The 106,593-nt window shown below is 60.9% G+C and carries 134 protein-coding genes and 7 pseudogenes (2 of these 141 running past the window's edge); 74 read left to right on the plus strand and 67 right to left on the minus strand.

Annotated features, from left to right (window positions below; all coding sequences use genetic code 11):
- The 3 genes in view from AACG97_RS11755 to AACG97_RS11765 are tightly spaced (each overlapping or abutting the next) and all read left to right on the plus strand, a layout consistent with a single transcriptional unit that may run on beyond the window.
- Window positions 1-1,947 carry the 3' portion of a T6SS effector BTH_I2691 family protein gene (locus AACG97_RS11755; RefSeq protein WP_197884852.1) on the plus strand. It extends 1,278 nt beyond the left edge of the window, so 1,947 of the gene's 3,225 nt are visible here — the last part of the coding sequence; its start codon lies beyond the left edge, outside the window; it ends in the stop codon at window positions 1,945-1,947.
- The gene (locus AACG97_RS11760; RefSeq protein WP_225785591.1) at window positions 1,940-2,758 is read left to right on the plus strand and encodes a DUF6708 domain-containing protein; all 819 of its coding nucleotides are present in this window, start codon (window positions 1,940-1,942) and stop codon (window positions 2,756-2,758) included. Before AACG97_RS11755 ends, AACG97_RS11760 begins: the two co-directional genes overlap by 8 nt.
- A complete protein-coding gene (locus AACG97_RS11765) occupies window positions 2,755-3,012 on the plus strand; it encodes a PAAR domain-containing protein (protein WP_009686597.1) in 258 nt (85 codons plus the stop codon). Before AACG97_RS11760 ends, AACG97_RS11765 begins: the two co-directional genes overlap by 4 nt.
- Window positions 3,013-3,045: 33 nt before the next feature.
- On the opposite strand, the gene AACG97_RS11770 is transcribed toward AACG97_RS11765, so the two are convergent.
- From AACG97_RS11770 to AACG97_RS11780, 3 genes are all read right to left on the minus strand, one after another.
- Window positions 3,046-3,888, minus strand: coding sequence for a TIGR03915 family putative DNA repair protein (locus AACG97_RS11770; protein WP_197884853.1), 843 nt, complete (start codon window positions 3,886-3,888; stop codon window positions 3,046-3,048).
- The gene (locus AACG97_RS11775; RefSeq protein ID WP_009686599.1) at window positions 3,879-5,099 is read right to left on the minus strand and encodes a putative DNA modification/repair radical SAM protein; all 1,221 of its coding nucleotides are present in this window, start codon (window positions 5,097-5,099) and stop codon (window positions 3,879-3,881) included. Before AACG97_RS11775 ends, AACG97_RS11770 begins: the two co-directional genes overlap by 10 nt.
- A 100-nt stretch (window positions 5,100-5,199) precedes the next feature.
- Complete coding sequence (locus AACG97_RS11780) at window positions 5,200-6,108, minus strand: LysR family transcriptional regulator (RefSeq protein WP_197884854.1); 909 nt, start codon at window positions 6,106-6,108, stop codon at window positions 5,200-5,202.
- Window positions 6,109-6,260: 152 nt separating this feature from the next.
- Here AACG97_RS11780 and AACG97_RS11785 point away from each other — a divergent pair, with 152 nt between their 5' ends.
- The gene (locus AACG97_RS11785) at window positions 6,261-7,124 is read left to right on the plus strand and encodes a type 1 glutamine amidotransferase domain-containing protein (protein WP_197884855.1); all 864 of its coding nucleotides are present in this window, start codon (window positions 6,261-6,263) and stop codon (window positions 7,122-7,124) included.
- Window positions 7,125-7,185: 61 nt separating this feature from the next.
- Here the strand turns inward: AACG97_RS11785 and AACG97_RS11790 are convergent, their stop codons facing one another.
- The 6 genes from AACG97_RS11790 to yghU form a co-directional block, all read right to left on the minus strand.
- On the minus strand, window positions 7,186-8,430 hold the full coding sequence (locus AACG97_RS11790; protein ID WP_054903974.1) for a saccharopine dehydrogenase family protein: 1,245 nt from the start codon (window positions 8,428-8,430) through the stop codon (window positions 7,186-7,188).
- A gap of 33 nt (window positions 8,431-8,463) precedes the next feature.
- Entirely contained in the window at window positions 8,464-9,561 is a 1,098-nt protein-coding gene (locus AACG97_RS11795) for a carboxynorspermidine decarboxylase (RefSeq protein ID WP_197885830.1), read from the minus strand.
- Between the two features lie 177 nt (window positions 9,562-9,738).
- Window positions 9,739-10,656: a pyridoxal-phosphate dependent enzyme gene (locus tag AACG97_RS11800; RefSeq protein ID WP_125854399.1), complete on the minus strand. Its 918-nt coding sequence runs from the start codon at window positions 10,654-10,656 to the stop codon at window positions 9,739-9,741.
- Window positions 10,653-11,321: a helix-turn-helix transcriptional regulator gene (locus AACG97_RS11805; RefSeq protein WP_397459947.1), complete on the minus strand. Its 669-nt coding sequence runs from the start codon at window positions 11,319-11,321 to the stop codon at window positions 10,653-10,655. Before AACG97_RS11805 ends, AACG97_RS11800 begins: the two co-directional genes overlap by 4 nt.
- Before the next feature lie 92 nt (window positions 11,322-11,413).
- Window positions 11,414-13,117, minus strand: coding sequence for an amidase (locus AACG97_RS11810; protein WP_225785590.1), 1,704 nt, complete (start codon window positions 13,115-13,117; stop codon window positions 11,414-11,416).
- A gap of 185 nt (window positions 13,118-13,302) precedes the next feature.
- Window positions 13,303-14,145 carry a glutathione-dependent disulfide-bond oxidoreductase gene (yghU, locus tag AACG97_RS11815; protein ID WP_054903976.1) on the minus strand — a complete coding sequence of 281 codons (843 nt, stop codon included), beginning with the start codon at window positions 14,143-14,145 and terminating at the stop codon, window positions 13,303-13,305.
- A 201-nt stretch (window positions 14,146-14,346) separates the two neighbouring features.
- On the opposite strand from yghU, the gene AACG97_RS11820 reads away from it, so the two are divergent.
- The gene (locus tag AACG97_RS11820; RefSeq protein ID WP_225785589.1) at window positions 14,347-15,384 is read left to right on the plus strand and encodes an alpha/beta hydrolase family protein; all 1,038 of its coding nucleotides are present in this window, start codon (window positions 14,347-14,349) and stop codon (window positions 15,382-15,384) included.
- Here AACG97_RS11820 and AACG97_RS11825 read toward each other — a convergent pair.
- The 6 genes from AACG97_RS11825 to AACG97_RS11850 form a co-directional block, all read right to left on the minus strand.
- Window positions 15,355-16,548: an MFS transporter gene (locus AACG97_RS11825; protein WP_197885835.1), complete on the minus strand. Its 1,194-nt coding sequence runs from the start codon at window positions 16,546-16,548 to the stop codon at window positions 15,355-15,357. The two genes, AACG97_RS11820 and AACG97_RS11825, sit on opposite strands and share 30 nt — an antisense overlap.
- Window positions 16,549-16,697: 149 nt before the next feature.
- Complete coding sequence (locus AACG97_RS11830) at window positions 16,698-18,284, minus strand: ABC-F family ATPase (RefSeq protein ID WP_115293961.1); 1,587 nt, start codon at window positions 18,282-18,284, stop codon at window positions 16,698-16,700.
- A 32-nt stretch (window positions 18,285-18,316) separates the two neighbouring features.
- The gene (locus AACG97_RS11835) at window positions 18,317-19,531 is read right to left on the minus strand and encodes a site-specific integrase (protein WP_197885836.1); all 1,215 of its coding nucleotides are present in this window, start codon (window positions 19,529-19,531) and stop codon (window positions 18,317-18,319) included.
- A gap of 252 nt (window positions 19,532-19,783) precedes the next feature.
- Entirely contained in the window at window positions 19,784-20,284 is a 501-nt protein-coding gene (locus tag AACG97_RS11840; RefSeq protein ID WP_054903981.1) for a hypothetical protein, read from the minus strand.
- Window positions 20,285-20,338: 54 nt separating this feature from the next.
- Window positions 20,339-21,259 carry a DHHA1 domain-containing protein gene (locus AACG97_RS11845; RefSeq protein WP_225785587.1) on the minus strand — a complete coding sequence of 307 codons (921 nt, stop codon included), beginning with the start codon at window positions 21,257-21,259 and terminating at the stop codon, window positions 20,339-20,341.
- Between the two features lie 57 nt (window positions 21,260-21,316).
- Window positions 21,317-21,814: a hypothetical protein gene (locus tag AACG97_RS11850; RefSeq protein ID WP_070085572.1), complete on the minus strand. Its 498-nt coding sequence runs from the start codon at window positions 21,812-21,814 to the stop codon at window positions 21,317-21,319.
- Between the two features lie 68 nt (window positions 21,815-21,882).
- Between AACG97_RS11850 and AACG97_RS11855 the strand changes: the two genes are divergently transcribed.
- The gene (locus AACG97_RS11855) at window positions 21,883-22,068 is read left to right on the plus strand and encodes a hypothetical protein (RefSeq protein ID WP_070085573.1); all 186 of its coding nucleotides are present in this window, start codon (window positions 21,883-21,885) and stop codon (window positions 22,066-22,068) included.
- Between the two features lie 16 nt (window positions 22,069-22,084).
- Here the strand turns inward: AACG97_RS11855 and AACG97_RS11860 are convergent, their stop codons facing one another.
- From AACG97_RS11860 to AACG97_RS11885, 6 genes are read right to left on the minus strand one after another with little or no spacing between them, the layout of a single operon-like run.
- Entirely contained in the window at window positions 22,085-22,336 is a 252-nt protein-coding gene (locus AACG97_RS11860) for a hypothetical protein (protein WP_139137832.1), read from the minus strand.
- 52 nt (window positions 22,337-22,388) lie between these two features.
- Window positions 22,389-22,664: a hypothetical protein gene (locus AACG97_RS11865; protein WP_070085575.1), complete on the minus strand. Its 276-nt coding sequence runs from the start codon at window positions 22,662-22,664 to the stop codon at window positions 22,389-22,391.
- Window positions 22,661-23,053 carry a DUF2591 domain-containing protein gene (locus AACG97_RS11870; protein WP_110677096.1) on the minus strand — a complete coding sequence of 131 codons (393 nt, stop codon included), beginning with the start codon at window positions 23,051-23,053 and terminating at the stop codon, window positions 22,661-22,663. Before AACG97_RS11870 ends, AACG97_RS11865 begins: the two co-directional genes overlap by 4 nt.
- Complete coding sequence (locus tag AACG97_RS11875) at window positions 23,050-23,361, minus strand: DUF551 domain-containing protein (RefSeq protein WP_197885837.1); 312 nt, start codon at window positions 23,359-23,361, stop codon at window positions 23,050-23,052. Before AACG97_RS11875 ends, AACG97_RS11870 begins: the two co-directional genes overlap by 4 nt.
- On the minus strand, window positions 23,358-23,567 hold the full coding sequence (locus AACG97_RS11880) for a hypothetical protein (RefSeq protein ID WP_110677092.1): 210 nt from the start codon (window positions 23,565-23,567) through the stop codon (window positions 23,358-23,360). Before AACG97_RS11880 ends, AACG97_RS11875 begins: the two co-directional genes overlap by 4 nt.
- Window positions 23,564-23,836 carry a hypothetical protein gene (locus AACG97_RS11885; protein WP_070085979.1) on the minus strand — a complete coding sequence of 91 codons (273 nt, stop codon included), beginning with the start codon at window positions 23,834-23,836 and terminating at the stop codon, window positions 23,564-23,566. Before AACG97_RS11885 ends, AACG97_RS11880 begins: the two co-directional genes overlap by 4 nt.
- Before the next feature lie 511 nt (window positions 23,837-24,347).
- Here AACG97_RS11885 and AACG97_RS11890 point away from each other — a divergent pair.
- Both AACG97_RS11890 and AACG97_RS11895 read left to right on the plus strand, forming a co-directional pair.
- The gene (locus AACG97_RS11890; protein ID WP_083281675.1) at window positions 24,348-24,647 is read left to right on the plus strand and encodes a hypothetical protein; all 300 of its coding nucleotides are present in this window, start codon (window positions 24,348-24,350) and stop codon (window positions 24,645-24,647) included.
- A gap of 1,129 nt (window positions 24,648-25,776) precedes the next feature.
- A complete protein-coding gene (locus tag AACG97_RS11895; RefSeq protein ID WP_070085858.1) occupies window positions 25,777-26,058 on the plus strand; it encodes a hypothetical protein in 282 nt (93 codons plus the stop codon).
- Between the two features lie 3 nt (window positions 26,059-26,061).
- Here the strand turns inward: AACG97_RS11895 and AACG97_RS11900 are convergent, their stop codons facing one another.
- The gene (locus AACG97_RS11900) at window positions 26,062-26,724 is read right to left on the minus strand and encodes a hypothetical protein (protein ID WP_139137846.1); all 663 of its coding nucleotides are present in this window, start codon (window positions 26,722-26,724) and stop codon (window positions 26,062-26,064) included.
- A gap of 233 nt (window positions 26,725-26,957) precedes the next feature.
- Window positions 26,958-28,778: a DNA cytosine methyltransferase gene (locus AACG97_RS11905; RefSeq protein ID WP_225785586.1), complete on the minus strand. Its 1,821-nt coding sequence runs from the start codon at window positions 28,776-28,778 to the stop codon at window positions 26,958-26,960.
- A gap of 128 nt (window positions 28,779-28,906) precedes the next feature.
- Here AACG97_RS11905 and AACG97_RS11910 point away from each other — a divergent pair, with 128 nt between their 5' ends.
- Window positions 28,907-29,077, plus strand: coding sequence for a hypothetical protein (locus AACG97_RS11910; RefSeq protein WP_175442629.1), 171 nt, complete (start codon window positions 28,907-28,909; stop codon window positions 29,075-29,077).
- A 73-nt stretch (window positions 29,078-29,150) separates the two neighbouring features.
- On the opposite strand, the gene AACG97_RS11915 is transcribed toward AACG97_RS11910, so the two are convergent.
- Window positions 29,151-29,534 carry a hypothetical protein gene (locus AACG97_RS11915; protein ID WP_197885839.1) on the minus strand — a complete coding sequence of 128 codons (384 nt, stop codon included), beginning with the start codon at window positions 29,532-29,534 and terminating at the stop codon, window positions 29,151-29,153.
- A gap of 10 nt (window positions 29,535-29,544) precedes the next feature.
- Here AACG97_RS11915 and AACG97_RS11920 point away from each other — a divergent pair, with 10 nt between their 5' ends.
- A complete protein-coding gene (locus tag AACG97_RS11920) occupies window positions 29,545-29,868 on the plus strand; it encodes a hypothetical protein (protein ID WP_338463575.1) in 324 nt (107 codons plus the stop codon).
- Between the two features lie 61 nt (window positions 29,869-29,929).
- Here the strand turns inward: AACG97_RS11920 and AACG97_RS11925 are convergent, their stop codons facing one another.
- The 12 genes from AACG97_RS11925 to AACG97_RS11980 all read right to left on the minus strand — a co-directional run bounded on the left by AACG97_RS11925 (window position 29,930) and on the right by AACG97_RS11980 (window position 35,386).
- Window positions 29,930-30,745: a DUF2303 family protein gene (locus tag AACG97_RS11925; RefSeq protein WP_197885841.1), complete on the minus strand. Its 816-nt coding sequence runs from the start codon at window positions 30,743-30,745 to the stop codon at window positions 29,930-29,932.
- 24 nt (window positions 30,746-30,769) lie between these two features.
- A complete protein-coding gene (locus AACG97_RS11930) occupies window positions 30,770-31,117 on the minus strand; it encodes a hypothetical protein (protein ID WP_070085864.1) in 348 nt (115 codons plus the stop codon).
- Window positions 31,118-31,205: 88 nt separating this feature from the next.
- The gene (locus tag AACG97_RS11935) at window positions 31,206-31,664 is read right to left on the minus strand and encodes a hypothetical protein (RefSeq protein ID WP_070085865.1); all 459 of its coding nucleotides are present in this window, start codon (window positions 31,662-31,664) and stop codon (window positions 31,206-31,208) included.
- On the minus strand, window positions 31,661-31,930 hold the full coding sequence (locus AACG97_RS11940; protein ID WP_197885842.1) for a hypothetical protein: 270 nt from the start codon (window positions 31,928-31,930) through the stop codon (window positions 31,661-31,663). Before AACG97_RS11940 ends, AACG97_RS11935 begins: the two co-directional genes overlap by 4 nt.
- Window positions 31,931-31,949: 19 nt before the next feature.
- Entirely contained in the window at window positions 31,950-32,333 is a 384-nt protein-coding gene (locus tag AACG97_RS11945) for a helix-turn-helix domain-containing protein (RefSeq protein ID WP_197885843.1), read from the minus strand.
- A 184-nt stretch (window positions 32,334-32,517) separates the two neighbouring features.
- Entirely contained in the window at window positions 32,518-32,712 is a 195-nt protein-coding gene (locus tag AACG97_RS11950; RefSeq protein ID WP_197885855.1) for a hypothetical protein, read from the minus strand.
- A complete protein-coding gene (locus AACG97_RS11955) occupies window positions 32,709-33,146 on the minus strand; it encodes a tellurite resistance TerB family protein (protein WP_060709211.1) in 438 nt (145 codons plus the stop codon). Before AACG97_RS11955 ends, AACG97_RS11950 begins: the two co-directional genes overlap by 4 nt.
- Before the next feature lie 62 nt (window positions 33,147-33,208).
- Entirely contained in the window at window positions 33,209-33,514 is a 306-nt protein-coding gene (locus tag AACG97_RS11960) for a hypothetical protein (RefSeq protein WP_197885844.1), read from the minus strand.
- Window positions 33,515-33,572: 58 nt separating this feature from the next.
- Window positions 33,573-33,707: a hypothetical protein gene (locus AACG97_RS11965; protein WP_263975058.1), complete on the minus strand. Its 135-nt coding sequence runs from the start codon at window positions 33,705-33,707 to the stop codon at window positions 33,573-33,575.
- Between the two features lie 63 nt (window positions 33,708-33,770).
- Entirely contained in the window at window positions 33,771-33,992 is a 222-nt protein-coding gene (locus tag AACG97_RS11970) for a hypothetical protein (RefSeq protein WP_197885845.1), read from the minus strand.
- Between the two features lie 312 nt (window positions 33,993-34,304).
- On the minus strand, window positions 34,305-34,553 hold the full coding sequence (locus tag AACG97_RS11975) for a DUF1654 domain-containing protein (RefSeq protein WP_197885846.1): 249 nt from the start codon (window positions 34,551-34,553) through the stop codon (window positions 34,305-34,307).
- A gap of 143 nt (window positions 34,554-34,696) precedes the next feature.
- Window positions 34,697-35,386: a LexA family protein gene (locus AACG97_RS11980; protein WP_397459948.1), complete on the minus strand. Its 690-nt coding sequence runs from the start codon at window positions 35,384-35,386 to the stop codon at window positions 34,697-34,699.
- Between the two features lie 72 nt (window positions 35,387-35,458).
- Here AACG97_RS11980 and AACG97_RS11985 point away from each other — a divergent pair, with 72 nt between their 5' ends.
- From AACG97_RS11985 to AACG97_RS12025, 9 genes are all read left to right on the plus strand, one after another.
- Window positions 35,459-35,692 carry a transcriptional regulator gene (locus AACG97_RS11985; RefSeq protein ID WP_108078797.1) on the plus strand — a complete coding sequence of 78 codons (234 nt, stop codon included), beginning with the start codon at window positions 35,459-35,461 and terminating at the stop codon, window positions 35,690-35,692.
- Window positions 35,693-35,903: 211 nt separating this feature from the next.
- Window positions 35,904-36,569 carry a Rha family transcriptional regulator gene (locus AACG97_RS11990; RefSeq protein WP_197885854.1) on the plus strand — a complete coding sequence of 222 codons (666 nt, stop codon included), beginning with the start codon at window positions 35,904-35,906 and terminating at the stop codon, window positions 36,567-36,569.
- Between the two features lie 11 nt (window positions 36,570-36,580).
- Window positions 36,581-37,309, plus strand: a complete 729-nt coding sequence (locus AACG97_RS11995) for a helix-turn-helix domain-containing protein (protein WP_197885848.1) — start codon at window positions 36,581-36,583, stop codon at window positions 37,307-37,309.
- Window positions 37,306-37,989, plus strand: a complete 684-nt coding sequence (locus tag AACG97_RS12000; RefSeq protein ID WP_197885849.1) for a replication protein P — start codon at window positions 37,306-37,308, stop codon at window positions 37,987-37,989. The genes AACG97_RS11995 and AACG97_RS12000 overlap by 4 nt, the downstream gene beginning before the upstream one ends.
- 24 nt (window positions 37,990-38,013) lie before the next feature.
- Window positions 38,014-38,310, plus strand: coding sequence for a DUF1364 domain-containing protein (locus tag AACG97_RS12005; RefSeq protein ID WP_197885850.1), 297 nt, complete (start codon window positions 38,014-38,016; stop codon window positions 38,308-38,310).
- The gene (locus tag AACG97_RS12010) at window positions 38,307-38,735 is read left to right on the plus strand and encodes a VRR-NUC domain-containing protein (protein WP_197885851.1); all 429 of its coding nucleotides are present in this window, start codon (window positions 38,307-38,309) and stop codon (window positions 38,733-38,735) included. Before AACG97_RS12005 ends, AACG97_RS12010 begins: the two co-directional genes overlap by 4 nt.
- Window positions 38,732-40,030, plus strand: coding sequence for a tyrosine-type recombinase/integrase (locus AACG97_RS12015; RefSeq protein ID WP_197885852.1), 1,299 nt, complete (start codon window positions 38,732-38,734; stop codon window positions 40,028-40,030). The genes AACG97_RS12010 and AACG97_RS12015 overlap by 4 nt, the downstream gene beginning before the upstream one ends.
- A complete protein-coding gene (locus AACG97_RS12020) occupies window positions 40,027-40,347 on the plus strand; it encodes a hypothetical protein (protein WP_070085880.1) in 321 nt (106 codons plus the stop codon). The genes AACG97_RS12015 and AACG97_RS12020 overlap by 4 nt, the downstream gene beginning before the upstream one ends.
- 11 nt (window positions 40,348-40,358) lie before the next feature.
- On the plus strand, window positions 40,359-40,748 hold the full coding sequence (locus tag AACG97_RS12025) for an antiterminator Q family protein (protein WP_125854364.1): 390 nt from the start codon (window positions 40,359-40,361) through the stop codon (window positions 40,746-40,748).
- A 104-nt stretch (window positions 40,749-40,852) separates the two neighbouring features.
- Here the strand turns inward: AACG97_RS12025 and AACG97_RS12030 are convergent, their stop codons facing one another.
- A complete protein-coding gene (locus tag AACG97_RS12030; protein WP_070085882.1) occupies window positions 40,853-41,254 on the minus strand; it encodes a type II toxin-antitoxin system HicB family antitoxin in 402 nt (133 codons plus the stop codon).
- A 37-nt stretch (window positions 41,255-41,291) separates the two neighbouring features.
- Window positions 41,292-41,474, minus strand: a complete 183-nt coding sequence (locus tag AACG97_RS12035; protein ID WP_016715573.1) for a type II toxin-antitoxin system HicA family toxin — start codon at window positions 41,472-41,474, stop codon at window positions 41,292-41,294.
- 312 nt (window positions 41,475-41,786) lie between these two features.
- On the opposite strand from AACG97_RS12035, the gene AACG97_RS12040 reads away from it, so the two are divergent.
- Window positions 41,787-42,011, plus strand: a complete 225-nt coding sequence (locus AACG97_RS12040; RefSeq protein ID WP_054913365.1) for a hypothetical protein — start codon at window positions 41,787-41,789, stop codon at window positions 42,009-42,011.
- Between the two features lie 361 nt (window positions 42,012-42,372).
- Here AACG97_RS12040 and AACG97_RS12045 read toward each other — a convergent pair whose 3' ends face one another.
- Window positions 42,373-42,561 carry an ECs_2282 family putative zinc-binding protein gene (locus AACG97_RS12045; RefSeq protein ID WP_054913364.1) on the minus strand — a complete coding sequence of 63 codons (189 nt, stop codon included), beginning with the start codon at window positions 42,559-42,561 and terminating at the stop codon, window positions 42,373-42,375.
- A 115-nt stretch (window positions 42,562-42,676) separates the two neighbouring features.
- Between AACG97_RS12045 and AACG97_RS12050 the strand changes: the two genes are divergently transcribed.
- The 37 genes from AACG97_RS12050 (at window position 42,677) to AACG97_RS12230 (ending at window position 71,661) form a co-directional block, all read left to right on the plus strand.
- Window positions 42,677-43,321: a hypothetical protein gene (locus AACG97_RS12050; RefSeq protein WP_070085883.1), complete on the plus strand. Its 645-nt coding sequence runs from the start codon at window positions 42,677-42,679 to the stop codon at window positions 43,319-43,321.
- A gap of 47 nt (window positions 43,322-43,368) precedes the next feature.
- Complete coding sequence (locus AACG97_RS12055) at window positions 43,369-43,743, plus strand: putative holin (RefSeq protein WP_054913362.1); 375 nt, start codon at window positions 43,369-43,371, stop codon at window positions 43,741-43,743.
- Complete coding sequence (locus tag AACG97_RS12060; protein ID WP_070085884.1) at window positions 43,744-44,025, plus strand: phage holin family protein; 282 nt, start codon at window positions 43,744-43,746, stop codon at window positions 44,023-44,025.
- 49 nt (window positions 44,026-44,074) lie between these two features.
- Window positions 44,075-44,233, plus strand: a complete 159-nt coding sequence (locus tag AACG97_RS12065) for a hypothetical protein (protein WP_175442628.1) — start codon at window positions 44,075-44,077, stop codon at window positions 44,231-44,233.
- Window positions 44,233-44,571: an HNH endonuclease gene (locus tag AACG97_RS12070; protein WP_070085885.1), complete on the plus strand. Its 339-nt coding sequence runs from the start codon at window positions 44,233-44,235 to the stop codon at window positions 44,569-44,571. The genes AACG97_RS12065 and AACG97_RS12070 overlap by 1 nt, the downstream gene beginning before the upstream one ends.
- 159 nt (window positions 44,572-44,730) lie before the next feature.
- A complete protein-coding gene (locus AACG97_RS12075) occupies window positions 44,731-45,276 on the plus strand; it encodes a terminase small subunit (RefSeq protein WP_197886239.1) in 546 nt (181 codons plus the stop codon).
- Window positions 45,273-46,961: a terminase large subunit gene (locus AACG97_RS12080; protein WP_197886240.1), complete on the plus strand. Its 1,689-nt coding sequence runs from the start codon at window positions 45,273-45,275 to the stop codon at window positions 46,959-46,961. The genes AACG97_RS12075 and AACG97_RS12080 overlap by 4 nt, the downstream gene beginning before the upstream one ends.
- Entirely contained in the window at window positions 46,958-47,119 is a 162-nt protein-coding gene (locus AACG97_RS12085) for a hypothetical protein (protein ID WP_085983377.1), read from the plus strand. The genes AACG97_RS12080 and AACG97_RS12085 overlap by 4 nt, the downstream gene beginning before the upstream one ends.
- Entirely contained in the window at window positions 47,112-48,422 is a 1,311-nt protein-coding gene (locus AACG97_RS12090) for a phage portal protein (protein WP_197886241.1), read from the plus strand. Before AACG97_RS12085 ends, AACG97_RS12090 begins: the two co-directional genes overlap by 8 nt.
- A 3-nt stretch (window positions 48,423-48,425) precedes the next feature.
- Window positions 48,426-49,283 (plus strand): head maturation protease, ClpP-related, encoded by an 858-nt coding sequence (locus AACG97_RS12095; protein ID WP_197886242.1) that lies wholly within the window; start codon window positions 48,426-48,428, stop codon window positions 49,281-49,283.
- Between the two features lie 2 nt (window positions 49,284-49,285).
- The gene (locus AACG97_RS12100) at window positions 49,286-50,470 is read left to right on the plus strand and encodes a phage major capsid protein (RefSeq protein WP_197886243.1); all 1,185 of its coding nucleotides are present in this window, start codon (window positions 49,286-49,288) and stop codon (window positions 50,468-50,470) included.
- A gap of 57 nt (window positions 50,471-50,527) precedes the next feature.
- The gene (locus AACG97_RS12105; RefSeq protein ID WP_197886244.1) at window positions 50,528-51,088 is read left to right on the plus strand and encodes a hypothetical protein; all 561 of its coding nucleotides are present in this window, start codon (window positions 50,528-50,530) and stop codon (window positions 51,086-51,088) included.
- 3 nt (window positions 51,089-51,091) lie between these two features.
- Window positions 51,092-51,433, plus strand: a complete 342-nt coding sequence (locus tag AACG97_RS12110; RefSeq protein WP_197886245.1) for a head-tail connector protein — start codon at window positions 51,092-51,094, stop codon at window positions 51,431-51,433.
- Window positions 51,430-51,756 (plus strand): phage head closure protein, encoded by a 327-nt coding sequence (locus tag AACG97_RS12115; RefSeq protein WP_197886246.1) that lies wholly within the window; start codon window positions 51,430-51,432, stop codon window positions 51,754-51,756. The genes AACG97_RS12110 and AACG97_RS12115 overlap by 4 nt, the downstream gene beginning before the upstream one ends.
- A gap of 8 nt (window positions 51,757-51,764) precedes the next feature.
- Window positions 51,765-51,935, plus strand: coding sequence for a DUF7210 family protein (locus AACG97_RS12120; protein WP_167524208.1), 171 nt, complete (start codon window positions 51,765-51,767; stop codon window positions 51,933-51,935).
- Between the two features lie 3 nt (window positions 51,936-51,938).
- The gene (locus AACG97_RS12125; RefSeq protein ID WP_009681824.1) at window positions 51,939-52,439 is read left to right on the plus strand and encodes an HK97 gp10 family phage protein; all 501 of its coding nucleotides are present in this window, start codon (window positions 51,939-51,941) and stop codon (window positions 52,437-52,439) included.
- On the plus strand, window positions 52,432-52,818 hold the full coding sequence (locus AACG97_RS12130) for a DUF3168 domain-containing protein (protein WP_009681823.1): 387 nt from the start codon (window positions 52,432-52,434) through the stop codon (window positions 52,816-52,818). The genes AACG97_RS12125 and AACG97_RS12130 overlap by 8 nt, the downstream gene beginning before the upstream one ends.
- A 54-nt stretch (window positions 52,819-52,872) precedes the next feature.
- Window positions 52,873-53,373 carry a hypothetical protein gene (locus tag AACG97_RS12135; protein WP_009681822.1) on the plus strand — a complete coding sequence of 167 codons (501 nt, stop codon included), beginning with the start codon at window positions 52,873-52,875 and terminating at the stop codon, window positions 53,371-53,373.
- Window positions 53,374-53,413: 40 nt separating this feature from the next.
- Complete coding sequence (locus tag AACG97_RS12140) at window positions 53,414-53,758, plus strand: hypothetical protein (RefSeq protein ID WP_033690111.1); 345 nt, start codon at window positions 53,414-53,416, stop codon at window positions 53,756-53,758.
- Window positions 53,755-53,991, plus strand: coding sequence for a hypothetical protein (locus AACG97_RS12145; RefSeq protein WP_009681820.1), 237 nt, complete (start codon window positions 53,755-53,757; stop codon window positions 53,989-53,991). The genes AACG97_RS12140 and AACG97_RS12145 overlap by 4 nt, the downstream gene beginning before the upstream one ends.
- 41 nt (window positions 53,992-54,032) lie before the next feature.
- A complete protein-coding gene (locus AACG97_RS12150; protein ID WP_225785584.1) occupies window positions 54,033-57,323 on the plus strand; it encodes a phage tail tape measure protein in 3,291 nt (1,096 codons plus the stop codon).
- Window positions 57,323-57,661, plus strand: a complete 339-nt coding sequence (locus AACG97_RS12155; RefSeq protein ID WP_197886248.1) for a phage tail protein — start codon at window positions 57,323-57,325, stop codon at window positions 57,659-57,661. Before AACG97_RS12150 ends, AACG97_RS12155 begins: the two co-directional genes overlap by 1 nt.
- A complete protein-coding gene (locus tag AACG97_RS12160; protein WP_070085895.1) occupies window positions 57,658-58,407 on the plus strand; it encodes a phage minor tail protein L in 750 nt (249 codons plus the stop codon). Before AACG97_RS12155 ends, AACG97_RS12160 begins: the two co-directional genes overlap by 4 nt.
- 2 nt (window positions 58,408-58,409) lie before the next feature.
- Window positions 58,410-59,165, plus strand: a complete 756-nt coding sequence (locus AACG97_RS12165) for a C40 family peptidase (RefSeq protein ID WP_197886249.1) — start codon at window positions 58,410-58,412, stop codon at window positions 59,163-59,165.
- A gap of 30 nt (window positions 59,166-59,195) precedes the next feature.
- Window positions 59,196-59,618, plus strand: coding sequence for a hypothetical protein (locus tag AACG97_RS12170; RefSeq protein WP_125855767.1), 423 nt, complete (start codon window positions 59,196-59,198; stop codon window positions 59,616-59,618).
- A gap of 41 nt (window positions 59,619-59,659) precedes the next feature.
- Window positions 59,660-60,244 carry a tail assembly protein gene (locus AACG97_RS12175; RefSeq protein WP_070085898.1) on the plus strand — a complete coding sequence of 195 codons (585 nt, stop codon included), beginning with the start codon at window positions 59,660-59,662 and terminating at the stop codon, window positions 60,242-60,244.
- 56 nt (window positions 60,245-60,300) lie between these two features.
- Complete coding sequence (gpJ, locus tag AACG97_RS12180) at window positions 60,301-67,512, plus strand: TipJ family phage tail tip protein (RefSeq protein WP_338463586.1); 7,212 nt, start codon at window positions 60,301-60,303, stop codon at window positions 67,510-67,512.
- Window positions 67,509-67,889, plus strand: coding sequence for a hypothetical protein (locus AACG97_RS12185; RefSeq protein WP_225785582.1), 381 nt, complete (start codon window positions 67,509-67,511; stop codon window positions 67,887-67,889). Before gpJ ends, AACG97_RS12185 begins: the two co-directional genes overlap by 4 nt.
- Window positions 67,873-68,043, plus strand: a complete 171-nt coding sequence (locus AACG97_RS12190; RefSeq protein WP_009681808.1) for a hypothetical protein — start codon at window positions 67,873-67,875, stop codon at window positions 68,041-68,043. Before AACG97_RS12185 ends, AACG97_RS12190 begins: the two co-directional genes overlap by 17 nt.
- Before the next feature lie 61 nt (window positions 68,044-68,104).
- Window positions 68,105-68,329, plus strand: coding sequence for a hypothetical protein (locus tag AACG97_RS12195; protein ID WP_029887516.1), 225 nt, complete (start codon window positions 68,105-68,107; stop codon window positions 68,327-68,329).
- Window positions 68,330-68,390: 61 nt separating this feature from the next.
- Window positions 68,391-68,837: a structural protein P5 gene (locus AACG97_RS12200; RefSeq protein ID WP_070085710.1), complete on the plus strand. Its 447-nt coding sequence runs from the start codon at window positions 68,391-68,393 to the stop codon at window positions 68,835-68,837.
- Window positions 68,834-69,199, plus strand: coding sequence for a DUF6527 family protein (locus AACG97_RS12205; protein WP_197886591.1), 366 nt, complete (start codon window positions 68,834-68,836; stop codon window positions 69,197-69,199). The genes AACG97_RS12200 and AACG97_RS12205 overlap by 4 nt, the downstream gene beginning before the upstream one ends.
- Window positions 69,184-69,726, plus strand: a complete 543-nt coding sequence (locus AACG97_RS12210; RefSeq protein ID WP_197886592.1) for a DUF2514 domain-containing protein — start codon at window positions 69,184-69,186, stop codon at window positions 69,724-69,726. Before AACG97_RS12205 ends, AACG97_RS12210 begins: the two co-directional genes overlap by 16 nt.
- 165 nt (window positions 69,727-69,891) lie before the next feature.
- Window positions 69,892-70,686: a DNA adenine methylase gene (locus AACG97_RS12215; RefSeq protein ID WP_197886593.1), complete on the plus strand. Its 795-nt coding sequence runs from the start codon at window positions 69,892-69,894 to the stop codon at window positions 70,684-70,686.
- Window positions 70,687-70,767: 81 nt separating this feature from the next.
- On the plus strand, window positions 70,768-70,992 hold the full coding sequence (locus tag AACG97_RS12220) for a hypothetical protein (protein WP_070085714.1): 225 nt from the start codon (window positions 70,768-70,770) through the stop codon (window positions 70,990-70,992).
- A gap of 73 nt (window positions 70,993-71,065) precedes the next feature.
- Window positions 71,066-71,359, plus strand: coding sequence for a hypothetical protein (locus tag AACG97_RS12225; RefSeq protein WP_197886594.1), 294 nt, complete (start codon window positions 71,066-71,068; stop codon window positions 71,357-71,359).
- Window positions 71,356-71,661, plus strand: a complete 306-nt coding sequence (locus AACG97_RS12230) for a hypothetical protein (protein WP_110676992.1) — start codon at window positions 71,356-71,358, stop codon at window positions 71,659-71,661. Before AACG97_RS12225 ends, AACG97_RS12230 begins: the two co-directional genes overlap by 4 nt.
- A 494-nt stretch (window positions 71,662-72,155) precedes the next feature.
- Here AACG97_RS12230 and AACG97_RS12235 read toward each other — a convergent pair.
- Window positions 72,156-72,421, minus strand: a pseudogene (locus AACG97_RS12235) (site-specific integrase); the annotation flags it as partial.
- Window positions 72,422-72,449: 28 nt separating this feature from the next.
- Between AACG97_RS12235 and AACG97_RS12240 the strand changes: the two are divergent.
- The 8 genes and pseudogenes from AACG97_RS12240 to AACG97_RS12275 form a co-directional block, all read left to right on the plus strand.
- Window positions 72,450-72,908, plus strand: coding sequence for a VOC family protein (locus tag AACG97_RS12240; RefSeq protein ID WP_197886595.1), 459 nt, complete (start codon window positions 72,450-72,452; stop codon window positions 72,906-72,908).
- A gap of 356 nt (window positions 72,909-73,264) precedes the next feature.
- A complete protein-coding gene (trbK, locus tag AACG97_RS12245; RefSeq protein ID WP_223809672.1) occupies window positions 73,265-73,471 on the plus strand; it encodes an entry exclusion lipoprotein TrbK in 207 nt (68 codons plus the stop codon).
- 3 nt (window positions 73,472-73,474) lie between these two features.
- Window positions 73,475-74,102 (plus strand): annotated as a pseudogene (tnpC, locus tag AACG97_RS12250) (IS66 family transposase); the annotation flags it as partial.
- A gap of 88 nt (window positions 74,103-74,190) precedes the next feature.
- Window positions 74,191-74,451 (plus strand): DUF6429 family protein, encoded by a 261-nt coding sequence (locus AACG97_RS12255; protein WP_197886596.1) that lies wholly within the window; start codon window positions 74,191-74,193, stop codon window positions 74,449-74,451.
- Window positions 74,452-74,800: 349 nt separating this feature from the next.
- Window positions 74,801-76,351 (plus strand): group II intron reverse transcriptase/maturase, encoded by a 1,551-nt coding sequence (gene ltrA / locus AACG97_RS12260; protein ID WP_342782918.1) that lies wholly within the window; start codon window positions 74,801-74,803, stop codon window positions 76,349-76,351.
- 427 nt (window positions 76,352-76,778) lie between these two features.
- A complete protein-coding gene (locus tag AACG97_RS12265; RefSeq protein WP_197885581.1) occupies window positions 76,779-77,369 on the plus strand; it encodes a hypothetical protein in 591 nt (196 codons plus the stop codon).
- Between the two features lie 956 nt (window positions 77,370-78,325).
- Window positions 78,326-78,547 (plus strand): hypothetical protein, encoded by a 222-nt coding sequence (locus tag AACG97_RS12270; RefSeq protein ID WP_197885582.1) that lies wholly within the window; start codon window positions 78,326-78,328, stop codon window positions 78,545-78,547.
- A 9-nt stretch (window positions 78,548-78,556) separates the two neighbouring features.
- A pseudogene (locus tag AACG97_RS12275) lies at window positions 78,557-78,736 on the plus strand (integrase); the annotation flags it as partial.
- Window positions 78,737-79,344: 608 nt separating this feature from the next.
- Here AACG97_RS12275 and AACG97_RS12280 read toward each other — a convergent pair.
- The 7 genes and pseudogenes from AACG97_RS12280 to AACG97_RS12310 form a co-directional block, all read right to left on the minus strand.
- Window positions 79,345-79,704 carry an ASCH domain-containing protein gene (locus AACG97_RS12280; RefSeq protein WP_197885599.1) on the minus strand — a complete coding sequence of 120 codons (360 nt, stop codon included), beginning with the start codon at window positions 79,702-79,704 and terminating at the stop codon, window positions 79,345-79,347.
- 33 nt (window positions 79,705-79,737) lie between these two features.
- Window positions 79,738-80,322, minus strand: coding sequence for a nucleotidyltransferase family protein (locus AACG97_RS12285; RefSeq protein WP_197885583.1), 585 nt, complete (start codon window positions 80,320-80,322; stop codon window positions 79,738-79,740).
- Between the two features lie 20 nt (window positions 80,323-80,342).
- Window positions 80,343-81,869 (minus strand): annotated as a pseudogene (gene tnpC / locus AACG97_RS12290) (IS66 family transposase).
- A 49-nt stretch (window positions 81,870-81,918) separates the two neighbouring features.
- Entirely contained in the window at window positions 81,919-82,254 is a 336-nt protein-coding gene (gene tnpB, locus AACG97_RS12295) for an IS66 family insertion sequence element accessory protein TnpB (RefSeq protein ID WP_225785581.1), read from the minus strand.
- A complete protein-coding gene (gene tnpA / locus AACG97_RS12300) occupies window positions 82,251-82,568 on the minus strand; it encodes an IS66-like element accessory protein TnpA (protein WP_197885584.1) in 318 nt (105 codons plus the stop codon). The genes tnpB and tnpA overlap by 4 nt, the downstream gene beginning before the upstream one ends.
- Window positions 82,569-82,721: 153 nt before the next feature.
- Window positions 82,722-83,222: a GrpB family protein gene (locus AACG97_RS12305; RefSeq protein ID WP_197885585.1), complete on the minus strand. Its 501-nt coding sequence runs from the start codon at window positions 83,220-83,222 to the stop codon at window positions 82,722-82,724.
- 303 nt (window positions 83,223-83,525) lie between these two features.
- A pseudogene (locus tag AACG97_RS12310) lies at window positions 83,526-83,852 on the minus strand (GNAT family N-acetyltransferase); the annotation flags it as partial.
- Window positions 83,853-83,984: 132 nt separating this feature from the next.
- Between AACG97_RS12310 and AACG97_RS12315 the strand changes: the two are divergent.
- Window positions 83,985-84,300, plus strand: a pseudogene (locus tag AACG97_RS12315) (AMP-binding protein); the annotation flags it as partial.
- 71 nt (window positions 84,301-84,371) lie between these two features.
- Here AACG97_RS12315 and AACG97_RS12320 read toward each other — a convergent pair.
- The gene (locus tag AACG97_RS12320) at window positions 84,372-85,049 is read right to left on the minus strand and encodes a DsbA family protein (protein ID WP_177433820.1); all 678 of its coding nucleotides are present in this window, start codon (window positions 85,047-85,049) and stop codon (window positions 84,372-84,374) included.
- Between the two features lie 582 nt (window positions 85,050-85,631).
- On the opposite strand from AACG97_RS12320, the gene AACG97_RS12325 reads away from it, so the two are divergent.
- The 4 genes from AACG97_RS12325 (at window position 85,632) to AACG97_RS12340 (ending at window position 88,590) form a co-directional block, all read left to right on the plus strand.
- Entirely contained in the window at window positions 85,632-86,444 is an 813-nt protein-coding gene (locus AACG97_RS12325; protein WP_110678376.1) for an alpha/beta fold hydrolase, read from the plus strand.
- Between the two features lie 10 nt (window positions 86,445-86,454).
- A complete protein-coding gene (locus AACG97_RS12330) occupies window positions 86,455-87,618 on the plus strand; it encodes a PAS domain-containing sensor histidine kinase (protein WP_029885783.1) in 1,164 nt (387 codons plus the stop codon).
- Between the two features lie 126 nt (window positions 87,619-87,744).
- Entirely contained in the window at window positions 87,745-88,113 is a 369-nt protein-coding gene (locus AACG97_RS12335; protein WP_009686622.1) for a hypothetical protein, read from the plus strand.
- A 168-nt stretch (window positions 88,114-88,281) separates the two neighbouring features.
- The gene (locus AACG97_RS12340) at window positions 88,282-88,590 is read left to right on the plus strand and encodes a hypothetical protein (RefSeq protein ID WP_115294001.1); all 309 of its coding nucleotides are present in this window, start codon (window positions 88,282-88,284) and stop codon (window positions 88,588-88,590) included.
- On the opposite strand, the gene AACG97_RS12345 is transcribed toward AACG97_RS12340, so the two are convergent.
- Both AACG97_RS12345 and AACG97_RS12350 read right to left on the minus strand, forming a co-directional pair.
- Complete coding sequence (locus AACG97_RS12345; protein WP_009686624.1) at window positions 88,577-88,828, minus strand: hypothetical protein; 252 nt, start codon at window positions 88,826-88,828, stop codon at window positions 88,577-88,579. The two genes, AACG97_RS12340 and AACG97_RS12345, sit on opposite strands and share 14 nt — an antisense overlap.
- Before the next feature lie 62 nt (window positions 88,829-88,890).
- Window positions 88,891-89,205, minus strand: a complete 315-nt coding sequence (locus AACG97_RS12350; protein WP_197885587.1) for a hypothetical protein — start codon at window positions 89,203-89,205, stop codon at window positions 88,891-88,893.
- Window positions 89,206-89,415: 210 nt separating this feature from the next.
- On the opposite strand from AACG97_RS12350, the gene AACG97_RS12355 reads away from it, so the two are divergent.
- Entirely contained in the window at window positions 89,416-89,775 is a 360-nt protein-coding gene (locus tag AACG97_RS12355) for a hypothetical protein (protein ID WP_029885220.1), read from the plus strand.
- Window positions 89,776-89,829: 54 nt separating this feature from the next.
- Here the strand turns inward: AACG97_RS12355 and AACG97_RS12360 are convergent, their stop codons facing one another.
- Entirely contained in the window at window positions 89,830-90,000 is a 171-nt protein-coding gene (locus tag AACG97_RS12360; protein ID WP_009686627.1) for a hypothetical protein, read from the minus strand.
- 222 nt (window positions 90,001-90,222) lie between these two features.
- On the opposite strand from AACG97_RS12360, the gene AACG97_RS12365 reads away from it, so the two are divergent.
- Window positions 90,223-90,723: a methylated-DNA--[protein]-cysteine S-methyltransferase gene (locus tag AACG97_RS12365; protein ID WP_029885219.1), complete on the plus strand. Its 501-nt coding sequence runs from the start codon at window positions 90,223-90,225 to the stop codon at window positions 90,721-90,723.
- Window positions 90,724-90,727: 4 nt separating this feature from the next.
- On the opposite strand, the gene AACG97_RS12370 is transcribed toward AACG97_RS12365, so the two are convergent.
- Both AACG97_RS12370 and AACG97_RS12375 read right to left on the minus strand, forming a co-directional pair.
- A complete protein-coding gene (locus AACG97_RS12370) occupies window positions 90,728-90,970 on the minus strand; it encodes a hypothetical protein (RefSeq protein ID WP_009686629.1) in 243 nt (80 codons plus the stop codon).
- Window positions 90,967-91,704, minus strand: coding sequence for a carbon-nitrogen hydrolase family protein (locus tag AACG97_RS12375; RefSeq protein ID WP_197885590.1), 738 nt, complete (start codon window positions 91,702-91,704; stop codon window positions 90,967-90,969). Before AACG97_RS12375 ends, AACG97_RS12370 begins: the two co-directional genes overlap by 4 nt.
- 224 nt (window positions 91,705-91,928) lie before the next feature.
- Between AACG97_RS12375 and AACG97_RS12380 the strand changes: the two genes are divergently transcribed.
- The gene (locus AACG97_RS12380; RefSeq protein ID WP_115294006.1) at window positions 91,929-92,654 is read left to right on the plus strand and encodes a metallophosphoesterase; all 726 of its coding nucleotides are present in this window, start codon (window positions 91,929-91,931) and stop codon (window positions 92,652-92,654) included.
- On the opposite strand, the gene AACG97_RS12385 is transcribed toward AACG97_RS12380, so the two are convergent.
- Window positions 92,602-93,216: a LysE family translocator gene (locus AACG97_RS12385; RefSeq protein ID WP_125854698.1), complete on the minus strand. Its 615-nt coding sequence runs from the start codon at window positions 93,214-93,216 to the stop codon at window positions 92,602-92,604. The genes AACG97_RS12380 and AACG97_RS12385 overlap by 53 nt on opposite strands.
- Window positions 93,217-93,322: 106 nt before the next feature.
- Window positions 93,323-94,132: a helix-turn-helix transcriptional regulator gene (locus AACG97_RS12390; protein WP_125854697.1), complete on the minus strand. Its 810-nt coding sequence runs from the start codon at window positions 94,130-94,132 to the stop codon at window positions 93,323-93,325.
- Window positions 94,133-94,263: 131 nt separating this feature from the next.
- Between AACG97_RS12390 and AACG97_RS12395 the strand changes: the two genes are divergently transcribed.
- Complete coding sequence (locus tag AACG97_RS12395; protein ID WP_125854696.1) at window positions 94,264-94,887, plus strand: LysE family translocator; 624 nt, start codon at window positions 94,264-94,266, stop codon at window positions 94,885-94,887.
- Window positions 94,888-94,978: 91 nt separating this feature from the next.
- On the opposite strand, the pseudogene AACG97_RS12400 reads toward AACG97_RS12395, so the two are convergent.
- The 12 genes and pseudogenes from AACG97_RS12400 to mobA form a co-directional block, all read right to left on the minus strand.
- A pseudogene (locus AACG97_RS12400) lies at window positions 94,979-95,221 on the minus strand (hypothetical protein); the annotation flags it as partial.
- Between the two features lie 113 nt (window positions 95,222-95,334).
- Entirely contained in the window at window positions 95,335-95,610 is a 276-nt protein-coding gene (locus AACG97_RS12405) for a peptidylprolyl isomerase (RefSeq protein ID WP_009686637.1), read from the minus strand.
- A gap of 177 nt (window positions 95,611-95,787) precedes the next feature.
- The gene (gene hbdH / locus AACG97_RS12410) at window positions 95,788-96,558 is read right to left on the minus strand and encodes a 3-hydroxybutyrate dehydrogenase (protein ID WP_009686638.1); all 771 of its coding nucleotides are present in this window, start codon (window positions 96,556-96,558) and stop codon (window positions 95,788-95,790) included.
- Between the two features lie 10 nt (window positions 96,559-96,568).
- Complete coding sequence (locus AACG97_RS12415; protein WP_009686639.1) at window positions 96,569-97,960, minus strand: GntP family permease; 1,392 nt, start codon at window positions 97,958-97,960, stop codon at window positions 96,569-96,571.
- 232 nt (window positions 97,961-98,192) lie between these two features.
- Window positions 98,193-99,575 carry a sigma-54 interaction domain-containing protein gene (locus AACG97_RS12420; protein WP_110678397.1) on the minus strand — a complete coding sequence of 461 codons (1,383 nt, stop codon included), beginning with the start codon at window positions 99,573-99,575 and terminating at the stop codon, window positions 98,193-98,195.
- 52 nt (window positions 99,576-99,627) lie between these two features.
- On the minus strand, window positions 99,628-100,644 hold the full coding sequence (locus AACG97_RS12425; protein ID WP_009686642.1) for an ABC transporter permease: 1,017 nt from the start codon (window positions 100,642-100,644) through the stop codon (window positions 99,628-99,630).
- Entirely contained in the window at window positions 100,644-101,702 is a 1,059-nt protein-coding gene (locus AACG97_RS12430) for a microcin C ABC transporter permease YejB (RefSeq protein WP_225785579.1), read from the minus strand. The genes AACG97_RS12425 and AACG97_RS12430 overlap by 1 nt, the downstream gene beginning before the upstream one ends.
- Entirely contained in the window at window positions 101,699-103,627 is a 1,929-nt protein-coding gene (locus tag AACG97_RS12435) for an extracellular solute-binding protein (protein WP_445261813.1), read from the minus strand. The genes AACG97_RS12430 and AACG97_RS12435 overlap by 4 nt, the downstream gene beginning before the upstream one ends.
- Before the next feature lie 11 nt (window positions 103,628-103,638).
- The gene (locus AACG97_RS12440; RefSeq protein WP_009686645.1) at window positions 103,639-103,920 is read right to left on the minus strand and encodes a peptidylprolyl isomerase; all 282 of its coding nucleotides are present in this window, start codon (window positions 103,918-103,920) and stop codon (window positions 103,639-103,641) included.
- Between the two features lie 80 nt (window positions 103,921-104,000).
- The gene (locus AACG97_RS12445) at window positions 104,001-105,062 is read right to left on the minus strand and encodes a 3-deoxy-7-phosphoheptulonate synthase (protein ID WP_009686646.1); all 1,062 of its coding nucleotides are present in this window, start codon (window positions 105,060-105,062) and stop codon (window positions 104,001-104,003) included.
- Between the two features lie 568 nt (window positions 105,063-105,630).
- Window positions 105,631-105,939 carry a hypothetical protein gene (locus tag AACG97_RS12450; protein ID WP_029884859.1) on the minus strand — a complete coding sequence of 103 codons (309 nt, stop codon included), beginning with the start codon at window positions 105,937-105,939 and terminating at the stop codon, window positions 105,631-105,633.
- 122 nt (window positions 105,940-106,061) lie between these two features.
- Window positions 106,062-106,593: the 3' portion of a molybdenum cofactor guanylyltransferase MobA gene (gene mobA, locus AACG97_RS12455; protein ID WP_197885594.1), read on the minus strand. Its footprint extends 59 nt past the window's final position; 532 of the gene's 591 nt are visible here — the last part of the coding sequence; the start codon falls outside the window, past its right edge; it ends in the stop codon at window positions 106,062-106,064.

Raw genomic sequence — 106,593 nt, forward strand, 5'->3', positions numbered from 1 at the left:
GTATGGCTACAAAACCCCGACAGCCCTCCCTACCGCGCGCTGCTGATGCGTGACAACGCTTTGCTGGCCGCGCTGTTCCCCAGTTTTTCAGGTGACCAGGCAATCAACTGGAACGACAGCGACAAGCTCTTCGGCATGTTGAGCAAGGTCATCGCCAGCGACGATGCCGGTTTACGCATGCGAAATAGCTTGAAGCAGGCCATCGCCGAAACGCAGAGCGCGGTGAATGCCGCCAGTCAACGCCTGGCGCCTAGCCTCGGGCCAGGCATTCACAACGCTGTTCGGCACCTGAACAGCGCAACCCAGTTTCTTTACAACGGGGTGCACCTGATCGAGCTTGAAGTGAAGATGAAGCTGGGCGAGTACTACGCCTTGCAGAGTGCGCACTTACGCCAGTTGCAGCACCGCGCAAATGCCTCCCTCGCTGAGGCGAGAGACCGTATGTATCGCAGTGTCGATGACTTTGAAGTTGGTTCGCTCAAGGCGATGCGCAAGGTCCGGCCGATCCTGCAGCACGGGTTGATGAGCCTTGCGCTGCTCGACCCTCGTCTGACCAACACCGTGATCAGTGTCACGGTCTGGGTCGAAGGCACGGCTGCGCAAGTGCATGGCCGGTTAGTCGAAGCGGCCAGCATCAAGCTGACTCAGGCGAGCAGTGCGGCGCACGCGGCCATGGTGGATATCTCGGTCGCGGCAGGCACCCTCGACAGCAATGCCCGCAAGTTGCTTGACGGGATGAAGATAACTGCGCACCAGGCCAGCCAGCTGGTGCGTAACGGTTTCTCAGGCCTGCGCGGGGCTGCAGGCAGTTGGGAGGTGCTACTCGGGATCGGTGGGTTGTATTTGCAGTATGACAGCCTGACCAGGAATCAAGAAAAGGCCGAGGCAGAGATTGGGCCTAAGGCGTACGAGGCCAAATTGGCGCTGCAGGGTTCGCAACTGGGTGTGCTTGGGGGGCAAATCGAATTGGTGGGGCTGGTGTTGAGGGGCGCTGCGGGTTCAAGCACGCCTTGGGCTCTTAACGTAACGGCTCCTGGGGCGGCTTTAATTCGACTCGGCGCTATATTCAGCGCGGTTGCTGGAGTCTTTGATATCGCACAAGCGGTTGTCGCTACTGAACAAACTGCCGCCAAAGGAGATAAAACAGCGCGAAATATGAATGTTATGTCTCTGGCAGCATTTACCGCTGGCACCCTAACCTTTGTAGGCGCAGTTTTGACATCAGCAACATTCGGGCCGCTGGGTTTGGCCATTATCTTTACGCTTATTGGATATGCTGCGGGCAGAAGCGCTCTCAAAAAAGAGTCGAGCGAATTGGAGGTCTGGATAAAACGTTGCTTTTTTGGTAGGGCCAACGAACATCCGAAGATTCATTGGGATGCCCCCGAGTATGCAGATATCGCATTTTCTGAGTTGAATGCGGTTACGCTTGGCGTCAAAGCCAACCTTCATTTTTCATCTTCGATAGATACCAGGGAGTCCATGAGAAGGATGGGTGGGTTAGTCCATGTTGAGATAGAGCAAAAATTGATTTTCAAAATAGTATTACCCAAACATCGAGAGGATGTTTCTGCTTTCTCATGGGCCCTTGTTGTGCATCGTGACGGGGATGGATCATTCCCCGAATACAGCGGTGGCGAAACACTGATTTCTGAGGGGTTTGAAAACTCATTAGTAAAGTCTCTTTCAAAAATGGCCAGTTATTCTCGATATTCACCGCCTAGACTTCCTGACTACAAAAAACGGTTTGAGGTGGTCAGAGAAGTCAAGCATGTAGTGACCGAAGGCGTGACCGGACGTTGGTTGGAAATATCGGGTGTGGTCGAGCTTATGCCGGTCATAGGGCGGCACACAATTACTGCAGCAACGCTTTCGGTCATGTATTGGCCAGATCGCTCGATCGTGGATGGCTATGCTGCTATGACCAGACGAGGTGTGAATGACTAAGCTCACATCGCCACCTCTAAGTGAGCGCGGGTTGGGGTGGAGGTATGATCTCCCTGATGTTGGAGAAGAGCCCAAGGTCAGTGGGTGTCTGGACAGGATCAAACCCCCACCCAACTATTACGATGCGATCTATCTGGAGTTGCCAAGGCAGTCAGTCAGCTTGCGAGGCGTTGTAGCATTATTGGGTGTGCCATCGATGCTGCTCTGCTTAGGCGTGGCGCTATGGTTGTATTGGGGGTTGCTGGTTGAAGGGTTTACCCATGATTGGGTCACCAATGTCTTGACGGTAATATTTCCTGTGCTACCGCTGTGGGTGATCCTTTGCTTTATCAAGTTGGATCTGACTGTTCCAAGAGACCAGCCCATTCGCTTCAATCGGTTACGCCGAAAAATCTACCTCTATCAATTCAGATTTCATTACATGTATTTATTCAGCCCCAGACACTGGGGCGTCAAACCTGTTGCCTACAACTGGGATGACGTTACCGCCGAGGTTTACCGAATCTACGCCCCCGGCCACGGCGGTCTGATCGAAAACGTCATGCTGTCGGTCCGTAACCCGGAAACCAACGAAGTCATTGACCGCGTGTTTTTCAGCCACGACCTCTACCACGGCGAGGCCTACTGGGCCATCGCCAGACTGTTCATGCAGCAAGGCCCCGAGGCCCTCCCGAAGTTCGTACATCCCGCGCGCGACTGGAATGATGATGATGGCCTGAGCCACATGCACTGCCTGGCGCCGAAGGTTTACTGGCCAGTGGCGATTGATCGCGAATCACGTACCGCACCGCACGTAGGCGAAGCGCGATGAAACCTGTTGTGCTTGTCGGTCATCGACATCTCTGCCCATTGCATGGCGCTAACCAGGTCGAGAGCGGGAGTGCTGGGTATACATTCAACGGCAGCGCAGTGGCCAGGGTGGGGGACCGGACTACCTGCGGTGCGGTAATCGAAAGTGGGGCCGAGCACTTCCTGATCGAGGGGGCTGCTGTCGCGCGCAAGGGGGATAGGACTGATCATGGCGGCGTGCTGGACGAAGGGGATGCAGGCTGGTTGCTGGAGTGAGGCGACTTGCGCGCACTGCATGGCTGGCGTGCATCACCGCCCAGTCTTGCTGATCTTTTTGCCGGCCTGCGCAGCCACTTCCAGCGCCTGGCCGTCCCGCTGCTTGCCTTGGCGTGCCAAGCCCTCGAGCTGGGGTATCAGCATGCCTTCCGGCAAGTGCCGCCAGAACCGCCCCGGCATGTGCAGGCGCAGGGCATCAGGGTTGAGGCGGGCAGGGTTGAACGTATGGCGATAATAGGTACGCCATAGCTCGGCCCCCGGGTCCTCGGCACTGCGCGCCCACTGCCGCCATTGCGCCGGGCAGCGCCGTTGATAGTCGAACCCGGCACCGTCGAAGCGAATGCCATCCTGAGGCGTAGCGATCAGCCAGCGCAACTTGCTCAGGCGGTCGGCGAAGTGCGCACTGGCGCTCTGCAGAACATCATGTGCCGGCTCGTGATACGCCACCAGGTCCAGTTGCAACTGCCCAGCCACCGCTTCGGGCAGCGGCACGAAGCGTACAAAGGCATGCAAATGATGGGCTTCGCGCGTTACCTGCTTGATGCGCCGTTGCAACTCACTGCCCAGGCGGTCCCCCGCCAGCATTGCGGTGCGGTCGCCGTGGGCGACACGCCACAGCACTTCGTACAGCAGGTTCCAGCGTTGCTCGCCACGGTAGCGAGAGGCCAGTTCCAACTGACCCAACAATTGGGCCGGGACTTTGGCCCGGAAGGGGCCAGGGCCGGTAGGCAGCGCTGCGGGTACAGCCAGCAAATCCGCCATGGGGCCCTGGTTCCAGGTGATTTCCGAAGGGTCGATGCCATGCCCCAGTAACACCCGCGCCTGTTCACGCCATGTGGCGAACAGGTCGTCGCAGTCGAGCGCAATCACCCCCACAACCCCATTTGCACCGGTGCCTGCGGTTCGCGCAGGCGTGCACGCAGCAAGCCGCTGCGCAGTTCGGCCTGTGCCGGGCGGTAATCGCTGGTGACGATGAACGGGCGCGCCTTGTCCAGCACGCAGCGCAGCTGAATCAGGTCGTCATAGCGGATACGCCGTTCCCGGCGCAAGGCCACCAGGCGCTGCACGCTGCGCAGGCCTATGCCGGGGATGCGTGCCAGCAGTGCCGGCTCGGCGCGGTTCACGTCCAAGGGGAATACCTCGCGGTTGGCCAGCGCCCAGGCCAGCTTGGGGTCGATGTCCAGTGCCAGGTTACCGTGCTGACCCAGCAGCTCACCCGCCTTGTAGCCATAGCCCCGGAGCAGGAAGTCAGCCTGGTACAAGCGGTGCTCGCGCAACAGTGGGGGGGCGGCCAATGGCACGCTGCCTGGGCTGTCGGGGATCGGGCTGAACGCGGAGTAGTACACCCGCTTGAGGCCGTAACCCTGGTAAAGCGATTCGGCATTGCGCAACAAGGTGCTGTCATCGGTGCTGTCGGCACCGACGATGACCTGGGTACTTTGCCCCGCCGGGGTAAAGCGCGGTGCCCTGGGTTCATTGGCTACGGCTTGCTGCCCCTGGTGAATGACGCCCATGGCCTGGCGAATGGTGTGTGCCTGCTTTTCAGGCGCCAGGCGCTTGAGGCTGTCGTCGGTCGGCAGTTCGATGTTGACGCTGAGCCGGTCAGCCAGGCGCCCGGCTTCTTCGATCAGCAGCGGGTCGGCGTCGGGGATGGTCTTCAGGTGGATGTAGCCGCGGAAGTTGTGTTCCTCGCGCAACAGCCGGGCCACGCGAATCAGCTGCTCCATGGTGTAGTCCGCCGAACGGATGATGCCAGAGCTGAGGAACAGGCCGCTGATGCAGTTGCGCCGATAGAAATCCAAGGTCAGGCGCACCACCTCTTCCGGGCTGAAACGTGCCCGAGGCACGTTGCTGGAGCGGCGGTTGACACAGTACTGGCAGTCGTACAGGCAAAAATTGGTCAGCAGCACCTTCAGCAGCGACACGCAGCGGCCGTCGGGCGTATAGCTGTGACAAATACCCATGCCATTGGTAGCACCCAGGCCATCGCCACCGCGCGAATTGCGCTTGGGCGCGCCGCTGCTGGCGCAGGAAGCGTCGTACTTGGCAGCGTCGGCCAGAATACCGAGTTTGGCGATGAGTTGCATGAGGGCGTCTCGCTGTACTGAATATTCATACAGTATTTTGAGATCTTACGGATTGCAAGAGGTTGTGCGCCATACCCGACTACATTCGTCAGAAACATCCCTATTGCTGGGCCACGGCCCACAGCTGCTGGCGAAGCCAGCGCCGCAAGGGGTCGGCATGGGTACGCGCATGCCAGATCTGCATCACCTCCACCGGCGGCAGCTCCAGCGGTAGCGGGAACATGCGCAGGTCCTCGTCACGGTCGGTAGCTTCGAGGGCCAGCGAGCGCAGGCAGGTCAAAAGCAGGTCGGTACCCCGCAGCAAGCGCATGGGTGCGATGAAGCTGGACAGGCCAGCCACCACCCGGCGTTGCTTGCCCTGGCTGTGCAGGGCGCGATCAACCAGCCCATCAAGGTCACCGGTCAGGGTGGTGAGCAGATGGTCACTGGCCAGAAAGGTGTCCAGGTCCAGGCCGCTATCCAGGCCTGGATGGCTGCGCGAGGCAAGCACTACGAACTGCTCCCTGAGCAGCCGCTGCTGGTGGAAGGTGTCGGGCAGGTCGGTGTAGAAGCCGGCGACAGCCAGGTCACAGGTGCCTTTTTCCAGCGCTTCTCGGGGTAACGCGCCCCGGGTGTTGTGTGTAACCAGCGTCAGGTTGGGCGCTTGGCTGCGCAGTATTGGTAACAGCCTGGGCAGCAGTGTCTGCTCCACATAATCGGTGCTGTACAGGTGTACGCGGGCAGGGCGGGCGAGAAAGTCTTGCCCCTCGCAGCGTTCATAGAAGCCTTCCAGGCCCGCTACCAGGCGTTCTACCTCAGGCGCCAGCTCATGCGCCCGCGGTGTGGGGGTAAGCCCTCTGGGCGCACGCACGAACAGGGGGTCGCCAAGCTGGTCTCGCAATTTGCCGAGCTTGTGGCTGAGTGCGGGCTGGCTGAGCGCCATACGTTGGGCGGCGAGCGTGGCGCTGCGCTCCTGGTAAAGCACATGGAACAGATAGAGCAGGTTCAAGTCCTTATTGGCGATATTCATATTCCGAATGGCAGCCATGATCACTTTAGAATTATCGAATCATAGCCGTAGCGGTAGGATTCCCCCAGTGATGACTGACCCGGAGCTGCCAATTACACCTTGCGCTCCGCCACTTTGGTATTGCAGGCGCTTGCCTGATCAGGAGTTGACGCATGAAGAAGCCGACCACACTGGCGCTGGCAGTCACCGGCGCGTTGCTTGCCGGTGGTGCCCAATCGGCGCCCAAAGGCGAAGTACTGGTGCTGCTGTCCAGCGAACACCAGCTGCCGTTGCAGAACGGCGAACACTACGCCACCGGCTATTATCTCAATGAGTTCGGTGTGCCCGCCGACCAATTGCTCAAGGCTGGCTACCGCCTGGTGCTGGTGACACCCAAGGGTAATGCCCCGCGCGTGGATCCGCGCTCCGTCGACCCACAGTATTTCGCCGGTGATGCCACAGAGATGCGCCGGATTGAAAAGGTGGTGCAGGGCCTGCCAGACATCGACGATACCCTGTCGGTGAAAGAAGTGCTGGCTGGCGACCTCGACCGCTATGCCGGGCTGTTCATCCCCGGCGGCCACGCGCCTTTGATCGACTTGGCCAATAACCCGGATGTCGGCACCTTGTTGCGGCATTTCCACCAGGCAGGCAAACCCACAGCGGCTATCTGCCACGGCCCGATCGCTTTGCTGTCGGCGCAGCAGGACCCGGTCGGTTACCAGGCCGCGCTGGCGCGTGGGGAGCCGGCGGCAGCCAAAGACTGGGTGTACCAGGGCTACAAGATGACCATCTTCTCTGACCCGGAGGAGCAGGTGTTCGAGCGTTCGCTCAACGACCAGCGCTTGTTGTTCTACCCGGCGAACGCGATGGCGATGGCCGGCGGCGACATGGGTTATGCCAAGCCCTGGCAACCGAATGTGGTGGTGGATCGCGAGTTGATTACCGGGCAGAACCCGTTCTCGGACAAGGCCCTGGCCAAGGCATTGCTGAAAAAACTCGGTGAGCGCGCGAAGCTCACGGCCGAGGCCAACTGAAGCGTAAGCGGCCAGCCAAAGCAGAAGGGGCGCCACAGTGGCGCCCCTTCTTGTTTACCGCTTAGGCTTCAGCGTCCCAAGGACGATCACCTTTTTCATCCTTGACGCGGGTCGGCAGGCCCATCACGTCCAGCGCCTTGAGGAACGGCTCGGCTGGCAGCTCCTCGACGTTGACCATGCGTTTGGCATCCCACTCGCCACGGGCAACCAGCAGGGCCGCAGCCACTGGCGGTACGCCTGCGGTGTAGGAGATGCCCTGGCTGTCGGTTTCGGCGTAGGCCTCTTCGTGGTCGGCCACGTTGTAGATGAACACTTCGCGCGGTTGACCGTTCTTGGTGCCTTTGACCAGGTCGCCGATGCAGGTCTTGCCGGTGTAGCCCGGGGCCAGCGAGGCCGGGTCTGGCAGCACGGCCTTGACCACTTTCAGCGGCACCACTTCCAGGCCTTCGGCCGTTTTCACCGGCTGCTCGCTGAGCAGGCCAAGGTTTTTCAGCACCGTGAACACATTGATGTAGTGCTCGCCGAAGCTCATCCAGAAGCGTACGTTCGGCACGTTGAGGTTCTTCGAAATCGAGTGAACTTCGTCATGGCCGGTGAGGTACAGGTTTTGCGAGCCGACCACCGGCAGGTCGTCGGTACGCTTGACTTCGAACATGGTGTTGCTGGTCCACTGGCTGTTCTGCCAGCTCCACACTTGCCCGGTGAACTCGCGGAAGTTGATTTCCGGGTCGAAGTTGGTGGCGAAGTACTTGCCATGCGAGCCGGCATTGACGTCGAGAATGTCGATCGAATCAATGCTGTCGAAATACTGTTGCTGCGCAAGTTTTGCGTAGCTGTTGACCACACCCGGGTCAAAGCCGACCCCGAGAATGGCGGTAATGTTCTTTTGTTGGCACTCTTCGAGGTGTTTCCACTCGTAGTTGCCGTACCACGGCGGGGTCTCGCAGATCTTGCCCGGCTCTTCGTGGATGGCGGTGTCCAGGTAGGCGACACCGGTATCGATGCAGGCACGCAGCACCGACATGTTGAGGAAGGCGGAACCGACGTTGATCACGATCTGCGACTCGGTCTCGCGGATCAGCGCCTTGGTCGCCTCGACATCGAGGGCATTGAGCGAGAAGGCCTGGATGTCGGCGGGAACCTTGAGGCTACCCTTGGCCTTGACGCTGTCGATGATGGCCTGGCATTTGGAGATGTTCCGTGACGCGATAGCGATACGACCCAGTTCGTCGTTATGCTGCGCGCACTTGTGGGCCACCACCTTGGCGACACCTCCTGCACCAATGATAAGAACGTTCTTCTTCAATTTACCTGTTGCTCCTTACTTGGGAAGCCTGCCTTACGACAGGCTGGAAACGTAGTCTTCAAAACCGAACTTACGGACGACCTCGACGCTGCCGTCGAGTTGCTTGACCGCGATGGACGGCATTTTCAAACCGTTGAACCAGTTTTTCTTGACCATGGTGTAACCGGCCGTGTCTACGAACGACAGGCGATCGCCAATGGCCAATGGGCGGTCGAACTGGTACTCACCGAAGATGTCACCGGCCAGGCACGATTTGCCGCAGACCATGTAGGTGTGCTCGCCGTCGTTGGGGGCCATCTTGGCGTTCAGGCGGTAGATCAGCAGGTCGAGCAGGTGCGCTTCGATCGAGCTGTCGACCACGGCCAGGTGCTTGCCGTTGTACAAGGTGTCGAGCACGGTCACTTCCAGCGAGGCGCTGTTGGTGATGGCGGCTTCGCCAGGCTCCAGGTACACCTGCACCCCGTAGGTTTGTGCGAAGGCCTTGAGGCGCGCGCAGAAGGCGTCTACTGCATAGTCTTCACCGGTGAAGTGGATGCCGCCGCCGAGGCTGACCCACTCGACCTGGTGCAGCAGGTGGCCGAAGCGCTCTTCGATGTGCGTGAGCATCTTGTCGAACAGGCCGAAGTCACCGTTCTCGCAGTTGTTGTGGAACATGAAGCCAGAGATCTGGCCGATCACCTGCTCGATCTTGGCCGGGTCCCATTCGCCCAGGCGGCTGAACGGCCGGGCCGGGTCGGCCAGCAAGTAGTCGGAGCTGCTGACCTGCGGGTTGACGCGCAGGCCGCGCACCTTGCCTTCGGACTGGTAGGCAAAGCGTTGCAGCTGGCCGATCGAGTTGAAGATGATCTTGTCGCAGTTCTCGAGCATTTCCTCGACCTCGTCGTCGGCCCAGGCCACGCTGTAGGCGTGGGTCTCGCCGGCAAACTTCTGGCGGCCGAGCTTGAGCTCGAACAGGGAAGACGAGGTGGTGCCGTCCATGTACTGCTGCATCAGGTCGAATACCGACCAGGTGGCAAAGCACTTGAGGGCGAGCAGTGCCTTGGCACCGGAGTGTTCGCGCACGTAGGCGATCTTCTCCATGTTGCTGAGCAGCTTGGTTTTATCGATGAGGTAGTACGGCGTCTTGATCATTTAAAGGCCCCCGGCCAGGCCGGCCAAAAAAAGGACACGCATTGTGCCTTCCCTTGCCGCAGATCGAAAGGGCGCAGGGCATTTTTCCTTTGCGTGGCTGCCACTGCCGGGCAGAGTCGCCGGCAGTGTCGGGTTCAGTGATACACGGCAAAGGAAACAGACATATGACAGCCCGTATCAGTCGACCTGTCGCAGCCACGCCTGTATCTGTTCCAAAGTGGCGGTAGCACCCCCGCATACCACCACCAGCACGTTCGGGTAACGCGCCATGGCGCTGGCGTCGTAGGCCAGCGCCAACGCGGCGCCACAGGCGGGCTCCACCAGTAGCCGATGGTCTTGCAGAAAGCGTTCGCAAGCCTGCAGCGCGGCACGGTCGCTGACCAGGTGGCTGTGTACCGGTTGCCGACGCGTACAGGCCAGCGCCTGTTCGGCCACCCGCTTGGCACCCAGCGAGCCGGCGATCGAGGCAATGCGCGGCAACGCCACGGTGTGCCCGGCTTGCATGGCCGCGTGCAGCGAGGCAGCGCCGGTCGTCTCCACGGCCAGCACCGGCACGTCCGCCCAGCCATTGCGTTGCAGCCCCTCGACCACGCCGCTGAGCAGCCCGCCACCCCCCACCGACAGCACGACCGCATCGGGCTTGAAGCCGGTCGCAACCACTTCGTCGACCAGGCTGGCATGCCCGGCCCACAGCAGCGGGTCGTCGAAGGGGTGAATGAAGGCATCGCCAGCGCCTACCAGGGTCAGTGCCAGTTCGTTGGCTTCCTGCCACGAGCTGCCGTGTACCAGTACCTTGGCATTTTCCAGGCGCAGCAGTTCCTTGGCCCGTTCGGTGGTGGTCTCGGGCACCACCACGGTCACCGGCACCCCCAGTTTGCGCCCGGCGTAGGCCACCGCCAGGCCGGCATTGCCCCCCGAGGACGACACCAGGTGCCTGGCACCCCGCGCGTAGTGAACCTCGCAGGCGTGGCCCACCCCGCGCAGCTTGAACGAGCCACAAGGCTGCAGGGCGTCAAGCTTGAGCCAGATGTTGCGCCCGGCAGCCAGCGACAGCGGGCGTGATTCGATCAGGGGCGTAGGGATGTGCAAGGTCATAGGCTGGCTCCGCGCAGTTGTTCGAGGTAGTTGTAGATGGTGTAGCGGGTCACGCCGAGTGCGCTGGCGGCCTTCTCGACGCCGCCCTTGACGATGAACAGGCCACGCTCCTGCATCACGCGCACAGCTTCGAGCTTGGCCTGCTTGTTCATTCGCCCTTGGCCGTTGCGCTGCAGTGCGCCCTGGATGATTTCGCTCATCAGCAGCGCCATGTCGGCAGGCTCGGTGGCGGTCGGCGTAGCGCCCAGGGGCTGGAAGTGCTGGAGGAACTGCATGGCCGCGTCCAGGCCGGTAACATCGGTGTTCACACACAGGCTGGCAAACGGGTGCCCGCTGCTGTCGCGGAATATCGCGGTGGCGCTGCGCAGCGTGCGGCCCTTGAGGGTAGTGGGGTAGTCGGGCAGCACCACCGGCTCACAACCCTGCTGGTCGGCCGAGGCCTGCATCAGGGCCTTGAAACCCTGGTCCTGTTCCGGGGCGGCAAGGATCGGGCTACCGATGCTGCGACCGGAAAGGTGGCCATTGACGACAGCCACCACCGAGTGCTCGGGGTGGTCGAGGTCGTGCAGGAGGATTTCCATGTTGCGCGCGGCAACGCTACCCAAGGCCTGGATGGCGGCCTTGAGCACGGTGAGGGTGAGCTGGCGCTCGGCAGTGGGTGTCATGGGCAACGAGCCGAAAAATCAACGATTTGTGTATATTTACACGAATCGTTGATTTTAGCGACAGTTGCCTGAAGGTCGTTGCCGTGGGGGGCTCAACCCAGGGCGGGGGTGCGCGGCGGCACAATGCGGCGCGAACCGGTCGCTTCAAAGGCGGCCGCAAAGGTCAGCAGGGCATTGTCGCTGTAGGCCCGCCCGGCGAAGGTCAGGCCCACCGGCATGCCGATGTCGGCCATGACGCCCATCGGTACGGTCACGGTCGGTACGCCAAGGTGGCGGATCGCCAGGTTGCCATTGGCCACCCATACGCCGTTGCTCCAGGCGATGTCCGCCGATACCGGGTTGACGTCGGCATCGGCCGGGCCGACATCGGCCACGGTGGGGAACAGCACGGCGTCCAGGCCTTGGGCGTCCATCCAGTCTTCCAGGTCCAGCTTGCGGGTCCGCTCCAGGCCGCGCAGCCCATCGGGCAGGGTCTCGATCTGGTCCCAGGTCTTCAGGCCACGCTTGGCCATGTTGACGTATTCGTCCATGCCGGCTGCAAGGTCGTCTTCGCGGTTGGGCAGGGTGCCCGGGTCGTGCGGGAAAATCTGAGGCCCATCGACATCCGCCAGACGGTTGAGCTTGGGGTCGCCATTGGCGCGCAGGAAATCATCGAAGCCCCAGCCCGACAGCTCCCACAGCTCGTCGTGCAGGAATTCCTTGCTGACGATGCCGCGGTTGTACACCGTGGGTACGCCGGGGCGGTCCCCTTCGCAGTTGGACACCAGCGGGAAATCGACGTCCACCACTTGCGCGCCGGCCGCTTCCAGGGCCTGACGGGCCTGTTGCCACAGGGCGATAACGCTGGCGCGGGTGTGGATGCGCTGGCCGGTAGGGCCCCCGATACCAGGCTTTTGCGAAGTGCCGGCTGCGTCGTCGGCATTGATGTACATGCGCGGCACGCCGAAGCGTTTGCCCTTGAGGGCGCCGGCATCGGCGGCCAGGTCCAGGTACGACGCTGGGCGCACCGCCGAGGCCGCGGGGATGGGCACCCAGGGCTGCAGGCGCCACAGGTCGCCACGCTTGTCGGGGTCATCGGCGACCACCACGTCGAGTACCTCCAGCAGGTCGGCCATGGTGCGCGCATAGGGCACCACCACATCCATGGTCGGGGTCAGCGGCCAGTTGCCGCGCACCGAAATCACCCCACGCGAGGGCGTGTAGGCGCACAGGCCATTGTTCGAGGCGGGGCCGCGGCCACTGGACCAGGTTTCTTCGGCCAGGCCGAAGGCGCTGAAACTGGCGGCGGTAGCCGTGCCGGCGCCGTTGGACGAGCCCGAGGCGAACGGCGCGGTCAGGTAATGGGCGTTGTACGGGCTTTCGGCGCGGCCATACACACCGCGCTGCATGCCCCCGTTGGCCATGGGCGGCATGTTGGTCTTGCCCAGGCATATGGCCCCGGCGGCGCGCAGGCGCTCGATGGTGAAAGCGTCGCGCTGGGCCACCAGGTCTTTGAAGGCCGGGCTGCCCGATGCCGCAGTCAGGCCTTTGACCAGGTAGCTGTCCTTGGCAGTGTAGGGAATGCCGTCCAGCGGGCTCAGCAGCTGGCCTTTGGCGCGGCGGGCATCGGAGGCCTCGGCTTCTTGCAGCGCCTGCGGGTTGCGCACCACTACGGCGTTCAGGGCGGTGGCCGTGTCGGCGCCGTCGTAGGCATCAATGCGGGCCAGGTAGGCCTTGACCAGCTCGACCGCCGTCGTGCGGCCCGATTCGAGCGCGTCGCGCAGCTCGGCAATGGAAACCTCGGTTACCTCGATCATGCGTTCACCAAACAATGTACAGGTGGGGGCTATTGCGGGGAGTGTACAAGAAGGGCTACGCGGACGCAGGTTTGCGCAGGGGCAAACGGTTTTGTGCAGGTGGGCATTGTCATGCCCGAGTACGCGGCGGGCATTGGCAGCGGCGGCCCTGTATCAGCACAGGGCCACCTTCGGCGCGCGTTGTATCAGTTGTCCAGATCCGCAGCCGAATGCCGTTCAGGCACCTGGCTGGCTTCGTCGCCCCAGGTGCGGTTCACCCGGGTGCCGCGTTGCACTGCCTTGCGCTGGGCAATCTCTTGGGCCCAGCGCTGTACGTTCGGGTACTCGTGCACCGCCAGGAACTCTGCTGCGCCGTACAGGTTGCCCAGTACCAACTGGCCGTACCAGGGCCATACGGCAATATCGGCGATGCTGTATGCCTCACCGCCCAGGTATCGGCTTTCGGCCAGGCGCCGGTCAAGCACATCGAGCTGACGCTTGGCCTCCATGGTGAAGCGGTTGATGGCGTACTCGAACTTCTCCGGCGCGTACACATAGAAATGACCGAAGCCGCCACCCAGGTAGGGCGCCGCTCCCATCTGCCAGAACAGCCAGTTCAGGCACTCGGTGCGGGCAGCAGGCGCTGTCGGCAGCAGGGCGCCGAACTTTTCTGCCAGGTACAACAGGATCGAGCCGGACTCGAAGACTCGCACCGGTGGTTCCTGGCTGCAGTCGAGCAGTGCGGGGATCTTGGAGTTGGGGTTGACCTTGACGAAGCCGCTGGAAAACTGGTCGCCTTCGCCGATGCGGATCAGCCAGGCATCGTATTCCGCGCCAGCGTGGCCGAGTTCAAGCAGCTCTTCCAGGGCAATGGTGACCTTTACGCCGTTGGGCGTGGCCAGGGAATACAGCTGCAGCGGTTGCTCGCCCTTGGGCAGGTCCTTGTCGTGGGTGGGGCCGGCGACAGGGCGGTTGATACTGGCGAACTGGCCCCCGGATGCAGCGTCAGGGCGCCAGACCTTGGGTGGCACGTAGGCGGGTTTGCTCATGCATGAAACTCCTTCAAGGGCGCTGAAGCGGTCAGATAAAACCGTTGACCGTCATCTATGCCACGGGTTCGCCGCCAGGCGCAAATGCAGGGTGCGCGTGCAGGCCTGGCATAACGCCAGTTTCATCCAGTTTTCATGCGGCGCCTGCGGGGCCAGGCCTATGCTGGGTTATCGCATTGCCACGCAAGGAGCCGCTGGCCGATGACTCTCCCCCGTTGCGTGTTGACGCTGGCGCTGTGCGCCTGCCTGCTGGCCCATGCCGAGGCTGCGCAATGGGCAGCAGGCCTGCATCACATGACCCTGACCGACCCGGTCGATAACCGGCCCATGCAGGCGCTGGCGTTCTACCCAGCGCTGGGCCAGGCCCGCAGTAGCCGTATCGATGGCTACCCGCTCGACGTGGCCGAAGAGGCCCCCATCGCCATGGGGCGCTTCCCGCTGTTGGTGCTGTCGCACGGCAATACCGGCAGCCCGCTGGCGTTGCATTACCTGGCTACGGCGTTGGCGCGCGCAGGGTTCGTGGTGGTGGCGGTGGTCCACCCCGGGGACAACACCCGCGACCACAGCCGCCTGGGCACCCTGAGCAATCTGTATGGCCGGCCGTTGCAGCTCAGCGCCGCGATCACCGCGGCCCGCGCAGACAGCGTGGTGGGCCCGTACCTGACGGACGGCAAGGTGGGTGTGATCGGCTACTCGGCGGGTGGTGAAACGGCGTTGATCTTGTCTGGCGCGCACCCGGACCTGGAGCGTTTGCGCCAGTACTGCCTGGAACGCCCCAACGACGCCGACGCCTGTAAGACCCACGGCATATTGATAGCCGACCGCAGTGAGCTTGGCCCCAAGGCCGACCCGCGTGTCGGCGCGGTGATGTTGATGGCGCCGCTCAGCCTGCTGTTCGGGCGGCATGCCCTGGCCGGGGTGCAGGTGCCGGCACTGATCTCCAGCGGCGACAGCGACCAGTCGGTGGCCGTGGACCGCAACGCCGCAGCGCTGGCCCGCAAGCTGCCAGTCACACCGGATTACCGGCTGTTGGCCGGTGCCGGGCATTTCGTGTTCATGGCACGTTGCGATGCCGAGCAATACCAGCGCATGCCGGTGCTGTGCAAGGATGCCGAAGGCGTTGACCGTCGGCATATCCACCACTCACTGCAACGTGAAACCGCAGCGTTCTTCAGCGAGGCGCTGGGGGCGCCGCAATTGGCCGAGCGCTCAGCGGCCACGGCCACGCCGCGCCAGTAGCAGCGTCAGCCCAACGCCGGCCAGTGCCAGCAGGGCGGCCACGCAGAAGATCGAGGCATAGCCCAGGTGCGCGGCAACCGCCCCCATTACCGGCCCGGCGAGGGCCAGGGCCATGTCGAAGAACACCGCGTAGGCGCTCAGCCCGGCACCCCGGCTGCTGCTGGGTACCTGCCTGATGGCTTCGACGCCCAGTGCCGGGTACACCAGCGACAGCCCAAAGCCGGTCAGCCCGGCACCCAGCAACGCCCACGGTGGTGAGGGCGCCAGCCACAGCAGGCCAAGGCCGAGCACTTCGGTGGCCATGCAGGCGACCGCGACGTTGTAGCCACCAAAGCGGTTGACGGCGTTGACGAACAGCAGCCGGGAGATGATGAAGCACACGCCAAACGCGCTCAGGCACCAGGCTGCGCCGGCCCAGCCACGCTCAAGATAATACAGGGTGACAAAGGTGGTCAGGGTGCCGTACCCGATGGAAGCCAGGGTCAGGCCAACACCACACGGCGCCACCCGGCCGAACGCCGACCAGAAGGGCAGGCGCTCGCCGCGCGTCACCGCCACGTCGGGGCGTTTGCGCAGCACCAGCAGGGCAATGGCTGCCAACCCCAGCAGCGCCGGGCCCAGCACGCTGAAGCCCAGCCCGTCCACGGCCAGCACCCCCACCGGCGCGCCGATGGCGATGGCACCGTAAGAGGCGATGCCGTTCCATGAAATGACCCGGGCAGTGTGTTCAGGGCCGACCTGGCTGATTCCCCAGCTCAGGGTCGCCACGCCGATCAACCCCTGGGCTATGCCCAGCAGCAGGCGCCCGGCAAGCAGTAGGCCCAGACTGAGGGTTGGCAGGTTCAGCGCCCAGGCGGACAGCAGGGTCAGCACACCGCAGCCGGCGATACCCATCAGGCCATAGCGTATTGCCCGCTTGCCGCCCAAGGTATCGGCCACCTTGCCGGCTAATGGCCGGCTGAGCAGGGTGGTCAGGTATTGCAAGGCGATGGTCACGCCCGCTATCACGGCGCCGAAGCCCAGCTGATCGTGCACATGGCTGGGCAGTACAGCGATCGGCAGGCCGATGCAGAGGAAGGCAATGAAGGTGTAGAAGACGATTGACAGGATTTGCAGGGTTATGTGCAAGCTATCGCTGGGGGGAGCAGGTTGTTGCGCGGTCATGGGCTCGTTCGCGGGCGGGCGGTTGGGCGTGAACCCATCATGGCCGTTGCGCGAAGGAAATGAAAGCAGGCTAACGAATTTCTCGTCGAGAGGCCTCGCGCTGTGGCGCAAGGCCCAGCCGCCCAAGGCGGCCAGGCCTCAAGGCTCAATCAGACCAACACACCCTGGCTACGCAGGTAGTCGTCGTAGGTACCGCTGAAGTCCACCACGCCATCGGCCGAGAGCTCGATGATGCGGGTAGCCAGCGACGAAACGAATTCGCGGTCGTGGCTGACGAACAGCAGGGTGCCTGGGTAGTTTTCCAGCGCCAGGTTGAGTGCTTCGATCGACTCCATGTCCAGGTGGTTGGTCGGTTCGTCCATCACCAGCACGTTGGGTTTTTGCAGGATCAGCTTGCCGAACAGCATGCGGCCTTGTTCACCACCGGAAATCACCTTCACCGACTTGAGGATCTCGTCGTTGGAGAACAGCATGCGCCCCAGGGTGCCGCGGATCACCTGCTCGCCGGATGTCCACTGGCCCATCCAGTCGAACAGGCTCATGTCGTCTTCGAAGTCGTGGGCGTGGTCTTGCGCGTAGTAGCCGACTTCGGCGCTGTCGGTCCACTTCACCGAACCGGCATCCGGGGTCATTTCGCCGACCAAGGTGCGCAGCAGGGTGGTCTTGCCGATACCGTTGGGGCCAATGATCGCCACGCGCTCACCCGCTTCCACGGTAAGGTCGAAGTTCTTGAACAGCACCTTGTCATCGAAGGCTTTGGCCATTTTCTCGACGACCACGGCCTGGCGGTGCAGCTTTTTGGTCTGCTCGAAGCGAATGAACGGGCTGACGCGGCTGGACGGTTTCACCTCGGCCAGCTGGATCTTGTCGATCTGCTTGGCGCGCGAAGTGGCCTGCTTGGCTTTCGAAGCGTTGGCCGAGAAGCGGCTGACGAAGGTCTGGAGTTCGGCGATCTGGGCTTTTTTCTTGGCGTTGTCCGCCAGCAATTGCTCGCGCGACTGGGTGGCCGCCGTCATGTACTCGTCGTAGTTGCCCGGGAACAGGCGCAGCTCGCCGTAGTCCAGGTCAGCCATGTGGGTGCACACGCTGTTGAGGAAGTGGCGGTCGTGGGAAATGATGATCATGGTGCTGTTACGCGCCGTGAGGATCGTTTCGAGCCAGCGGATGGTGTTGATGTCCAGGTGGTTGGTCGGTTCGTCGAGCAGCAGCACGTCCGGGTCCGAGAACAGCGCCTGGGCCAGCAGCACACGCAGCTTCCAGCCAGGGGCCACTTCGCTCATCGGGCCGAAGTGCTGCTCCAGCGGAATACCCAGGCCCAGCAGCAGTTCGCCGGCGCGCGACTCGGCGGTGTAGCCGTCCATTTCGGCGAATTCGGTTTCCAGTTCGGCGACGGCCATGCCGTCTTCCTCGGACATTTCCGGCAGCGAGTAGATACGGTCGCGCTCAGCCTTGACCTTCCACAACTGGCCGTGGCCCATGATCACCGTGTCGATGACGGTGAATTCCTCGTAGGCGAACTGGTCCTGGCGCAGCTTGCCCAGGCGGGTGTTGGGTTCGAGCATGACCTGGCCACCCGAAGGCTCCAGGTCACCGCCGAGGATCTTCATGAAAGTCGACTTGCCGCAGCCGTTGGCGCCGATCAGGCCGTAGCGGTTGCCGTTGTTGAATTTGACAGAAACGTTTTCGAACAGCGGCTTGGAGCCGAACTGCATGGTGATGTTAGCGGTAGAAATCAAGTGCTTGTCCTGCGGGGGTTCCAGAGGTGTATTTAGGCCCTCTCGTCAGTTTTGGGCCAATTTGGGGCCAATTCGACTCGGGGCGGCAGCTTCTCCAGCTCCCTCCAGTCCGAGGAGGAGCTGATCCATTTCGCGTAGGTAGAGAGCAACATCTCGACGCTGTGGCCAAGCTGGCTCGCGATGAACGCGGGGTTCATCCCAGACATCAGGCACATGGTTGCGTAGGTGTGGCGGGTGTCGTACTGACGGCGTTCACGGATGTTCAGCGCCTTCAGCGCCGATTTGAAGTGGCGGATTGTAACACTTGGCTCGTTGATCCACAGCCCACCTTTGCTTGGTTGGAACACGAAGGGGCTAGTCGGGTGGACCGACTTGGATGCCATGCGACGAAGGGTAGCCATTCGCTGGGCCTGGTTGATGGCGTTCAATGCGCGCTCGTTCAACAGGACCACCCGATGATGCTTGGTTTTCGTACGTTCCTGGGGGGCACGGTTGACGATGATCCGGCGAACCGTCGCGGAGCGCTGATCAACGTCGATGTCCTCCCATTTCAGACCCATTGCTTCGCCAGGGCGGACCCCAGTGAAGAAGCAAAACTCGAAGAACGCTGCGTAGATCTGCGAGTATTTCTGTAGCGTCGCATACAGGTGGGCGATTATCGCCTCTGCTTCCGCCCTGGTGTAAGGGTCTACGACTTTCTTTACGGACTTTGGCTTATCAAGCGAGGTGGTGGGGTTCTTGGCGATCAAACCATCAAGGACCGCTGCCTTGAAAACGCTGGCCAGCTTGATGATCGCATTCCGCTTTACGCCAACTGACGTCCACTGGATCTGCGAAATGACCCCACGAAGCATGGTCGGTGTGATCATGTCTATCCTGCGTAGGCCAAGGTATGGCATCCAGTAGATGTTGAACACGCTCTTATAATTGTTGCGGGTGCCTTCAACGATGTCGCGGCTATCCAGCCACATCTGGGTGTAGGCGCCCAGGCTCGGGATAGACTCCGCCGTCCGGCGTGCTATCTCCGAGCCTGGGAATAGCTCGGCATACTTCTCCTCGTCCAGCAGGCCGTGACGGATCAGGTTTACTACTTGATCACGTACACGGCTGGCTGCGCGGATGCCCTGCGCCGTCGGGGGGTGGGCGAGGGTTTCCCCGCGACGCTCACCGTTCCAAGTGAAACGGATTCGGAGCGAGTCTCCTCGGATTTCAATTCCAGGGGGCAGACCCACAGGCTTTCGAGCCATTCCTCATATCTCCATCTGCTGTACATGATGTTGCGGCCGTTCTTGTTCCAGACGCCTTCAGGGATTTTCCCGCGCTGGCGACGGGTCTGAAGCGCTCGCAGCGTGATTCCCAGCAGTTCGGCCATCCTTTCCTCCGTTACCTTGTCCACTTCCTGGGCAACGGCCTCTTCCAGCCCGGCGTGTTCATCGCCTGGCTTTTTCCTTTCTGAGCGCATTGAGTTCTCCAAGCCGCCGGTGGCGGCAGGTTGGTTGTTAAGTGGTCGCCTTGGCGGCTTTTGCGTGGCCGACGCAAACCCGTAGTGGTTCACCGCGTTCGTCGAGGTCGGCGTGGCACATGAAGCCCTTGCGGTCGTGCGCCATGAACTCTGCGTCGCTGGTGGTGATGGGCGACTGATTGGCGATGGATCCCAGGCGATATGCGCAGCCCTGGCATGCACCGGCCGGGTCGCACTTGCTTGCGATCTGCACGCCTTGGCAGGCCCCGAAGATGGTCGGCAGGTTCACGCTATCGAACTTGTCGGGGTGAACGCCGCACTCATGGATGAGGACCATGTCACTCATCTCTGCACAGTTGGCAGCGACGGAGTTGGCCATGCCTATAAACTGAGCGAACATCTCGGCGAGCTTGGCCGGACCGTGCTCTCGCCATAGGGCTTTCACCATGGTGCGGCGCATATCCAGGCCATGCTGGCTGATACCGGCGATGATCAGCGCGTCCGCTGGCGACATGCTGTAGTCGGTGTTTTCGGGCATAGGTCATCCTCGCCCGGCGGTCGCTACCACCGGGCTTTGTTGGCGTGGTGTTGATTACTTGGTGAGTTCGTGGCCGAACGGCACGCGGAAACCGGAGGCGTTTCGGTGGCCGCCACCGCCGTACTGTTTAGCGATCTCCGACACATCCAGCCCCTCGTCGGTGCTGCGCAGGCTGAATACGCGGCCATCTGGCGTATCCCAGTAGCACGCGGCGAACGCTTCGCCTTGAGCCATCAGGTGCCCGGCGTCACTGGTGAGCGTGTACGGCAGGCTGGCCACGGGCACATCGTGACCGCCGATGACCAGGCGGCGCTTCATCACGGCAACCAGCTCGGCAATATCCTTGTGGTGCTTGCGCTCGATCGCGGCGCCGTCCGAGCGAAGGGTTTCCACATCGGCCGCCATCAGCTTGTCCCAGACTTCGAAGTCGTATGGGTAGCTGAACAGGTTCGCCTGGATTTCGCGGGTGCCGTCCAGCTTGAACAGCCAGAGGTCGCGGTCCTCGATGTGGCGCAGCAGCATGGGCGGCTCTTGCCCGGGGAAGAAGTGGTCCCAGGCCAGCATGGCGCCGCTGCGGTTCATATCGAAGCAGCAGGCGATGGCCGGTGCGTTCTGCATTTGCATGAAGCTGTGAGCGCTTTCCCAGCCCAGCGCGACCGCGCCGTCGGCGTGCCGGCCATCGAGCCGAACGCCTGCATGGAAGGGCGGGAACTTGCTCAGGTCCTCGGCCGCCGACTTGTGATGATCCAGGATGATGATGCTGTGGGCCTTCCAGCTCATCCTCGCCATGACTTCGTACTTGTAGCTGAAGTCGACGATGATAACGTCCTTGCCCTCAACGTCTGGCGGCTCTTGGCCGTAGACACCGGCGACAAACTCGACCTGGTCGCCCAGGGCTTTGCGGACAACCCAGGCGGCACCGAAGCCGTCAGCACAGTTGCCGTGGTAGATGCACATCGTTTTGCGTTCAGACATAGAGTTTCCTCACCCGCACGGCAGATGGCGGGCATTTGATTAATGGCAGGGTGACGGTTAGGCAGGAATTTTTTCAAGAGCCGCGTCGGCGACCTTGATCGCGGCCTGGGCGTTGCCGACGTAGGCCGGGTCGAATCCGCCGGCGTAGTGGATAACACGCTGGCAGGCGTCTAGCTCTTTGCGCGCCAGGCGCAGGGCATGGACCAGCTCTTCTTGCTGCGCGCCTTCGGCCCGACCGATATCCCAGAACTGCTGCCCCCAGTGATTGAGCGGTGTCGGGTTGGTGTTCTGCTTTCCGCACGCCAAGGAGCCCACGATCACGTCGCAAAGGCCGCGCTTGTAGGCGTTGTCACCATCGAGGCTCAGGCCGCCGCGCCGGCGTAGGGTGTTCACGACCTCATCGACGTCGAGGCCGCGGTCTTTGAGGACGATATCCAGGTCTGGCTTGCCTGCCGTGTAGATCACCAGCGCCAGTTTGGCGCCTGGCTGCAGGTTCTCGCTGATCATCACCAGCGCATCGTTGGCGAGCTGGTGGAATCGGTTGGTTGCGGACATAGGTAATCCTCGCCCGCGCATGTCGGTGGGCTCATGTGGTTTAATCGGGGTTCAAGAGGAGGAGCGATATGGCCAAGGAAACAAGAAAGCCGTGGGGCTATGCAGCAGTCACCCTGATATCAACTGGCGTCGGGTTCGCTTTCAGTGGGCTGATGACAGGCCAGCCTGCCTTTATCTACAGCGGTCTTGGCATGGCCATACCTGGAGTTTTGCTGGCCGTGACGCACTTCTGGTCGGCACGCCGGCGGGCTTGAGTTGTAGGGGAAGGGGTTAATAGTCGAAGTCGTATTCGGCGAAGCAGGGCGCGCATAGAGGGCGCTGGCCGCGCTGCGCCCAAGCCGAGGTCTTGAGTAGCCAGCGGCTCTTGTCGACGAATCGGCCACAGTCGCGACAATGGGTATGATTTTCCTCGGCCTTAAGCTGCGCGAACTGGGCGATGCGCTGGCGCTCATCCTCGGCTAGCAGCTGCCGGAAGTGCTCTTGCTCTTCCTTCTCCGTCATGTGCGGGTAGATCTTGCTCATGCCAGTCATCGCGGCCCCCTGCAGATCAGGTAGGCCATGTAGGCGAGGGCGCTCATTGAGCGGCCTCTTTGGCCATGAGCTTGTCAACGACCGCATCAGCCATCGCGCAGAACAGGGGCATTCTCCCCTCGTTCCAGATAGCCAGCGGTGACCTGGTTCCAATGGGGTTGCGAACGAATCGGTAGCGCTTGGCATCCTTGCGCAGAGTCTCGTTCTCTGCGAGTAGCTCATTTACGCCCTCAGCCAGGAACCTGTGTTGTTCGTCGCAGCAGAATCGACGGTCGTTCATCACCCGCTCAGCCAGCGCTTTCAATGCTTCTCGGTTCACGGCATAAGCTCCTTCGGCACCTGGACGGTATCGCCGAGCTTGTGTGCGACAATGGCCCGGCACGCCGCCGGCAATGGAAAATCAGCCCCTTGGGCAACGTCTTTGCCGTTTTCGGTTATCCAGGCTGCCCAGTAGTCCCAATCTTTCTGCGGGCAGTGCAGGCTGACGTTGTGCTTCTGCAGTAGCGGTCCGCCCACCGCCCAGTCTTCCCACGGGTTGAAGCGCTTGGCTTGCTCGGTCACGGTGTAGCGGTGGCGGGCAAACACCCGCCAGGAGGTGTTGTAGTGCGGGGGCTCGAGTTCCAGCTCCAGGCCTTCGGCCATGCCTACTGCCCACCCAAGCGCCTCGCCGACCAGGTCTGCCGCCTTCACTTCGATCAGGTCGGTCATGGTTGGGTGCCCGGCGGTGAAGGCATTGGTTGCCAGTGAGTGACCTCATCACCCGATCCGGCATCGATAAGCGGTATCCAGTATTCATCGAAGTCGTCGTGCGGCTCGAGCGAATACCAGCCGGTAAATGGTGTTCCCTCTTCAGGCTGCTCGTCATCATCGGTATTGAGCAGCTTCTCGTTCAGCCATTCCGCTGCGAACACGTAGGTCTTGTCGGTTCGGCTGCGGTAGACCGCAACGATGAACGTGGTGTCCGAGTTGACTGGGGTTTCCGGCAGCCTGTCGCTGCATTTTGTCCATTCGCTCACAGCTGATACCTCTCATCAATCCAGCGCCCAGGCGCCAGTGCGGGTGTAGGTTCGGGTTGTGTTTCGTGCGGGGAGAGCAGGCGCTGGTTGCCGACCTGCAGCTTGCACGGTTTCGTCTCGCGCCCTACAAACATGCCCACACAGAAGGTCTGCGCCAGGATGGCTACGACGGCAAACGTGTAGAAGAAAAGCTGGGATCGCTTCATGGCGTCACCACCCGGCGACCCCACCAGCATGATGGCCCGTCGTCGGTGTCGTAGATGGCCAGGCAGAACCAGCCTTCACCATCTGGCTTGCTGGGTTCCCAGTAGCTGCAATCGGGGTCGCCAGACTCGAAGTAGCGTTCTGCGATGTCCTCCGATGCGTCGGTTTCCAGTTCGACTCGGACCACCTCCAGCCCCTGCTGGGCGACCCAAGCCTTGCTTTTTTCGACGTCGACCTCGTCGAAATCGGGCAGCTCAGGGTGCTGAAACATCCCGTATTCGTCACGGCGCACAACTGCGGGCTTGATCAGGCTCTGGCGGTCGAGGCGTTCGATCTCCGCAAGAATCAGTGCACCAGCTTTCACCAGGTCGCGCCGGCGATCTGCGCTTGGCTTGAATGTCTCCGGCGCCCACGGCCAATCTGTGCTCATGGTGCGAGGCTGACCTGCCAGACGTGCGTACACGCTCGCCGCCCTGGCCAGTTCGCCACTGGTGTGACCGTCATCGCGATACAGCGAATAGCCTTTGTTGCTTACCTGCCGCTGGCGCTCGAGCACGACATCCTGTGCCGCGCGGTTGAGGGTGATTCCACTTTTCTCGGACACGGTTATTCCTTGGCCGCCATATCGCGGCAGTAAGTTGTACAAATTATTGAATCTGTAGAGGATTTTTGGCCGCTGGTCCGATTCAGTTCACAGTTCAGCCTTTGCCAGTTGTGCAGCTGCACCGCTTCGCTATGGTGGTCTTTGCCATTCACAAAAGACTTCGGTCGTAGGAGGCGACATGCGAATTCGTGGAGATGTTTACTGGCGGTGGGCGGATCCCACACTCCACCATCGGGAGCATGACGAAACTCTCGATGACGGCACGTTTATTGATGTTCAGGTACGACTGTCGCGAACCGGCAGCACGCAGATGTTCATCGGTGTGTATGCCCCGGGCGGCTCTGCGCTCCATGAAGAGGCTTTCGATTCTCGCCCAGGTGAGTCGATGACTCGTGCGATGGCGTGGGGAGTAGGGCGGGCTCGGAAAATCGCAGTTGACGGTGTGTCTGCAGCAAGAACGACGGTGTCATCCGGGTGAGATGTTACAAGGGTTGGCCCGAAGCGACGGACCAACCCGCCCCGTCACCTGACAGGCCCTTCGTACACTGGGATAGGGCCTCGGTAGAACTTGGGATCGTAATGGCGCCCAGGCTGCGTGGCAAAAAACCTGCCGCCTTGCTTCCCGTCTCGGCGTTGGGCGAGGTACGCCACTGGCTCCTTCGACGGTGTTTCTTCCAGCGCTTTCAGTATCCGTAGCGCTGCTGCGCTTCCTTCCGGTAGTTCCTCCAGCGCTGCTTCCAGCACGTCGAGCGGTACGGTGATCAGCTTATCTTTACGACCTATCAGCACTCCGTAGTTACGTCTCCCTTGCCTTCATAGGCTAGCTCAGCCTACCGAAATAGAGGCTCCTGCAGCCAATATCATTCCGAACTGGCCGCCATATCGCGGCAGTGAATAGAGGGGAGAGGGGTTACAGCTGGGTGGATTACAGGGGGCGGTCATCGCTTGTGCGAGAACCGATTTCGCTCAATCCAAATGGAATGATTGACGGAGTTGTTTGTCCATTGGGTATAAGACTACGAAAGGCTGTTGCTTTGCACATTCTTAGGATGGCTGACCATGCCGGACATTGAAAAAAGGTACCGTGCGTACAAGCTGCTGCGGGAGCTCGACTCCCTGACCTCCTCAACAATGAGGGAGGTCGCCTACGGCAGGCTTGGCGGCGCGGGCTGGAAGGCTGCTTGCGAAGCACATCGGGCGGCGTTCGAGCGCTGGATTGCCTATGCGGAGTCTGTCGATACCCCAGTAGAGGCTGAAGCCTTTCAAAGTGGGGCTCGTGCAAGAGATCGTCTCGCTGTAGGACCACTATCTAAGTAGTGATCTCCTCGGAGTCCACCACAGATCACTTAGCGATCAATTCATATATGCACGCCCGACCCGATGAAGGGGCGTTGGCGGTGGTGTGCCTATTTGCGCCCGAACAAGGCCTCCAGTACAAGGGGCAGTGCACTCTACGCGGCGTGTGCATACCCAGCCTAACCCTTCCTGAGCGCCCCAGTTCTGCTGGGCCGTATGTAAGTATTGTAAAAGTTCATTTTTTTTAGAAAAAATAGACGACCTGCTCTATCTTGACTCCATGGACAGCTACTGCCATTGGAGAGGTGGTCATGCGTCAACGCGGAGACGTTTATTGGGACTGGGTGAATCCAAATCTTCACTTCAGGAATCTGGACGAGCGCTTACCTTGTGGGGCGCTGATCAACATCCAGGCCAGGCTGTCGCCTGATCGCAAAACGCAGGTGTTTTTCGGTATCTATGGTGAACGAGGGGTGCTGCTTGTCGAGGAGCAGCACTTAGATTGCCAAGGGCAAACCATGACTGCGGCGATGGTTTGGGCATTGCAGCGTGCGACGAGCTGGGTGGAGCAGAACGCGGCGAGCCGGGCGTGAAGCTCAGATGCGACAAGCCACTTCGCTCGGCTCTGCGCTGGCGGATAGGGGCTCGATAAGTTTCATCAGATCGGCTATCGCGGCGTCATACCATGCGTAGCTGGCGCTCTCGCTCAGCTCGTCTTGGAATGCCTCCAGCACGGCTGCGCGGGTTTCGGCTGTCCACCCTGCAATCGCACCCAGCAGCGCATCCCGCTCGGCCAGCTGGGCGCGCAGCCTGCCAGCCTCGGCGCCAATCCCGTCACGCTCGTCGTTGAGGTCTCGAATGATCTGTGAGAGCTGATCAACCGTGCCTGTGTCAGGCATAGGCCCCAGGCCAACAATCGGCAGCCCAGTCTCCGCCGCATCCCGCTCTGCCTCTTCTTTGGTCCACCAGAAGGCAGTACCAACCATCCAGGCGATAGGGTCTGGGTGGGGCCGCTGAGTCATGGCCTGGATGATATTCAGCAGATCATGCCGCTCAAGTTCGTCGCAGTCGCCCAGGCACAGGCGGTCACCAACGTGGCGCGTGCACTGGGCATCGTCCTCGGTTAACTCTTCGGAGCTGCCAACCCAACCGCAACAGCGGCATTTGGCTGGGTAATAACGTCCAACCAGCGGCTTCAGGCCTATGTATGGCGGCACGCTGACCATCTCGGTGTTGCTGGATCGGTTTTCTGTGGGCATGGGATACCTACTATCCGATAAACGGTAGTTGATGAGTGATTTGTCGTGATCCGCAGTGATCGCGGATTAAGGTTTCTGGAAAAACCCCAAGAGGATTTCGGGAGGTCGTGACAACAGAATTGGAGGCACCCAAAACAAAGGTGCCTGACCAAAATGCAGAATCTGATTGATGCTTTAACAATGATTTCCCTTGTGCTCACCATCCACTTGGCTATCCGAGACCTGTATCGAAACTAAGCGGCTGCGGCGGAATGCTGTCGCGAGACACGCCAAGGATCATTGGCACTGGCCAGAGCGGCCATCGGCGGCGGGCTGACGCTGTTGCCGCACATGTGCACCTGCTCGGTCTTGGTGAACATCTTGCCGTCTGCGCCTTTGTCGATGATGTAGCTGGCCGGGAAGCCTTGGGCGCGGTACAGCTCATGTGGCTGGAGCATGCGCAGGCAGATGTCGACGATCACGTAGGGCGTGCCTTTCACAAACACCGTGACCAGGCCCAGGCGGTCCTTGGTGGTTACGGTCGGCGCTGGCGCGTCTGCTGCGCTGGTGTTCTCGGTGCCGTAGTAGCTGATCAGGAATGCGGCGACCCGCAGGGCGCCTTCTTCATGCTCTGGCGACAGCTTGTACTCGACTAGGGCGTGGTGCTCGGCACCGGCTGTCATTGTCGGCACCAGGTCATCTACTGGACGGCCCACGCAGTTGCGTCGGAGCGTGGCCAGGCTGGCAGTCACCAGGCGCTGCTGGCTGCCGGTGTTGGTGACCGTGGTCAGTGGCTCGTCCGCGCCCTTGGCTGGCGTGGTGTTGAACCCGCCATTCGCTTGCTCAATGAAGGCGGTGACCAGGGCGCGATGGTTCTGCGTCATCAGTGTGCCCATAGGTTGATCGGCTGGCGCAGGCTTGCCAGCGTATACCGGGCCGCCCGCTCCGATCATCACAGGGCTGGCCATCATCAGCTCCCCGCGGTTGGCCGCAGTGACGGTGGGTAGCGGCTCGCCCGGGTCGTTCACCCGGTCGGCGCCCTGGTGAGTTGCGGGAAGGATGACGGGGCTGGCCATTGCGAATGATCCCCCGCGCGGCCAGGAAGTTACCGTGCGCAGTGGCTCGGCGGCTGACTGGGCAAGCTCACCAGACCAGTTCGCGATCGGCACGATGAAGGGCTGCGGATTGTCCAGCACGAACTTCTTCATGCCCTTGGCCACGCGCCGCAGCGTTGCGGCTGCCAGTTCCTTCTTGCGCCCGAAGATGCTCTTGCTCGGCACGCTCCAGTCGATGCAGTCGGCTGCCGTGCGCCACTTCTGCTGGCCCTTGGCTGGGTGCTTGGCGTGGGTAGGCTCAGGCCACACGATGGGCTGTCCGTCGCAGCGAGCGATCATAAACAAGCGTTCGCGGCTGGTCGGCGCGCCGAAATCACAGGCCTTGATGATGCGCCATTCCACCTGGTAGCCCATGCCTTCGAGCAACTGCACGAAACGACGCCAGGTGATGCCGCGGCGCTTCGGGTCTGGCACGAGGAACTGCTGTTGCACCGGAACGCGCTCGCCAATTGCAGCCACGGTGCCGTCCAGCTTCATCACCCGACCGGTGGCCTTGTCGCGCTTGGCGATCAGCGGCCCCCATTGCAGGATCTGCTTCACGTTTTCCAGGCTGATCACCCGGGGCTTCTTCTTGCCACCCCACTTGAGGCCGATCCACGACAGGTTGCGGATCTCGCGCTTGCGCGGCTGGCCGCCGGCGGCCTGGCTGTGGTGGGTGCAGTCGGGGCTCATGTGGAACCAGCCAACCGGTCGGCCCTGGCATTCTTCGTCCGGGTCGCCCTCGAACACGTCGGTGGTGAAGTGGCGCGCCGCCGGGTGGTTGACGGTATGCATGCTGATGGCCGCCGGGCTGTGGTTCTTTGCCACTGTGACCGGCCGGCCCAGGCCCATTTCCAGCCCGGTACCGGCGCCGCCGCCACCGCAGAAGAAGTCCACTACGATCTCGTCGTCTTGCGGATCGAAGCCAAGGCCGTACTGGGTTTTGAAGTCGAGCGGGTTCTTTTTCTGGAATGCAGACATGGGCGGCCCTCGCCGGGGAGGCGTTATCGTTGAATAGGGGAAGGCGCTGGCTAGTGGCTCAGTGCCATGTTTTGCGGAGGGTGGGGATGTTTGATATAACGCCCGGCCATTTCACAGGAAGGAACCTCATGAAACACACCATCATTGGAGCAATTCTTGTCGCAGTAACCTCGCTTTCTCTCAGCGGATGCTTCGAGGCAGAGGCCGACCATAAGCCGAAGGAACAGAAGGAAGTCAGCGACAAGTTCTATGAGATCTCGGAGCCTGATGAAAGTCAGGACAAGGGCTTCAAGCCCTGATTCACTGCTGCCATTAACGCCGCCCATATAGGACGGCGTTTTCGTTTGGGAGCTGGCGGGCAGCGCCGGAGGGTCATGCCCGGCGAACCTTGAAGCCGAACATGCATTCGATATCGTGGTACTCGCAACGCTCATAGGCCTTGTACTTCGCCTGCGAGGGTGTGCTGGCGAACACATCGACGACTGTTCGATTGGCGATGTCCCACCAGTCCCATCCGGCCACCAGCACCTGGTAGCGCTTTAGGGGCAACTTCTCGGCCATCTCGTCGTACTGCATTTCCCAGGTCGGGTGGTAGTTGCGGATGCGCTTATTCGGGTCGCTATCGAGGATGACGCCGATGTAGTGGCCGCGGTCGGCCATGATTACGCCTGGCTTGCCGTTGGCTAGCACCCGGCGCCCGATCTCTGCCGGTACGTCGTAGTTGCGGCGGACGTAGTCGCAGTTGTAGTTACTCATGGCTTTCTCCATGCATGAGCCGCCCTCCGTGGCCGGATGCGGCATGGTGGCAATTTGGCTTGATATGGGTTATCAGGTGGTACCGGCGCGGGGCCGGATGAACGGGGGAGAAAGAATGCTCGGAGAAATTGGGAATATTGAGTCTTCGTCGAGAGACTCACACAACGGGGTCGCATTCACTATCAGATTCTTCAAGTACCCGAATGGGTATATGACTGAGGTCCATGTCGATGGCCTGCCCGTCCGAAAAGACGACGATAATTGCTGGAAGACCAAGGAAGAGGCCCACCAAGCAAGTGTTGAGCTTGCTCACAAGCTGATCGAAAACAAGTAACAGTCGTATAGCCACCCACCGCGACCCCAAGCACATACCCCGGGGTCGCGGATTCAAATGATTACTTCGCGTCGAATGTACCCAGTGACAGCTTCGCGGCGGTACCGACCTTATCGTCGAGAACAGCCTTGAATTCCTGGGCGATTGCTTCGCGCTGGGCTTCTTCGCCGATCCAGCGCAGTTTCAGCACCGGTTGCGCGCCGCCGGTGATTACGGACACACGCAGGCGAATCACTTGCTCGGCCAAGCCCTCGAACGGAATGACCTTGAAGTCCAGCCAGGCAGGCAGGGTTTCTTTGCTGCTGGCTTCGATCTGGTCCATGGTGCTGCGGCTGGCGCGGGTTTCACCGACGGCGTGATCGCTCTCCGACGAGGCCTTCACGGTGATGGTGCGAACCGCAGCGATCGCTTTGGCGATGGTCATGGTCTGACCATTCTCATCAGTGGCCGACAAATGCTGGTTCCAGTCTTCGATCCAGTCACTCATGGCCTTTTGCACCAGGCTTTGCCCGCACACCGCCTGAACGGCGGCGAATGCAGCGGAGGGCTTGAGGCGCAACACGGCGCGGTCATCGGCATGGCCTGGCTCTTCGGCTGTCCCGATGTTGAACAGCACGAGGCAGCTCATGCTGTCTTGGTCGATGAAGCCTCGGGCGGCCGGGGCCGCGCGCTCAACTACGTAGGCACTGTAGTCGGCCAGCGAGTGGGTGGAGTAGGTGCCACGGAAGCGGTTGCGGCCTTCCTGGTATCGTTCTAGATCAACTACGTTGAAGTTTTGCGGCACGACGACAACCGGGCCCAATGCCGGCAGATCGCGACCAACCGCGGCAATGGTGTTTTCCTGGATCAGTTCTAGAGCTTCTTTGCTGAGAGACATGCGCTTTTCCTTGTAGGTGCTGAGTTACGAGCGTGGGTGTACAGGTGCCTGGTCACGCGTGAAGAGCTGGTCATGCTTTTCAGGGAACAGGGAGAGCTTGCCGCCGGAGCCGACGTGCATCGGTGTGTCCAGGCTGGTGTTTTCGCTGCGTGTGCCGCGTTTGGTGGGGGTCTTGTACTCAAGCTTGTGCTTGATCTTCACCTGACTGGATTCACCGACTCGGCTGAAGTCCAGGGTGATGGTCACCTTGCCGGCCTTGCCGTGATCCACCACGCCGGCGGCAACTTCAGACAGGGCGTGACCGACCTGGCTGGCGAAGGCGCCGCCGTTCAGCTCTTCCAGGAACTCGGCAGTATTGGTTGGGGTGGACATTGCTTCGACTCCTTGGGATGGATGCCGCTTGGCGGCAAAGTGATGTGCTGCTGGCGCCGGCCGTGCCGGGCGCGTGTGGTGATGCGTTTCATGCTGCTTTCTGCTGATTCCACGCGCCGACAGCGGCAAAGATCTTGGCGGCCTCTGCTTCGTCGAGCGTTGTGTCTGTGGGGATTGCGATCCAGCCGGCCGCCACCAGGTGGTTGGGGTTGGCGGTGGCCCGCAGGTCGGTGTAGGTAGCCTCGATCACGTCGGTCAGGTGCTCGGCGCGGTAGTTACCTTGGGGAGCAACCTCAATCGACTTGTGGTACCGCTCCCCGAACTCCGTCCGACAAAGCACGCTGAGGTAGATGGTCCAGCGGTGCGGGATGTCGCAGACCGCGTCGACGACTTGCCGCACGCAGATCTGCTTGAGGTTCTTCCAGTTGATCAGCACCTGCTGTCCGCTGGGATCGATGTTGACTACGGCCGCGTGGTTGGCCGATACCAGGGCCCTGCAGGTGCGCTCCAGCCTGGCGCGCATGTTGTGCGGCTTGCGCTTGCTCATTGCATGCCGCCTTGCTTGCTCGCCGCACCGGCCTCCAACGCATCCACAAACCGCATGGCCGTCCGGTAGCTGTAGGCAAACCCCTGCTTGGCGCCGGTGGAGATTTCCACCACATCCCACGTCGTGCCATTGCCAGATGCCTGGTAGCGCGGCGCTGGCTGGCTGACCCTGGCGTGCGCCTCGGCCCTCACTGACTTGCTGCGCTCGAGCAGGGCCGCGAGCACGGCAATCTTCTGCTCGAAAGCAGGGTGCATTGCTGTCTGCATGGGGTGATCCTCGGGTGGGTCAGGCGTGGTATTCGAAGGCCTCGGCCTTGCGAACGATTCGAACTTGGGCGGTGCGGCGCTCAGGGGCGCGGCGGTCTCGGCGCATTGGGTCGCTATCGTCGATCACCGCATGCATGACGATCAGGCTGGCGAGCATGATGCAGAGCGGGCTGATGATCTGGCGGCGCATGGCTTCGGCAACTGCTGCGGCCCGGCGGGCAACACCGAGCTTCAACATGGCGTCGCCGATACGCTTCTCGACACCGCTTTCGCTGATGCCGAAGTGCCTGGCTATCTCCTTGGTGGTGAAGCCCTGGGCGACATCGAGGATGCATTGCAATTCGCGAGGCGCCAGGCCTCGGCCAAGGTGGCCTATCCATGCGCCGATGGTGATCGTGTCCATGATTAGCTCGTGCGGGGTGGCTGCATTGATGTGTGATCTGGTATTGAGCGCCCCGTTTCCGCGTTTCGGCGCATCCATCTAGGCGCTTGGGTTTCAGCGGCCACGTCTCACAGATCACACACCGATGCAGCCTAGTGATGGGGAACCAGGTGAACCGGGCAGTTTTCGTCAGGCTGACGCGGTGCTACTGCTGGGTGCGCAGTTCGTTGCGAGGCACCCATCCGCTACTGGTCTTGACCATGCAGCCGACGAATGCGGCGTAGCGGGTATCGCGCTCGGTTTGATGGCCGTACCAAGCGCAGGTGCCATAGTCGATGCCGCGCATGACCAGCCACACGACGGCGGCGACCATGATCGCTAAGGATCCGATTCGGATCACAGGTAGTCCTTGAGGCTGAGGCCCATCAGCTTCGCCGACTTCTCAAGGACGGCCATTTCCTTGTCGTCGATGTCGCCCGAGGCCTCTGCGATGGTGAGCATGACGTTGATGACGATGGCCGCTTCTTCGGGCGAGTGGGCCAGGTCCTTCAGTTCCTTTTCCGCGTTCATGCGCAGGATGCGGTGGCCCCCGTCGTGGAAGTCCTTCTCGGCGCGGTCCATGGTGTTGGACAGTTCCGGGCCGAAGCCTTTGAGCTGAGGCGTATTGGCGATCAGCTTTTCGGTCTTCTTGATCTCGTCCTCGCCGATATCGCCGTCGGCCGCTGCGACGTAGAAGGCGCCGTACACGATCGCCTGCATCAGGTCGCGGTTCTGAACCACCTGCATTGCAGCGCGGGCTTCACGACCTTTCTTGCCGAACAGTTTTGCAAACATGGGGTGTTGCTCCGTGGGGTTGATTTCCCGTCTGGCCCTGTTGCCAAGGCTAGCCAGTGAAATCAGATCACCGCAGTCAGCGTCCGAGTGCCATCGGCGTGCTGCGTGGTGATGTTCATACCGATGTGATGCGGTGCGCTTTTCTGAATCGCCATGGCCGCCTTGCTGAAGCGCTCATCGAAAGCGCCTTCACCATCAGGCAGGTGAGAGGTGCAGGTCAGGCGGGAGCAGTCTTCGCCGTTCGGGCCTTCACCGTCGTGGGCGATGTTGAAGCTGGCGATCATTGCAATGCCGTGCTCACGGCAGATGCCGATAATGCTTTGCATCAGCGGGCTGATTTGGTCGTCGTAGATTTCTTCTTTGTTCACGTGAATGCCCTCGGGTTAATTTCCCGGCAGCCACTCATAGGAATGGCTGCGAGCGAAATCACCAGGAGCGTGGGCGGTGCATCAGCTCAAGGATCAGCGCCTTTTCGTAACCCGGGATGAGGCAGCTGCAGGTGTTGTCGATGCGGTCGTGCTTCACGGCGACGCGGGCTTTGCGGAATTGCTTGCGCTTCATTTCGTGTTCATCCAGTGGATTCCCGAAGCACCCGGTCGCCCAGGTGCTTCAGTGAATCGCCGGTCATGCAGCGCGAGCCAGTTCCGCATGGGCCTTCAGCTCAGTCACAGCCTCGTCCGGCGTGCAGCCGTCTGCGTACAGGTCATGCAGGTCGCTTTCTTCCCGCGAACCCAAGGCGACCTGGTGACCGATCAGCTCGGACGCTTTGTCGATCCAGCGGTAGTAGGTGCGCTCTTCGGCGTCTGCGCGGCATTCATCAGCCGCCATGGTTGCCATGTTGAACATCGTGAATCCCTCCGATTGATTTCCCTGATACCCCTCGGGAGAAGGGCATCGAGGAAATCTGTACTGCTCAGCAAACCTGCGGGCCGACATGTCGAGCGAGGAAGCTTGCTGCGTTGCGTACTGTCCACCAGGGCTCAACGGCCGGCTTAACTCGGCGCCTGGTGGCTCATCTGCTGGTTTTTAAAGAGCGGTGGCTGCCGAAGCAGTCAATAACCTGTGTTATGGATCGAATAATAACTCAGGTTTTCACGCTGTCAATAACCCAAGTTATAAATTCGAGCAAAAAAAAGCCCGCACATGGCGGGCGGGTGTTTATGCTTCGGTAAATCCTCGCCATCCGATCCGAACGTGGCCTGATTCGAGGGTTTCGATTGTGATGCCTGACGTCTCCTCCAAGTCGGAAATCAAGCGCTTCCAGTCTGCAGGCGATTCATCGGCGCTCGGCTTGACTTCAACAAACTGTCTTTTCTGGACGTGAGGTGAAGCGATAGCTTGCTGGATGCGGTATCCGAGCCGCTCGTAGGACAGGGATGGGGAATGAGAGAAGGCGGGCTGCAACATGATTGGAAACTCCCTTTTGCTGTACATGTATACAGTTATCCGTTACGGAAGAAAATTTCAATAGCCTTTGGCTAAATTTATTTAGCTGCCAATCATCGTCCATAAAAAAGCCCAGCATTACGCTGGGCCATCTGGAAGGCCGGTTAGAGCTTGATGGTAGCGCGCACCACAACCCCTACGATTCTGCAGCCTTCCATGCACATTTCCATGGGGTAGGCCGGATTGAGTGGTTTCAGGAACCTTCGCCCTCCGTCTTCTACCAGTTTCTTGAACGTCGCTTCGTTGCTATCAGCAAGCTTGGCAACGACAAGCTTCCCTGGAATAGCCTCGGCTTCAGTGTCGACCAGAATCAGCATTCCTTCCGGGATGCTTGTGCCGACAGGGGAGGTCATCGAGTCGCCTTTCACCTCTAGCCAGAATGCGACCCCTTTAGAATCGTAATCTGACATTTCATAGCGATCCGACACGCCTGGCGGAAATGGCTCGACAGCTTCTGCCCAAGCGCCCGCAGCTACCCAGCTAATCACCGGATACTTGAAAGACTCGAGCTTTTCACTCAGCCCCCTGACGTTACTCGCTTCACGCTGGGCGCTCTGGCCGGATGCCAACCATTCGGCAGTAACTCCAAGAGCCCTCGCTATTTCAAGCAGCTTTTTGGAGGTCGAATTCCGACCGCTTTCAAGGTGCTGGATCGTGACCTGGCTTACTCCCGATTTCTCCGCAAGCTGAGCCTGGCTGAGGCCAAGTGCTGTGCGTCGTTCAAGGATTCGGTCTTTGAGCATTTCGGAAGGTTTGTTCATGCCTGCAAGGGTAAAACACACGTTATTGCTCATCAAATAACATGTGTTTGCCTTATCTATAACTTGGGTTATCATCGGGTGCACGATCCATTGGGGCACGCAGACATGCCGAACACAGAAAGACCAATTGACGAGGTTGTGCGCTTGGCCGGAGGCCAGGCAGAGCTCGCACGAAGATGCAAAACCAGCCAGCCGCGCATTTGGCAGTGCGTACATCGTAACCAGAAGGTACCGGCTGATCTGGTGATCCCATTTGAGAAGGCGGTGGACGGGAAAGTCACTCGCCATCAGCTAAGGCCAGACCTTTATCCGACAGAGGATCAGGCCGCTTCGTGTTGAGCATTTTACAACGACTGGCGTAGCGCCAGTAGTGGGACCGCCCTGCTGTTCATCCGTCCAGTACCTGAATCGCAGGCATAAAAAAACCGGGTGGCAGCCCGGCTTCTTCAACAACACATCGAGGTCGATTATGCACTCCGCAATCGATGCTAGCAATACCAAGCCTCTCGCGTCAGGTGTTGGCGATTCGCCAAAACTTGCGCGTCAGGTCATGTCTACCCGCGAGATCGCGCAGCTGACTGGAAAGAGCCATGACAATGTGCTGCGGGATGCCCGCCGCCTGGTTGCAGAGGGTGTCCTCAAATCTGAGGAGACCCCATACACCCACCCGCAAAACGGCCAATCCTATCCGGAGTTCCTGCTGAGCCAGCGCGATACCCTGGTTCTGGTTTCCGGATACAACGCCCAACTGCGCGCTAGGATTATTGATCGTTGGCAGGATCTTGAGGCTCGGGTATTGGGCCAGGTCCAGATCCCCCAAACCTTCGCGGAAGCGCTGCGACTGGCCGCCGATCAAGCAGAGCAGAACCTGCAGCTCCAGCAGGTCATCCAAAAACAAGCCCCGAAGGTAGCAGCAATACAGCGTCTGGCTGCCGCTTGCGGGGCCATCTGCATCACCGACGCGGCCAAGCAGCTGCAGGTTGCCCCGTCGAAGCTGTTCGACTGGCTTGAGCAGAATCGCTGGATCTTCCGCCGCAAGGGTTCCAGGCGTTGGATCGCTTATCAGCCTCGCATCACCTCGGGCTTGATGACGCACAAGGTGACAGCCCTGAAACCAGATCCAGAAACCGGCATCGAGCGGGCCGCGTTTGACCCTCTGGTCACCCCGAAAGGGCTCGCGCGTCTCGCTGAGCTGAAGGCTGGGGGGGCGCTGTGAGTGTACAAGCCATGACCTGGGCCCTGGCTATTCCGAAGTCCTCTCTGGAGAACCCTGCCGCTCGCCACGTATTGCTGTGCCTGGCCAACTATGCCGGTAGTGATGGCCGCGGTGCCTTCCCTTCGGCTGCCACGCTATCCGAGGACACCGGCCTGTCCGAGCGCACCATCCGCCTGAAGCTCGACGAACTGGAAGCAGCTGGGTGGATCGTCGAAGGGAACCAGGCTATCGCCGCTGCGTACATCGACCGCCGCGATCGCCGCCCTACTGTGTACGACCTTCAACTTAAGCGAGGTGCATCTGCTGCACCCCGTAGGGAACGGGGTGCAGGAAACCGCACGGGGTGCATCTCACAGCAGAACGGGGTGCAGGAAAAAGCAGAACGGGGTGCAGCAGCTGCACCCAATACGTCAATTAACCAATCTACTCACTCTCTGCGCGAGCCATTCGAAATGTTCCTGGATTGGATTCCGGATCAGGATCTGCTCAAAGCGTATGCACTCCGTTCGGGGCTCACCCTGGACAACTTCAGCGCCACGGCAATCGCCGGGTTCGTGCTCCACCACGACGCGAAGGGCTTGGTGCAGACCGAGAAGCAATGGCTCGCCGCTCTGGTCAACTGGGTGAAATCTGACCTAGCCCGTGCAGCTCGATCCGCTACCGGCAAGCCGAGCGCGCAGCAATCGAGCTCTTTCGATGACGACGACACCTCATGGCTCAACGGGGGAGATGACCAATGAACCAAGTAGCCACCATCGCCCACGGCCTTTGGGCCAAAGTTCAAACCGGCCAGTACATCCCTGCTGGAGACACGCTTCCCGCCGAGATCAAGGCCGAGCTCGATCGCAAAACGGCTGCAGTGATCAACCGGCTGTTCCGTGATCTGCGGACCATCTTCAGCGCTTGGAAACAGGCCTGGCCGGACATGAACACCTACAAGGCCGCCAAGCAGCAGTGGCTGACGGCGTTCCTCGAGGCAGGCATCAACACCCCCGAGCAGCTGCAGTTCGGCCTGATGCGCTGCCGACAGTCAGGGCGTGAGTTCATTCCCGCGCCTGGCAAGTTCATCGAGTGGTGCCAGCCATCGCCGGAGATGCTCGGACTTCCAACCTTGGCGGCCGCATTTCGCGAGGCTACTCGCAATGCCCATCCTGCGATGGCTGGCCGTGGTAGCTGGAGCCACGATGCTGTGTGGCACGCGGCCAAGGAGTGCGGCTTCGAGAACCTCAACAAGCTGCCCTCCGATGCCTGCTCGAAGCTCTTCGAGCGCAACTACACCATTGCCGTCCGCCGAATCGTAGCCGGAGAGCCGCTGCAGAAGATGCCGCTGGCACTTCCCGCCGAAGTTGCCGGTAGCCGGACGCCAGCGGTCGGCAACAACGCCCTGGCGGCCATGCGCGCCCGCCTTGCAGGCCGTTGAAAACACCAGCTAGGAGCTTGATCTATGCGCCAAACGAAGTTGACCAAGGCCGCGCGCGGCCGAGAGTGCCAGGTGCGCATCCCTGGGGTGTGCAATGGCAACCCTGAGACCACCGTGCTAGCCCACTACCGCCTGGCCGGCACCTGCGGCGTCGGGAAGAAGCCGCACGATCTGCAAGGCGCCTGGTCCTGCAGCGCCTGCCATGACGCTTGCGACGGGCGTAGCAGGGCAGTGGATCGCGATACCGCCCGCCAGTACCACGCCGAGGGCGTCATGCGTACCCAGGCGCTGCTGCTCAACGAGGGGGTGCTGGTCGCATGAACGCCCCCGCCGTTCGCCCGTTCAGGGCCAAGCCGACCCGCGCCAAGTCCGTCGACAGGGAAGGACAGGAGCAGGCCGCGCTGATGCAGGAGCTACAACTGCGCTACCCGCAGGCCTACAAGCTGATCTACCACGTGCCGAACGGTGGTCACCGCGTCAAGGCCGTCGCCGCCAAGCTGAAGTGTCAGGGCGTCAAGGCCGGCGTGCCTGACCTGGTGCTGCCCATGGCGCGCGGTGGCTACTTCGGCCTGTACGTCGAGTTCAAGGCCATGCCACCCTTCGATGCCCCGGTCTCGCCCAGCCAGGACGCCTACCTGCAGGCGCTGGCCGACCAGGGTTATCTGGCCATCGTGTGCCGGGGGAGCCTTGACGCCGTTGAGGCCATTCGTGCCTACCTGATGCTGCCTGTCACGGTGGCCGCATGAGCGCGACCCGAGAGGTGAAGCTGAGCGAGGCTGAGGTGCGCCGGCAGGCTACCGACAAGTCAGTGCGCGATCTGCGCGACCCACGGCACCCCGGCCTGTATTTGCGGTTCTGGAGCAACCGCGAGCGTGGCACTTGGCACCTGGTGCGCGGCAAGAAGTGGGTGCCGGTCGCCCGCTGGCCTGACCTGACCGTGGCGGCGGTGATTGCCGAGCTGCCCGCGCTGCGTCAGCGCCTGCTGCGCGACCCGGCCACGGCGCCGGTGGTTTCCGGCATGGCCACCGTAGGCCAGTTGCTCGACTGGTACGGTGACCGCATGGCCCGCGACCGCTCGCTGTCGGCGAAGCGCAAGGCCGGGGCCAAGTCCGCCATTGCCCAGCACCTGAAACCGCGCCTGGATGACCTGGCCGTCGCCGACTTGAATGCCGACGCCTTGGACAAGCAGCTGATGTGGCCGTGCCAGGCCGAGGTGTCGCTGTCCTACCTGCGGCAGATGTTCGCGCTGCTGCTGACCGCCTTCCGCCAGGCCCTGCAACTGCGCCTGATCGATCGCAACCCGATGAGCGGGATGCGCTTTAGCGACTTCACGAAGGCCCGGATCCTGCCCAAGGCCGCCCGCCTGCGCGACGTGCAGTTGCCGGAGCTGATGCAGCATCTGGCCCAGGCCTTCGAGGAGAACCCGGGCGACGCCATGCTGGCCTTGATGATGCTGGCCCACGGCACCCGGATCGGCGAGACCCGCATGGCCCGCTGGAGCGAGATCAGCCTGGCCGCTGCCGAGTGGTTCATCCCGGCCGCCAACACGAAGACCCGCACCGAGCACCGCCTACCACTGACCGACCAGGTGCAGGCGCTGCTGGTCCGGTACCGGGCGATTCAGCAAGCCCAGGGCTACGAGGGTGTTTACCTGTTCCCGAACCGCCGCCGGCTGCCGCTGAGCGAGACCCAGGCCAGCATGGTGTTCACCCGCCTGGGGCAGGGCGAGTGGACAAGCCACGATCTGCGCAAGGTGTCCCGCACCACCTGGACCGACCTCGGCATCGACGGCCACATCGGCGAGATGTTGCTGAACCACACGCTGGGCAAGATCGCTAGCACCTACATCAACACCCAGGCCATGCAGCAGCGCCGGGCAGCCCTGGAGAAGTGGCACGCCTGGTTAGACGGCATCGGCTTCGGTGCCATCCACGGCCTTACCAAGGCCTTAACCGAAATTTCACAGAATTCGGCCCAGCCAGCGGAACACAAGGCGTCCAGCGACCTTGCCGAATTTGTAACTAGCGAGGATTCAAAGTGACAAGGAAGAGCCATGGCCCCGCCTTCAAGAAGGCTGTGATCAGGTTGGCTCAGTGCCCTTTGTGCCGTGGGAGAGCGGTAACTCAGGGGGTGTTTCACGAACTGCCATGCGACCACTGCAACGCCTCGGGCTGGGTAGCGGCTGCAACTGGCGAGGCCCTGGCCCTGGATGAACTGGTGACCCAGCTCAGCATGAGGCTCCGGGCAGCGCTCCGGCAGATCGAGCAGTTGAAGAACCCTCAGGCATCCGGGCCTGAGGCGACATATCAGGGAAGCAACCGGCGCGGCGCCGGCGGCACCAACCACACCGGGGATTAAGGGGGAAGGACATGAAAAAACGAACCTACGTAGACAAGGCCCTTGGTGACACCGCGTACATGCTCGAGCAATGGGGCTGGTGGCGCATGGATGGCATGGGCGTGCCTCAGTACGTCTGCCCGCTGTATGCGCTTATGAAGGAGCACGCCCCATCGGAAGGCGGGCTCAAGCAATACGTGATCACGGACGACCTAGCGCTTGCGGTGGACGGCGCCGTAGCCAGGCTGAACAAGCGCAACCCGCAGATGGGCGGCTTCGTCTGGCTGTACTTCGGTGCTAAGTGGCCGGCGCTACGGATCGCTCGCGAGCACAAAATGGGTGAAGCTAAGGCACGCGAGCTGATCAACACTGGAGTGGCCTGGATCGATTGCGCTATGGAGCAATTGCGCGAGGCTGCATAAAAAGCTTTCCGCGCGGATAAACACCTGTTTTCATAGCAGCGTGTCCAGCTTGCAACAACGCGACACAGTGAAACCCCGGCCATTGCAGCCGGGGTTTTTGCGTTTCAGCGGCCCAGCTTTTCCATGGCTGCATCGGCCAAGAACGATGAGCGGCTCTTCACATTGTGATCGCGTACGTACCGGTCAATCTGCTGGATGACGAAGCCCGGCAGGGTGACATTGACCTTTTCGGTCTTGCCCAGGTATGGCGTGATGTCGATCTCCAGCATGCCCCAGCCCATGTCAGCGAAGTCGGGATTGTCCCGGTGGGCCGCGGCGCTGGTTGGCATCGGGATGGCCTGGCCGTTACTGGCGATCTCTTCCAGCATGATATGGGCGACCTCGACGGCAGAGGCATAGGCCTCCTCGAAGGTGTCGCCCGCGGTAACAGCGCCTGGAATATCGGGGATCTGAATGCCGGTGGCGGTGTTCTCGTCGCCCCACTCGATGCAGATTGGGTATTGCATGTTCGTCTCCTACAGAGGTGCAAAGGGTGAAGCCGGGTTATTTCAACCCGGCTCGTTCCTTGATGCTCTTTACCGTGCCGATCGGTAGATCCTTCTTGGGGTGTGGCACTGGTATCGAGTTTGGGTTGTTGGGGTGTTTGAAGATGTGGTGGCTTCCAGTGACACGTTTTAGAACCCATCCAGCTGCTTCAAGCTCCTTGATCAACTGCCTGCTTTGCACCTCCGTCTCCTTGTATGGTTGATGTTGAAATTATACCTCTAGGCGTATAACCCGTAAAGGTAAAAGATGCGCCTAGGGTTATTTTTATGCGGATGACACGCCCAGGCAGCTGGGCTAAGTCGGTAGTGGCGTCGTCTAATCCCGTGCGGACAATGGGCGGCTACGCGATGAGAGTCTGGGGTACGTGACCCAGCGATCCAGACCACGAAGCCGGGAAGCACCGGCCCTCCGCACCCCCGTGAAGTCCAGCCACGAGTTGCCCGCAAATTTCACTGAGCGCAGAATGCAGCTTTGAGTGAAGGAGCGTTCGGCATGGTGTTGCGTGGTATGGCGCAGATGCATTTTGATGACTTGGCCGAGAGGTTCCAAAACTTGGTTCGCACTCTCGGTGGCCCGGAGCCATTGGAGTTCGTTTGGGTTGTGTTCTACCAAGGACGGGTCTTTGGTGCCTATCCGCTTGCAGAGCAGGCGCTGGTGAAGATTACCGAAATTGAGCACTGCATCAGCATTGATGAAGCCCCTGCCCCGCAAGCGTAAAGCTCTATCTGCGCTGAAGTAGCCCCCCTGAGCGCATAACCTACCGCTCCATGATGACCGCGCCGATGGCGCCTGACGCTATGGAGAGGCTGAGAGATTCCTGTGAGAAATCGAGGCGCTAGTCTTTCACGGTATGGCAATTGCCTAATGCGCCATGGCAATATCGAGATCCGAGCTTTTGCATAGCCGTAGCAGTCTATGTTGGCTAGTTCGGATTATCCGGCCGAAAGGCCGGTTTTTTTTGAGCCTCGGTGTCTGCCGGGGCTTTCTTCATTCTGGAGGACGCATGGAAAAGCTACAGCTCGACGTAAAGGTTGAGGGCGCCGCTGACTTCCTACGCCCTCTGGCTGAAACAATCAGGTCACTTGAACAGTTTCCCGAGCTGCCGTTGCAGGTCTTTCGTGACCTTGTCGCTCACAGCCTTCATGAGCTTTCCGTAAGTCTCGACAGCGCCGCATTTGCCGCAGGTGACCTTCGAGTTGTCGTTCGGCCTAGCCGGAACCTCGAACTTATCACTGCCGCACTTGGCGCACTTGAGGGTTACCTTCATCGTTTTTCGCTCCGTGAAACGTCTTGTGTGGAAGCTCGACAGTAGTACGGGGCCACCTTTCGCATGTCTAGGGCTCGCCATTCAGGTGGGCCTTTTTCGTATCTGGAGCAAGCAAATGTCCGATCCAGTTCTCGCGGCAATCGCTTCCCTGTCAGCTTCGGTTAGCAACCTTCAGGCACAGGTGGCCACCCTAAGCGGCCAGGTTGCAACGAAGGCAGACACCACGGCCGTCCAGGCGCTGGCGAGCACCGTCACCGCGGAAGGTGGCCATGTAACGGTGCTGACCAACAGAGTCGCGGAAGCCCGTGCTACCACAAGCCTGACGAGCCGCGTGACCAGCTGCGAAACCGCAGACCTGCTCATCGATGCCGGCCAGACAGTCGAGCCTCTGCGCATGGGCAAGGTTGTCTTCCACGGCGAGACTGCCCGGCAGATCCGGGCCGCACAGGCAGTTCTGCGGGAAGCGGGTGTAGGCCAGTTGGAAGTGGTGAAGCGTCCCAACGAGCCCAGGGAGCCATTCGTCGTGATCGACGGACAGGTGTTCATCACCAAGGCCGCACTCGAAAGCTCTGGTACCGATCCATGCCCTTACAGCCTCAAGGTAACCATGGGTGAGGATGGCCGTTTCTACATCGCCGGTGTTGGGGTTGGTGTCAGCACTGTCGCAAACGAGCTGAAGCTCGGGCCGAGCCTGGAAAATGATGTCCGCCGCCTGCTTCGCGAAGAGCTCAAGCCTGGCGGGATGCTGCATCGCTGCTGATCCAATGCCCGCCTTGAGCGGGTTTCTTTTTTCTGTGGAGCACCCCTATGGCCGAACCAAGTACCGGCGCCCTTGCAGTGACCGGCGTACTTGCCAGCGTCGGCCTGGGTGCTTTCTTCCCGCAGCTGGACCTGGCCACCTTGGTGGGGTCCTTCGGCGGGGCTTTCTTCTACGTCGTCTTCGCCAAGGACATGAGCACCTGGCGCCGGGTCGGCTACTTGCTGACTGGCTGGATCGGTGGCTACTTCGGTGCGGCCGAGTTGATGGGCTGGGCTTGGACCAAGACAGCTGGGTTCAGCGCCTTCGTGTGTGGCGCTCTGTGCGTGATCACGTTCTCTGGCCTCATCGAGTGGATGCAGACCGGCCAGCCGCCAAGGTGGTGGGCTTGGTTCTTCCGCCTCCGAGCCAGGAAGGAGGGTTGAATGGCTGCCGTAATCCAGGCCGTGTTGTGCGCCGTCATCTTCGTGATGATTGGGCTGCGCTATCGGCCATATCCAGATGCCCGCTACAAGCTGGGCGTGTCCCTGATGGCCTGGGCCGCATGCGCGGTCACAGGAATGCAGTGCGTGAGCCTCATAGGCCGCATGGTGCTGCATGACGAGTTCGCCGACGTGTCCTGGTTCAACACTGCGTTCTACCTCCTGGCCGCCATGCTGGTCTGCCGGGCGAAGGGCAACGTCGCCAAGATTGTGCGGGTTGAATGATCCGCGCCACGAAATCGACATGCGCCATTTCGTGGCGCGAGGAGGCTGAATGGCTCGCATGACAGCAACGATCGTCTGCCGCCATCGCTGGTGGCTGAAGTACTACCTGGCTGGTGTGCTAGGAATTGCGCTGGTCACAGGGCGTGAGCCGGACCCAGATCGGATCGCTTACTGGGTCGATCGCGGATTGAAAGCTGAGGTGCACTGATGGCCAGGCTCAAGACGCTCGGTTCCCGCATCAAGGAGAGCGTAGGCTCTCGGGTCAAGGTCGTGAGCCCCGGTAGTTGGCGAAGCGGCATGACCAGCTCCCAGCGCGGCTATGGCTACAAGTGGCAGCAAGCCAGAGAGCGGTACCTGCGCGACAACCCGCTGTGCGTTTATTGCGAGCGGAACGGCCGCATAACTGCCGCCAGGGTTGTCGACCACATCGTTGCTCACCGTGGCGACATGGTCCTCTTCTGGGAACAGACCAACTGGCAGAGTCTCTGCAAGCCTTGTCACGACTCCGTCAAGCAGGCTGAAGAGGCGTCGGGGCTAGGTAGCTGACACGTCAGCGGATCGACCAGAACCCAGCGCGGCGGGCTAGAAGCACGCCAGTGACGTGCCGCGAAAGGGGTAGGGGGGTCAAAAGCTAGGGATTCTCATCTAGCTAGACCGCCACCGACCCCACGTACAGATTTTTTTCCCCCACAGGATTTTTGTTAAATGGCTTTAACATCCCGCAAGCGCGCATTCATCGCTGCGCTGAGGGAAGGTGCGTCCAATCGGGACGCCGCTGTAGCGGCTGGCTATTCCGAAAAGACAGCGTCTGCGGCGGGCTCTCGGCTGGTGAAGGACAAGGATGTGGCGGCTGAACTGCTAAAGCTCCGCGCCCTGGGTTTGATGCCTCAAGATGTTAAAGGTGATGTTAAAGCGCATGTTAAAGCCAAGCCTGCCGAGAACACCTCGGCCAGAGATGAGCAGGCGGCAGAATCGGACCCTGTAGCCGATGAACAGCCGGAACCCGAACCTGCTGGTTTCGACCTGACCCAGGCGCTCCTGCATCGTGACCCCAAGGACTTCTTGCTGTCGGTGATGAACGACTTGGGCAGCGAACCAAAACTGCGTGTTGACGCAGCTAAAGCCCTGATGCCGTTTGTTCACCCGCGCAAGGGTGAGAGTGGTAAGAAGGACCAAGCTCAGGCCAATGCCGATAAAGCGGCCACCGGCAAGTTCGGCACGCGCCGCGGCCCGCTGCAGTCGGTGAAATGATGGAGTGGTCAACCGCTTGCCTAGACTGGGAGCAGCGCATTGTTGCCCGCCAGAGCCTGATTCCGTTCGAGCCGTTGTTCCCGACTGAGGCTGAGGAAGCCCTGGACGTGTTCGGTGCGTTGCGCATGGTAGACGCCACTGGCAGTCCTTTGATGTGCGAGACCGTGCGTGACTGGGTCAACCAGTTCGTGGCCGCAATATTTGGGGCCTACGATCCAGACTCAGGACGGCGCCTGATCAGCGAGTTCATGCTGCTAATCAGCAAGAAGAATGGCAAGTCGACCATCGCCGCCGGAATCATGCTAAGCGCGCTGATACTCAACTGGCGTGCTTCGGGTGAGTTCATAATCCTCGCGCCGACCAAGGAGATCGCGGACAACTCCTACCTGCCGATCAGGGATATGGTGGCGGCTGACGACGAGCTCAAAGCCTTGCTCAAAGTGCAGGACCACCTGCGCACCGTGACCCATCGTCAGACTAACGCCACGCTGAAGGTGGTTGCGGCGGACAGCGAGACGGTCTCGGGCAAGAAGGCCATCGGCGTCTTCGTCGATGAGCTTTGGGTGTTCGGCAAGCGCGCCAATGCCGAGGCGATGCTGAGAGAGGCCACCGGGGGCCTGGCATCCCGACCGGAGGGATTCATCATCTGGGCAACCACCCAGTCCGATGCTCCGCCTGCTGGCGTGTTTCGGCAGAAGTTGATGTACGCCCGCAAAGTGCGCGACGGCGAGATTGTGGACCGGTCGTTCCTACCAGTGCTTTACGAATTTCCCAAGGCCATGCTGGATGCTGGCGCGCACCGGGACGCCTCAAACGCCTACATCACTAACCCGAACCTCGGCCTGTCGGTGGATGAGCCATTCATCGAGCGCGGGTACGCCCAGGCGCAGCTGGACGGCGAAGAGTCATTCCGTGTCTTTCTGGCCAAGCACCTCAACGTCGAGATCGGTCTGGCGCTCCTTTCTGATCGCTGGGCGGGTGCTGACTTCTGGGAGGCGCAGACCTCGGAGCTATGCCGCACGTTGGAAGACCTGATTGAGCGCTGCGAGGTGATCGATATCGGCGTCGATGGCGGAGGGTTGGATGACTTGCTTGGCCTGGCGGCAGTCGGGCGTGAGCAAGGCACACGGCGCTGGCTGGCCTGGACTCATGCCTGGGCCCATCCATCAGTACTGGAACGGCGAAAAGCCGAAGCACCGCGCATCCGCGACTTCGCCAAGGATGGGCATCTGACCTTGGTTAAACGCATCGGCGATGACATCGAAGCGGTGGCGCAGCTGGTGTCTCAGGTCGAGCAGGCCGGCTTGCTGGACAAGGTCGGGCTTGACCCGGCCGGCGTCGGCGCGATCCTCGACGCGCTGGAGGCCGTTGGGATTCCGCGCGAAAAGATCGACGGCATTTCACAAGGCTGGCGCCTGGGCGGCGCCATCAAGACTGCCGAGCGCAAGCTGGCCGAGGGCGCGCTGCTACACGGCGGCCAGCCGATGATGGCTTGGTGCTGCGGTAACGCCAAGGTCGAGCCGCGTGGCAACTCGATCCTCATCACCAAACAGGCCAGCGGCTCGGCCAAGATCGACCCGCTGATGGCGCTCTTCAACGCTGTGACGCTGATGGCCCTCAATCCAGAGGGGCAGGGCGGCATGGAAAACTTCATGGCAGGCATTCGGGATCCACTGATCGCATGAACGCATTTCATATTTTCATCGCCTGCGCAGTGATCGCTTTCTGCTTGGCATGCGGCGGCGTCTGGATGCTGGCTGGTACCGGCTGGGCTTTGCTGGCGGGATCGCTGAGCTTTTTCTGCATCGCCGGCTTCATCCGCAGAGGGCTTGTCAGTGATTAAAACCCTATCCCAGGCACTGGGGGCTGCTGCTGCCAAGCCTTCAGCCAGTATGAGTGAATGGCTGGGCAAGACCATCAAGCTGTCGGATGGAGGTTTCTGGAGTGCCTTTAACGGCGCTCAGTCCAGTAGTGGTAAATCGGTCAGCGTCGATAAAGCCATGCGCCTGTCTACCGTGTGGGCATGCGTTCGGATTATCTCGACATCGGTAGCTGGCTTGCCGTTGAGCATCTACCGGCGCATGCCGGATGGCAGTCGCGAGAGCGCGCGAGACTTCCCGCTCTACGATGTGGTGCACACCAGTCCCAACCAAGATATGGCTGCCTTCCATTTCTGGCAGGCTGTCGTCGCCTCGATGCTGCTATGGGGCAATGCTTATTGCGAGATCCACCGATCAGCCGGGCGCGTGATTGCCCTCGACTTTCTAATGCCGTCGCGAGTCGAGCTTGAGTTCGACGATGATGGACGGCTCAGGTACTTCTTCAAGCCCCGAAAGGGCGCGCGCCGGGAGATTATGCGGCAGGACATGCTGCACATTCCGGCTTTTACCCTGGACGGGCGGGTTGGGCTGTCCGCCATACGTTACGGCGCAGATGTGTTCGGGTCGGCGATGTCAGCAGACGACGCCGCCAACAGCACCTTCCGCAACGGCATGATGCCCACGGTCGCGTTTTCGGTCGACAAGACGTTGAACCCTGCCCAGCGGGTTGAGTTTCGTGAGTACGTGAAGACGATCTCCGGGGCATTGAATGCAGGCAAGAGCCCCGTCCTCGAGCAAGGCGTGAAGCCGGAAATGATCGGCATCAACCCCGCCGATGCGCAGCTGCTTGAGTCGAGAGGGCACAGCATCGAGGAGATTTGTCGCTGGTTCGGCGTCCCGCCCTGGATGGTGATGAAGACCGACAAGGGCAGCAACTGGGGCACCGGCCTGGAACAGCAACAGATCGCATTCCTCACCTACTGCATCATGTCCTTTACGGCGCCAATCGAGCAGTGCGTGAACAAGTGGTGCATGACGGCGGTGGACCGGATCAATTTCTATTCGGAGTTCTCCATTGAGGCGTTCCTGCGGGCCGACAGCTCCGGCCGCGCGGCATACCTCAGCACGATGGCGCAGAACGGGTTCATGACTCGCAACGAAGGCAGGGGCAAGGAAAACCTGCCAAGTAAGCCTGGCGGGGATGTGCTCACCGTGCAGTCAAACCTGGTACCGCTGGACCAGCTGGGCAAGCAAAACGATGGGCAAGCTGTTCGAGCCGCCCTGATGAACTGGCTGCAAGAGCCGGATAGCACCTCTCGGGAGTAACCCATGAAACACAAGATCCAGTCTCGCGGCCTGCGCAGCGAGATGAGCCCGCGCGCGCTCGATAAATGGAATCCCGCGATCCAGGCGGCTGTCGAGAACACGTCGGACACCATCACCGTATACGGCGTCATCGGTGAAGACTGGTACGGCGAGGGTGTGACCCTCAAGCGAATTGATGCCGCGCTTCGCTCTATCGGCGAGAAGGATGTGACGGTGTATATCAACTCACCGGGCGGTGACATGTTCGAAGGCATCGCTATCTACAACCGCCTGAAGGAGCACAGCCAAAAAGTCACCACCAAGGTGCTCGGCATGGCTGCAAGCGCAGCTTCGATCATCTACCTGGCGGGCAGTGATCGGCAGGTAGCCAGCAGCGCGTTTCTGATGATCCATAACTGCTGGACCTTCCTCGCGGGGAACCGCCATTACCTGCGTGATGTGGCTGATGACATGGAGGAGTTCGATGCTGCAATGGCTGACCTCTATGCCGAAACCAGCGGGCAGTCGCCAGAAGACATGGCCGAGTTGATGGATGACGAAACCTATATCCGTGGCAAGCGTGCGGTGGAGCTTGGGCTGGCCACCAGCGTGCTATCCGCAACGGAAATCACCGAGCGCGAAACCGAAGAGTCGGCGCAGGCCAATGCCCTCAAGGCCATGGATGTGGCACTGGCAAAGGCGGGCATGCCCCGTTCCGAGCGCCGCGAGCTATTCGCCAGTTTCAAGTCCGGCATGCCTCGCGCTGCCGGCGGGGGCACGCATAACGCTGCCCCGACCGACAAGCCCCGCGCTGTCGCGCCAGACCTCTCCGCCTCTCTGAGCGCGGCAACCAACATCCTCAATTCTCTGAAAGGAAAGTGACCATGGACTTTGAAGCCCAAGTCAATGAACTCAATGCCAGCCTCAAGGGCATTGGTGATCAGATCAAAAGCCAGGCCGAGGCGACCGAGAAGCAAATCAAGGCTTCCGGTGAGATGAACGCCGAAACTCGCGCCAAGGTCGATGAGCTGCTGACCAAGCAGGGCGAGCTGCAAGCGCGCCTGGGCGAGGCCGAGCAGAAGCTGGTCAATGCCAATCGTGACCGCCAAGCACCTGAGCGTCCGCAATCGGCTGGCGAGATCGTTACCGCCTCCAAGGAAATGGAAGGCGTTGACTCGTCGTTCCGAGGCTCTCGCCGCATCTCCGTGACCCGGGCAGCAATCACCTCGGCGCCCGCATCCGCCGGTGACCTGGTAGCGCCCGATCGTCGCTACGGCATCCAGGCTGCTCCCGAACGCCGCCTGACCATTCGCGATCTGATCGCCCCAGGCCAGACCGGTAGCAATTCGGTGGAGTACGTTCGAGAAGACGGCTTCACCAACAATGCTGCGCCGGTGCCGGAAGGCGGTTCCAAGCCATACTCCGACATCAAGTTCAAACTGGAAAACGCCCCGGTGCGTACCTTGGCTCACCTGTTCAAGGCAAGCCGTCAGATCCTCGATGATGCCCCAGCGTTGAAAAGCTTCATCGACGCTCGCGGTCACTACGGCCTCAAGTTGGCTGAAGAGTCTCAACTGCTCTTCGGCAACGGCACTGGAGCCAACATTGGCGGCATCGTTCCCGCTGCTCAGCTCTACGCGGCCCCCGGCGGTGTTGTGGTCACCGGGGAGCAGCGGATTGACCGAATTCGCCTGGCCCTGCTGCAGGCCGAGCTGGCTGAGTTCCCATCGGACGGCATCGTCCTCAACCCAATCGACTGGGCGTTGATCGAACTGCTGAAGGATGCTCAAGGCCGGTACCTGATTGGCCAGCCGCAAGGCGACACGCAACCAACTCTGTGGCGCCGCCCTGTGGTTTCCACACAAGCCATGCCGCAGAACGACTTCCTGGTCGGCGCCTTCGGTCTGGGCGCGCAGATCTTCGACCGCATGGACGTGGAAATCCTGATTTCCACCGAGAACGACAAGGACTTCGAAAACAACATGGTCACCGTCCGTGCCGAGCAGCGCCTGGCCCTGGCCATTTACCGGGGTGAGGCGTTCGTCACCGGTCCGTTGACTGGCGAATAAGGCTGGACCACAGCAGCAATGGCGCTCGTAAGGGCGCCACTTTTGAAGGAGCTGAGTATGTCGAACGCAGGAAAGAAGACCGGCAGGAACCACACTGAAGAGCAAGCACCGGAGCCCGAGGCTCAGCCTCCTGTGCCCGCTGACGGTGTTGCTGACGCAGCTTCCAACTCGGGTGACGACGGCAATCAAGCGGTCGGTGACGTAACCGCTGCAGCCTCTACCGGTGGCAATGATGCTGCTGGGCAATCCGTTGCAGATGGCGCGGCAGCATCGTTGGCCGCAGAGCCTGGCGCAGGTCAGGATGCCTTGGCATCCGACGCTGGCGGCAACGATGCGCCTCCGCTGACTGCCAGTGGCGAACAGCTGGCAGAGCAGAGCACAGCAGGTGCGCCGAGCGGGGAGGGCTCCTCCGACCTCTCCGTGGCCATTGGTAAAGTTCCTGCGCCCGTCAAACCCGCGCCTGTGAACCCGGCTGAGGTCGAAGTGTTCCCGCTTCGTACCTACCAAGACGCCGGCGAACTGCGTCGGCGTGGGGGTAAGGTGTACACCGTGGACAGGCGTCATGCTGAAGCCCTGGTGCAGCGAGGCCTCGCTTCTCTTGAGCCGCCGGAGGAGTAGCAGATGGCGGTCATCAGCATGTCCATCGCTCGGCATCATCTCCGTGACCCCGACGATGCTGACGAATACCTGGAGCTCCTGATCGAGGCGGCGGAAGGGCAGGCGATGGACTATCTGAACCGCCGGTTTTACGCCAACCAGCAGGCGCTTGATGAGGCTGTCGCCGCCGGGGATGCCGGTGATTCGCCCATGGTCAGCAATAAGCAGATCCAGGCGGCTTGCTTGTTGATCCTCGGCCACCTTTACGCCAACCGCGAGGACGTTGTGATCGGGACCATCGCCACCGAACTGCCGCAAGGTTCGAAGGCGCTCCTGACGCCGCATCGTATCGGGTGGGGCATATGAGGGCCGGGCCGCTGCGCCACCGGCTTCAGGTTGCTCATCGACACGAGGAGAGGAATAAATCCGGGGGCGCTACAGTGACGTGGCTACCAGCTGCTCGCCCAGAAATGTGGGGTGAGGTTCGCACCCCAAGCGGTCGAGTCATTGCGGTTGCTGAAAAGCTGAGTGTTGTTGTAACCGCCGAAATCATCGGCAGGCCGCGGCTAGATATCGTTGCAGGATCGCGCCTGACACGTAGGGGGATCACGTACCAGGTTGAGGCTGTGTTGCCTGACAACGAAAATTCCCTGATGAGGCTTCTCTGCTCATCGGTACCTAACCCATGAGGTGAAACATGAAAATTCGAGCACTGGGCCCGCTGACGGGCGCATCTGGTGAGCGCGAGAAGGGCGAAGAGTTCGAGGTGACCAAGGAGCAGGGCGAAGGCCTGATTGCTCGTGGCTACGCTGAGGCCGTGGCCGACAAGGCCGTCAAGCCAGCGAAGGCCGATCAGGCCAAGGAGTAGGCCATGGCGCGCCGCTCGAAGATGCGCGGCGACATCCGCCTCCGGCGGACGCTGCGCAACATCCACAAGACGATGGACAACGAGTTGGCCCCGGCGATGCGCCAGGCCGCTGAGCGGGTTCTGGCCACCCAGCAACAGCTGATGCCCAAGGACACGGGAGCAGCGGCCGCCGCGCTGAAGATCTACGTCGCGCCCAGCGGGCTGGATGCGCAGATCGGCATTCGAGGAAAGCGCGACAATCGAAAGTTCTTCTACCTGCGCTTCATCGAGTACGGAACCAAGGGCTACATCGGCGGCAAGCGCGCAGGGAGCCGGAACCGCCGCGCAACCAACAAGAGCGATGGCGAACACTTCTTCGGCAAATACCCGGATATTCCGGCCAGGCCGGCGCATCCCTGGCTACGCCCCTCCATCGACGTAAACCGGGAGTACGTCATGGCTGATATCGAGACGGCGGTGCGTCGAACGCTCCGCAAGGCAAGCCAGGGAGTAGGCAATGACTGATCCATCCCTGGCCCTACAAGAGGCCATCTTCGCCAGGCTTCAGGCGGAGGTGAGTTGCCCGATCTACGACGGTGCGCCCTTGAATGCGGAAATGCCATATGTGTCCATAGATCGAGAAGTTTCGGTCAACAACAGCCCGATCTCGGGCCGCAAGCGCGAAACGCGCCTGCTGTACCTGTCCGTCTGGTCTGATGCTGTCGGCCAGGCCGAAGTGAAGCGCATCAACGGCGAGGTGATCGCCGCCCTGGACGAGCGCCCGCTGCCGCTGGAGGTTGGCCGCGCTGTATCGGTACGCGTCATCCAGTCGGACGCCCAGCGGGATGCTGACGGCGTTACCTACCAGGGCTCGATCACGGTTCGCGTCATCACCACCCACTGATTCAACCACCGGCCGCGCTGCGGCTTTATCCAATGTGCCTTTGGAGGAACCCCCATGGCCGAAGACAACCTCAACACAGCCGCTGGCTGCCGCCTCTTCATTGGTGGTAAGACCGGCGCTGATACCGTAACCGAGTACGAGGCCGATACCTATGTCCGGGTGGGCGAGATCGAAGACCTCGGCGAGTTCGGCGACACCTTCAACCCGGTGAACTTCACCTCTCTGGATGATGGCCGTGTGCGCAAGTACAAAGGCACTGCCGATGCAGGCAACATGACCATGGTGGTGGGCTTTGACAGCGGAGACGCCGGTCAGAAGGCTGTAGCTGTCGCGCATAAAGACCGCTCCAAGGGTAACTACAACGTCAAGGTCACCTTGAATGACGGAGACCCTGACGCAACCCCTGCGATCCTGCCGACTACGTTCTATTACGGCGTGAAGGTAATGAATAACACCGTGGCAGCCGGCCAGGCCGACAACGTGGTGCGCCGTAACGTCACGCTGGCGATCAATACCGACATCATCGAAATTCCAGCCGGACCGGCCACCCCATGATCTACGGGGCTGGCCCCGTCCCACCCCTGCGAGAAATCCAATGAGCGAAGCCATGCACGGCACCGTCACGCTGGTGATTGGTGCCCGTAGTTACACCCTGAAGCCGACTCTGGATGCGGCTTTGCGTATTGAACACCGGTTCGGTGGTCTGCGCGGAGCGCTGGAATCGATGCGACTGATGAGCATCGCCGCCTGTGCTGACATCGTGATTGCTGGCGCCGACCTGAAACCCGACCAGCATCCGGTTATCGCCAGTGAGGTGTTCCACACCGGTGTGGCCAAGGTGTCTGGTCAGTTGACCGAGTTCATCACCGTTCTGCTCAACCCTGTACCGCCGAGTGTGGTTGCCAAGGGAAAGGACGAGGCGGCCAGCACAGCGCAGTGAAAAATGGCAGCTACGTTGACTACCTGTTCGGCGTAGCCACCGGCTGGCTTGGCTGGCCGCCTGAAACCGCCTGGCGTACTCCCATCCCCCAAATCATGCTGGCGCTTGACGCCCGTCTCGACTGGGCAGGTCGCGGTCAGGTTCAGCCATCTGGCCAGCCCGCGGCGCCGCGTAGCCCCGGCAGCGTGGCCGACAAGCTGAAGGCCTTCTTCCGAGGCCGTCAGCCAGAGTAGTTTGCCGCCTCCGGGCGGTTTTTTTATGCTTGGAGAATTGCATGGCCGATCAACAAGTCCAGGGCATGCTTGTCCAGATCGAGGCGACAACGGCTCAGCTACGCCGCGAGTTGGCAAGCGCTGACCAGGTGGTGGCGCGCAGCACGCAGGTGATCGACCGCAACCTGGCCACCGTCGATTCGGCTTTTGACAGGGCGGGTGCAGCGGCTGAGAGCGCTGGTGCACTGATGCGTGGCGCCTTCGCTGCTGTTGCTGGCGCCGGGCTGATTGGCGGCATCATCAAGCAGGTCGACGCCTACGGGCAGATGTCGGACCGCATGAAGGCTGCCGCGGGCAGTGCTGGCGAGTACCAGATGGTGCAGGAGCACCTGCTTCGCACGGCCCAGGAAACCTATCGGCCCATGGCCGAGGCCCAAGAGCTGTATATTCGCACTGCCGATGTCATGCGCAGCCTGGGCTTCAATACCCAGCAAACGCTCGACATCACCGACAGCTTCAGCTTCCTGCTGGTGACCAACGCGGCGGCCGCTGACAAGGCCGGCTCTGCGCTGGACGCCTACTCCAAGGCGCTGCAGACCGGCAAGGTTGAGGCTGATGGCTGGGTGTCCATTCAGGACGCAATGCCAACCATCGTCACTGCGATCGCCACTGCCACCGGCAAGAGCGCTGAAGAGATCCGTAAGCTCGGCGTGCAAGGCAAACTGTCGCTCGATGATATCAACACCGGCCTGCTGCGCACCGTGGAGGTCAACCGCAAGGCTGCGGCTGACATGTCCACCAGCGTGCAGGACGCGATGGTAAACATCAGTAACGCCATTCAGAACTTCCTGGGCGGCATGGAGGAGCAGACCGGAGCAGTTGCAGGCCTGTCTAGCGTGCTGATCGCCCTGGCCGACAACGTTGACCTGGTGGCGGTCGCCATGGGTGGCGCGGGCGCTGCGGCTCTTACCCTCTATGTAGCCAAGGCTGGCATGGCGCTGAAGGCCGCCCTGGCCCAGCGCATCGCGGAGGTCCAGAACGCACAGGCAGCACTGCGAGGCGCTGAAGCACAGCGCATCTATGCCCAGGCGCAGGTGCAGCAGGCGGAGGCCTCGGTAGCTGCCGCGACAGGCCTGCAGCGGCTCAATCTGGTTCAGACCCAGCTCTTGCCAAAACAGGCGGCGCTCACGGCATCCACCGAAGCGCTGACCATTGCCCAGGCCAACCTGACACGCGCCGCCACCGGCGGTCTGCTGTCGGCACTGGGCGGCCCGATGGGGCTGGCTTTGCTCGCCGGTACCGCAGCGGCCAGCTTCCTGTTACTCAGCGACAACGCCGACCAGGCGGGCGTCAGCCTGGACGACCTGCACAAGCCGGTTGCTCAGCTGCGAGAAGAGTTCGCCAAGCTCAACAAGGACCAGCGTGAAGCCTCGCTGGTGAAGTGGCAGCAAGAACAGGTCAATGCCGCTGACAAGGTGAAGGACGCCTATGGCGACCTGTCCCAGTCGATCCGATCGGCTGTGGTCACGGCCCCGGCGCGCGACTCTGGCGGCCAATACAACCGGCAGTTGGCCGAATACCAAGGCCTGATCGATCGCCTCAATGAGGCGCGTGCCTCGGGACAGGGTTTATCGCCTGTGCTGCAGGAGGTAGCGACACGGCTGCAACTGCCGGCCAGCACGGTGCAGCAGTGGATCACCCAGGCGGGTGCCGTCAGCGACGCCGACCAGCGATCGAGCCTGATCGCGGAAACCCTGCGAGTGCTCACCGGTGTCACCGATGCGAACACCTCGGCCACCCAGGCGAACAATGCCGCCAAGGTCGGCATGAGTTCGGCGGGCCAGACGTATCTGGAAACGCTGCAGAAGCAGCTGGCCGGCCTGCAGGACAATGGCGACGCAATCAAGATCGCCAACCGCTACATCGCCGAAAACGCCGATCTCACCGAGACCGACCGACAGGCGATCCTTTCGGCGGCCAGCGCGATCGAGTCGCAGAAGAAGGCCAACAAGGATGCGACTGAAGGCAGCAAGGGCCGCACCAAGGCGCTGAACGACGAGGTCAAGGCGCTCGACGCGATCATCGACCGTGCGCTGCCGGAGAAGAAGCGCCTGGAGGACCTGGTCGAGGGCGTGCAGGGGCTGCGCAAGGCCCAGGTCGCCGGCAAGATCACCGCCGCCGAGATGGAGCTCGGCATCAAGAACCTGAACGCGGCCTATGCCGATCCGGAGTTGAAGAAACGGGCCGAAGAAGAGAGGAAGCTGGCGGAGATCCGGCGCAACAGCGCCGAAGCCTACCGCAAGGCCATGGAGGTGGTGCTGCAGACCCGGCAGGACGCAATCAATGCGGACGTAGCCGGCGTAGGCATGGGCGACGATCAGCGCGAACAGGCCGACCGGCTCAACGCTGTGCGGCAGAAGTATGCCGAGGCGCGCCGGCAGCTTGAAGAGCAGCAGGAGGATGTGTCGCGCCGGCTCAGCCAGGACGCCTATCAACAGCGGCTGGCGGACCTGGCCGACTACCAGGCCCGCGAGCTGCAGATGGAAGTCGACGGTTTCGACGCTCGCTTGCTGGCCCAGCGCGACTATCGCAACGGCGCCAAGCGGGCCTGGGCGAACATCCAGGCCGATGCCGCGAACGTGGCAGTCGCAACCGACGACATGCTGACTACGGGCTTCAATACTGCCCGTGACGCGTTGGCTGACTTCGCTATCAGCGGCAAGGCCAGCTTCAGAGACTTCACTACCAGCGTCATTTCGGATATGGCCAGGATCGCCAGTCAGCAGGCCGCGAGTTCGCTGCTGAGCGGTTTGGTTGGCCTAGGTGTTTCTGCTGCGAGCGCCTGGTTCGGTGGTGGCTCAGGTAACGGCATGACGCCCGGGTCTGCGGGTGCCATCTCGTCGAACCTCGGTGCGTCGCAGGCGGGCTATGGCAGTACGTACTTCCCCCAGGCGCTGGGCGGCGCTTGGTCTGGAGGCGTGCAGTTGTTCGCCAAGGGCGGTGCGTTCACCAACAGTGTGCTGAGCCGCCCGACTGCCTTCGGCATAGCAAATGGTGGCCTAGGCGTGGCCGGCGAGGCTGGACCTGAGGCAATCATGCCGCTGGCCAGGGGCTCGGACGGATCGCTTGGCGTGCAGGTCGTTGGTGGCAACGGCGGCGGGTCCACAGTGGTGCAGCTCAACGTGCCGGTTTCGGTGAGTGTTGAGGACCGCAGCGCAGACGGCATGGAACTGGACAGCACCACCCTTCAGCAAAACCTCCAGCAGCAGATGCAGGGGGTGGCTGAGCGTGCCATAGCCGCTTCGTGGCGGGCGGGTGGCGTGAGTTATCGAAACAGTAACGGGAGGCGCTGATGGCGATCGAAACCTTCACCTGGACGCCAGACGACGAGGCCAGCGGTGATAGCATCTTACGCACCCGGAAATCACAGTTCGGTGACAACTACGCCCAGGTGTCCACCGATGGCCTAAATGCCGAATCTGACAGCTGGTCGCTGTCGTTCGGCGGTCTGGCTGACGAGCTCGCACCTATCCTGGCGTTCATCCGGAGGCACCGGGGCGCCACGTCATTTCTGTGGACGAATCCCGAGGGCGTCCTTGGGCTTTATCGGTGCGAGACCTTCCGGCAGCAGCGAAAGCCGGGCGGTGTGGCGGTGCTGACAGCTACTTTTGAACGAGCATTTCATCCATGACCTTGATCACTCAGCTGCAGAAGCTGGAGCCCGGCGCAGAAATACTGTTGTTCGAGCTGGACGGCTCCGATTTCGGAGCGGACACGCTGCGATTCCATGGGCACGCGATACCGCACACACCTCAAGAACTGGCAGCGGCTGGCGCGAACGCTGACCAGCTGCCGGCCAAGTCGATCTGGTGGCAGGGCAATGAGTACGGCGCCTGGCCCATGCAAATCGATGGCATCGAAGCGAACTCGGATGGTACCGCCGTGCGGCCCACGCTGACCGTGGGCAACGTCAACGGCCGAATCACCGCCCTGTGCCTGGCCTTCGACAACCTGCTCGAGTTCAAGCTGACCATGCGTCACACCATGGCTCGCTACTTGGATGCGGTGAATTTCCCGGCAGGCAACCCGGAGGCCGATCCGACCGAGGAGGCGATCGAGGTCTGGTACATCGACCAGAAGGTGTCCGAGAACGGCACCACGGTTTCGTGGGAGCTGGCCAGCCCTGGCGACGTGGGCGGGGAGACTATCGGCCGGCAGATGACGCAGCTATGCCACTGGGCAATGACTGCCGGCTACCGCGGCCCGAACTGCGGCTACACCGGCCCCTACTTCGACCTTGAAGGCGATCCCACCGACGACCCGGCCAAGGACCAGTGCAATGGCTGCCTCGACACGGGATGCAACGTTCGCTACGGGCAGGGCAATCAACTGCCATTCGGCGGCTTCCCGGCCGTTTCCCTGATCGCACGGAGCTGACCATGCGCAAACACATCCTGGAGGCAGTGCGAGCGCATGCCGCCGGCTGCTATCCGACAGAATCATGCGGACTGATCGTGGCGGTAGGTCGGTCGCACAAGTACGTGCCTTGTGAAAACACCGCGACTGATCCATCCGAGGAATTCCGCATCGCGCCCGAGCAGTATGCTGCGGCTGAAGAGCAGGGCGAGGTGATCGGTATCGTGCACTCGCATCCAGATGCCACCAGCAAGCCGTCACCCCGTGACCTGGCCATGTGCGAGGCCACTGGGCTGCCCTGGTACATCCTGTCCTGGCCGGAGGGTGACCTGCGCACCGTCACGCCCACCGGTCACGCTCCGCTCCTAGGACGGCCGTTCGTGCATGGCGCTTGGGACTGCTGGCAGGTCTGTGCTGACTGGTACAAGCGAGAGTGGGGTCTGGAATTTCCGGCCTACGCGCGGGAGGAGGGTTGGTGGGAGAAGCCGGACGGTCCAAGCCTGTATGAGCAGGCCTTCGAGTCTGCTGGCTTCTATCAGATTAGCCAGCCGCAGCGGGGCGACATGATTGTCATGGCCGTGGGCCGCACGGCTCACCCGAACCACGCCGGCATTTACCTCGGCGCTGACGCTCGGCTGCCGGAGGAATCGGCGGAGGTCTTCGGGCCTGGCCCGTTCATGCTGCACCACCTGCAGGGGCGGCCATCAGAAATCATTGTGTTCGGCGGGCCATGGCTCGACCGGGCGCGCCTTGTGCTGCGTCACCGAGACGCCAAGTGATACATTCAGCGCTTTTCAGGGAGGGATCACATGCGAATTCTGATCGGTGCGGTGGGACTGGCGTTGCTGGCGGGGTGCGCGACTTCAGCAACCTCAATTCAACAAGCGGTTCCAGTGCCAAACGACGAACTGTATGCCTTTCAATCTGAGCCACTAGGAAATAGCGGAACGCTCTCCGTGGTGCGCGACTCCGGTTTCGTTGGTTCTGGCTGCGATGTCGTTGTATATATCGACGGAGCGAGGGCCGCGAAGGTCGGGCCGGGGCAGCGGGCTAGTTTCCACCTTCCTGTTGGGCGGCCGAATATTGGCGTAGGCCTGGCGGAGTCAGGACTCTGCGCAGGAATGGCGGTGCGCTCTGTTACTGGCGATGTCCAAGATGGCCGTGAAACTATCTACAGGATCAGCGGAGATATGAGCGGCGTCTATATAGGGCCATACATCAATTACAAGTAATCAAGCCGCCTTCGGGCGGCTTTTTGTATTCCGAGGAAAATATGAATCCAGAAATGACAGCTATTGAATTTTCAGGCTCTTTCCGAAAAGCACTTGGGCGAAAGCATCAGCGTTTGCTGGACACTGGGAGCGTTCGGGAGCTGCTGAAAGCGCTTACGATCACTCTGCCTGGATTCAAGGAAGAAGTTGACCGCCTGGACAGACTCGGCATGCGGTTCGCCATTTTTCGCAACGGAAAGAACGTTGGGGAAAGTGAGTTCGAACGTGGCGGAACAAGGACGGTAAAGATTGTTCCGGTAGTATCCGGCAGCAAGCGAGGTGGGCTTCTTCAAACAGTAGTTGGCGCGGTTCTGATTGCGGCAGGGGTATTTCTCTCTTCTACCCCGTTTGGTGCGCCTTTACTCGGCGCCGGTGTTGCTATGGTCGCCGGCGGCGTAATCCAGATGCTCAGCCCCCAGGCAAAGGGTCTATCGCAGAGCGCCGCGCCCGAGAACCTGCCGAGTTACGCCTTCGGCAGCGCCAAGAACACCACCGCCAGCGGCAACCCCGTTCCGATCTGCATCGGCGATCGACGCTGGGGTGGGGCGATTATCTCCGCCTCGATTGAGGCGCAGGACAAGGCATAGCGCCAAAAGAATGCATAGACCGCCAGCTGGCGGTTTTTTTTCGCCCGGAGGAAAGCATGGGCCCTGTAGATCACCTGGAAATCACCGGCGCCAAGGGCGGCGACAGCAAGCCGAAAACTCCGTTCGAGGCACCGGACAGCCTGCAGTCGACGAACATCGCCAAAATCCTGCTGGCCGTGGGTGAGGGCGAATTCGACGGTACGCCAACCGACCGTGACATCTGCCTCGACAATACGCCGATCATGGACGCCAGCGGCAACGTGAATTTCCCAGGTGTGAAGTGGGAGTGGCGCCCAGGTTCGGTCGAGCAGGACTACATCCAGGGCATTCCCTCTGTCGAGAACGAGACCAACGTCAATGTCGAGCTGCGCAGCGACAACCCGTTCACCCGCGCACTGAGCAACACCCAGCTCTCGGCCGTGCGCGTGCGCATGACTTGGCCGCGCCTGGCACAGCAGGACAGCAACGGCAACACCAACGGCTACCGCATCGAGTACGCGATCGATATCGCCTCCGACGGCGGCGCCTACGTCGAGGCGCACCTCGGCGCCGTGGACGGCAAGACCACGAACGGCTATCAGCGCTCGGTGCGCGTGAACCTGCCCAAGGCGACCTCCGGCTGGATGCTGCGTGTGCGCCGGATTACCCCGAACGCCAACAGCGGCACAATCGCCGACACGATGACCATCGCTGGCTACACCGAGATCATCGACCAGAAGCTGCGCTACCCGAACACCGCGCTACTGTACATCGAGTTTGACGCCCAGCAGTTCCAGAACATCCCGGCTGTCACCGTGAAGTGCAAGGCCAAGCGTTGGCCGGTACCGACCAACTACGACCCGGTAGCCCGTACCTACACAGGCGTATGGGACGGCACCTTCAAGCAGGCCTGGACCAACAACCCTGCGTTCGTGACCTACGGGCTGTGTGTCGAAGATCGTTTCGGTCTGGGTAAGCGCATCAAGTCGTGGATGGTCGACAAGTGGGAGATGTACCGCATCGCCCAATACTGCGACCAGCTGGTGCCGGATGGCGTGGGTGGTCAAGAGCCGCGCTATCTGTGCGACATGAACCTGCAGGGCCGCTCCGAGGCCTGGACGCTGCTGCGTGACTTGGCAGCCATCTACCGGGGCATGGTGTACTGGGCCCACGGTTCGCTGTTCATGCAGGCGGATATGCCGCGCGCCCAGGACATCGACTACGTGTTCACCCGGGCCAACGTCATCGACGGCGACTTCGTCTATGGCGGCGCGGAGCGCAACACGCACTACAGCCGGGCCCTGGTCAGCTACGACAACCCGGCCAACAACTACGACACCGACGTCATTCCGGTGACCGATCTGTCGCTCCAGCGCCGGTACCGCGATCGCCCAATCGAGCTGTCGGCGATTGGCTGCACCCGCGCCTCCGAGGCCCAACGCCGCGGTAAGTGGGCGCTGTTGAGCAACAGCCAGGACCGCACCGTCACCTTCAAGACCGGCATGGAAGGACGCATTCCACTGCCTGGCTACGTCATTCCCATCGCAGACGAGCTCGTTGCGGGCCGTCCAAACGGTGGCCGGATTTCGGCTGCTGCCGGCCGCGTTGTGACCTTGGACCGTGACACGCCGATCAAGGCCGGTGATCGCCTGATCTTGAACCTGCCGAATGGGACTGCTCAGGCGCGCACCGTGCAATCGGTAGCTGGGCGCGCGGTCACGGTGACCACCGATTACGGGGTCCAGCCTGAACCTGAGCTGCAGTGGGCAATCGACTACGACGACCTGGCGGTGCAGTTGTTCCGCGTGCTGAAAACGACGCGCACCCAGGAGGGCGAGTACGAGATCACCGCGCTTGAGTTCAATCCGAGCAAGTTTGCAGCGATCGATACCGGTGCCAAGCTGGACGAGCGCCCGATCAGCGTCATCCCGGTGACCACCGTGAAGCCGCCGGCGAGCGTGACGCTGTCGTCTACCCACATGATTGATCAAGGCATCGCGGTCAGCACCATGACCATCGCTTGGCCGGTAGTGGAGGATGCCGTTGCTTACGATGTTGAATGGCGCAAGGACAACGGCAACTGGATTCGTCTGCAACGGACCGGCGCTGCTTCGGTTGATGTGGTAGGAATCTACGCTGGCGCTTACCTGGCTCGGGTACGGGCGGTCAGTAGCTTCGACATCACCTCGATCTGGAAAAGCTCGAATCTGACTCAGCTGAATGGCAAGGAAGGCCTGCCGCCGGCCGTTACGTTCCTGGATACCGAAAGTCTGCTGTTTGGCATCGGCATCAAGTGGGGCTTTCCAGCGGGCGCCGAGGACACCCAGCGAACGGAGCTGTGGTACAGCGAAGGTACCGATCTGGGCTTAGCCACCAAGCTGGCCGACCTGGCCTATCCGCAGAATGAGCACGTCATGCAGGGCCTGCGCGCCGGGCAGCGTTTCTTCTTCTGGGCTCGCCTGGTGGATCGCACCGGCAACCTCGGCCCGTTCTTCCCGGTGGCCCCGGCCGTGGTTGCCGGAATGGCCAGCGCTGATGCTGGCGCGATCCTCGAGCAGATCAAGGATCAGATCACCGAAAGTGAACTGGGCCAGGAGCTCACCAGCCGCATCGACCTGATAGACAAGAATGGCCCTGGGTCGGTGAACGATCGGATAGGGACGGCCAAGACCGAACTGGCCCAGCAAATCAGTGAGGTGAACAACGCCCTCAACACCACCAAGGGCAACTTGCAGCAGCAGATCACCGCTGTGAGCGTTGATGTGTCGGCTGCCAAGGCCGACCTGCAGCAGCAGATCGCCAACGTCTCGGCCTTGGCCGGCTCGTTGCCGTACCGGAAAGACAAGGCCTACAGCGTCGGGCAAAGCGCCTTGGGCAGCGATGGTATGTTGTACCAGGCCCTGAAAGCCGTGCCGCTGAACACGCCGCCGCCGAACACCACCTACTGGACTGATGTTGGCCAAGCTGTAGTTACGGCCAACGGCATGGCGGCGCGCGTGTCGAAGGTCGAAACCGACGTATCGACGCTGGATGGCAAGGTCACTGCCCAGGCATCGCAGATCAGCGGGCTGCAAGCGGGTCTCTCCACGACCAATGACAACGTGGCCAAGAAAGCCGATGCATCCGCAGTGAGTAGCCTGGGCCTGCGCGTGTCGGATGCCGAGGGCAAACTTTCATCCCAAGCCACCCGCCTGGACGGCATGCAGACCAGCATCGACGGCAAGGCCAGCTCGCAGGCGCTGCAGCAGGTCACCACCCGGGTGGCGGCTACCGAAGACAAGGACAAAGCGCAGGATCAACAGCTTTCGTCGCAGAGTCAGGCCCTGACTTCGCTGACCGATAGTGTGAGTAAGAAGGCTGACGCCTCGGCTGTGCAGTCGATTGGTAACCGGGTGGACAGCGCCGAAGGTGTTCTAACCAGCCAGAGCAATGATATCACCCAGCTCAAAAACAGCGTGGGAGCGGCCCAGCCATTCGTGGCTGGCCGTGCCTGGGAGTTCACTGGCTCTACCCGTGGGTGGGCGGCTACAGCTTCCGGTTCTGCGTTCATCGCCGGTCCGCTGTTCGCCACCATGGCCAAGTCTCAAAGCCTCCAGTGCAGCTTCACACCTGTGCTGCCAGGTGCGGAGAACCCCTACCTGCGCATCCGACTGCGTCGTCGCAACACAACGCGTACTGCGGCACGGATGTACTGGGCCAACGAAGACGGCGGCTTGGCGGAGGCTCGCCGCCTGGATTGGACGATCAGCGTTACCACCACTGACTGGCAAAACATCGAATTGGACCTGTCCGGCCAGGACGGGTGGGCCGGCAAGAGCATGTATGCCATCCGCTTGGACATGATGAACGCTGCGGATACGAGTGGTGAGGTTGATGTCGCTTACATCGCTGTGGGCAGACGTTCTGCGTCCGCGTCGGCGGAGGCTGTATCCAGCCTGAGCAACGCCGTGACTGAAGCCGAAGGAAAGCTCGCCACCCAAGGCCAGTCGATTTTCAGCCTGCAGGGCGGACTGACGGCCACCAACACGAACGTCACCGCTGCCCAGCAGGCCGCCCAGGCGGCTGCTACAGCGGCGGGCGCTAAAGGGGAGGTTATTTACGGGTCTGCCGCACCTGCTGCTGACAAGCGCCTGGCTCAGAACCTTTGGATCGACACCACTGGGAACGCCAACACGCCGAAGCGCTGGTCAGGCACCGCATGGATGGCCGTCACTGACAAGGTGGCCAGCGATGCGGCGGCGGCGGCTGCCAGTGCTCTGAGCAAGGTGGAAACCAAGGCCGATGCCTCGACAGTTCAGACATTGGGCAACAAGGTGGAGCAGCAGGGGGCGGCGATCACTGCCGCCGGCGAGGCCATCACAGGCATCAATACGTCGCTGGCTCAGGCAGGCGGGGAGAATCTGCTGTACAACCCGTCGCTGGACGTAGTCAGTCCGACCACGGCTTGGTTGCCCGATGGATGGACGCTGGGCAATTCCGGCTCGACGCTAACGTCGAACTTTGTGCCGTCCACGCTTGATCCGTCAGGAATGGCGCTGCGTCTTGGCCTGACCATCCCGAACGCTGGGAGCTATGTCGACCTGGTGCAGGACACACCCAAGTGGCCAGGTGTCTCAGAGGGCCAGGTTCTGACGCTATCCGGACATTTCCGGGCAACCAGTGGGCTGATCGCGCAGCTGTTCTTCCAGTGGCGTGATGCCAGTGGAGCAAACATCAGCACGGATGGGGCTAGCTCGCAGAACGCTTCCATTGCGCCCGAGGCTTGGCAGAGATTCAGCCGTACCTCGGCACCTGCGCCTGCGGGTGCCGCGTCGGTACGAATCATCTATCGCATTCGGGGGCCGTTAAACGGAGCCAGCACAACGGGGTGGTGTGAATGGGATCGACTGCAGCTCGAACTTGGAAACGCGATGACTGGCTGGCGGGACAATGGCCGGCTCAACGCGGCTGATATCACCGCCAATGCCGCTGCCACGTCTGCCCTTGCTGGGCGGGTAGGCCTAACAGAATCAGGCCTGAGCAGCGCCTCTAACCAGCTAACTCAGTTGGATAACAGCATTGGCGATATCGGCGGCGAGAACCTGCTCTACAACCCGGCTTTCACCAAGGCCGGGGGTTCCGCTGGGGGCGTCGATGGCTGGGAAACCGAAGGCCCGGTGTCAACAACGGATACCTTGGTAACCTCTTGGATAAACTCCGGTGAGAAAGCCTTGCGCATGGTTGCCACTGGAGGGTTCACCACCTCGTCGGGTTACCGATCGCTGCGCCCGAACGTGACAGGTACCCCCCGCAGGCCCAATGTAGGTCCGAGCCAAACGCTGACCACGTCTATTTTCGTCAGAGGCACCAGTGGTCTGTCGCTCAGGATCTTTATGCAGTGGGTGGATGCGGCAGGGTTGGTCATCAGTGCACCTGCTTCGCCGCTTGTGCAGATCAGCCCGAGCGCACAGCGCGTGCAGTACACCGCTGTATCTCCGTCCAATGCGGCAGGGTGCATCTTGTATTACCGCATCTACAGCGCCACAGGGGCTGTGACAGCAGGCTATGTAGAATTTGCCAGGCCGCAGCTTGAGGTCGGGGCAAGGGCTAGCGGATGGCGGGACAGTGGGCAGGTAGACAGCAATGCCATCGGCGCCGTATCTACGGCCGTCGACGGCCTGACTTCAAGCGTGAGCCAGCAGGGTAAAGACATCAACTCTGTGTCCGCCAGAACGACCAGTCTGGAGAACAGCGTTGACAACGGTTCCACTGGCCTGGCCAGCAAGGCGTCGACCGCAGCGCTGAACAGCGTGGCTGGCCGCGTCGCTGCTACTGAAAGCGGACTGACTGCGCAATCCACGAGCATCACCAACCTGGAAGCGAAGATAGGCACCGCTCTGCCATTCGTGGCTGGTCAGACCTGGGAGTTTACAAACTCATTAGAGGGCTGGAAGGCCAATACACCCGGCGCAACACTCACTGCTGGCCCTCAGTACGCGACTGTCGCCAAGTACACGACCATTCAGGTAACCAGCACATTCCCGGTCATAGATGGCGCCGAGAACCCGCTGATCCGCATAAGGCTGCGCCGGCGCAACACCGGCCGGACCAGTGCGGCTATGTACTGGGCCAATGAGGATGGGGGCCTTGCCGAGGCCCGGCGATTCAACTGGCCTATCAGCACCTCTAATGGGGACTGGCAGGACATTGAGTTCGACCTTTCCGGCCACTCAGGCTGGAACGGGAAGAAGATCTGGGCCATCCGCCTGGACATGTACAACTCAGGTGATGCCAATGGCGAGGTGGACATTGCCTACATCGCAGCCGGTCGGCGGTCGGTGGCTGCTTCGGGTAGGGCGTTTGATTCGCTCAGTGTCAACGTATCCCAGCAGGGCGACAAGCTAACCGCTGAGGGGAAGCGAATCGATGGGTTGTACACCGCCGTAGGTGATGCGAATGCAGCGATTCAAAACGAAGCCAAAGCCCGGGCTGATGCGGAAGGGGCGCTAAGCAAGCAGATTCAGACCACCGAGGCATCGCTGGGCACGACCAATGCGGCCGTGCAGCAGGTAGCGACCGCCCAGGCCGACATGAAGACGATGCTAAACGCCCAGTACTCGGTGCGTGTGCAGGTCAACAACCAGTACGGTGCGCATGTTTTCGCCGGGTTTGGTATTGGCATCAACTCGCAGAACGGCATCGTGCAGTCTGCGTTTGTGGTCAATGCGGATCAGTTTGTGTTGCTGAATAGAAACGGCGGCGGCGGGCTTTCATCGCCATGGTCGGTGGTCGGCGGTCAGACCTTTGTGGCTGACGCCTACATTCGCAACGGGAGTATCGGTAGAGCGAAGATCGCAGATGCGGCTATCGGCACTGCCAATATCGAGGATGGTGCCATTAAGGCCGCCAAAATCGGGGTGGCCGAAGTCGACACGCTGCGCATCCGTGGCAACGCTGTCACTGTGCCGGTATCGGCAAGCAGTCCCGGAAATGTGCTGGGAGCGGGGGTAGGCCAATGGCAAAACCTGGTCGCTGTCGGCATTCAGATGGACGAGGGCGGCTTTATTCTTGCCCAGTACGGCTGCTATCAAGGATTTGGCAGCGGTATCCGTAAGTACCAATTTCAGATGGATATCAACGGCATCGTCATCGCGGAAGGTGGCGGCGACTGGGCGGATGGTTTCCCTAACCTGAAGGGATCAATCGGCGTTGGCCCGGGGTTTTTCGTCGTCACTGTGAAGTGGTGGGGGGAGAACACGGGTGTCGGCGTGAGAAATCATAACCTCTTTGCGATGGGGACTAAGCGGTGAGCAACATTGGACACTTCGCAGCCTATGAGACTGACGGCCGGATCGTGTTTGCCGTCAGCTGCCCGCCCGAGTTCGGGAAGAAGATCATCAGGCTGAACACCGACCGGCCCTTCATCCAAGTGGCCACACCGGCAAGGCCGGCCGATCACTTCGTGATGGGGCAAATGCTCAAGGAGCGTCCCCAGATGGGGGCGGTTCTCCAAGGGCTCTGGTTGAAGGGGGTGCACGAAGGTGCCGCCGTCAACATCGAGAGCGAAACCTACACCGCTGACGGCAGTGACATCGAGCTGGGATTTTCGGCGCCGGGTATCTACACCGTCACGGTCACCCTTTGGCCATACCGCGATCAGGAGTTCACCGTTGAAAATTCAGCATAAGAGCGACCACACCAAGCGCCGTGCGGCCGAGTACCCGCCGGTGGAGGAGCAACTGGACATGCTGTGGCACGCGATGAATCAAGGGCATATGCCCAAGGCTGAGCCGTTCTTCTCGACCCTGCAGCAGATCAAGCAGCAACACCCCAAGGCTTGAATCCAAGCCAACTACCCAATGCCCGCCATCGAGCGGGCTTCTTTTGCCTGGAGATTTACCCATGCCATTTGTCGCCATCAACCTGAGCAATGACTACGAAGTTGCCAACAAAACTCGCTACGCCACCCAGGAGGAGGCCGACGCCCGAGCCCGCGAGATCTTGAGCCAGTTCCCGGCCGCCCAGGTCTGTGTCGCCCAGGTGCTGAAGGACTACACCGCCAAAGTCTCCATCAGCGCAAAAGATCCGGCAGAGCCAGCACCAGAGCCTGAGGCGCCTGCTGCCTGACGGCGTTCGCAACCACCCAATGCCCGCTCAACGCGGGCTTTTTTACGCCTGGAGAAAACCCATGACTGCACCCCGCGGCGTCCGCAACAACAACCCCGGCAACATCGATTTCAACCCCCGCAATGCTTGGCAGGGCCAGCTTGGCGTGGAGGTGGGCGTGGCCAGTCCGCGCTTCGCCCGCTTTGACCAAGCCGAGAACGGAATCCGTGCCTTGGGTAAGCTTCTGCTCAACTACCGTGGCAAGGATGGCATGCCCGGGGTAGGTCGACCTGGTATCGATACCCCACTCGAGTTCATCAGCCGCTGGGCGCCGGCCAGCGAGAACAACACCCTGGCTTACGCCCAGGCCATCGCCAAACGGCTCGGTGTAGGTGTGCGCGACTCCATCGACATCTCCGACCCACGGGTGCTGCGCGAGGCGGTGGTGGGCATGATCGTCCACGAGAACGGCGGTAATCCGTACACCGCTGAGGTCATCGACGAAGGCGTGCGGAGGGCGCTGGCATGACGATCAAGACGATTGGTCGCTGCCTGGGCCAGGCGCAGGATGGCTCCTTGTGGTTCTTCTGCACAGGATGCGATGCGCCTCATAGCCTTCATGTCGGGTCAGGTTCCGGCCCGCGCTGGGGCTACAACGGCAACCCCGAGGCTCCGACGTTCACGCCATCCGTGCTGGTAAGGGGCACCCAAAGACTGACTGATGAAGAGCATCAGGCGTTTATGGCTGGCGAGAAGGTCGAGCCTCGACCATTCGTCTGCCACTCCTTCGTCACTGACGGCCGTATCCAGTACCTGGGTGACTGCACGCATGGGCTGGCTGGCCAGACGGTAGAACTTCCAGAGTGGGAGGTGGCATGGAGGAGCTGGTAGCAAAATTCTCGATCCCGCTGCGCTTGCTAGCGGCGCTGCTGGTACTCGCATCCTACTGGGGTGTATACCAGCATGGTCGGTCGGTTGAGCGTGCTGAGGCTGGCAAGGCTTCAGCGCAGCGAGACAGTGGCGACCGCCTTGCTGAGGTCATCGGCGAACGGTCGGCGCGCCAGGAAGAACACCGGAGCGCAGATGCGCAGCAAGAGGCGAGGGTGAAAGGACATGAAGAAAGAACGATTGCTGCTGCTGGCGCTGCTGACGCCGATGCTTCTGGCCAGCGGTTGCGCAGTGAAGCCGGCCAGTTCGCCGCCGCCGTCAGTTGCCCCAGCCCGGATACCGCCGCTGTCGCCCGAGGCCAGGCAGCCACCCGCGCCGCCATGGTGCTCTCCGACCTGCTCGCACGGGCTGACGAAAGAGCGGGAGAGCTGGCGGCAGCGTTTGACCAGGCCAGAATTGCCGGCCAGCAGTGCGAGCGCGAGTACGACGCCCTAGTCGCAAAGCGGATGGCAGTAAGCGCCCGGGAATAAATTCGAAGGCTTCATGCAAAGAGAGCGGCCACCGGGGATGCGTCAACATCCCTGCTGACCGCCGAACCCGCAGACCATACCTGCAAGCCCAGCCAAGGCTCCCGCTCTGTGCACAAAGCACGGCGAGCCTAGCACCTGTTCATCCATACAGTAAAGGTTTGCAAATTGACTACCCCAATCATTCCTTGGATGGGCGGCAAGCGCCGCCTGGCCGACCGCTTGATCCCTCTATTCCCCGCTCATGAATGCTATGTCGAGGTGTTCGCCGGCGGCGCCGCCTTGTATTTCATGCGTCCTCAACCGGCGCCGGTCGAGGTGCTTAACGACCTCAATGGCGACCTGGTTAATCTCTACCGGGTGGTGCAGAACCACTTGGAGGAGTTCGTTCGACAGTTCAAGTGGGCTCTGTCCTCGCGACAGATCTTTGAATGGCAGAAAATAGCCAGGCCTGAAACCCTCACCGACATCCAGCGCGCCGCACGATTCTTCTATTTGCAGCAGCACGCTTTTGGCGGGAAGGTCAGCGGGCAGACCTTCGGTACCGCCACCACCGGTCCTGCAATCAACCTGCTGCGTATCGAAGAGAATTTGTCCGCAGCATGGCAGCGGCTCGCTGGCACCTACGTTGAGAACCTGTCCTGGCTCGACTGTGCGCAGCGCTACGATAGAGGCCACACCTTCTTCTACATGGACCCGCCTTATTGGCAGACCGCTGGCTATGGGGTCGATTTTCCATTCGAACAATACGAACAGATGGCTGAGTTTATGCGGGCGTGCAAAGGCAAGGTGATGGTGAGTATTAACGACCATCCCGATATTCGAGCGGCCTTCAAGGGATTCCACTTTGAGCAGTTGGATATACGGTACACCACCGCGAATCAGCGGCACGGCGCAGCCGATATTACCGGTGAACTGGTGATCATGAATTGGGACCCGTCACAACTCGGGCAGCTGTTTTGATAGGGGGTGGATCGATATTTCTGCTGCGCTGATTGCCTCCGACAAGCTAAGCTTGGGTGGCGAACTGCTAGGAAGATTGAAGTGGACAAGCGCACCTTCATCGGCATGGTCGAAGCTGGCGAGCCGCTAATTCAGCAGGCCATCGACGCCATGCGCGAGTATCACCAGGCTCAAGACTATGGCGCGCCGGCGGAGGAGGTCGAGCGCCTGCGTGTTCTTGCCGAGTCTCTGTTCCAAGCTGTGTCCGATTACCAGCTGCGCGCTGTGGCCAAGGCCCGCGGCAAGGATCTGCCACCTCTTCACTGATCCGCTGACCGGCAATTGCCCGCGCCCGATCCCGCCTATACGATACTGTTTATCTATACAGTATCGGTGCCCTATGTACTTCCTCCTCGTTCGCCGCCGCGTGGATGGCGTGGCCATCCCCACGAACCGCCTCGGCAAAATCACACCCATCCGGGCCGATATCCACATAGGTGACCACCACAGCGAGCCGCTGGGCCGGGTATCGACACAGGCTTGGGTGTTCAACCCTTCGCCTGGGCCGGACATTATCCCGCGGCTGCACGATGCCAAGGTCAACGGCATGGCCCAGCTCGGCATCAACATCAACGGGGTGGAGGAGGTCGACGGCGTGCTCTACGCGCAGTCTTGGTGGTGCAGGGCAGAATGATGGCCGGGATACCGAAAGCGTGGCTGGATGAGCTGAACGACCAATTTTCCTTGGTAACCGATCCAGATGGGCGCGCCGCTGTGCTCGATGAGATGGCCTATGCCGCTCACCGCCGCCGTGAAGTCAGTTCGGAGAACCTGGTCGATATGCTGGAGCTGTCCGAGGCGGCGCGGCTTTGGGCGCTGACAGAGCATGAAGAGGCCTATCACATCGGCCTGTTCAAGTACGAATCGTGGGAGGGAATGGGGAGTGATGAGCCAGGCCGGATCATCATTGGCAGAACGCCAGGGTGGGGGTGCTGATGCTTTCTAAAACTGCTCGAAAGCTTCTCGGTTTTACTGGGTGAAAGTCGCTGAAACCGGACGAACTGTATTAGACAGGGGCGGTGCACAGGCCGCTTGTGGCGCGGCCTGATGCCAGAATCTCACGCTACTGTTGCAGTACCGGAAGGTGGGCATAAAAGGGCCGGAAATCAGTCCCAAAACTTTTTAGGTGACCCTTGTAGAATGCGGGTTTCAGACGTGCAAATCCCGCTTCGTTTTGGAACTGATATTTGCATCCAGCAGGCATGAATAGGCGATTCTTGTATCGGTTTGCAAATCCGGGAAACCGCTTGGCCTAAGTCTCAAATCTGCGAACGAGCCGTGGGCCAATTCTTGGGCCAATGCATGCGTTTTGGTGCGGTGTCGGGAGGCTGAAACCCCCGAAAACATTGCACTCAACACCGCTCAAAACCGCGAAAATAATCGCATGGTGATGTTGGCGGTGGAGATCAAGGAGCTTACCTATCAATAACTTACGTGGCTTCTTCGCAGCTGCGGACCAATTCGGGGCCAGTCTGGCGCTTTTCCAGTTCTGACCAGTGGTTGGACGAGTCAATCCAGCGCGCATAAGTCGATAAGAGCATCTGCACGCCATGCCCGAGCTGTTGGGCGATAAATGTGGGGTTGAGACCAGACATTGAGCGTATTGTCGCATAGGTATGGCGGCAGTTATACGGGGGCGGTACCTGATCCCCAAACCTGCGAGGATCGGCCGCCATGGTTGATGCCGGTCCGACGTGACCGCCCCCCCCTTGAAGGATGACTTGATGAATTCCAACCACAGTGTCTATGCCGTCGATCATATTGGCTTCGCCGTCAGCTCACTGGAAGAAGCCATTCGCTTCTGGACAATCGGGCTTGGTTTCACGCTCGAACGCCAGTCGGAAATGGGAGGACCATTCATTCTCGATGTAACCGGCACCGCCGACCCGAAGGTGCGAACGGCGATAGTGAAAGGGCCGGATGGCAGCCGAGTGGAGTTGCTGGAATATTCGCAGGGTGCCCGCCACGGTGTCACTCCGCCTACGGCATCTGCGATTGGCTCAGCGCATCTGGCATTGAGCGTGCAAGACATGCACGCCGTACTCGCTCGCATCGAGCAAGCGGGCTGGAAGGCCAGGGGTACGCCTCAACCGATTCCCGCAGGCCCACGCAAGGGTACGCTTGTGGTGTATGTGACCGGGCCAGATAACATTACGCTGGAGCTGATGCAGGCGGCTGAGTAGCGGGCTGCGAACAGCCTCCCGTATCTCAGGCCATTGATCGTGATGATGGGCAACCTAGCCAACGGTAATGCCGCCATCGGGCATAAGCGTGCGCATTGGGCCGAGAAAGGCAATGGTGATCGGCTGCTCCCGACCTGAAGCTGCCCCTGCCAAGACACTCAGAGAAGTGGGGTGGAGTGTAGGCGCCCCACCCGCTATGATGCTGCCGGGGTCAGCAACCCATGCAAACTGTGCAATGCGCGGGCGATTCAGGACCTCCTGTCACTCGTGCCTAGGTAGGTCAGGGTACCGGATTACCCTGAGTCATGAATGAGGACGTTATGAAACACATAGTGGGAATTTCCGCAGCCATCGTTATGGCGTGTAGCCTGTCAGCACAGGCGGATGAGAAAGTACCTGCCCCAAACGAGAAGAATTGTTCGGGTAGCACGTACGATCAGATCCTCGCCAGTCTTTCGAAAGACTCTGATCGCAATGAATTCGTTTTCAACTGCAAGAGTTTTAACCAAGCTCGAAAACACACAGAGTGGAAGTTCGAGAAGAGCCCACCGGACGATTTCTGACCGCACGGTATCGATATCCCGCGCCAAACCCTGGCACGCTGGGTGATTCATTGCAGCGAGCACTTTCAGCCGCTACTTAATCTGATGCGCGAAAGCCTGTTGGACAGTCGGATCATCCACTGCGATGAAACACGTGTGCAGGTGTTGAAAGAGCCGGGGCGTGAGCCCAGCAGCCAATCCTGGATGTGGGTACAAACCGGCGGCCCACCTAATCGGCCAGTGATCCTTTTCGACTACGCCACCAGCCGAGCGCAGGAGGTGCCGGTGCGCCTGCTGGACGGCTATCGCGGCTATGTCATGACCGACGACTATGCGGTTACAACGCGCTGGCTGCACAAGACGGACTGGAGCGATTGGGCTGCTGGGCGCACGCGCGCCGCAAGTTCGTCGAAGCGCAGAAAGTACAGCCCAAGGGCAAAACAGGACGCGCTGACATCGCATTGGACCTGGTCAATAAGCTCTATGACGTCGAGCGCGACTTGAAGGACAGTGACGTGACGACGAAGATCGTAAGGTTGCCCGCATGGACCGCAGCCTGCCATTGCTGACTCAGCTGAAAAACTGGGTAGAGAAAACGCAACCTCAGGTCACGACGCAGAGTGCCTTGGGCAAAGCCATCGGTTACTTGGCCATGCCTAAAATACACAGTTAAGTGCTCCCCCATGGTGGGTCAGATGGGGCCTACGAAGCGCTTGAAGGACAAAAGCGAGGTAACGACCATGGAATACGACGAAAAACTGATTGAAGACGCAGTGCTTGCCTTGTTGGCAGCCTATAGCTCCGACAAAGGTAACGCGTGGAAAGGATTTGACTTCGAGATCATGAATCGACTGCATGAACGGGGTTTCATCAGTAATCCAGTTAATAAAAACAAATCCATCTGGTTGACGGTGGAGGGGTTGGAGCGAGGCCGACGGCTAGCTGACCAGATGTTCGGGTTAAAGACTCAAGCGGGGCAGGAGCCTGACTCGAATACCTGATTTCCCCGTCCTTCATGTAACGGGTGGGGTTTATGGATCGCTTAGTACGCCAGCAAAGCTGGCAGTTGATAAAGGGTGAAAGTCCCTACGAGAGAAGTTATGGCGAAACACCTCGACCCCGAGTCATGCGCTGTGCCCCGTGAGGTGTACGGTGAAGTGTTGGCAGGGGAAACCAGCAGGCCAGCCATTGAGCCGCGAAAACATGAGTCCGGGGCGCCGACGCTATTATGCGAAGCGGAAGGCCACAGTGGACATGACGATAATCGCAAGTCATGCATCATGCCCTGCGCGGTCGTAGACCCTGAGCATGCTGGGAAGTCAACTGCACGGAAGCTGGGAGATCTCATTCGTGTCTGGTCGTGACAAGCCAGACGGGGCAGGAAAGGCCACACGCCAAAAGTCTGCCGTCCACGCGGATGAGAAGTCGGATAGCTCCGTAGTACCTGAGAAGTTGCCGAACAATGGGCTTGCCCCGGCGGAGGTGATGGAGGAAAGGGAGTTAGCCAAGGGGAACAGTGAACAGCCTTCCGCATCCCGGACGCAGAGCCGGACAAGTGCGTTGTCAGGGTTGCTCGCTGTACGTCAAGCAGCCCGGCTTGATCGCCGGGTCAAGTTCACGAGTCTGCTGCACCACGTAACGGTCGAGCTATTGCGCGAGAGTTTCCATAATCTCAAGCGAGACGCGGCTTGTGGTGTGGATGGAATATCGTGGCGAGAGTATGAGCAAGATCTTCAGGAGAAGCTGAAAGCCTTGCATGACAAAGTGCACAGTGGCTGCTATCGAGCCAAACCTGTTCGGCGGGTATTTATCCCCAAGGCAGATGGCAGCGAGCGTCCGCTGGGTGTAACGGCTTTGGAGGACAAGATCGTCCAAGCCGCAGTCGTGCAAGTGCTCAACGCTATCTATGAGCCGAACTTCCTTGGACTCTCGTATGGGTTTCGCCCTGGTCGAGGGCAACACGATGCATTGGATGCTTTATCGGTAGGAGTGCAGACTGCTCGAATCCGGTGGATATTGGACGTGGATATTCGTGCGTTCTTTGACACCATCGATCACGAGTGGATGATGTGCTTCCTGCAACACCGAATTGCGGATAGACGAGTGTTAGCACTGATAGCACGATGGCTGCGCACAGGTGTTCTCGAAAACGGAAAGCGAATTCCTGCAAAGCAGGGCACACCACAAGGTGCGCCCATTTCACCGTTGCTGGCCAATATCTACCTGCACTACGTGATGGACTTATGGGTCAGGCAATGGCGTGGGCGTACCGCTAAGGGTGAGATGATTGCCGTGCGGTATGCAGACGACAGTGTGATTGGTTTTGAAAAGCGTGAAGATGCATGGAGTTTTCGCCATGCATTGGAGTTTCGACTCGCTCAATTCAACCTGACGCTACATCCAGAGAAAACTCGTTTACTGCGGTTTGGCTGGTTCGCGGTGGAAGATCGCCAGAAGCGTGGGGAAGGAAAACCAGAAACATTCGACTTCCTCGGGTTCACGCATTTCTGTAGTCAAGCCAAGAATGGGATGTTCGAGGTCGGACGGGTGACCATCGCCAAGCGTATGAGAGCAACACTCCAAGAGATACGCGGACAACTGTACAAGCGTAGGCACGAACCGGTTGCTGTGATCGGAAAGTGGCTGAATCGCCTGTTCACAGGTTACTGCAATTACTACCACGTACCTGGTAACACGAAGCGGCTTGATGCGTTTCGCCGTGAAGTTATCGGTGCATGGAGGCATGCCCTCAAACGACGGAGTCAGAGACACCGCCTGAACTGGGAACGCATGATTGCACTGGCAAGGTTGTTCATTCCCTATCCACGAGAACTACCCATGCATCCTTATCCCATGACCCGTTTCGGCGTCAAAACCCAAGGCAGGAGCCGTATGCGGTAATTCTGCACGTACGGATCTGTGCGGGGGGTGGCAGGTGACTGCCATTCCTACCGCGACCGAATGAGGGCTCAAGCAATATGTGATCACGGACCACCTAGCGCTGGCGGGAGGCGATGCTGTAGCCGAGCTGAACATGCGCAATCCGCAGATGGGGGGGTGTCTGGCTGGCTTTGGTACTAAGTAGCCGTCGCTGCGGATTGCCCGCGAGCATAAGAAGGGTGAAGCCAAGGCTCGCGAACCGATCAACCCTGGAGCGGCCAAGATAGATTGCGTCCTAGAGCAATTGCGCGACGCTGCATGAAAAGCTTTCCGCGCGGATGAACACCTAGTTTCATAGCTCCGTCTCCAGCTTGCAAGCAGTGCGACACTGAAAGATCTCGGCCTTTGTGTCGGTTTTTTTCGTTCAGTGTTTGCCCATGGAGTTGTCATGTCTACACTCCAGCTTGCAGGGGCTTCTGTGTGGGCCGGAGGATTACTTATGGATACAGGCTTGCTAGTATTGTTGGTAGGGACGTTCTTGTTGGCAGGTTGTCATACCATGAGTACTGGTGACCCTCCACTCGATGAATATGACGCGGCTGTTAAGCGCGGGGAGCCAGAAAATCTACTGCAAGCCGCAGCAATCCGGGATATTAAGATCGCTCACGATTGGTGCTGGTCTAGATCCAATAACTACGAAAAGAGGGCAAAAAATTCAGAATATTGGAAGTTGGGTTTAGGCGCAGGTGGCGGCGTCTTAGGAATGACAGGGGCTATGCTTGTTGCAGCAGGGACAGGAGGCTTCGCTCCAGGGATTGCTTCTGGTGTTGCCGGTGTGGTCAGCACTACATTAGGGAACTCTCAAAATGGACCATTGGGTACTTCAGAATTTATTCAGGAACGGGATGGTACAGCCGCTGAAATTATGAAATTTATGAATACCCTAGACCTGAGCGGAGATTCAAAAGCTTTGGAGGCCCAAGCTATTAAACTGACTTCTGTTTGCAGGTCTGCAATTGTCAAAACCGAGAAGAAGTAATTCTCTACTTAAAGACGATTTTTTATCGTCTAGCAGATTACTTATGCAGATGATACGCCTCGGCAGGCGAGCGAAGTCGGTAGAGACGTTCAATCAGACTCGGTGACCATTAAGATACAACGCGATGAGGGTGTGGGGTATATGACCCAACAGTCCAGACAATTAAGCCGGTTATGCTCCGGCCCTCCCCATCTATTCCAAACCTCTGCACCATCCGGGGGCTTTTACGTTTTAGGCTAGCAACAACCATCGTCCTCAGGAGGGAAGGCTGTTCGGGCTGAACCTGTACCGCTCCCCAAAAAGGAGGACCCGAGATGCCAAATATGCTCATTAACGTCCTGGCCTGTGGCCCGCTGTGCTCGCCTGGTTGCTGGTTCACTAGCCTCAGTTGTACGTCGCTGGCCTGTCGGTCGCGATCAGTGCTGTTCGGGTGGTGTACGGCGACGGCACTCCCAGGCAGATGATCTTTGGGGGCGCGCTTCGCGGCTGCTCCGACCTGTTCCTGTCTCGCGATGCTCAGGGGTAATTGGATGATCACGTTGACCGACATCAACCGCCGCCATGATTGTCTCGCTGCTACCGCAATTGCCCGCGTTCAGGAAACCGGGCGCCGCTCAAGTGGAGCAGGGACGTGGACAAGCGCACCTTCATAGGGAAGGTTGAGACCGGCTAGCCGCTGATTCAGCAGGCTATTGACGCCATGCGCGACTATCACCAGGCGAAAGATTGCGGCGCGCCTGCTGAAGAGGTCGAGCGCCTGCACCCCCTGGCCTAGTCGTTGTTCAACGCCGTACCCGACTATCAGCTCAGGGCCGTGGCCAAGGCACCAGGCAAGGAGCTACGGCCACTTCATTAAGCTGTCGCAGGCCCTGAAAAGGCCAATAGCTATTGCGGGTTATTGCGCTTCTTGGCTGGGCTGGCAAATTAATGGCTCCTGAAAAATGTCGGAGATACCCATGTCTTACACAGCACCTTTAACGGCCCTCTATTTGGTTGGAGTGATTACTGTAGGTTCATTTGCTCTTGATCTTATGCATTCGTATAGCGATGTGGAGAGGTCCGCGATGGAGTGCATCAGAGAAACATCTCTGACCATGAGCAGCGAATGCGACAAGGCTTTGGTGGCAAAGGCAAAGCTGCTGCAAGCGAAGGCATCAATTTTCTTGCCAAGAAGCTAAGCACCTGGGCTGCAGAAAGCCCCGCTCCGACTCAGAGATATCTGTGCCATCCGGGCAATGCTCCAGATCGCGGAGAAATCTCGGGATCTGGCATTGTTCACCTTGGCAATCGACAGCAAGCTGCGAGCCTGCGACCTAACCAAGCTTCGCGTACGCGACGTTGCTCATGGGGAGCACGTGTCATCGCGAGGTAAGCGTATGGCCAACACACGTTCACATGACCGACGGTGAGAGGTTTAGCCCGTGGAGTGCATCCAGTATTTGCAGCACCCGATCTTTAACGGACATGTCCCCCTCAAGCCTTAAGACAGCACAAGTACGCACAGACAGCCACTCCTGATGCCTGCCCAAGCTCCGTCCAAGGACGCCTCCCTCATCATACTGAGCGGCCCAAGCCAGAAACTCCGACTTTGCTTGACCGAAGCGCTCTACCTCTCGATGTTCTAATCTTTCTAGCCTGAGTTCAACAGGAAGATATAGGAACACCACAAGATCAAATTCATTCTCAAGCGGCTGGCCCCAATCCATTACTGATCCGGCAACTACGGCACGGCCATGAAAGCGCATTTCTTATAGCAAGCGCTCTCCTCGCTGCGTTTTGTCTGCCAGATGTTGATACGGCGGGTTACTCGGCAGCCACAAAAAATCATCTGCTTCCAAGTGAGACGTGCTCAGTTCCTTTGCTAAAGCATTCGCTAAGGTCGAAGTGCCGGTGCCTGCCGCGCCTGTGATCAAGATGTAACGTGCAGTTCCGTTTGTCATCTGTAAGCGTCTGCCTCACACATCTTGCTTAATGTTCAGGGTTCTTCTGTGTGCAGGAAATCTACTTCGTAGATACCCCGCGCCGCGCGGATGGTAACAGGGGATATTGGCCTTATGTCACTCAACTCCCATGCGAGCCAGCCGTCTTCGAAATAACTTGCGCAGGCTGCTTCCATGTCAGCCAGAATAAAAGGCCGCACGGCTTTTAAGCGAACAATTGCGACGGCAATACCGTCATCATCTTCGTCCCCATCGCCATGAAGAAAACGCCCGTTTTCGACAATCAAAAGATCCTCGGTAGGTTGTAAGTCTGGATGCCAACGACGGACTTCGAGTGTTTTCTGGCCATAGGCGATTAGGCTGCCACTGGGCCGTACAATTGATAAAGCCTTGATGGTTCTCTCCTAAAAGATATACGTCCGGCTAAGTTACTTTATCGGAGGGGTGGAAGGTACCGCTACGGGCGCGGGCTTGAGCTGCGGCCAGATTTCCGCCCAGTTTTTTGACTTTAGGCGGCTTTGATAGATCGCAGTTTTCTCCGTGGCGAACCGTCCCGCTGGCCTGATAACCAAGTCAAAAAGATCATCAAGCCCCAAGGGGGCCGCGACCTCGCATGAGTCTTTTTCTCGCAGTGCTACGGCTACCGCCGTTGCGGTTTCTGGCCAGTAGCGCATCGCGTCGGTTGCTGAAAGATATGGCTTATCGCCGTTCTGAACATGCATTCTCGCTTGGTTTTTTACAGACCATAATACGTTCGGCTCCAGATCTCTGAGAACTGCTTCCAAGGCTTCATCTTGCTCTGGTGTGCAGCGATGTGCATCAAACCAGATGACATCGACGTCTGTTGAGATCGGGGATGAATTACGCCCGTGCAGATAATCCCAAACCGCGTTTCGTACAAAGCCTGCTCCGATCCAGCAGTCTGGCAATCCCAAGGAGCGCACTATTTCGAGTAACCGCCACCGAATGGGGTCATCTGAAATAATAGCTTGGATTTTCGAACTATTGTCCACTCAGAATCACCTCGTTGCAGCTAGGCCAGTACCCATTGATGCGGCAGCAGTTGTCTGATCTCACTGGCTCGCTGCGTCGGCAACCGCATCAGCACATCTTTGAGGTAAGCCTATGGATCATGCCCATTAATGCGCGCCGACTGGATCAAGCTCATGATCGCGGCCGCTCGTTTGCCACTGCGCAGAGATCCGGCGAACAGCCAATTGGAACGCCCAAGAGCCCACGGCCTGATCGTGTTTTCGACCGGGTTATTGTCGATGGGCACAGCACCATCATCCAGGTAGCGCGTCAGCGCTACCCAGCGTTTCAAGCTGTAATCCAAAGCCTTGGCCGTCGCCGAGCCTTCTGGCACAAGCTCGCGCTGAGCCAGCATCCACTCATGCAGCTTTCCTGCGATGGGCAACGCTATTTCATGACGTAATCGCCTGCGGTCTTCATCGTTCATGGCTTTGGCTTGCCGCTCGATCTCGTACAGGCCGCTGATTGTGTGCAGTGCCTGTTCAGCCAGTTTGCTTTTGTTCGCTACATGCAGGTCAAAGAACTTGCGCCGGGCGTGCGCCATGCAGCCGATTTCGGTGATGCCCAGCTCGAAGCTGGTCTTGTAACCCGCGAAGTCATCGCAGACCAGCTTGCCGTTCCATGTGCCAAGGAAGTTGCGTGCATGTTCGCCAGCACGGCTGGGGCTGAAGTCGTAGACCACGGCATTCAGTGTCGAGAAGGGCGTGGTGCAATAAGCCCAGACATACGCTCGGTGCATTTTCTTCTCGCCGGGCGCCAGCATCTGCACCGGCGTTTCATCGGCATGCACGACTCGCTCAGCCAACACCGCTTCGCGCAGTGCGTCCACCAACGGCTGGAGTTGTACGCCAGTTTGGCCCACCCACTGCGCCAGCGTTGAACGCGGGATCGCAAGACCGGCACGGCCAAAAATCTTTTCCTGCCGATACAGCGGCAGATGGTCGGAGAACTTGGCCACCATCACATGGGCCAGCAGACCGGCAGTGGGGATGCCCTTGTCGATGACTTGGGCGGGCACTGGCGTCTGAATCAATGTTTCGCACTGGCGGCAGGCCCACTTGCCACGGACATGCTGCTCAACAGTGAACACGCCCGGCGTGTAATCCAGCTTCTCGCTGACGTCTTCGCCGATGCGCTGTAGCTGACAGCCGCAAGCACACTGGGTGTTCTCCGGCTCGTGACGAATGACGGTACGAGGAAACTGCGGTGGCAGGGGCGCGCGCTTGGGCTTTTGGCGGGTTTCGTCCGACGCTGTGGCAGGACGAAGAGCGTTCAGTTCTGCCTCGATGGCTTCGAGGTCGGTGCTGAGCAGATCATCCAGCAAGCTGCCTTGTGCCGGGCTGATCTGCTCGCTGCGCTTGGCGAACTTGTGGCGTTTGAGGATGGCGATTTCGTGAGAGAGCTGTTCGATGATCGTCTCGTCACGATGGATTTTCCGGCCCATGGTGTCGACCTTAGACAGCAACTGCGCCGCGAGTGCGCGCAGTTGGTCGGGGGTCATTTGGTCGAGATTGGGCGATGAAGTCATGGCGTGGATTTTACCAAAGCAACTCATCCGCCACAGCCCAAAGGCAGGACTAAATCACTGTGATGACGCCGTTAGCGCCGACTCGTTGCCACGGCAAGCCGAGCACCAGCGCTTGCAGTTGTTCTGCATCGAGTTCGACTTCCAGGCCGCGATGAGTGCCAGGCCAGTGAAACTTGCCTTGGTTTAACCGGCGTGCAGCAAGCCAGATGCCCACGCCATCATGCACCAACACCTTCATACGGTTGGCCCGACGGTTGGCGAACAGATAAGCGCAGTGCGGCTTCGCCGCACCGAACACTGCAACCACGCGGGCCAGCGCAGTTTCGGTGCCAGCGCGCATGTCCATAGGCTCAGTGGCGAGCCAGATGGCGTCGATGCGGATCATTGCGAGAGGCTGCGAATGAAACGTGCGCAGCCGTCCGGGTCGGAGCTGGGCCATTTGACCGTGGTGGATTTGTCGCCCAGCGGCAGTGCGATCACCACCGTTTCATCAGCGTGCCGTTTAGGCATCGGTTGCAGCGGTACAAACGTGGGAAGTGGCGTGATGGGTTTGTCACGGTAAATTGGCAGCCACTTGCGAATGACGTTGGCATTGATGCCGTGGCTGATGGCGACGCTGGAAACTGAGGCTCCGGGTTGCAGGCATTCCTGCACGATTTGGGCCTTGAGGGGTTTGGGGTAAGAGCTTCGTTGGCGCATGGAAATCCTGGCGATAAGGGTGATCGCGTCCGCTTAAGAATAGGCGGACACCATCGTCCTTAATTCCGGATTTCTGAAGGTGTGTTCGCTGGCCGCTTACATCGCGAGCGATCGAGATGCAGCAGAAAACTCAACATCCAGTGCAATTTGAGATCACCGAGCATGCGCTAGTGCCGCGATAATAAACGGAGACTTTTTCTCCAGATACTCAGCCATCCCACCTGTATTGCTCGACTCAAGTTGGAGCTTCAGTGTTTCATACTGCTGGCGCATCGAGGCATCGCATCTAAGCAAATCTCTGAACCCCACCATCTGGGTGATCGCAAGGTGTCCACTGACACAAGCGTGGAGCTTGTGCGTGCGAATCCCATTCACATTACGTCGGTAGAAATGATGCCCTTCCGATAAGTCGCTTCCTCGCACATATCCCAGGCCCATCAACACCTCGTCCCGCGCCGAGGCGTTGCTATGATCGTGAACCTCGATGAGCACATCGATCTCAGGCTTCGCCGCGAGCCCTGGAACGGAGGTACTTCCAATATGCTGTATGGCAATCAGTTCATCGCCAAAGGCCGAAGCGATGAGTGGCTTGTCTGCCAGAAAGCGGGTGGGCCAAGTGGGGTCATAGGGGATGATCTTGCTGGTCAGTGCCATTTCCGTTCCTTGGAGGCTAGTACCTGATACTCCGAATGTTCCCTCAATACTTGTGAATTCGCCAGCCACTGATAACGATACCCCGGCCATACGGCAATTTAGTAGATCCAATTCGAATCTGACCGAGGTTGGGTAGCCGTCCTGTCTAGCGTGTACTTCTGGCCGACTGCCGCCCCATGCGAAGGGCTGCAATGGGTCGATAGCGCCTGGTTGATGACGCTCGGAGCTCTTGGCCAAAACCGCTCAAGGCCTGGGTCGTTCAGGAATGCCTTCAATTCGGCGCAACCATGGCGAGAAACGCCCTCAGCCCAGCCGCTTCTCCATAACGATGGTGCGTTCCGCCCCATGAAACACGTCGCGGATTTTTTCATACCCCAACGCGGTATAAAACTCTTCAGCCGTAATTGACGATGGCACACGTACAGCCTCAACGCCTGCACTGACAGCAGCTGTATGAATGACATCCATCAAATGCCGCCCGATACCGCGTTTCTGGCGGGCCGGGTCAACGAAAACACTCCTGACCACCTCGCCGTCAAGACCGGCAGTGCCAACAATGTCGTCGCCGAACAAAGCTACAAAAACCTTACGCTTCGTAAGCTCCCTGGAGATGGCTTCAGGGGAAAAGCTAACGAGCTGTCGGCGGCCACTCGCGGTACGCCAGCCAATAAAGGTATGGGCCACATCTGAATCTGGCATTTCATCTGCGCGCGCACAGCTGGTTAGCATCGTCGATGTCTTTCTGTCGACGAGAACAATAACGTGAACCTTGGATCGATCATTACCCGAAGTGCCCGCTACTGGGCGGACCACATCGCCGTGGCGGACAGCCAGACGCGCCTGACCTACGCGCAGTTGGAACGGCGCAGCAACCGCCTGGCGTCCGCGCTGGGTACGCTTGGCGTGGGCGTTGGCAAGCATGTGGCGATTCTTGCCGCCAACCGCGTGGAACTGGTCGAAGCGGAAGTGGCGCTGTACAAGGCGGCGATGGTCAAGGTGCCGATCAATGCGCGGCTGTCGGTGGATGAAGTGGTGCGGGTACTGGAAGGCTCCTGCACTGTCGCACTGATCACCCGATGCGCACTTTGCCGTTCAGCGTGGGCGCCAACTTCTAGTGCAGCCTGGCGGCAAACACCGTGCTTGGCGGCTTCAGACTGCAGCCTGCCTGAACTGCTCGATCGTAGCGATCAGGCGGTCTGGCTGGTTGTAGAGGTCTGGCCCGCTGAAGGCATGCATGCGCTGGTCGAGCTCGACCAGCAACAGCGGCACACCATTTGCGCCCGCTTTGCGCATCAGTGCCTGCGCTTCGGTGAAGCGGGCCGAGGTTTGGCTGGCCAGTCGCGCTTGCTGGGTAAGCGCCGCGAGCAGTGCCTGCGTATCGGCCGTGAAACCCTCCTGGCCCAGGAAGTTGGCAGTGCAGGCCGCCACTACCTCGGGCGACGAGGTATCAAGGCCATCCACGTAGCGCGCTGTTTGCAGGGCCGCGTACAGCTTTGGCTCCAGCGCCTTGCCGTACCCTTGGGCCAGGGTAAGCGCACGGCTGACCGGCATTGAGTCGAACCGCAGCGAGCGGCCACCGAGAATCTGCTTGAAATACAACTCGCTGAAAGGCTGGCCGGTGAGTGAAGCGATTCGCAAGTCGTTGGCCCGGGCGAAGTGGGCAAACTCAGCGTTTATCTGCCGTGCACCTGGCCCTGCGAAAAGCCCTGTCGGGTGCATCTCCAGCTCATCGGCGAAGCGCTCTGCCAGGTGCCTCAGCGTGTCGGCGCTGGCATAGCACCAACCACAGAGCGGGTCGAACAGAAAGTGCAATTTCATAGCGGCCATCATCAGGCTCCTTGAATGTGATGGCGCCAGACTATTCGATTGGTATGCGCGGAAATAGGCGATTACAGCGCACAGATTATTGCGAAAACCGGGCAAATGCGGTTCGAAAACCTGCCTGTCGCAGCCGAGCCTTTTCCCGGAAACGGTGCACGGCTTCGGCCGCCCCAGCCCCCTGCTGGGCAGCGCCGCACCGTGGCTGAACTTTTGCCGGCGTTGATGGCGCTGAGCCATTCCCACAGCGCATTGTGCGCTGCGGCGTCTCAGAGACCCTGTCATGTTTTCCGATGAATTCCTGGTTGCTTATGTCGTGGTCGAGGTGGTGCTGGTCGTGGCGGCTTTTGCTATCGGCGTTCACCTGACCGAGCGCTAGGTCATACAAAAGCTCCGTGATCGATGGTTTTTTCGGAACTATCCATCTGCATCCTGTATGGTGCCGGTTTAAGGCTTCGAAAGTGGGTTGGCTTCGCGCTCAATGTCATTCAGCAAGCACTACAGGCAGCTTGATCTGCAGTCCACTATGCTCTCAGGCAGCATGGACTGGTTGGTTTTATCAGCGCAATGTCGACCGAAATCGGGATATGTATGACTGTACAGCAGCGTAATAATGTACATATCGAGGGTGACGGCCCGGCTACCCTGATTCTGTCTCACGGTTTTGGCTGCGACCAGTCGATGTGGAAGGCGTTGTCGCCGCATTTCATTCCACACATGCGTGTCATCACCTACGACTTGGTCGGTGCTGGGCAGTCCGATCTCGCTGCCTACGACAGAGCGAAATACTCGACCCTGTTGGGCTATGCCGATGACCTGAACGCAATCATCGATGATTTCGGCCAGGGCCCGGTCATTATTGCGGGGCATTCGGTCAGTGCCATGATCGGTGTGCTGGCCGAGCTACGGCAGCCAGGCAGAATCGCGGGGCTGGTGTTGATCGGGGGGTCGCCTTGTTACATCGACTCGGACGGTTACAACGGCGGCTTTAGCCAGGAGGATGTGCTGGGGCTGCTGTCGATGATCGATGAGAATTACCTGGGCTGGTCCAGCACCATGGCGCCTGTGCTGATGGGTGCGTCGGGTGAGCCCGCGATGCAGGAAGAGTTGGTCAGCAGCTTCCGTCGCACCAACGCGGAGATCGCCCGGCATTTCGCCCGCGTGATCTTCTTGTCCGACCACCGCGAGGATGTGAAAGGCTTGAATGTGCCGACGCTGATCCTGCAGAGCAGAGTGGACCCGGTAGTTCCGGTGGCCGTCGGCGAGTACCTGGAAAGGGTGATGCCCAGCAGCCAGCTTGTACTGGTGGACAACATGGGCCATTACCCGCAGCTCAGCGCCTCCAGCGCCTGCGCCGCGGCCATGGACGGGTTTTTCGCCCGCCTGGGGCTGGGCCGTGAATGATCCGACCGTGATGTTCGACGCGTCTTACTTCGAGCATGCGCCTTGCGGCCTGGTCGTCATGGAGGCGGACGGCACACTGCTGCGCTGCAACGCCACCTTTGGCAACTGGCTGGGGTATGACGTAGCGCAGTTGAAACAGCGCAGTTTCGATCAGTTGCTGACCACCGTGGGCCGTACCTTCCAGCTTACCCACTGGGGGCCTTTGCTGAACTTGCAGGGCTCGATTTCCGAGGTGAAGGTCGGCCTGCGTCACCGCGATGGTCACGTGGTGGCCATGCTGCTCAATGCCGTGCGCCGTGAAACCGCTGAAGGGGTTCGCTTTCAGCTGGCCTTGTTCAGTACCAGCGAGCGTGATCGCAACGAGCACACGGTGTTTCAGGCCATGCAACGGGCCGAGGAACTGCTGGCGCAAAAAATCAGCGCCGAGCATGCCCTGCAGCGCGCACAGGACGACCTGGCCCTGGCCTACGCCGAGGCCCAGCGGCGTGCGCTACTGGCCGAGCAGATGGTAGCGGTTGCCAGCCATGATTTGAAAAACCCCATGACCGCTATCCGGATGGCCACCGAACTGCTGGGGCGTGATGCCCAGGGCGAGCGGGCCCGGCGCCTGTTGGGCAGCATCAACACATCGGCCGAGCGCGCGCAGCGCATGATCGTCGACCTGCTGGATTTCGCCTCGGTCAGGCTAGGCCAGGGCATCAGCATCAAGCGTCAGCGAGTCGACCTGTTGCGGGTGGTGGATCAATGTGTCAGCGAGCTGAGGATCACCTTCTGCCACGCCAGTATTCGCCATCTTTCCCGCGGGCAGGCCATGTTCGAAGTGGATCAGGACAGGCTGCAGCAAATGATCGGCAACCTGGTCGCCAATAGCGTTGCCTACGGTGACTTGCGCCAGCCGATTACGGTGACCACTGACTGTTTCGCGGACAGCGTGCTGATCAGCGTGCACAACCACGGCCCCGCCATCGCCGAAGCAGTGATACCCACCTTGTACGAGCCAATGACGCGCGGCAGCGACCGCCAGGAAGGGCTGCGGTCCATCGGCCTTGGTCTGTTCATTGTCAAGGAAGTTGCCCACGCCCACGGCGGGCACATCTCCATGACCTCCAATGCCGTGTACGGCACCACCTTCATGGTTCAGTTGTACAAGGAGCGCCCGGCCACCGAGGCGTAGTCACGTCTGAACCTGTCAGTTTTTCCGAGTGAGACTCGGTAGTATGATGGCGCAAGGACAATTAAAAAGGCGGCTTACCTGGTAGTACGTTCTCGGTTTCTCGTGGGGGTAACAGGAGCGTGTCGCATGATGAAATTCCAATCGCTGGCAGGCGCTGTGTTGATGGTTGGGGTGAGTACCCTGTTGTTGGCTGGCTGTGCCCATGATGGTGATGTGCGCGACAGTCATGACAACACTTACGGGACCACCGCGAAAAGCCCACCCACGTACCTGGGTTGCGTCAGAAGCGAACTTCCAGCCCAGGTGAAAACCTATGAGATCCAGAGTAGCGACTCGGTCAGGCTGTTCGTTGAAAGCACCGATCCTGACAAGGCCGATGGCCTTGTCGAGTTGAAGGGGGCAGGGCCCAAGCGCCAATACGCGGCCTACCAGCGTGACGCCTGGTACGACCACGGAAGGCTGCTTGATGCCGCTCTGCTGTGCTCGAAAGCTTGATTGCCCACGCGCTTTGAAACAACGAACCAGCGCCTGCGGTACCTGCGGGAGCTGGCTTACCTGCGATGGGCTGCCCAGCAGCCCCTTAACGGGTGATACAGCATTACGCACTATTAAAGCAGTTTGAATGGAGAGCAGCGGGTGGAAGCAAGAAGCGTTGTCGCCGAAATGTTCATTGGAATCCCGACGCATTTCTGGGTATTGCCGGTGGCCGGCCTGGTAGCCTATCACGGTTTGAAATGGTCGGTCAGGTTCGGCAGCCGGGCCACCCTGTTGCAAGTATCGACTTACCTGTTGTTGCTGGCACTGGCAGTGCTGCCCAATGGTATTTATGCGCTGTTTCCGCCAACGCCTGATCCTGATGTGCTGCTCAACAACGCGCCGTTGCCCAATTATGCAGGCCGTTTTTATCTGGACGCATTCTACGTTTTCAGCGGCTGGGCACTCAGTAAAGTCGTGAAGCTCAAGTTTCGCTAGGCCGGCGCTGCGGCCAGCTTTCACCTGCGCCCTCGCCGCCGTCCATTCTCGCAGCCACGGCGCGCAGTTGCTCCGCAACCCCATCAATAGCGCGCACGTGCGCGGTGACATCGATGTCGCCTGGCGAACTGCCGCGAGCCAGCATGAAGCGCACATGGCCACTCATGGTCTGGCTAAGCTGGTCCAGATGATCTGCTGTTCTGACCAGATCTGACTTGATGGTGCGAAGCGTTTCCATAATGCGGGGCCTGATTGTCTGATGCTGTTGCGCCTGGGGTCAGCAAAGGCAGGCCTGAGTGATCAGGCCTCATCCAGCAACAGTTCCGGATCGAAGAAGAACGAGGCCAGCAGCACCGCGGTGATTACGCCCGACGCGTCGGCAATGAACAATAGCAGAGCGCTGGCGTCGCCCGGGGTGAGGTGGGTCCTGAGGGCGAAGTCCACGCCGTGCGGGAACGCGGCGATCATCAGCAGCATGGTGGCTAACAAGGCAGAAAGCAACTTCAGATAGGCGCGTCCGAACGCCAGCCCAAAAGCCCAGAACACCAGGATGCAGAGGACAGCCAAGCCAGTGGCGGTTGCATATTGGGTGAATAGTTCCAGCCACCAGAGCATGGCAATCTCCTGAACGAAGCGAGCACTGAGTCAAGGTAAGTGAACAGGGCCAGCCCGAATCTGCGCTGCCTGTTGCTCATCAGAAGCGGAGCGGATTCAATTCGTTCCGTCGTTATAAGCAAATAGTCGCTGTAACGCGCTGCCGTTGAACCACAGGCCTCTCATGGCCAGACTTTGGTTGATTGGTCAGTCGGTATCGGTCTCGTTAGAATGCAGCATATCCATACGAGTCAATTGCAAATGCATACTTTTCGTATTTTTATCAGTTCATTGTTAATCGCCGGCCTCGCCGGTTGTGCGACGCCTGGCAAGCCGACGGCCAGCAAGCTCAGTTCGAAAACGCCCCAGGAATATGCGGCCTGCGTGTTGCCGAAATGGCAGGCTGTGGCCCCGCAAGCCACGCAGAAATCGATTGCCCATGGCTATCGACTGACGGCATCCAGTGCCGTGGCCAGTGACGATGTACTGGAGGTGATCGATTCAGGCGAAGGCAGCCGTGCTACGTTCTACAAAGGCAGTTTCTTGTCCGGGGACAAGTTGCGCCAGGCGGCCAAGGAATGCCTGGACTGAAACAGCGCCGAGCGCGGCTGGGTCCTTTCAGACCGCGCCAGGTTTCAACCGGGCTTACGACTGCTTGATCAGTTTGCGCCCGGCCCCTCGGCGTACCACACTGCATATCCAGCGCTTGCCGCAGCGATAGGGCGCACGGATGAAGGTAAGGTCCGCGATGCGCCGCGCCCCCTGAGCCTTGAGTGCCTGGGCGAGCTGGGCGAGCGTTTCTGCCACGATGGTCATGGTTCACCTCATGAATTGACTTCATTCATAATTCTCGACCCATCAAAAGAACCCGTGACTCAGTTCGATTAGGGTTAATCACAAAGTGATAGTGTGGACGCCTCAGTCCGCCCGTCCGGTGCGGATCAGTGCCTGCTGTGCAGTTACCCGAGCAAGAAAGCGGATGCGCCACAGACGGTGGATCTTTACAGTGGCGACATCGCAATCTGCAGGAGCCCGCTGATGTCCAGCGCATTCACCATGATGCAATCGCCTGTGGGCACGCTTACCCTGGTAGCGCGCGGCGATCGCCTGGCAGCCGTGCTGTGGGAGAACGAGCGCGAAAACCGCGTGCGCCTGGGCGCACTGCACCGTGACGATCAGTGCCCGGTGCTGCTGGAAACCGCTCGCCAACTGGGTGAGTACTTCAGCGGCAAGCGCCGACAGTTCGAGCTGCCGCTGGATTTTGCCGGTACCGGGTTCCAGCGCCAGGTGTGGGCCGCGTTGCTGGCCATACCCTTCGGTGAAACCCGCAGCTACGCCGAGATTGCCCGGCAGCTCGGCAACCCCGGTGCGGTGCGTGCAGTGGGCGCGGCCAATGGCCGCAACCCCATCTCGATCATCGCGCCTTGCCACCGGGTCATCGGTGCATCGGGCAACTTGACCGGGTTTGCCGGCGGGCTGGCGGCCAAGCAATACCTGCTGGCGCTGGAAGGGCGGCAGAGCCTGGCGCTGGACCTTTAGCTGTTCAGCCGAACCAGCTGGCGATCAGGCAGGCCAGCACCGCCAGTACCGAACCTGCCATCAAGGTGTAGTGCCGGTGGGCCCGCCGCGCAGCCTGTTGCACTTCACGCAGGTAGGCGCCGGGTGTCGGCGCGTCGGGCCGGTGACGCAAATGCTCGGCCACGTCGGCCATTTGGCCCCGGATGATCAGGCCGGTCAGGTAGTAGGCACAGGCATAGCTGAGCAGGGCCAGTACGAAATAGGTCATACCGGGTCCAGTGGCAGTGCAATGGCATTGGCCTGGCGGGTATCAAGCACGATGAGGCCTTCGCTGCGGTCGTCCAGGCTGGCCAGCAAGTGGCCCTTGCTGTCCCACGCAGCCGAGCCGCCGGCGCCAATGAAGGTGTCGGCTGGCCCCACGCAGTTTGCCAGCAGCACCGGCATGGCCAGCTCGCGGGCGACCCGCATGTAGTGCGGGTGTCCCTCGCTGATCCCTTTGGCGGTTTTCGCCACGCTGACCATGTACAGGTCGGCGCCATGTTCACGGGCCGCAGCGGCATGCCCCATGAACATCGACTCGTAGCAGATCGCCGGGGCGATGCAGTGTTCACCCAATGTCAGCAACAAGGCTTGGTCACCGGCGCTGAACCAGGGCAACTCATCGGCATGCAAGCGCCGTTTGGCATAGACCTGGCGCTGTGCATTGGGGCTGAACACAGGCATGCCGATGCGTATGCCGTCAGGGGCTGGCAGCGGCAGGCCGACGGCAACGGTGATGCCCAGGCGGTCACTGGCGGCCTGCAGCGGGTCCAGCTGCCTGGCGCTGACCGGCATGGCCGCCTGGCGTGCCACACTGGGCTCATAGCCGGTCAGCGACAACTCGGGAAACACCATCAGTTCGGCGCCAAGCGCTGCAGCCTGTTCGATGCAGGCCAGATGGCGCTGCAGGTTGGCTGAGACCTCGCCTTTGAGCGATGCCAGTTGTACGGCGCACAGCTTCATGTAAACCCTTCCCTGGTAAAGGTTGAAGCCGCCAGCATACTATCGGCCACGACGCCTGTACCAGTGAAGGGGCGTTCAGCGAGCACAAGGGGCGAAAGTGGCCCGCGACCTGCGCGCTTGGAGCAGGTTGTGCCATGCTGTTCATCAAGGGCGCGATGCGTGCGGGGGGAGGCCGGGTCCGTCAGCCTTCCCTGCCTGGGCAGCGCCAGCAGAGGAACAGTGAGATGGGACGGTTACGGCGCATGATCGCCAACCTGCGGGGCCGCGACCTGGCAGTGGGCGATATTCACGGCCATTTCCAGCGACTGCAGCAATGCCTGGATGCGGTGGATTTCGACCCCGCCGTGGACCGCCTGTTCAGCGTGGGCGACCTGGTCGACCGCGGGCCAGACAACGAGGCGGCCCTGGAGTGGCTGGCCAAGCCTTGGTTTCATGCCGTGCAAGGCAATCATGAGGCCTTGGCCATTACCCGCGTGCGGGGTGGGAAACTGGACCTGGCCATGTACCGCGAAGCTGGCGGCGGTTGGTTCATCGACCTGCCGCGGGCTGAGCAACTGCGCTTCGTCGAACGTTTCGAGCAACTGCCGATTGCGATCGAGGTTGAAAGTGCGGCAGGTCTGGTCGGCCTGCTGCATGCCGACAGCCCGACTGCCGATTGGCTGCAATTGAGAACGTGGCTGGAGCTGCTGGATGACCCCAAAGTCAGGCAAGTATGCCAGTGGTCGCGGCGGCGACTCAGGGCTGGCGATACCGAGCCGGTGCAAGGCCTGCGCGCCTTGCTGGTGGGCCACACGCCGGTGCCGCAGGCCACGCTGCTGGGCAATGTCTGGCACCTGGACACCGGCGGCTGGGCCAGCGGCCACTTCACCTTGGTGGACATGCGCAGCCTGAAGCTGGTCAGCCCCAGGCCAGGTGTAACAGCACAGCCGCGCCCAAGAGCACCAGCATGATCCCGGAGCTGCGTTCCAGCCACGGCAGCCAGCGCGCGAAGCGCCGCAGTACCCGCTGGTTGCCGATGGCCACGGCGATCAGCAGGTCCCACAGCAGCACCACACCGAACATCCACAGCGCGCAAGCGGCTTTCCAGCCGGCACTGGCGCTGCCCAACATACTGGCCAGGCTCGCGTAGAACAGTGCGTTCTTGGGGTTGAGAAGGGCAGACAGCAAACCCATGCCCAGCCCCTGCCACCACCCTGGCCCAGTGTGCTTGCCAACGGCCGCAGTCAGGCGGGTATGCCCTGCATGGCGCAGGAACAGCATACCGATGTACACCAGGTAGACGGCACCGACCAATTGCAGGCTGGCAAACAATGGGCTGCCTTCCTGGAGCATCGACAAGCCGGTGAAGGCCACGGTGATGAACGCACCATTGGCCAGGGCGATACCCAGGCACACGCCGCTGGCGCTACGCCAGCCGCTGCTGACCGACGTGCGTGCGACCAGGAAGAAGTCTGGGCCTGGCGATAGCAGTGCAAGGAAATGGACGAGGGCGACGATCAGGAATATTTGCATGGGCCGGGCTGCTCTGCGTTAAAGGCCGCAGTCTGCTGCCGGGCTGGCATGGCGTATTGAAGAATATTGCAGGGGCCTCATGGGTCAGCCTCGCGGCTGTGCACCTTCAAGCGCCGCGATACTGCCCCGGTGTCACCCCCACATGAGCCTTGAACACCCGCTGGAAATGGCTCTGGTCGGCAAACCCCAACCGGTAGGCCACCTCTGCCAGTGCCTGCCCTTTGCCCAGCAGCTGCCGCCCAAGGTTGACCCTGGCGTTGAGCAGGTAAGCATGGGGGGTGAAACCGGTGGCTGCACGAAACGCCCGAATCAACTGATAGCGCCCAAGCCCGGCCTCCCGCGCCAGTACCGCCAGGCTCAACTGTGCCGGATCCTGGGCTTCGATCCTTGCGATCAAGCCGCTCAGGGCCGTAGCCGCCAATGCCGGTGCCGGTGCCAGCGGCAGCTGCGCGGCAAAGTCCAGGTCCCCGAGAAAGGCGACCAGCGCCGCGTCTTTCTCTGCATTGCTGGCGGTGGAGAACAGCAGGCCGTTCAGCTCGCAGAATTGTTGGTACAGCAGTGCCTCCCGGCAGATACGCGCAGGGGCGCCAGCCCCGCCGTCACCCAGTTCCGACTCCAGGCGCAGTTGCGACAGCCAGTGGGCATCCACATGCAGCATCTGGTAGCTCCAGGCATAACCGGGTGCGGGGTTGCAGGCATGCACGCGCTGGGGCGGTACCAGCACCAGGGTTCCAGGTGTCAACCGCGCCTGCCCGCCGCCAGCGCCGCTGAACAGGCTGAGGCCAGCATCCACTGCGCCGATGGAGAATGTCGGGTGGCTGTGGGCTTTGTAGCAGGCGCGGCTATGGCAGGCGCGCCGGCTTTCCACATGTGGCAGGTTCGGGTCGCGCCACAGTGCGGCGTGGGTACGGGGCATTATGCGCTCCTCGGGGTTGTCGGCAGGGTAACAGCTGCAAGGCACCTGTACAGTTTTTATCGCTGGCTGTCACTTGACCGAATGGCCCCGGGCCCGCCGAAATAGGCGCCTGCTGCCAAAGGAAAACAAGAATGGACTTATCGAGCGTGCTGCTCTTCATCCCCGCCTGCTTCGCCCTGAACATGGCCCCGGGGCCGAACAACCTGCTGTCGCTGCACAACGCCAGCCGCTACGGGCTGCGCACCGCCTGTGTGGCCGGTGCCGGGCGCATTCTGGCGTTCAGTGGCATGATCGCGCTGGCGGCCATGGGCCTGGCGGTGGTGCTGCATACCAGTGAATACCTGTTTCTGGCCATCAAAGTGGTGGGCGCGGGTTACCTGTTCTACATTGCCTGGCAACTGTGGCGGGCTCCGGTGGGCGTGGCTGCGAGCACCGGCGGTGAGCTGCGGGGCATGTGGCACCTGGCGCGGCAGGAATGCTTCGTAGCGGCCGGCAACCCGAAGGCGATCCTGATTTTCACTGCGTTCCTGCCGCAGTTCGTAACCGTCGACAGTCGTATGCCGGTCAGTGAGCAGTTCCTCTGGCTGGGAGCGCTGTTCCTGGTGCTGGAATGGGCCGCGATCGCCCTCTATGCAGGCCTTGGCGCCTACCTGCAGCGCTGGTTCAGCCAGCCAGGCCCGCGGCGCCTGTTCAACCGGGTCAGCGCCTCGCTGTTGGGTTGCGCTGGCCTCGGCCTACTGGTGGCGCGTCGCTAGGGTTCAACTCGGGTAGTAAGCTGTTCACTTTTGCCGAGACAGGGCATTAGAACGCCCAGCGTATGCCCAGGTTCACCCCGCTGGCTTCCTGCTGGCCAGCGCCGAACGTCACGTCGCCGGTGATCGTGCCACTGCCCGATGCTGGCAGTACCAGGCGGTTGTCGCCGCTGGTATCAACCAGCGAGGGGGCGCTGCCACTGTCGCAGCTGTAACTGTCGTTACCGGCAGTGGGCGTGAAGGTGCACGCGGCATGTGCAGCGGGCAGGGCAATGCTCAATAACGGCAGTGAGCCAAGAGCCAGCATCAGGCGCAGACGCATCAGGGAAGCCTCCATTGACCAGGGGGCCCTGCAGGTCACGCATGGCGTGCAGGGTTACCGCGGTTTTTATAGAGGTGTGCGTGCTGGGCACAACTGGCAAAAATGTCAGGTGGCACAGGGCCAGTGTGTTAGTCGCGGTAGAAGGTTTGCACCAGGTGATAGCCGAACTTGCTCTTGATCGGGCCGTGTACCACGCGCAGGGGCTTCTTGAAGATGACCTGGTCGATGGCGCCGACCATTTGCCCTGGGCGGACTTCACCCAAGTCGCCGCCCCGTTTGCCGGACGGGCAAGTCGAGAACTTTTTCGCCAGCACGTCGAACGCCTCGCCATTGGCGATACGCTGCTTGAGCTTTTCGGCTTCGTCAGCGGTCTTGACCAGAATATGGCGGGCTTGAGCTTTCATGGATTACCTGTGCTTCGGGGGGTGAAAAGCGCGCATTATGCCTGATTGCTGCGTGTTTGTGGCCATTCACCCAGCCCCGTGGGCGGTGCTCTCGCACCGCTGATAGCGCATGAACTAGCAGCCGCGTCAGCGGCGAACACCGGCAAAAACCGGTGCCAACCACCGCGGGAGCCTGCGTCACTGGGCCAACCAGCCCCCGTCAACGTTCCAGGCGGCACCACGCACCTGGCTACCCGCTTCGCTGCACAGGAAAAGCACAAGCTCGCCCAGGTGCTGCGGGGTAACGAAGGCCAGCGAAGGTTGCTTTTCCGCCAGCAGGTCATGTTGCGCCTGCAGCGCATCGCCACCGTTGGCGGCACGGTCATCGATCTGTTGCTGCACCAGCGGGGTCAGCACCCAGCCCGGGCAAATGGCGTTGCAGGTGACAGGGCTGGTGGCGGTTTCCAGGCCCACGACCTTGGTCAGGCCCACCACGCCATGCTTGGCGGCCACGTACGCCGCCTTGCCGGTCGAACCGACCAGGCCATGCACGGAGGCAATGTTGATGATGCGCCCCCAGTTGCGCGCGCGCATGCCCGGCAGCGCCAGGCGTGTGCCATGGAAGACCGCCGACAGGTTGAGCGCGATGATCTTGTCCCAGCTTTGCACCGGAAACCGTTCGACCGGGGCCACATGCTGGATACCAGCGTTGTTGACCAGGATGTCGACGCCGCCGAACTCGCGCTCGGCCGCGGCGAACAATGCCTCGATCTGGGCGACCTCGGCCAGGTCGGCCGGGTGATGGATGGCTTTTACCCCATGCCGGGCAATTTCCGCCAGGGCGGGTGCCGGGTCGCCAAAGCCGTTGAGGACGATGTTGGCACCGGCCCGGGCCAGTACCTGGGCGATACCCAGGCCGATGCCGCTGGTCGAGCCGGTCACGAGTGCAGTCTTGCCGTTGAGGGTCATGCAGTGCTCCTTAGACAATGCCAGTGGCGTAGAACGTGGCAATTACCACGAACACTGCCAGGGTCTTGATCAGGGTAATACCGAAAATATCCTTGTAGGCTTCCCGGTGGGTCAGGCCGGTGACTGCCAGCAGGGTGATCACCGCGCCGTTGTGCGGCAGGGTGTCCATGCCGCCGCTGGCCATGGCCGCTACCCGGTGCAGCACCTCGAGCGGAATGTTGGCGGCATGGGCGGCGGCGATGAAGGTGTCACCCATGGCGGCCAGCGCAATACTCATGCCGCCCGAGGCAGAGCCGGTGATACCGGCCAACAGGGTGACGGTGATGGCTTCATTGACCAGGGGGTTGGGGATGCCGCGCAGGGCATCGGCCAGCACCAGGAAGCCTGGCAGCGAGGCGATCACTGCGCCAAAGCCATACTCCGAGGCCGTGTTCATGGCTGCCAGCAAGGCGCCGCCGACAGCACTTTTGGTGCCTTCGGCCAAACGGCTGCGGATGGCGCCGAAGGCACATGCCAGCACCATCAGGATGCCGACCAGCAATGCTGCCTGTACCGCCCAGATGGCGGTCAGCTTGGCCACGTCGCTGTTCACTGGGGCACTCATGCCGGGCAGTTGCAAGCTGTGGCTGGCGCCGTACCACTGCGGGATCCAGTGGGTGAACAGCAGGTTCATCACCCCCACCAGCATCAATGGGGATATCGCCAGCCAGGGGTTGGGCAACCTCAGGTCGGCAGCGGTTTCCGGTTCGTTGCGCAAGTCGGTGCCATACCCTTCACCGGCACGCTGGGCTTTGTTGCGCTGGCGCTGCAGGTAGGCCATGCCGGTGCAGAACACGAACAGTGTGCCGATCAGGCCCAGCCAGGGTGCGGCCCAGGCGGTGGTGTTGAAAAAGGTGCTGGGGATGATGTTCTGGATCTGCGGGGTACCGGGCAGGGCATCCATGGTGAATGAAAAGGCCCCCAAGGCAATGGTGGCCGGGATCAGCCGTTTGGGGATATTGCTCTGGCGGAACATCTCGGCCGCAAACGGGTATACCGCAAACACCACCACGAACAGCGAGACGCCGCCGTAGGTCAGCAACGCACAGACCAGCACGATCACCAGCATGGCCTGGCGGGTGCCGAGCAGGCGGATGGCAGCGGCCACGATCGAGCGGGAAAAGCCGGACAGCTCGATCAGTTTGCCGAACACCGCACCCAGCAGGAACACCGGGAAATACAGCTTGATGAAGCCCACCATTTTTTCCATGAAAACCCCGGTGAAGGCGGGGGCAACGGCGGACGGGTCAGTGAGCAGAACGGCGCCGAGGGCCGCGATAGGGGCGAACAGTATGACGCTGTAGCCGCGGTAGGCGGCCAGCATCAGCAGGGCCAGCGCGGCAAGGGCGATGAGCACGGTCATCGTGTTTCTCCTGGGTGAGTCTTGTTGTTATCGGTTTGCAGGAGAAAGCGGATATCGTGCCAATTTTTAACTTATTGATTTACATAGAGTTTTTATTTTTTGCAGTGTTTCAGTCTCTGTTTTGAGATTTTGTTGTTCAAGCGCACGCACCATCTCCTCCCAGATTTGCACGCTGCCTGCCTGCACAATCGAGCTTGTTGAGCTATCTCTAAAAAGAGACAAAAGTCTCTGCTCAGAGACCAAGCGCCACCATCTTCTTGTACAGGGTAGAGCGCCCCAGCCCCAGCGCCTTTGCCGCCTGCGGCACGTTGCCCGCATGGTCCGCCAACGCCCCGGCGATCAGTGAGCGCTCGAATGCCTCGCACGCCTCGCGGTAGGTCTGGCGCACCGGTGCCGCCGACAGCGGACTCAACGGCCCCAGCGCCGCACGCAAGTCTGCCACCCCCAGGCGTGGTTGATCGGCCAGCAAGGTCGCCCGCTCCAGCACGTTGCGCAGTTCACGGATATTCCCCGGCCAGGCATGGCGTGCCAGCAGTTGCTGCGCCTCGGTTTCCAGCTCGTATTGGCTGCCCAGCTCTGCCAGCACGGCCTCGCATAACGCCGGCAGGTCCTCCAGCCGCTGCCGCAGCGGGGGTACTTCGATCGGTAACACGTTCAGCCGGTAGTACAGGTCGGCGCGGAATGCGCCGCGGGCCATGGCCGCCTGCAGGTCGATGGACGTGGCCGCAATGATGCGCACGTCGCTGCGCAGCATCTGGTTCGACCCCACCGGCTCGTATTCCTTTTCCTGCAGCACCCGCAGCAGCTTGCTTTGCAAGGCCAGCGGCATGTCGCCGATTTCATCGAGGAACAATGTGCCGCCTTCGGCCAGTTGCAGCTTGCCGCTGCGGCCTTTGCGGTCCGCCCCGGTAAAGGCACCGGGCGCGGTGCCGAAGAACTCGGCCTCCAGCAGTGTTTCCGGGATGGCGGCGCTGTTGATGCTGACGAACGCTTTGTGGGCCCGGGCCGAGGCGGCGTGGATGGCGTGCGCCAGCAACTCCTTGCCCGTGCCCGTCTCGCCCAGCAACAGCACCGGCGAGTCACTGCCTGCACCGCGCCGCGCACGGCGCTTGGCTTCCAGGCTGGCAGCGCTGCTGCCAACGAACTGCGCAAAGCTGTACTTGGCCTGGCGGGCGCGCAGTTGCGAGCGGGTCGAGGCAAGCTCCTGCTGCATGCTCGAATAACGCTTGAGCAGCGGCGACAGGCTGCGCAACTGATCGAACAGGGCAAAACCGATGGCGCCGATCAGCGCGCCTTGGTCGTCGTGGATAGGCAGGCGCATGACCACCAACGGCTCGTTCGGCGTGTCCAGCATGTCCAGCAGGATAGGCCGGCCATTGCTCACCACCTCGCGCATCAGGCTACCGGGGATCACTGCTTCGCAGGGCTGGCCAATCGCACTGGCCGCGTCGGCCAGGCCAAAGCGCCGGGCATAGCGTTCGTTCATCCAGGCGATACGCGCCTGGCGGTCGACGATCACCGTACCCTCGCTGGACTGTTCGATGATCTCGAACAACGAACGGATCGCCAGTTGCCGAACGTGGGGGTAGTCCTTGAGGCTGTCGCTGTCGTGCATGGAAAAAGTCCTGAATACGTTGTTTGCCCGCGCCGGCACCTTGCCTGAAACGTCAGCCCTTCGGGTCAAACGCCTGCCGCAAGGCATCGCCGATGAACACCAGCAGCGACAAGATCAGCGCCAAGGCAAAGAACGCGGTAAAGCCCAGCCACGGTGCCTCCAGGTGTTGCTTGCCCTGGGTCACCAACTCCCCCAGCGAGGCGCTGCCCGCGGGCATGCCGAAACCGAGGAAGTCCAGCGCGGTCAGCGTGGTGATGGCCCCGGTGAGCATGAACGGCACGTAGGTCAGTGTGGCATTCAAGGCATTGGGCAAGATATGCCGCAGCATGACCTGGCTGTCTGGCAAACCCAGCGCCCGGGCTGCCTTGACGTATTCCAGGTTGCGCCCCCGCAGGAACTCGGCCCGCACCACGTCGACCAGGGTCAGCCATGAAAACAGCGCCATGATCCCCAGCAGCCACCAGAAATCCGGCTCGACGAACCCGCTGAGGATAATCAGCAGGTACAACACCGGCAGCCCGGACCATACCTCCAGCAGGCGCTGGCCGAACAGGTCGACCCAGCCCCCGTGGTAGCCCTGCAGGGCGCCTGCCGTCACCCCGATGACCACGCTGATCACGGTCAGGGCAAAGGCAAACAGCAAAGACACCCGCGTGCCATACAACACCCGGGCCAGCACATCACGGCCCTGGTCATCGGTACCCAGCCAGTTGCTGCTGCTCGGTGGGCTGGGCGTTGGGACCTGCAAGTCGTAGTTCGGGGTGTCGGCGCTGAACGGGATCGGTGCGAACAGCATCCAGCCGCCCTGGTCCTCGATCAGCTTGCGCACATAGGCGCTGCGGTAGTCGGGCTGGAACGGCAACTGGCCGCCAAATTGCTGCTCGGTATAACGCTTGAGCGCCGGTACGTACAGTTCGCCCTGGTAGCCCAGCAGCAACGGCTTGTCGTTGGCCACCAGCTCGGCGCCCAGGCTCAGCGACAGCAGGGCGGCGAATACCCACAGCGATACCCAGCCCAGGCGGTTGCGGCGAAAGCGTTGCAGGCGCCGGCGCGCCACAGGCGACAGCATCAGTGTGCCCTCGTGTCGAAGTCGATGCGCGGGTCCAGCAAGGTGTAGGCCAGGTCGCCGATCAGGCGGATCAGCAGCCCTGCCAAGGTGAAGATGAACAACGTACCGAAGACGATGGGGTAGTCGCGGGACACGGCGGCGTCGTAGCTCATGCGGCCCAGGCCATCCAGTGAGAAAATTACCTCGATCAGCAGCGAGCCGGCGAAGAACACGCTGATCAGTGCCTGTGGCAACCCTGCCACCACCAGCAGCATGGCGTTGCGCAATACATGGCCGTAGAGCACCCGCCGCTCACTCAGGCCCTTGGCGCGGGCGGTGACCACGTACTGGCGCGAAATTTCGTCGAGGAAGGCATTTTTGGTCAGCAAGGTGAGGGTGGCGAACCCGCCGATCACCAGGGCGCCGACGGGCAGTACCAGGTGCCAGAAGTAGTCGGCCACCTTGCCGAGCAGGCTCAGCTCGTCGAAGTTGTCGGAAACCATGCCACGCACCGGAAACCAGTTCAGCGAAGTGCCGCCGGCAAACACCACGATCAGCAACAGGGCGAACAGGAACGAGGGCAGGGCGTAGCCGACCACGATCAGTGCGCTGCTCCAGGCATCGAAGTGGCTGCCGTGGCGCACCGCCTTGCGAATGCCCAGGGGGATGGACACCAGGTAGGTGATCAGCGTGGCCCAAAAGCCCAGCGACAGGGTGACCGGCAGTTTGTCGAGGATCAGGTCGGTGACCTTGGCACCCCGGAAAAAACTGTTGCCGAAGTCCAGCCGGGCATACTGGCCCAGCATCAGCCAAAGGCGCTCGGGCGCTGACTTGTCGAAGCCGTACTGGCGCTTGATCTCTTCGATCAGTTTGGGGTCGAGCCCGCGGGTGGCGCGTGATTCACCGTGCACAACCTCCGAGCGCGCACCGGGGGCGCCACCGCCGATGCCTTGCAGGCGCGCCACGGCTTGTTCCACCGGGCCGCCTGGCGCGGCCTGCACGATGACGAAGTTGACCAGCAGAATCGCCAGCAAGGTCGGGATGATCAGCAGCAGGCGGCGCAACAGGTAGCGGGTCATGGGGCGGCGTTCCGGCGTATGGCCATCTGTTCATTGGTCAGCGCCGTTGGGTTGATCTCCCACCAGGTGTCCAGGCCTTCATCGTAGGTGGCCGGAACCTTGGGCAAGCCGAAGCGGTTCCACCAGACGGTAGAGCTGCCTGGCGGGTAGTAGTTGGGGATCCAGTAGTAATTCCACTGCAGCACCCGGTCCAGGGCGTGAGCGTGGCGCAGCATGTCGGCCTCGCTGGCAGCGCGTACCAGGCCGTCGATCAGGTGGTCGACGGCCGGGTCCTGCAGCACCATCAGGTTGTTCGAACCGGGGTCGTGGGCAGCGGCCGAGCCGAAGTAGTTGTACAGCTCGGCACCCGGTGAAAGCGTCACCGGGTAGCCGGTCACGACCATGTCGTAGTCACGGGCCATCAGCCGGTTGACGTACTGCGCCGAGTCGACGTTACGGATGTTCAGGGTAACGCCGATCTGTGCCAGGTTGCGCTTCCAGGGCAACAGCAGGCGCTCCATGCCGGCCTGGCCGTTGAGGAAGGTGAACGCCAGTGGCTCACCTTCGCGGTTGACCAGGCGGTCGCCATCGGCATGCCAGCCGGCCTGCTGCAGCAGGGCCAGGGCTTGCAACTGCTGGGCGCGGATGATTCCCGAGCCATCAGTGACCGGTGCCGTGAACACGTGGTCGAAGACTTCCTGCGGCACCTGGCCACGCAGCGGTTCGAGCAGTTTCAGCTCGCCGGCATCGGGTAGCTGGCGGGCGGCCAGCGGTGTATTGGAGAACACGCTCTGCTGGCGGATGTACAGGTTGCGCATCATCTGCCGGTTGCTCCACTCGAAGTCCCAGAGCATGCCCAGTGCCTGACGCACACGGCGGTCCTTGAACTGCGGCCGGTCCAGGTTGAACACGAAGCCCTGGGCTACCTGCGGTTTGGCCGGGCCCAGGTGGGCCCGTTGCAGGCGACCGTCGTCCAGTGTGGCGCCGTTGTAACCCAGGGTGTAGGCGGTTGCGGAGAACTCGCGGTTGTAATCGTAGCCCCCGCCCTTGAGCACCTGGCGCGCCACCTCGGTGTCGCCGAAGTACTCGATGCGCAGTTTGGCGAAATTGTAGCGGCCACGGCTGGCCGGCAGGTCACGGGCCCACCAGGTGGGGTCACGCTCGAAGGTGATGCTGCGGCCATTGTCGATCTGGCCGATGCGGTAGGGCCCACTGCCGACCGGTTTGTCGAAGCCGGCCCCGTTGGCGAAATCGCGTTGCTGCCAGTCGTGCTCGGGCAGCACGGGCAAGCTGGCCAGGTCCAGCGCCAGGGTACGGCCGTGCCCGGGCTTGAAGTCGAAGCGGATGCTGCGCGGGCCTTCCACGGTCACCGCGCTGACGTCGGCGAACTGGGTGCGGTAGGTCAGGCTGCCTTTGCTCATCAGCAGGTCGTAGGTGAAGCGCACGTCTTCGGCGCGCACCGGCTTGCCGTCGGCAAAGGTCGCCCGTGGGTCGATATCGAAACGCAGCCAGGCGTCATCCGGGCCACGCTCCATGCGCCGGGCGATCAGCCCATAGACGGTGTAGGGTTCGTCGAATGAGCGCACGGCCAGGGGTGCGAACAACAGGCCATCGACCTGGCTGACACCAATACCTTTGTCGATGTACGGCAGGATATGGTCGAACTGGCCAATCTCGATGGCCGAGCGGCGCAGCATGCCGCCCTTGGGGGCGCTGGGGTTCACATAGTCGAAATGCTGGAAACTGGCGCCGTAGCGGGGGGCTTCGCCGTACACCGTGAGGGCATGGGTGGGGGCGGCCAGGGTATCGAGGGCGAAACAAAGCAGCAACAGGCACCACAACCCATGCAGAAGCGGGTTAGCCCGCGAATACCCCCGAGCATGCAGCCTCGTTGCCTGAGCTGACGTATTCGCGTGTGAACCCGCTGCCACCGGGGGCATGAACAGCTGTTGGCTGCTTAGTCCTGACGGCTGGTGACTTCCAGCAGGTGGTAGCCGAACTGGGTCTTTACCGGGCCTTGCACGGTATTCACAGGTGCGCTGAACACCACGGTGTCGAATTCCTTGACCATCTGGCCTGGGCCGAACGAACCCAGGTCACCGCCCTGGCGGCTGGACGGGCAGGTGGAGTTGGCTTTGGCGATTTCAGCGAAATCGGCACCGGCTTCGATCTGGGCTTTCAGTTCGTTGCACTTGTCTTCGCTGGCAACGAGGATGTGACGGGCGGTTGCACGGGCCATGGGTACTGCTCCTTGGGGTAAAAAGTGCAAGCCTAGCGCACTTGTCCGGGGTATGTCTCGCCAGGCTTGCAACCATCGGCTCACAGTTGTTGTGCGGCTTCGCGCAACAGCGTTTCGGTCGAGGCCCAACCCAGGCAGCCGTCGGTGATCGACACGCCATACTTCAGGGCGCCCTTGCCCAGCGCCTGGCAACCGTCGAACAGGTGGCCTTCGATCATCACGCCGACCAGCGAGCGGTCGCCGCTCAGGCGTTGCGCCAGCACCTCATTGAACACCGCAGGCTGGCGCGCTGGGTCCTTGCCGCTGTTGGCATGGCTGCAATCGACCATGATCCGCGGCTGCAAGCCAGCCTTGGCCAGCGCCTGGCGGGCGAGGGCAATGCTAGGGGCATCGTAGTTGGGCCCTTTGTGGCCGCCGCGCAGTACCAGGTGGGTGTCGGGGTTGCCCAGGGTTTCGATGATCGCCGGGTGGCCTTGCGCGTCCAGGCCGAAGTGGCGGTGCGGGTGTGCGGCGCTGCGCATGGCGTCGCTGGCTACGGCAATACCCCCGTCGGTGCCGTTCTTGAAGCCCACTGGCAGCGCCAGGCCGCTGACCATTTCGCGGTGGATCTGCGATTCGGTGGTACGCGCGCCTACCGCAGCCCAGGCCAGCAGGTCGTCGAAGTAGCCCGCGGCCAGCGGTTGCAGCAACTCGGTGGCGATGGGCAGGCCGCGCTCGATCATGCTCAGCATCAGCCCGCGAGACAGGGCGATGCCGGCATGCATGTCGTCGCTGCCATCCAGGTGCGGGTCATACGCCAGGCCTTTCCAGCCCACCGTGGTACGCGGTTTTTCGACGTAGGCGCGCATCACCAACAGCAGCTTGTCGTCGACGTCGCGGCTGAGGGCGGCCAGGCGGTCGGCGTATTCCAGCGCGGCGCGCGGGTCGTGGATCGAGCACGGGCCGACGATCACCAGCAGGCGCTGATCGTGGCCTTCGAGGATGTTGCGTATAGCCTGGCGGTGGGCATGTACTTGCTGGGCCAGGTCTGTGGCGAGCGGCATTTGCTGTTTAAGCAGGTGCGCACTGGGGAGGCGTTTGCTGACTGCGGTGTTGGCCGCTTGCGGCTGGGTCAGGGGCAGGGCGAGGCTGGAGGCGTGCATGGCATTTTTCCCTGGGCGGACGGCGGGGGCTGGCCCGCTCGGTCGGCCCTATCGAGGTGTTCGACAGATCGTTGAATTACTGTTGGCTGCTGCATTGCCACCTGTGCAAGACCGATCGGAGGCGGCTGGCTGGCCCGAGCGGGATTGGCTAAATCGCCAGGTGTAGGTGTCGGCGTAGTAATAGGTGGCGTAGTTCATGAAGCGGTCCTCAATGTGAATCAATGGTTTTTTCAAAGGCCTGAAACGCAAAACCCCCGGTCGGGGAGCCGACCGGGGGTTTGAGTATTCTCATGTTCGGCGGCCCCTCGAAGGTGGGCGCCGTGCAGGTATCGGCGCCTAGTGGCTAAACCAATACCCGAAGTAATAGCTTGCTGGAGCTACGCAGCCGGCAACGGCCAGCACAGGGCGCGGTTGGCGACCGGTGTGGTTGGCGAGGTGGCGGATGTGTGTTGGCATGTTGCGCTCCAGTGAATGAGCCCGAGCTTACTGCAGTTCGGCTGGGCCATTCAATGGATAAATACTATGTGTCCAATCATTTATTTGTGTACTGAATGGTTAAACGGCCCTGTCAACGGCTGTCCTGATCTTCAGCGGTACCACCGCTGGCGCCGGCACCCGAGCCCGTAGCCTCGCCGGTGCTGTTGGAGCCGCCCGTGGCGCCATCGGCGGCATCGGTGCTGCTGCCGGTGTCGCTGCTGTCATTGCTTTTGCCGCTGCCAGGGGTATTGACGCTGCTGCCCTCACCGGCAGTCTTGCCGCCAGATTGGTCGGTTTGTGGGTGGCTGTCGGTGTTGGTGGCCGTGGCGGCGAAGCTGGTGCCAGCGAGTGGGGTCAGCGCCAGTGCCAGGCACAGGGAGAGCGGGCGAATGCGGATCATGGGATATCTCCATCGTGGGGATGATCTGTCATTCGTTTGGCCTGGTGAGCCGGGCTGGGTGCCGTTCGGGCGACGAGCGGTAAGCGCAACAAGCGATGGGGGCCGCTGCGCCGGGCCGGCGATCAGCGAGGTTGCGCGTGTTCCTGCAGCAACTCGGGGCTGTTGAAGTTGCTCAAGCGGCGATCGTCTGCGCTGCACTCAAGTGCTTGCACCTTGTCGCGCAACAGGGCCTTTTGCAAGCTCCGCTCACCCTCGGCCCAGGCTTGCTCCAGCACCGGCAACAACTGGCGCGGCAGCACGCTGAACATCGGCTGCCAGTAGCCGCCCTGGTGCGCCATCGCGGCACTGTCATTGGCCGCAGCAACCCGCAGCAGGTCTTCGATCAGTGCGCGGTCGACCAGCGGTGCATCGCAGGCCAGCACCACCACCCATGCATGCCGCGCCACCTTGAGCCCGGCAATCACCCCCGCCAGCGGCCCGGGGAAGTCGTTGTCGGCATCGCCCACCAACTGGTCGGCATACACCCGGTAGGCCTGCTGGTTGCGGTTGCAGGAAATCACCAGGTCGTCAGTCAGGGGCCGCAGCACGCGATGGATTGCGGCCACCAGTGGCTCGCCCTGCCAGCTGATCAAGCCCTTGTCCCGGCCGCCCATG

The sequence above is a fragment of the Pseudomonas sp. Nvir genome (assembly GCF_963778085.1).
Classification (GTDB): Bacteria; Pseudomonadota; Gammaproteobacteria; order Pseudomonadales; family Pseudomonadaceae; genus Aquipseudomonas; species Aquipseudomonas juntendi.

Bases quoted from the DNA above. Each gene is read 5' to 3' on its own strand.
- AACG97_RS11760 (WP_225785591.1), top strand. From the start codon at position 1,940: ATGACTAAGCTCACATCGCCACCTCTAAGTGAGCGCGGGTTGGGGTGG.
- AACG97_RS11765 (WP_009686597.1), top strand. From the start codon at position 2,755: ATGAAACCTGTTGTGCTTGTCGGTCATCGACATCTCTGCCCATTGCAT.
- AACG97_RS11775 (WP_009686599.1), bottom strand. From the start codon at position 5,099: ATGCAACTCATCGCCAAACTCGGTATTCTGGCCGACGCTGCCAAGTAC.
- AACG97_RS11780 (WP_197884854.1), bottom strand. From the start codon at position 6,108: ATGAATATCGCCAATAAGGACTTGAACCTGCTCTATCTGTTCCATGTG.
- AACG97_RS11785 (WP_197884855.1), top strand. From the start codon at position 6,261: ATGAAGAAGCCGACCACACTGGCGCTGGCAGTCACCGGCGCGTTGCTT.
- AACG97_RS11795 (WP_197885830.1), bottom strand. From the start codon at position 9,561: ATGATCAAGACGCCGTACTACCTCATCGATAAAACCAAGCTGCTCAGC.
- AACG97_RS11800 (WP_125854399.1), bottom strand. From the start codon at position 10,656: ATGACCTTGCACATCCCTACGCCCCTGATCGAATCACGCCCGCTGTCG.
- AACG97_RS11805 (WP_397459947.1), bottom strand. From the start codon at position 11,321: ATGACACCCACTGCCGAGCGCCAGCTCACCCTCACCGTGCTCAAGGCC.
- AACG97_RS11810 (WP_225785590.1), bottom strand. From the start codon at position 13,117: ATGATCGAGGTAACCGAGGTTTCCATTGCCGAGCTGCGCGACGCGCTC.
- yghU (WP_054903976.1), bottom strand. From the start codon at position 14,145: ATGAGCAAACCCGCCTACGTGCCACCCAAGGTCTGGCGCCCTGACGCT.
- AACG97_RS11820 (WP_225785589.1), top strand. From the start codon at position 14,347: ATGACTCTCCCCCGTTGCGTGTTGACGCTGGCGCTGTGCGCCTGCCTG.
- AACG97_RS11825 (WP_197885835.1), bottom strand. From the start codon at position 16,548: ATGACCGCGCAACAACCTGCTCCCCCCAGCGATAGCTTGCACATAACC.
- AACG97_RS11835 (WP_197885836.1), bottom strand. From the start codon at position 19,531: ATGGCTCGAAAGCCTGTGGGTCTGCCCCCTGGAATTGAAATCCGAGGA.
- AACG97_RS11840 (WP_054903981.1), bottom strand. From the start codon at position 20,284: ATGCCCGAAAACACCGACTACAGCATGTCGCCAGCGGACGCGCTGATC.
- AACG97_RS11845 (WP_225785587.1), bottom strand. From the start codon at position 21,259: ATGTCTGAACGCAAAACGATGTGCATCTACCACGGCAACTGTGCTGAC.
- AACG97_RS11850 (WP_070085572.1), bottom strand. From the start codon at position 21,814: ATGTCCGCAACCAACCGATTCCACCAGCTCGCCAACGATGCGCTGGTG.
- AACG97_RS11855 (WP_070085573.1), top strand. From the start codon at position 21,883: ATGGCCAAGGAAACAAGAAAGCCGTGGGGCTATGCAGCAGTCACCCTG.
- AACG97_RS11860 (WP_139137832.1), bottom strand. From the start codon at position 22,336: ATGAGCAAGATCTACCCGCACATGACGGAGAAGGAAGAGCAAGAGCAC.
- AACG97_RS11870 (WP_110677096.1), bottom strand. From the start codon at position 23,053: ATGACCGACCTGATCGAAGTGAAGGCGGCAGACCTGGTCGGCGAGGCG.
- AACG97_RS11880 (WP_110677092.1), bottom strand. From the start codon at position 23,567: ATGAAGCGATCCCAGCTTTTCTTCTACACGTTTGCCGTCGTAGCCATC.
- AACG97_RS11885 (WP_070085979.1), bottom strand. From the start codon at position 23,836: ATGTTTCAGCACCCTGAGCTGCCCGATTTCGACGAGGTCGACGTCGAA.
- AACG97_RS11890 (WP_083281675.1), top strand. From the start codon at position 24,348: ATGCGAATTCGTGGAGATGTTTACTGGCGGTGGGCGGATCCCACACTC.
- AACG97_RS11895 (WP_070085858.1), top strand. From the start codon at position 25,777: ATGCGTCAACGCGGAGACGTTTATTGGGACTGGGTGAATCCAAATCTT.
- AACG97_RS11900 (WP_139137846.1), bottom strand. From the start codon at position 26,724: ATGCCCACAGAAAACCGATCCAGCAACACCGAGATGGTCAGCGTGCCG.
- AACG97_RS11905 (WP_225785586.1), bottom strand. From the start codon at position 28,778: ATGTCTGCATTCCAGAAAAAGAACCCGCTCGACTTCAAAACCCAGTAC.
- AACG97_RS11910 (WP_175442629.1), top strand. From the start codon at position 28,907: ATGAAACACACCATCATTGGAGCAATTCTTGTCGCAGTAACCTCGCTT.
- AACG97_RS11915 (WP_197885839.1), bottom strand. From the start codon at position 29,534: ATGAGTAACTACAACTGCGACTACGTCCGCCGCAACTACGACGTACCG.
- AACG97_RS11920 (WP_338463575.1), top strand. From the start codon at position 29,545: ATGCATGAGCCGCCCTCCGTGGCCGGATGCGGCATGGTGGCAATTTGG.
- AACG97_RS11925 (WP_197885841.1), bottom strand. From the start codon at position 30,745: ATGTCTCTCAGCAAAGAAGCTCTAGAACTGATCCAGGAAAACACCATT.
- AACG97_RS11930 (WP_070085864.1), bottom strand. From the start codon at position 31,117: ATGTCCACCCCAACCAATACTGCCGAGTTCCTGGAAGAGCTGAACGGC.
- AACG97_RS11935 (WP_070085865.1), bottom strand. From the start codon at position 31,664: ATGAGCAAGCGCAAGCCGCACAACATGCGCGCCAGGCTGGAGCGCACC.
- AACG97_RS11940 (WP_197885842.1), bottom strand. From the start codon at position 31,930: ATGCAGACAGCAATGCACCCTGCTTTCGAGCAGAAGATTGCCGTGCTC.
- AACG97_RS11945 (WP_197885843.1), bottom strand. From the start codon at position 32,333: ATGGACACGATCACCATCGGCGCATGGATAGGCCACCTTGGCCGAGGC.
- AACG97_RS11955 (WP_060709211.1), bottom strand. From the start codon at position 33,146: ATGTTTGCAAAACTGTTCGGCAAGAAAGGTCGTGAAGCCCGCGCTGCA.
- AACG97_RS11965 (WP_263975058.1), bottom strand. From the start codon at position 33,707: ATGAAGCGCAAGCAATTCCGCAAAGCCCGCGTCGCCGTGAAGCACGAC.
- AACG97_RS11970 (WP_197885845.1), bottom strand. From the start codon at position 33,992: ATGTTCAACATGGCAACCATGGCGGCTGATGAATGCCGCGCAGACGCC.
- AACG97_RS11975 (WP_197885846.1), bottom strand. From the start codon at position 34,553: ATGTTGCAGCCCGCCTTCTCTCATTCCCCATCCCTGTCCTACGAGCGG.
- AACG97_RS11980 (WP_397459948.1), bottom strand. From the start codon at position 35,386: ATGAGCAATAACGTGTGTTTTACCCTTGCAGGCATGAACAAACCTTCC.
- AACG97_RS11985 (WP_108078797.1), top strand. From the start codon at position 35,459: ATGCCGAACACAGAAAGACCAATTGACGAGGTTGTGCGCTTGGCCGGA.
- AACG97_RS11990 (WP_197885854.1), top strand. From the start codon at position 35,904: ATGTCTACCCGCGAGATCGCGCAGCTGACTGGAAAGAGCCATGACAAT.
- AACG97_RS11995 (WP_197885848.1), top strand. From the start codon at position 36,581: ATGACCTGGGCCCTGGCTATTCCGAAGTCCTCTCTGGAGAACCCTGCC.
- AACG97_RS12000 (WP_197885849.1), top strand. From the start codon at position 37,306: ATGAACCAAGTAGCCACCATCGCCCACGGCCTTTGGGCCAAAGTTCAA.
- AACG97_RS12005 (WP_197885850.1), top strand. From the start codon at position 38,014: ATGCGCCAAACGAAGTTGACCAAGGCCGCGCGCGGCCGAGAGTGCCAG.
- AACG97_RS12010 (WP_197885851.1), top strand. From the start codon at position 38,307: ATGAACGCCCCCGCCGTTCGCCCGTTCAGGGCCAAGCCGACCCGCGCC.
- AACG97_RS12015 (WP_197885852.1), top strand. From the start codon at position 38,732: ATGAGCGCGACCCGAGAGGTGAAGCTGAGCGAGGCTGAGGTGCGCCGG.
- AACG97_RS12025 (WP_125854364.1), top strand. From the start codon at position 40,359: ATGAAAAAACGAACCTACGTAGACAAGGCCCTTGGTGACACCGCGTAC.
- AACG97_RS12030 (WP_070085882.1), bottom strand. From the start codon at position 41,254: ATGCAATACCCAATCTGCATCGAGTGGGGCGACGAGAACACCGCCACC.
- AACG97_RS12040 (WP_054913365.1), top strand. From the start codon at position 41,787: ATGGTGTTGCGTGGTATGGCGCAGATGCATTTTGATGACTTGGCCGAG.
- AACG97_RS12045 (WP_054913364.1), bottom strand. From the start codon at position 42,561: ATGAAGGTAACCCTCAAGTGCGCCAAGTGCGGCAGTGATAAGTTCGAG.
- AACG97_RS12050 (WP_070085883.1), top strand. From the start codon at position 42,677: ATGTCCGATCCAGTTCTCGCGGCAATCGCTTCCCTGTCAGCTTCGGTT.
- AACG97_RS12055 (WP_054913362.1), top strand. From the start codon at position 43,369: ATGGCCGAACCAAGTACCGGCGCCCTTGCAGTGACCGGCGTACTTGCC.
- AACG97_RS12060 (WP_070085884.1), top strand. From the start codon at position 43,744: ATGGCTGCCGTAATCCAGGCCGTGTTGTGCGCCGTCATCTTCGTGATG.
- AACG97_RS12065 (WP_175442628.1), top strand. From the start codon at position 44,075: ATGGCTCGCATGACAGCAACGATCGTCTGCCGCCATCGCTGGTGGCTG.
- AACG97_RS12070 (WP_070085885.1), top strand. From the start codon at position 44,233: ATGGCCAGGCTCAAGACGCTCGGTTCCCGCATCAAGGAGAGCGTAGGC.
- AACG97_RS12075 (WP_197886239.1), top strand. From the start codon at position 44,731: ATGGCTTTAACATCCCGCAAGCGCGCATTCATCGCTGCGCTGAGGGAA.
- AACG97_RS12080 (WP_197886240.1), top strand. From the start codon at position 45,273: ATGATGGAGTGGTCAACCGCTTGCCTAGACTGGGAGCAGCGCATTGTT.
- AACG97_RS12085 (WP_085983377.1), top strand. From the start codon at position 46,958: ATGAACGCATTTCATATTTTCATCGCCTGCGCAGTGATCGCTTTCTGC.
- AACG97_RS12095 (WP_197886242.1), top strand. From the start codon at position 48,426: ATGAAACACAAGATCCAGTCTCGCGGCCTGCGCAGCGAGATGAGCCCG.
- AACG97_RS12100 (WP_197886243.1), top strand. From the start codon at position 49,286: ATGGACTTTGAAGCCCAAGTCAATGAACTCAATGCCAGCCTCAAGGGC.
- AACG97_RS12105 (WP_197886244.1), top strand. From the start codon at position 50,528: ATGTCGAACGCAGGAAAGAAGACCGGCAGGAACCACACTGAAGAGCAA.
- AACG97_RS12110 (WP_197886245.1), top strand. From the start codon at position 51,092: ATGGCGGTCATCAGCATGTCCATCGCTCGGCATCATCTCCGTGACCCC.
- AACG97_RS12115 (WP_197886246.1), top strand. From the start codon at position 51,430: ATGAGGGCCGGGCCGCTGCGCCACCGGCTTCAGGTTGCTCATCGACAC.
- AACG97_RS12120 (WP_167524208.1), top strand. From the start codon at position 51,765: ATGAAAATTCGAGCACTGGGCCCGCTGACGGGCGCATCTGGTGAGCGC.
- AACG97_RS12125 (WP_009681824.1), top strand. From the start codon at position 51,939: ATGGCGCGCCGCTCGAAGATGCGCGGCGACATCCGCCTCCGGCGGACG.
- AACG97_RS12130 (WP_009681823.1), top strand. From the start codon at position 52,432: ATGACTGATCCATCCCTGGCCCTACAAGAGGCCATCTTCGCCAGGCTT.
- AACG97_RS12135 (WP_009681822.1), top strand. From the start codon at position 52,873: ATGGCCGAAGACAACCTCAACACAGCCGCTGGCTGCCGCCTCTTCATT.
- AACG97_RS12140 (WP_033690111.1), top strand. From the start codon at position 53,414: ATGAGCGAAGCCATGCACGGCACCGTCACGCTGGTGATTGGTGCCCGT.
- AACG97_RS12150 (WP_225785584.1), top strand. From the start codon at position 54,033: ATGGCCGATCAACAAGTCCAGGGCATGCTTGTCCAGATCGAGGCGACA.
- AACG97_RS12155 (WP_197886248.1), top strand. From the start codon at position 57,323: ATGGCGATCGAAACCTTCACCTGGACGCCAGACGACGAGGCCAGCGGT.
- AACG97_RS12160 (WP_070085895.1), top strand. From the start codon at position 57,658: ATGACCTTGATCACTCAGCTGCAGAAGCTGGAGCCCGGCGCAGAAATA.
- AACG97_RS12165 (WP_197886249.1), top strand. From the start codon at position 58,410: ATGCGCAAACACATCCTGGAGGCAGTGCGAGCGCATGCCGCCGGCTGC.
- AACG97_RS12170 (WP_125855767.1), top strand. From the start codon at position 59,196: ATGCGAATTCTGATCGGTGCGGTGGGACTGGCGTTGCTGGCGGGGTGC.
- AACG97_RS12175 (WP_070085898.1), top strand. From the start codon at position 59,660: ATGAATCCAGAAATGACAGCTATTGAATTTTCAGGCTCTTTCCGAAAA.
- gpJ (WP_338463586.1), top strand. From the start codon at position 60,301: ATGGGCCCTGTAGATCACCTGGAAATCACCGGCGCCAAGGGCGGCGAC.
- AACG97_RS12195 (WP_029887516.1), top strand. From the start codon at position 68,105: ATGCCATTTGTCGCCATCAACCTGAGCAATGACTACGAAGTTGCCAAC.
- AACG97_RS12200 (WP_070085710.1), top strand. From the start codon at position 68,391: ATGACTGCACCCCGCGGCGTCCGCAACAACAACCCCGGCAACATCGAT.
- AACG97_RS12205 (WP_197886591.1), top strand. From the start codon at position 68,834: ATGACGATCAAGACGATTGGTCGCTGCCTGGGCCAGGCGCAGGATGGC.
- AACG97_RS12210 (WP_197886592.1), top strand. From the start codon at position 69,184: ATGGAGGAGCTGGTAGCAAAATTCTCGATCCCGCTGCGCTTGCTAGCG.
- AACG97_RS12225 (WP_197886594.1), top strand. From the start codon at position 71,066: ATGTACTTCCTCCTCGTTCGCCGCCGCGTGGATGGCGTGGCCATCCCC.
- AACG97_RS12230 (WP_110676992.1), top strand. From the start codon at position 71,356: ATGATGGCCGGGATACCGAAAGCGTGGCTGGATGAGCTGAACGACCAA.
- AACG97_RS12240 (WP_197886595.1), top strand. From the start codon at position 72,450: ATGAATTCCAACCACAGTGTCTATGCCGTCGATCATATTGGCTTCGCC.
- trbK (WP_223809672.1), top strand. From the start codon at position 73,265: ATGGCGTGTAGCCTGTCAGCACAGGCGGATGAGAAAGTACCTGCCCCA.
- AACG97_RS12255 (WP_197886596.1), top strand. From the start codon at position 74,191: ATGGAATACGACGAAAAACTGATTGAAGACGCAGTGCTTGCCTTGTTG.
- AACG97_RS12265 (WP_197885581.1), top strand. From the start codon at position 76,779: ATGTCTACACTCCAGCTTGCAGGGGCTTCTGTGTGGGCCGGAGGATTA.
- AACG97_RS12270 (WP_197885582.1), top strand. From the start codon at position 78,326: ATGTCTTACACAGCACCTTTAACGGCCCTCTATTTGGTTGGAGTGATT.
- tnpB (WP_225785581.1), bottom strand. From the start codon at position 82,254: ATGATCCGCATCGACGCCATCTGGCTCGCCACTGAGCCTATGGACATG.
- tnpA (WP_197885584.1), bottom strand. From the start codon at position 82,568: ATGCGCCAACGAAGCTCTTACCCCAAACCCCTCAAGGCCCAAATCGTG.
- AACG97_RS12305 (WP_197885585.1), bottom strand. From the start codon at position 83,222: ATGGCACTGACCAGCAAGATCATCCCCTATGACCCCACTTGGCCCACC.
- AACG97_RS12320 (WP_177433820.1), bottom strand. From the start codon at position 85,049: ATGGCCGCTATGAAATTGCACTTTCTGTTCGACCCGCTCTGTGGTTGG.
- AACG97_RS12325 (WP_110678376.1), top strand. From the start codon at position 85,632: ATGACTGTACAGCAGCGTAATAATGTACATATCGAGGGTGACGGCCCG.
- AACG97_RS12330 (WP_029885783.1), top strand. From the start codon at position 86,455: ATGTTCGACGCGTCTTACTTCGAGCATGCGCCTTGCGGCCTGGTCGTC.
- AACG97_RS12335 (WP_009686622.1), top strand. From the start codon at position 87,745: ATGATGAAATTCCAATCGCTGGCAGGCGCTGTGTTGATGGTTGGGGTG.
- AACG97_RS12340 (WP_115294001.1), top strand. From the start codon at position 88,282: ATGTTCATTGGAATCCCGACGCATTTCTGGGTATTGCCGGTGGCCGGC.
- AACG97_RS12345 (WP_009686624.1), bottom strand. From the start codon at position 88,828: ATGGAAACGCTTCGCACCATCAAGTCAGATCTGGTCAGAACAGCAGAT.
- AACG97_RS12350 (WP_197885587.1), bottom strand. From the start codon at position 89,205: ATGCTCTGGTGGCTGGAACTATTCACCCAATATGCAACCGCCACTGGC.
- AACG97_RS12355 (WP_029885220.1), top strand. From the start codon at position 89,416: ATGCAGCATATCCATACGAGTCAATTGCAAATGCATACTTTTCGTATT.
- AACG97_RS12360 (WP_009686627.1), bottom strand. From the start codon at position 90,000: ATGACCATCGTGGCAGAAACGCTCGCCCAGCTCGCCCAGGCACTCAAG.
- AACG97_RS12365 (WP_029885219.1), top strand. From the start codon at position 90,223: ATGTCCAGCGCATTCACCATGATGCAATCGCCTGTGGGCACGCTTACC.
- AACG97_RS12370 (WP_009686629.1), bottom strand. From the start codon at position 90,970: ATGACCTATTTCGTACTGGCCCTGCTCAGCTATGCCTGTGCCTACTAC.
- AACG97_RS12375 (WP_197885590.1), bottom strand. From the start codon at position 91,704: ATGAAGCTGTGCGCCGTACAACTGGCATCGCTCAAAGGCGAGGTCTCA.
- AACG97_RS12380 (WP_115294006.1), top strand. From the start codon at position 91,929: ATGGGACGGTTACGGCGCATGATCGCCAACCTGCGGGGCCGCGACCTG.
- AACG97_RS12385 (WP_125854698.1), bottom strand. From the start codon at position 93,216: ATGCAAATATTCCTGATCGTCGCCCTCGTCCATTTCCTTGCACTGCTA.
- AACG97_RS12390 (WP_125854697.1), bottom strand. From the start codon at position 94,132: ATGCCCCGTACCCACGCCGCACTGTGGCGCGACCCGAACCTGCCACAT.
- AACG97_RS12395 (WP_125854696.1), top strand. From the start codon at position 94,264: ATGGACTTATCGAGCGTGCTGCTCTTCATCCCCGCCTGCTTCGCCCTG.
- AACG97_RS12405 (WP_009686637.1), bottom strand. From the start codon at position 95,610: ATGAAAGCTCAAGCCCGCCATATTCTGGTCAAGACCGCTGACGAAGCC.
- hbdH (WP_009686638.1), bottom strand. From the start codon at position 96,558: ATGACCCTCAACGGCAAGACTGCACTCGTGACCGGCTCGACCAGCGGC.
- AACG97_RS12415 (WP_009686639.1), bottom strand. From the start codon at position 97,960: ATGACCGTGCTCATCGCCCTTGCCGCGCTGGCCCTGCTGATGCTGGCC.
- AACG97_RS12420 (WP_110678397.1), bottom strand. From the start codon at position 99,575: ATGCACGACAGCGACAGCCTCAAGGACTACCCCCACGTTCGGCAACTG.
- AACG97_RS12425 (WP_009686642.1), bottom strand. From the start codon at position 100,644: ATGCTGTCGCCTGTGGCGCGCCGGCGCCTGCAACGCTTTCGCCGCAAC.
- AACG97_RS12430 (WP_225785579.1), bottom strand. From the start codon at position 101,702: ATGACCCGCTACCTGTTGCGCCGCCTGCTGCTGATCATCCCGACCTTG.
- AACG97_RS12440 (WP_009686645.1), bottom strand. From the start codon at position 103,920: ATGGCCCGTGCAACCGCCCGTCACATCCTCGTTGCCAGCGAAGACAAG.
- AACG97_RS12445 (WP_009686646.1), bottom strand. From the start codon at position 105,062: ATGCACGCCTCCAGCCTCGCCCTGCCCCTGACCCAGCCGCAAGCGGCC.
- AACG97_RS12450 (WP_029884859.1), bottom strand. From the start codon at position 105,939: ATGATCCGCATTCGCCCGCTCTCCCTGTGCCTGGCACTGGCGCTGACC.